The sequence below is a fragment of the Azospirillum sp. 11R-A genome (assembly GCF_049472615.1).
Classification (GTDB): domain Bacteria; phylum Pseudomonadota; class Alphaproteobacteria; order Azospirillales; family Azospirillaceae; genus Azospirillum; species Azospirillum palustre.
In genome coordinates this window covers 1-115,343 of record NZ_JBCEBL010000014.1, presented here as the reverse complement: position 1 = coordinate 115,343, position 115,343 = coordinate 1, and the positions used below count along the sequence as shown (strand labels likewise).

The 115,343-nt window shown below is 68.3% G+C and carries 94 protein-coding genes, 1 rRNA gene and 1 pseudogene (1 of these 96 running past the window's edge); 46 read left to right on the top strand and 50 right to left on the bottom strand.

Features of this window, described 5'->3' with window-relative positions; translation table 11 throughout:
• Positions 1-186, bottom strand: partial view of a tetratricopeptide repeat protein gene (locus VH569_RS19520; protein ID WP_423317146.1) — the 5' end (the start) only. It extends 717 nt beyond the left edge of the window; only the first 186 of its 903 coding nucleotides appear in the window; its start codon is at positions 184-186; its stop codon lies beyond the left edge, outside the window.
• Between the two features lie 211 nt (positions 187-397).
• Here VH569_RS19520 and VH569_RS19515 point away from each other — a divergent pair, with 211 nt between their 5' ends.
• Positions 398-973 carry a hypothetical protein gene (locus tag VH569_RS19515; RefSeq protein ID WP_423317144.1) on the top strand — a complete coding sequence of 192 codons (576 nt, stop codon included), beginning with the start codon at positions 398-400 and terminating at the stop codon, positions 971-973.
• Positions 974-1,018: 45 nt separating this feature from the next.
• Complete coding sequence (locus tag VH569_RS19510; protein ID WP_423317143.1) at positions 1,019-1,231, top strand: hypothetical protein; 213 nt, start codon at positions 1,019-1,021, stop codon at positions 1,229-1,231.
• Between the two features lie 51 nt (positions 1,232-1,282).
• Here VH569_RS19510 and VH569_RS19505 read toward each other — a convergent pair whose 3' ends face one another.
• Positions 1,283-1,687: a flagellar basal body rod protein FlgC gene (locus VH569_RS19505; RefSeq protein ID WP_423317141.1), complete on the bottom strand. Its 405-nt coding sequence runs from the start codon at positions 1,685-1,687 to the stop codon at positions 1,283-1,285.
• A gap of 252 nt (positions 1,688-1,939) precedes the next feature.
• Here VH569_RS19505 and VH569_RS19500 point away from each other — a divergent pair, with 252 nt between their 5' ends.
• Entirely contained in the window at positions 1,940-2,755 is an 816-nt protein-coding gene (locus tag VH569_RS19500; protein ID WP_423317139.1) for a PP2C family protein-serine/threonine phosphatase, read from the top strand.
• A gap of 48 nt (positions 2,756-2,803) precedes the next feature.
• On the opposite strand, the gene VH569_RS19495 is transcribed toward VH569_RS19500, so the two are convergent.
• On the bottom strand, positions 2,804-4,420 hold the full coding sequence (locus VH569_RS19495; RefSeq protein WP_423317137.1) for a serine/threonine protein kinase: 1,617 nt from the start codon (positions 4,418-4,420) through the stop codon (positions 2,804-2,806).
• A 242-nt stretch (positions 4,421-4,662) separates the two neighbouring features.
• Here VH569_RS19495 and VH569_RS19490 point away from each other — a divergent pair, with 242 nt between their 5' ends.
• Both VH569_RS19490 and VH569_RS19485 read left to right on the top strand, forming a co-directional pair.
• Positions 4,663-6,324 (top strand): alpha-amylase family glycosyl hydrolase, encoded by a 1,662-nt coding sequence (locus VH569_RS19490; RefSeq protein WP_423317136.1) that lies wholly within the window; start codon positions 4,663-4,665, stop codon positions 6,322-6,324.
• Between the two features lie 187 nt (positions 6,325-6,511).
• On the top strand, positions 6,512-7,612 hold the full coding sequence (locus VH569_RS19485) for a TRAP transporter substrate-binding protein (RefSeq protein WP_109050463.1): 1,101 nt from the start codon (positions 6,512-6,514) through the stop codon (positions 7,610-7,612).
• A 60-nt stretch (positions 7,613-7,672) separates the two neighbouring features.
• Here VH569_RS19485 and VH569_RS19480 read toward each other — a convergent pair whose 3' ends face one another.
• The 4 genes from VH569_RS19480 to VH569_RS19465 all read right to left on the bottom strand — a co-directional run bounded on the left by VH569_RS19480 (position 7,673) and on the right by VH569_RS19465 (position 15,576).
• Positions 7,673-9,721, bottom strand: coding sequence for a hypothetical protein (locus VH569_RS19480; protein ID WP_423317134.1), 2,049 nt, complete (start codon positions 9,719-9,721; stop codon positions 7,673-7,675).
• Positions 9,718-11,127 carry a flagellar hook-associated protein FlgK gene (gene flgK / locus VH569_RS19475; protein ID WP_423317132.1) on the bottom strand — a complete coding sequence of 470 codons (1,410 nt, stop codon included), beginning with the start codon at positions 11,125-11,127 and terminating at the stop codon, positions 9,718-9,720. Before flgK ends, VH569_RS19480 begins: the two co-directional genes overlap by 4 nt.
• Before the next feature lie 144 nt (positions 11,128-11,271).
• The gene (locus VH569_RS19470; RefSeq protein ID WP_423317130.1) at positions 11,272-13,884 is read right to left on the bottom strand and encodes a flagellar hook-basal body complex protein; all 2,613 of its coding nucleotides are present in this window, start codon (positions 13,882-13,884) and stop codon (positions 11,272-11,274) included.
• Between the two features lie 210 nt (positions 13,885-14,094).
• Positions 14,095-15,576, bottom strand: coding sequence for a tetratricopeptide repeat protein (locus VH569_RS19465; RefSeq protein ID WP_423317128.1), 1,482 nt, complete (start codon positions 15,574-15,576; stop codon positions 14,095-14,097).
• A 99-nt stretch (positions 15,577-15,675) separates the two neighbouring features.
• On the opposite strand from VH569_RS19465, the gene VH569_RS19460 reads away from it, so the two are divergent.
• On the top strand, positions 15,676-16,014 hold the full coding sequence (locus tag VH569_RS19460; protein WP_423317127.1) for a DUF1491 family protein: 339 nt from the start codon (positions 15,676-15,678) through the stop codon (positions 16,012-16,014).
• Between the two features lie 21 nt (positions 16,015-16,035).
• Here the strand turns inward: VH569_RS19460 and VH569_RS19455 are convergent, their stop codons facing one another.
• The 8 genes from VH569_RS19455 to VH569_RS19420 form a co-directional block, all read right to left on the bottom strand.
• On the bottom strand, positions 16,036-16,284 hold the full coding sequence (locus VH569_RS19455) for a hypothetical protein (RefSeq protein ID WP_423317125.1): 249 nt from the start codon (positions 16,282-16,284) through the stop codon (positions 16,036-16,038).
• Between the two features lie 187 nt (positions 16,285-16,471).
• Positions 16,472-18,064: a tyrosinase family protein gene (locus VH569_RS19450; protein WP_423317123.1), complete on the bottom strand. Its 1,593-nt coding sequence runs from the start codon at positions 18,062-18,064 to the stop codon at positions 16,472-16,474.
• Between the two features lie 190 nt (positions 18,065-18,254).
• Entirely contained in the window at positions 18,255-20,720 is a 2,466-nt protein-coding gene (locus VH569_RS19445; RefSeq protein ID WP_423317121.1) for an ATP-binding protein, read from the bottom strand.
• Positions 20,720-22,339, bottom strand: coding sequence for a bifunctional metallophosphatase/5'-nucleotidase (locus VH569_RS19440; protein ID WP_423317119.1), 1,620 nt, complete (start codon positions 22,337-22,339; stop codon positions 20,720-20,722). Before VH569_RS19440 ends, VH569_RS19445 begins: the two co-directional genes overlap by 1 nt.
• 81 nt (positions 22,340-22,420) lie before the next feature.
• Positions 22,421-23,278 carry a metallophosphoesterase family protein gene (locus VH569_RS19435; RefSeq protein WP_423317117.1) on the bottom strand — a complete coding sequence of 286 codons (858 nt, stop codon included), beginning with the start codon at positions 23,276-23,278 and terminating at the stop codon, positions 22,421-22,423.
• A gap of 13 nt (positions 23,279-23,291) precedes the next feature.
• Positions 23,292-24,494, bottom strand: a complete 1,203-nt coding sequence (locus VH569_RS19430) for an ATP-grasp domain-containing protein (protein ID WP_423317116.1) — start codon at positions 24,492-24,494, stop codon at positions 23,292-23,294.
• A gap of 28 nt (positions 24,495-24,522) precedes the next feature.
• Positions 24,523-25,749 (bottom strand): GNAT family N-acetyltransferase, encoded by a 1,227-nt coding sequence (locus VH569_RS19425; RefSeq protein ID WP_423317114.1) that lies wholly within the window; start codon positions 25,747-25,749, stop codon positions 24,523-24,525.
• Between the two features lie 187 nt (positions 25,750-25,936).
• Positions 25,937-26,644, bottom strand: a complete 708-nt coding sequence (locus VH569_RS19420) for a glutathione binding-like protein (protein WP_423317112.1) — start codon at positions 26,642-26,644, stop codon at positions 25,937-25,939.
• 271 nt (positions 26,645-26,915) lie between these two features.
• On the opposite strand from VH569_RS19420, the gene VH569_RS19415 reads away from it, so the two are divergent.
• From VH569_RS19415 to VH569_RS19375, 9 genes are all read left to right on the top strand, one after another.
• Positions 26,916-28,067: an acyl-CoA dehydrogenase family protein gene (locus VH569_RS19415; RefSeq protein WP_423317110.1), complete on the top strand. Its 1,152-nt coding sequence runs from the start codon at positions 26,916-26,918 to the stop codon at positions 28,065-28,067.
• Complete coding sequence (locus tag VH569_RS19410) at positions 28,064-29,632, top strand: class I adenylate-forming enzyme family protein (RefSeq protein WP_423317108.1); 1,569 nt, start codon at positions 28,064-28,066, stop codon at positions 29,630-29,632. The genes VH569_RS19415 and VH569_RS19410 overlap by 4 nt, the downstream gene beginning before the upstream one ends.
• A gap of 65 nt (positions 29,633-29,697) precedes the next feature.
• The gene (locus VH569_RS19405; protein ID WP_423317107.1) at positions 29,698-30,876 is read left to right on the top strand and encodes an ABC transporter substrate-binding protein; all 1,179 of its coding nucleotides are present in this window, start codon (positions 29,698-29,700) and stop codon (positions 30,874-30,876) included.
• Positions 30,877-30,937: 61 nt separating this feature from the next.
• Entirely contained in the window at positions 30,938-31,816 is an 879-nt protein-coding gene (locus tag VH569_RS19400; protein ID WP_423317105.1) for a branched-chain amino acid ABC transporter permease, read from the top strand.
• An 11-nt stretch (positions 31,817-31,827) separates the two neighbouring features.
• On the top strand, positions 31,828-32,784 hold the full coding sequence (locus VH569_RS19395) for a branched-chain amino acid ABC transporter permease (RefSeq protein ID WP_423317103.1): 957 nt from the start codon (positions 31,828-31,830) through the stop codon (positions 32,782-32,784).
• Positions 32,771-33,496, top strand: coding sequence for an ABC transporter ATP-binding protein (locus VH569_RS19390; protein WP_423317102.1), 726 nt, complete (start codon positions 32,771-32,773; stop codon positions 33,494-33,496). The genes VH569_RS19395 and VH569_RS19390 overlap by 14 nt, the downstream gene beginning before the upstream one ends.
• Positions 33,493-34,215: an ABC transporter ATP-binding protein gene (locus VH569_RS19385; RefSeq protein WP_109050446.1), complete on the top strand. Its 723-nt coding sequence runs from the start codon at positions 33,493-33,495 to the stop codon at positions 34,213-34,215. The genes VH569_RS19390 and VH569_RS19385 overlap by 4 nt, the downstream gene beginning before the upstream one ends.
• Positions 34,215-34,658: a PaaI family thioesterase gene (locus tag VH569_RS19380; RefSeq protein ID WP_423317210.1), complete on the top strand. Its 444-nt coding sequence runs from the start codon at positions 34,215-34,217 to the stop codon at positions 34,656-34,658. The genes VH569_RS19385 and VH569_RS19380 overlap by 1 nt, the downstream gene beginning before the upstream one ends.
• Entirely contained in the window at positions 34,655-35,434 is a 780-nt protein-coding gene (locus VH569_RS19375) for an oxepin-CoA hydrolase, alternative type (protein WP_423317099.1), read from the top strand. The genes VH569_RS19380 and VH569_RS19375 overlap by 4 nt, the downstream gene beginning before the upstream one ends.
• Positions 35,435-35,462: 28 nt before the next feature.
• Here VH569_RS19375 and VH569_RS19370 read toward each other — a convergent pair whose 3' ends face one another.
• A complete protein-coding gene (locus tag VH569_RS19370; RefSeq protein WP_423317097.1) occupies positions 35,463-35,681 on the bottom strand; it encodes a hypothetical protein in 219 nt (72 codons plus the stop codon).
• A 234-nt stretch (positions 35,682-35,915) separates the two neighbouring features.
• Here VH569_RS19370 and VH569_RS19365 point away from each other — a divergent pair, with 234 nt between their 5' ends.
• Complete coding sequence (locus VH569_RS19365) at positions 35,916-36,356, top strand: response regulator (protein ID WP_244592578.1); 441 nt, start codon at positions 35,916-35,918, stop codon at positions 36,354-36,356.
• A 422-nt stretch (positions 36,357-36,778) separates the two neighbouring features.
• Here the strand turns inward: VH569_RS19365 and treY are convergent.
• From treY to VH569_RS19335, 6 genes and pseudogenes are all read right to left on the bottom strand, one after another.
• A pseudogene (gene treY / locus VH569_RS19360) lies at positions 36,779-39,769 on the bottom strand (malto-oligosyltrehalose synthase).
• A gap of 51 nt (positions 39,770-39,820) precedes the next feature.
• Positions 39,821-45,427 (bottom strand): malto-oligosyltrehalose trehalohydrolase, encoded by a 5,607-nt coding sequence (gene treZ / locus VH569_RS19355; protein ID WP_423317096.1) that lies wholly within the window; start codon positions 45,425-45,427, stop codon positions 39,821-39,823.
• Positions 45,428-45,560: 133 nt separating this feature from the next.
• Positions 45,561-45,869 carry a hypothetical protein gene (locus VH569_RS19350; RefSeq protein ID WP_098737678.1) on the bottom strand — a complete coding sequence of 103 codons (309 nt, stop codon included), beginning with the start codon at positions 45,867-45,869 and terminating at the stop codon, positions 45,561-45,563.
• A gap of 241 nt (positions 45,870-46,110) precedes the next feature.
• Complete coding sequence (locus tag VH569_RS19345) at positions 46,111-47,796, bottom strand: hypothetical protein (RefSeq protein WP_423317095.1); 1,686 nt, start codon at positions 47,794-47,796, stop codon at positions 46,111-46,113.
• 109 nt (positions 47,797-47,905) lie between these two features.
• Entirely contained in the window at positions 47,906-49,276 is a 1,371-nt protein-coding gene (locus tag VH569_RS19340) for a sigma-54-dependent transcriptional regulator (RefSeq protein WP_423317093.1), read from the bottom strand.
• A complete protein-coding gene (locus VH569_RS19335; RefSeq protein WP_423317091.1) occupies positions 49,273-51,066 on the bottom strand; it encodes an ATP-binding protein in 1,794 nt (597 codons plus the stop codon). Before VH569_RS19335 ends, VH569_RS19340 begins: the two co-directional genes overlap by 4 nt.
• 331 nt (positions 51,067-51,397) lie before the next feature.
• On the opposite strand from VH569_RS19335, the gene VH569_RS19330 reads away from it, so the two are divergent.
• The 6 genes from VH569_RS19330 to pseG all read left to right on the top strand — a co-directional run bounded on the left by VH569_RS19330 (position 51,398) and on the right by pseG (position 63,596).
• Complete coding sequence (locus VH569_RS19330) at positions 51,398-52,729, top strand: dicarboxylate/amino acid:cation symporter (protein ID WP_423317089.1); 1,332 nt, start codon at positions 51,398-51,400, stop codon at positions 52,727-52,729.
• A 238-nt stretch (positions 52,730-52,967) separates the two neighbouring features.
• Positions 52,968-55,280, top strand: coding sequence for an NADP-dependent malic enzyme (locus VH569_RS19325; RefSeq protein ID WP_423317087.1), 2,313 nt, complete (start codon positions 52,968-52,970; stop codon positions 55,278-55,280).
• Positions 55,281-55,380: 100 nt separating this feature from the next.
• A complete protein-coding gene (locus VH569_RS19320; RefSeq protein ID WP_423317086.1) occupies positions 55,381-57,414 on the top strand; it encodes a tetratricopeptide repeat protein in 2,034 nt (677 codons plus the stop codon).
• A complete protein-coding gene (locus VH569_RS19315) occupies positions 57,411-61,430 on the top strand; it encodes a tetratricopeptide repeat protein (protein ID WP_423317084.1) in 4,020 nt (1,339 codons plus the stop codon). Before VH569_RS19320 ends, VH569_RS19315 begins: the two co-directional genes overlap by 4 nt.
• 172 nt (positions 61,431-61,602) lie before the next feature.
• Complete coding sequence (locus VH569_RS19310; RefSeq protein WP_174470791.1) at positions 61,603-62,328, top strand: sugar phosphate nucleotidyltransferase; 726 nt, start codon at positions 61,603-61,605, stop codon at positions 62,326-62,328.
• Between the two features lie 158 nt (positions 62,329-62,486).
• The gene (gene pseG, locus VH569_RS19305; RefSeq protein WP_423317082.1) at positions 62,487-63,596 is read left to right on the top strand and encodes a UDP-2,4-diacetamido-2,4,6-trideoxy-beta-L-altropyranose hydrolase; all 1,110 of its coding nucleotides are present in this window, start codon (positions 62,487-62,489) and stop codon (positions 63,594-63,596) included.
• On the opposite strand, the gene VH569_RS19300 is transcribed toward pseG, so the two are convergent.
• Complete coding sequence (locus tag VH569_RS19300) at positions 63,589-64,098, bottom strand: RT0821/Lpp0805 family surface protein (protein WP_109050431.1); 510 nt, start codon at positions 64,096-64,098, stop codon at positions 63,589-63,591. The two genes, pseG and VH569_RS19300, sit on opposite strands and share 8 nt — an antisense overlap.
• Positions 64,099-64,278: 180 nt before the next feature.
• Here VH569_RS19300 and VH569_RS19295 point away from each other — a divergent pair, with 180 nt between their 5' ends.
• From VH569_RS19295 to VH569_RS19260, 8 genes are all read left to right on the top strand, one after another.
• Positions 64,279-65,895, top strand: coding sequence for an acyl-CoA synthetase (locus VH569_RS19295; RefSeq protein ID WP_423317080.1), 1,617 nt, complete (start codon positions 64,279-64,281; stop codon positions 65,893-65,895).
• 4 nt (positions 65,896-65,899) lie between these two features.
• Positions 65,900-66,637 carry a sulfite exporter TauE/SafE family protein gene (locus VH569_RS19290; protein ID WP_423317079.1) on the top strand — a complete coding sequence of 246 codons (738 nt, stop codon included), beginning with the start codon at positions 65,900-65,902 and terminating at the stop codon, positions 66,635-66,637.
• Between the two features lie 48 nt (positions 66,638-66,685).
• A complete protein-coding gene (locus tag VH569_RS19285) occupies positions 66,686-67,390 on the top strand; it encodes an ABC transporter ATP-binding protein (protein WP_109050428.1) in 705 nt (234 codons plus the stop codon).
• Between the two features lie 111 nt (positions 67,391-67,501).
• On the top strand, positions 67,502-68,509 hold the full coding sequence (locus VH569_RS19280; protein WP_423317077.1) for an ABC transporter substrate-binding protein: 1,008 nt from the start codon (positions 67,502-67,504) through the stop codon (positions 68,507-68,509).
• An 18-nt stretch (positions 68,510-68,527) separates the two neighbouring features.
• On the top strand, positions 68,528-69,280 hold the full coding sequence (locus VH569_RS19275) for an ABC transporter permease (RefSeq protein ID WP_423317075.1): 753 nt from the start codon (positions 68,528-68,530) through the stop codon (positions 69,278-69,280).
• Between the two features lie 34 nt (positions 69,281-69,314).
• A complete protein-coding gene (locus VH569_RS19270; RefSeq protein ID WP_423317073.1) occupies positions 69,315-69,992 on the top strand; it encodes an ABC transporter ATP-binding protein in 678 nt (225 codons plus the stop codon).
• 181 nt (positions 69,993-70,173) lie between these two features.
• Complete coding sequence (locus tag VH569_RS19265; protein WP_423317072.1) at positions 70,174-70,548, top strand: DUF2946 family protein; 375 nt, start codon at positions 70,174-70,176, stop codon at positions 70,546-70,548.
• A gap of 195 nt (positions 70,549-70,743) precedes the next feature.
• Positions 70,744-71,274 carry a copper chaperone PCu(A)C gene (locus tag VH569_RS19260; protein ID WP_109050425.1) on the top strand — a complete coding sequence of 177 codons (531 nt, stop codon included), beginning with the start codon at positions 70,744-70,746 and terminating at the stop codon, positions 71,272-71,274.
• 28 nt (positions 71,275-71,302) lie between these two features.
• On the opposite strand, the gene kdgT is transcribed toward VH569_RS19260, so the two are convergent.
• The 5 genes from kdgT to VH569_RS19235 form a co-directional block, all read right to left on the bottom strand.
• A complete protein-coding gene (kdgT, locus tag VH569_RS19255) occupies positions 71,303-72,319 on the bottom strand; it encodes a 2-keto-3-deoxygluconate transporter (protein WP_423317071.1) in 1,017 nt (338 codons plus the stop codon).
• Positions 72,320-72,659: 340 nt separating this feature from the next.
• Positions 72,660-73,028, bottom strand: coding sequence for a response regulator (locus VH569_RS19250; RefSeq protein WP_109050424.1), 369 nt, complete (start codon positions 73,026-73,028; stop codon positions 72,660-72,662).
• Complete coding sequence (locus tag VH569_RS19245) at positions 73,025-74,548, bottom strand: sensor histidine kinase (protein ID WP_423317069.1); 1,524 nt, start codon at positions 74,546-74,548, stop codon at positions 73,025-73,027. Before VH569_RS19245 ends, VH569_RS19250 begins: the two co-directional genes overlap by 4 nt.
• On the bottom strand, positions 74,548-75,021 hold the full coding sequence (locus VH569_RS19240) for a response regulator (protein ID WP_423317067.1): 474 nt from the start codon (positions 75,019-75,021) through the stop codon (positions 74,548-74,550). Before VH569_RS19240 ends, VH569_RS19245 begins: the two co-directional genes overlap by 1 nt.
• Positions 75,022-75,025: 4 nt before the next feature.
• Positions 75,026-77,281, bottom strand: coding sequence for an ATP-binding protein (locus VH569_RS19235; protein ID WP_423317065.1), 2,256 nt, complete (start codon positions 77,279-77,281; stop codon positions 75,026-75,028).
• Positions 77,282-77,654: 373 nt separating this feature from the next.
• Between VH569_RS19235 and VH569_RS19230 the strand changes: the two genes are divergently transcribed.
• The 5 genes from VH569_RS19230 to VH569_RS19210 all read left to right on the top strand — a co-directional run bounded on the left by VH569_RS19230 (position 77,655) and on the right by VH569_RS19210 (position 83,249).
• Positions 77,655-78,629 carry an NAD(P)H-dependent flavin oxidoreductase gene (locus VH569_RS19230; protein ID WP_423317063.1) on the top strand — a complete coding sequence of 325 codons (975 nt, stop codon included), beginning with the start codon at positions 77,655-77,657 and terminating at the stop codon, positions 78,627-78,629.
• Positions 78,630-79,056: 427 nt separating this feature from the next.
• On the top strand, positions 79,057-79,632 hold the full coding sequence (locus VH569_RS19225; RefSeq protein ID WP_109048329.1) for a sigma-70 family RNA polymerase sigma factor: 576 nt from the start codon (positions 79,057-79,059) through the stop codon (positions 79,630-79,632).
• Positions 79,629-80,057 (top strand): hypothetical protein, encoded by a 429-nt coding sequence (locus VH569_RS19220; RefSeq protein ID WP_423317061.1) that lies wholly within the window; start codon positions 79,629-79,631, stop codon positions 80,055-80,057. Before VH569_RS19225 ends, VH569_RS19220 begins: the two co-directional genes overlap by 4 nt.
• Entirely contained in the window at positions 80,054-80,497 is a 444-nt protein-coding gene (locus tag VH569_RS19215; RefSeq protein ID WP_109048327.1) for a periplasmic heavy metal sensor, read from the top strand. The genes VH569_RS19220 and VH569_RS19215 overlap by 4 nt, the downstream gene beginning before the upstream one ends.
• A 397-nt stretch (positions 80,498-80,894) precedes the next feature.
• The gene (locus VH569_RS19210; protein ID WP_423317060.1) at positions 80,895-83,249 is read left to right on the top strand and encodes a Tex family protein; all 2,355 of its coding nucleotides are present in this window, start codon (positions 80,895-80,897) and stop codon (positions 83,247-83,249) included.
• A gap of 3 nt (positions 83,250-83,252) precedes the next feature.
• On the opposite strand, the gene VH569_RS19205 is transcribed toward VH569_RS19210, so the two are convergent.
• The 6 genes from VH569_RS19205 to VH569_RS19180 all read right to left on the bottom strand — a co-directional run bounded on the left by VH569_RS19205 (position 83,253) and on the right by VH569_RS19180 (position 87,483).
• Positions 83,253-83,888 (bottom strand): LysE family translocator, encoded by a 636-nt coding sequence (locus VH569_RS19205; protein WP_423317058.1) that lies wholly within the window; start codon positions 83,886-83,888, stop codon positions 83,253-83,255.
• A gap of 134 nt (positions 83,889-84,022) precedes the next feature.
• On the bottom strand, positions 84,023-84,283 hold the full coding sequence (locus VH569_RS19200; RefSeq protein ID WP_109048324.1) for a hypothetical protein: 261 nt from the start codon (positions 84,281-84,283) through the stop codon (positions 84,023-84,025).
• Between the two features lie 33 nt (positions 84,284-84,316).
• Positions 84,317-84,658 (bottom strand): hypothetical protein, encoded by a 342-nt coding sequence (locus tag VH569_RS19195; protein ID WP_423317057.1) that lies wholly within the window; start codon positions 84,656-84,658, stop codon positions 84,317-84,319.
• 9 nt (positions 84,659-84,667) lie between these two features.
• A complete protein-coding gene (locus VH569_RS19190) occupies positions 84,668-85,555 on the bottom strand; it encodes a hypothetical protein (RefSeq protein WP_423317056.1) in 888 nt (295 codons plus the stop codon).
• Positions 85,543-86,529: a YqaJ viral recombinase family protein gene (locus VH569_RS19185; RefSeq protein ID WP_423317054.1), complete on the bottom strand. Its 987-nt coding sequence runs from the start codon at positions 86,527-86,529 to the stop codon at positions 85,543-85,545. Before VH569_RS19185 ends, VH569_RS19190 begins: the two co-directional genes overlap by 13 nt.
• Before the next feature lie 318 nt (positions 86,530-86,847).
• Positions 86,848-87,483 (bottom strand): XRE family transcriptional regulator, encoded by a 636-nt coding sequence (locus VH569_RS19180; RefSeq protein WP_423317053.1) that lies wholly within the window; start codon positions 87,481-87,483, stop codon positions 86,848-86,850.
• A gap of 163 nt (positions 87,484-87,646) precedes the next feature.
• Here VH569_RS19180 and VH569_RS19175 point away from each other — a divergent pair, with 163 nt between their 5' ends.
• Positions 87,647-87,967: a heavy metal-binding domain-containing protein gene (locus VH569_RS19175; RefSeq protein WP_423317051.1), complete on the top strand. Its 321-nt coding sequence runs from the start codon at positions 87,647-87,649 to the stop codon at positions 87,965-87,967.
• 98 nt (positions 87,968-88,065) lie between these two features.
• Positions 88,066-89,280, top strand: a complete 1,215-nt coding sequence (locus VH569_RS19170) for an E22 family MetX-like putative esterase (protein ID WP_423317050.1) — start codon at positions 88,066-88,068, stop codon at positions 89,278-89,280.
• A gap of 32 nt (positions 89,281-89,312) precedes the next feature.
• Here VH569_RS19170 and VH569_RS19165 read toward each other — a convergent pair whose 3' ends face one another.
• The 3 genes from VH569_RS19165 to VH569_RS19155 all read right to left on the bottom strand — a co-directional run bounded on the left by VH569_RS19165 (position 89,313) and on the right by VH569_RS19155 (position 92,763).
• The gene (locus tag VH569_RS19165) at positions 89,313-89,840 is read right to left on the bottom strand and encodes a hypothetical protein (RefSeq protein ID WP_109048318.1); all 528 of its coding nucleotides are present in this window, start codon (positions 89,838-89,840) and stop codon (positions 89,313-89,315) included.
• Between the two features lie 93 nt (positions 89,841-89,933).
• Entirely contained in the window at positions 89,934-91,487 is a 1,554-nt protein-coding gene (locus tag VH569_RS19160) for a DHA2 family efflux MFS transporter permease subunit (RefSeq protein ID WP_423317048.1), read from the bottom strand.
• Between the two features lie 166 nt (positions 91,488-91,653).
• Positions 91,654-92,763, bottom strand: a complete 1,110-nt coding sequence (locus VH569_RS19155; RefSeq protein WP_423317046.1) for an HlyD family secretion protein — start codon at positions 92,761-92,763, stop codon at positions 91,654-91,656.
• A gap of 237 nt (positions 92,764-93,000) precedes the next feature.
• Here VH569_RS19155 and VH569_RS19150 point away from each other — a divergent pair, with 237 nt between their 5' ends.
• From VH569_RS19150 to VH569_RS19135, 4 genes are all read left to right on the top strand, one after another.
• Positions 93,001-93,630, top strand: a complete 630-nt coding sequence (locus tag VH569_RS19150) for a TetR/AcrR family transcriptional regulator (protein WP_423317045.1) — start codon at positions 93,001-93,003, stop codon at positions 93,628-93,630.
• 197 nt (positions 93,631-93,827) lie between these two features.
• Positions 93,828-95,021 (top strand): diguanylate cyclase, encoded by a 1,194-nt coding sequence (locus VH569_RS19145; protein ID WP_423317043.1) that lies wholly within the window; start codon positions 93,828-93,830, stop codon positions 95,019-95,021.
• 200 nt (positions 95,022-95,221) lie between these two features.
• Complete coding sequence (rodA, locus tag VH569_RS19140; RefSeq protein WP_109490756.1) at positions 95,222-96,388, top strand: rod shape-determining protein RodA; 1,167 nt, start codon at positions 95,222-95,224, stop codon at positions 96,386-96,388.
• 170 nt (positions 96,389-96,558) lie between these two features.
• Positions 96,559-97,362, top strand: a complete 804-nt coding sequence (locus VH569_RS19135) for a family 16 glycosylhydrolase (protein ID WP_423317041.1) — start codon at positions 96,559-96,561, stop codon at positions 97,360-97,362.
• Between the two features lie 11 nt (positions 97,363-97,373).
• Here VH569_RS19135 and VH569_RS19130 read toward each other — a convergent pair whose 3' ends face one another.
• The 4 genes from VH569_RS19130 to VH569_RS19115 all read right to left on the bottom strand — a co-directional run bounded on the left by VH569_RS19130 (position 97,374) and on the right by VH569_RS19115 (position 101,115).
• Complete coding sequence (locus VH569_RS19130; RefSeq protein WP_395454868.1) at positions 97,374-98,102, bottom strand: ABC transporter ATP-binding protein; 729 nt, start codon at positions 98,100-98,102, stop codon at positions 97,374-97,376.
• Position 98,103: 1 nt separating this feature from the next.
• The gene (locus VH569_RS19125; protein WP_423317040.1) at positions 98,104-99,123 is read right to left on the bottom strand and encodes a branched-chain amino acid ABC transporter permease; all 1,020 of its coding nucleotides are present in this window, start codon (positions 99,121-99,123) and stop codon (positions 98,104-98,106) included.
• Positions 99,120-99,989, bottom strand: coding sequence for a branched-chain amino acid ABC transporter permease (locus VH569_RS19120; RefSeq protein WP_098737640.1), 870 nt, complete (start codon positions 99,987-99,989; stop codon positions 99,120-99,122). Before VH569_RS19120 ends, VH569_RS19125 begins: the two co-directional genes overlap by 4 nt.
• Before the next feature lie 103 nt (positions 99,990-100,092).
• Entirely contained in the window at positions 100,093-101,115 is a 1,023-nt protein-coding gene (locus VH569_RS19115; protein ID WP_423317037.1) for a L,D-transpeptidase, read from the bottom strand.
• 190 nt (positions 101,116-101,305) lie between these two features.
• Between VH569_RS19115 and VH569_RS19110 the strand changes: the two genes are divergently transcribed.
• Complete coding sequence (locus VH569_RS19110) at positions 101,306-103,102, top strand: tetratricopeptide repeat protein (RefSeq protein ID WP_423317036.1); 1,797 nt, start codon at positions 101,306-101,308, stop codon at positions 103,100-103,102.
• Between the two features lie 120 nt (positions 103,103-103,222).
• On the opposite strand, the gene VH569_RS19105 is transcribed toward VH569_RS19110, so the two are convergent.
• The 6 genes from VH569_RS19105 to VH569_RS19080 form a co-directional block, all read right to left on the bottom strand.
• Entirely contained in the window at positions 103,223-103,681 is a 459-nt protein-coding gene (locus VH569_RS19105; protein ID WP_109048307.1) for a cache domain-containing protein, read from the bottom strand.
• 56 nt (positions 103,682-103,737) lie between these two features.
• Positions 103,738-104,166 (bottom strand): cytochrome c-550 PedF, encoded by a 429-nt coding sequence (pedF, locus tag VH569_RS19100; protein ID WP_376959847.1) that lies wholly within the window; start codon positions 104,164-104,166, stop codon positions 103,738-103,740.
• A gap of 206 nt (positions 104,167-104,372) precedes the next feature.
• Positions 104,373-106,136, bottom strand: coding sequence for a methanol/ethanol family PQQ-dependent dehydrogenase (locus VH569_RS19095; protein ID WP_377810830.1), 1,764 nt, complete (start codon positions 106,134-106,136; stop codon positions 104,373-104,375).
• Between the two features lie 238 nt (positions 106,137-106,374).
• Positions 106,375-107,328 (bottom strand): quinoprotein relay system zinc metallohydrolase 1, encoded by a 954-nt coding sequence (locus VH569_RS19090; protein WP_423317034.1) that lies wholly within the window; start codon positions 107,326-107,328, stop codon positions 106,375-106,377.
• Positions 107,325-108,179, bottom strand: a complete 855-nt coding sequence (locus VH569_RS19085) for a quinoprotein dehydrogenase-associated SoxYZ-like carrier (protein WP_423317032.1) — start codon at positions 108,177-108,179, stop codon at positions 107,325-107,327. The genes VH569_RS19090 and VH569_RS19085 overlap by 4 nt, the downstream gene beginning before the upstream one ends.
• A gap of 45 nt (positions 108,180-108,224) precedes the next feature.
• Positions 108,225-109,100 (bottom strand): transporter substrate-binding domain-containing protein, encoded by an 876-nt coding sequence (locus tag VH569_RS19080; RefSeq protein WP_423317031.1) that lies wholly within the window; start codon positions 109,098-109,100, stop codon positions 108,225-108,227.
• A gap of 245 nt (positions 109,101-109,345) precedes the next feature.
• On the opposite strand from VH569_RS19080, the gene VH569_RS19075 reads away from it, so the two are divergent.
• Genes VH569_RS19075 through VH569_RS19060 form a run of 4 tightly spaced genes read left to right on the top strand, consistent with a single transcriptional unit; the run spans position 109,346 to position 113,154 of the window.
• Complete coding sequence (locus tag VH569_RS19075; protein WP_423317029.1) at positions 109,346-110,566, top strand: ABC transporter substrate-binding protein; 1,221 nt, start codon at positions 109,346-109,348, stop codon at positions 110,564-110,566.
• Positions 110,563-111,540 (top strand): YVTN family beta-propeller repeat protein, encoded by a 978-nt coding sequence (locus tag VH569_RS19070; RefSeq protein WP_423317027.1) that lies wholly within the window; start codon positions 110,563-110,565, stop codon positions 111,538-111,540. The genes VH569_RS19075 and VH569_RS19070 overlap by 4 nt, the downstream gene beginning before the upstream one ends.
• A 34-nt stretch (positions 111,541-111,574) precedes the next feature.
• Entirely contained in the window at positions 111,575-112,339 is a 765-nt protein-coding gene (locus VH569_RS19065; RefSeq protein WP_423317026.1) for an ABC transporter ATP-binding protein, read from the top strand.
• The gene (locus VH569_RS19060; RefSeq protein ID WP_423317024.1) at positions 112,336-113,154 is read left to right on the top strand and encodes an ABC transporter permease; all 819 of its coding nucleotides are present in this window, start codon (positions 112,336-112,338) and stop codon (positions 113,152-113,154) included. Before VH569_RS19065 ends, VH569_RS19060 begins: the two co-directional genes overlap by 4 nt.
• A gap of 4 nt (positions 113,155-113,158) precedes the next feature.
• On the opposite strand, the gene VH569_RS19055 is transcribed toward VH569_RS19060, so the two are convergent.
• The 3 genes from VH569_RS19055 to rrf all read right to left on the bottom strand — a co-directional run bounded on the left by VH569_RS19055 (position 113,159) and on the right by rrf (position 115,293).
• Positions 113,159-113,854, bottom strand: a complete 696-nt coding sequence (locus tag VH569_RS19055) for a 2OG-Fe(II) oxygenase (RefSeq protein WP_423317208.1) — start codon at positions 113,852-113,854, stop codon at positions 113,159-113,161.
• Positions 113,854-114,957 (bottom strand): bifunctional DNA-binding transcriptional regulator/O6-methylguanine-DNA methyltransferase Ada, encoded by a 1,104-nt coding sequence (gene ada / locus VH569_RS19050; RefSeq protein ID WP_423317022.1) that lies wholly within the window; start codon positions 114,955-114,957, stop codon positions 113,854-113,856. Before ada ends, VH569_RS19055 begins: the two co-directional genes overlap by 1 nt.
• Positions 114,958-115,177: 220 nt before the next feature.
• Positions 115,178-115,293 (bottom strand): 5S ribosomal RNA (rrf, locus tag VH569_RS19045).
• Positions 115,294-115,343 lie beyond the last annotated feature (50 nt).

The window sequence follows — 115,343 nt, the reverse complement described above, 5'->3', positions numbered from 1 at the left end:
GCCGATCAGCGTCAGGCCGAACTCTCCACGGTCGATCTGTCCGGCGAGGACGCCCAGGTAATGCAGGGCGTCCGGCTGCTCAGGCTCGACATCGAGGATGCGGGTGTAGAGTTCCTGCGCCTCACCGAAACGGCCGGCAAGATGCAGGTCGAGCGCCAGCGTCAAGGCTTCGAGGATGGTGGCCATGGCTCAACGCTTTAGGACGACCGGGGCCGTCACCGCAAGCATGTGGACGGGAGTCTCTTAGTTTTCGACATAAATATTTTGCGCATCGGAAATCCCCTTTCTCCATATGGGTTAGAATCCCCATTCCAAATAAGTGTAAAGAAACCCTTTACGCGCGGCCAGGGTTAAGGTAATTTAATGTTCAACATTCACCTATCCGGACAATCTGGTCATGAACGTGGCCGTGGCCACATCGACGGTCTCGCGGCCGTTCGCCTTCATGACGCCCCGCGGCAGCGATGCCGTTGACCCAGGGGCCGGTACCCGGACTCCGACCTCCAGCACCGTCCCGCAGGCGGAAGCCGATACGGCCGGTACAACCGAGCCGCTGGTCAACCGCTTCCCGACCGTCGCCTTCAGCTATGACACCGACGCCTCGCGGCTGGTGATGCTGTACCGCGACCCGGCCAACGGGAAGACCGTCTCGCAGATTCCGACCGAAGCCGCCCTGAAGCAGTACAAGGAAGCCCAGCAGAAGGAAAAGGACGCGGAACGTGCTTCCCTGCTGAAGCTGACGGTCGGCGAAAGCGGCCAGGCGGGAGGGCAGGCGGGCGGCCGCTCTGCGGCCTATGTGCGCGGCGGGACCGATGGGACTGCAACGGCCGGCACCGCCACCGCTTCCACCCCCCGGACCGCGGCTCCGGTCACGTCGACCGCTTCCGCCGCCGCGGCATTTGTGGCACACTCCGCTTCGGTCGTGACCACGCCCACCGGCACATCTGCCGGTCGGGTCAATGTCGTGATCTGAGGACGCCCTGTTCCAAGGGCGCGGTTTGCAGGGGGCAGGATGGGCATGGATGTCACGTCATCGACCGCCGGTGCGGCGATGTCCCTGATGCAGGCTCAGGGGCAAATGGCTTTCGGCGTCAAGGCGTTGAACCAGAATGCCGAACAGCAGCAGGCGACGGTGGAAACCCTGATGCAGTCGGGCAGTGGCTCCAGTGGCGGCTCCGGCGGCGGCAACGTCACGCCGACGCGCGGACAGAATCTGAACATCACCGTCTGACCCGGTGCCGGGCAGGTCCCGGCACATCCCGACAGCCGAACTTCCCGTCGGTCAGACTTTGGAATCGAGCAGGGACGTCAACATCTCGTCCTGGGTCCGGACCACGGCGACATTGGCGCCATAGGCCCGGCTGGCCGCCATCTGGTTGATACGCTCGGTCGCCAGATCGACGTTCGGCGCTGCGACCATGCCGTCGCCGTTCGCCGCACTGTCATCGGGCGCATATTCCTGCAAATAGGCCGGCGTGATCGGCGTGAAGCTGGTGCGCGTGCCGGGATTGGCGTCGCTCTGCGCGACCGCGATGGGCTGGTAGGCCGCGCGCTTGCCGTCCGCGCCGCCGTCGGCGCTCGGAACGGCCCCGGTGGAGCGCACATTCGCGACGTTGGCGGCCGAGGCGTCGAGCCGCCGGGTCTGGGCGGTCAAACCGCTGAGCGCGATGCCGATACTGCCGACCATGGCGGTCCATCCCTTGTCCGACGGCATATCGGGGGACCTTAACACATCGGATGCCCGACACCAGCGGAGCATCGACGGCCTGTAACGCCCCCAATGCAATCGCCGCTGTATCTTTCGCGGGGCTTGCGCCATTATCGGGCAAACGGCCGCCGCTCCTTTCCCTTGCCGCCGGTATCCCGCCGGTGCTTTCGGCCCTGATGGGACCGGTTCCAATCGAGCCGGCCCAGATGCGAGACGGGAGCCGCCGCCTGAATGCCGAACGCTGCCTTTGCCCTGACCGTCGCTGGGCTGACCGACGTCGGCCGCGCCCGTTCCCGCAACGAGGACGATTTCCAGGTCAGCATTGCCGGGGAATTCGCGGTTGTCTGCGATGGCATGGGCGGCCATGCCGGCGGCGACATTGCCAGCCGCAAGGCGGTCGAGGTGATCTCCGGCATCCTGCTGGGCCATGCGCCGTCCAATCCGATCACTCTGGCGAAGCGTGACGACGCCGACCGCACCCAGACCGACCCGGCGGCGACGGAACCGGCGGTGCGCCATGCGCTGTCGGTTGCACGGTCTGCGGTGCAGCAGGCCAACCGGACGATCTACGAGCTGAATCTGGCCCGCGGATTCTCGTCGGGGCGCGGCATGGGCACCACCGTCGCCGGGCTGTGGCGGATTCCCGGAACCGCCTACATGGCGGTGTTCCATGCCGGCGACAGCCGGGTCTATCGCCTGCGCGACGGGGAGCTGCGCACCCTGACCCGCGATCACAGCCTCTATCAGATATGGCTGGACAATGGCGGGCGCGGAACCGCACCGCAACGGAACATCATCGTCCGCGCGCTCGGCACGGCGGAGGATGTGGAGCCGGACGTCAGCGTGCAGTCGCTGATGCCGGACGATGTCGTCATGCTCTGTTCCGACGGGCTGAACGGCATGCTGCCGGACGGCGTCATCGCCCGCATCCTGCGTCAGGAATCCGACCCCGCCCTTGCCGCCGCCGCGCTGGTGGATGCCGCCAATGCGGCCGGCGGAATGGACAACGTGACGGTGGTGGTCGGACGCTTCGCCGCGACCGCCTGACCGTCCCGGCAGGATCCATCCATCGAGCCTTGCCGGTCACCCTGCCGCTCACGGCCCGGTGGCGATGAAGCGTGCATCCGCCAGCGCCACTGGGGCATCGTCCGGCAGCGCGGCCAGCGCATCGGCCAATGCGGCCAGATAGTCGGCTGCCGGCTCCTGCTCCGGCCGCGGGGTGGCGAAGAGAGGCTCCGCCGTGGCGATGGTCAGCAGCATTTCGGTTCCATAGGGCGGGCCGATGGTCCAGGACCGCCCGGTCCCCGGCTTTCCGTCTTCCCCCCTCTCGCCCAGCCGGCGCGATGCGCCTGCGGCAAGCGCGATGGCGCTGTCCGACGGGTTGGGGAGCAGATGCACGACGCTGCCGTCGATGGTGAAATAATCGACCTGCAACCGGACCGGACGGGCCGGCGCCCGGATCTCCAGCATCAGCGGATCGCCGGCATTCAGCGCCGGCCCCTCCAGCATGCTCACCGCCAACGGCTCGGCCAGGCCGCGGTTGGCGTCCAGCGCCGTGGCGACACTGCCCAGGGGCGCACAGAACCGCGCATCCGCGGTCGCGAGGTCGAAGCCATGGTCCCAGCCGGCGGCGAGGGTCTCGACCGTTTCGCGCACCGCCGTCTCCGCCCGCTCCCCGGCGACCGTCCCCGAAACCAGCAGCCTCCCCCCGGTGGTTTCCACGCCGACCAGCGCGCAGGGAATGGCGCGTAGCGCCGCAGCCACTGCCGCAACCGGCGGCTGCCGGGGGACTGCCGGGGGAGGGGCCGGCGGCAGGGGCGGCGCCGGTGCAGGGGGCGATGCAGAGGAGGATGCAGGCGGCTCGGATGCCGGTTCGAAGTCGGGTAACGCGTCTTCGACCATCGCGGTGGGTGGCGGCAGAAGCGGGGCAGGCCGGTTCAGGACCGCTGTCGCAGACAGGCCGCCCAGCACGGCAACGCCGCCGAGCAGCAACGGCCAGCGTCCGGTACGCGCCGGTGCCAGGCCGGCCGATGCAACGGACGCCTCGTTCAACGCGCTGACGGCCCGAAGCAGTGCACCGGCGTCCGGAAACGCCGCAGCTCCATCGTCGCGCAATGTCGCCAGCAGGGCCGACACCCCCGGCCGCTGGCCATGCCCGGCCAGAAGCCGTTCGGTCAGTCCCACGGCGGCGGCCAGATCGTCACGCCGGTCCACCGCTGCCGCGGTCAAGGCCGTACGGCCGAACCCGGCGACCACCGCCGCCGCTCCGGCGCGCAGCACGGTGTCGGCACCGAGCGCGCCATGGATCACGCCGGCCCGATGGGCTGCGGCGAGCGCGTCCAGCACGCGGCCCAGCGTCGCGACGGTGTCCTCCCACTCCAGCGGTCCGTCGGCCAGCCGCGTGGCGAGCGTCGGCCCATCGGCCGGTGCGGTGGCGACGAAGGCGGTGCCGGCAAGCTCGCCGGAGGCCAGGATTGCCGGAATGGCCGGGTGGGACAGCCGGGCCGCTGCGCCCGCCATCCGCCGGAACCGCTCCAGCCCGGCGGCATCGGCGCACAGGCGGACCAGCGGCACGGTCCAGAGCGCCACCGTCTGTCCATTGGCATCCAGGGCGCGGTGCAGCCGGGCGTCGCCGTCCTGCCGGATCAGGTCGAGCAGCCGGTAACGGCCCAGCCGCTTCTCGCTCTCAACCACCGTCCCGTCCCGCCGCATTCCCGCTCCCTGGCCAGAGCCGCCATAACCGCGTCGCTGGTATAGCCGCAGGGCCTTGCAACGGCCAAGTCCCAGGGTACCCACCCGTAAGTTTCTGTCCCGATGGCCGGCCCCGTCGAACGTCCTGGTCGTGTGACGACGAACGGCCGGTAACCTTTCGTTAGCCATGAGGCAGGAAGCTGGTACCGCGAGCCGCAGCTCTGCGACCCGCATGTGCACCACCCGGCGCGGAGCCTGCTGCCTTGCCCCACACTCTCTCCCTTTCCCAATCGTCCGGCCCGAACCTGTCCTGGCTGAACGGGGCGGCGCTCTACCAGATCTATCCGCTCAGCTTCCGCGACCATGGCGGCGATGGCTGGGGCGACCTCGACGGCGTGATCGAGGGGCTGGACCATGTGGCCTCGCTGGGGGTCGACGGAGTGTGGATCAGTCCCTTCTACCCGTCGCCGCGCACCGACTTCGGCTATGACGTCGCCGACCACCGGGCGGTGGATCCGCGCATGGGCAATCTCGCCGTCTTCGACCGGCTGATCGAACGCGCCCATGGGCTGGGGCTGAAGGTGCTGGTCGATCTGGTCTGCGGCCACACCTCCAACGCCCATCCCTGGTTCGTCGAGAGCCGCCGGTCGCGCGACAACGACAAGTCGGACTGGTATGTCTGGGCCGACGCCAAGCCCGACGGCACCGCGCCGAACAACTGGCTGTCGGTGTTCGGCGGCGCCGCCTGGAGCTGGGAGCCGCGGCGGCGGCAATATTACCTGCATCATTTCCTGTCCAGCCAGCCGGCGCTGAACCTGCACCACCCCGCGGCGATGGATGCGCTGTGCGAGACGGCGGAATTCTGGATGGAGCGCGGGGTCGACGGCTTCCGCATCGACGCCGTCGACTTCTTCGCCCATGACCCGCAGCTGCGTTCCAACCCCGCCGCCGTCTGGCGCGGGTCCGAACCGCCGCTGAAGCCTTTCGCCTTGCAGCAGCACATCTACGACATGATGCACCCGGCCATCGGCAGCATCCTGTCCCGCCTGCGCGAGACGGTGGAGCGCTATCCCGGCCGCGTCCTTCTGGGCGAGCTGTCCAGCCAGCCCGGCGCCGGCCAGCGCATCGCCGCCTACTGCACACCGCAGGGACTGCACGCCGCCTACACCCTGTCGCTGGCCAAGCAGCCCTTCAGCGCCAAGGGGTTCGCCCAGGCCTTGAGCGCCGCCGGACGGCCGGAGTCGATCTGCTGGAGCCTGTCCAACCACGATGTGGAGCGGGCCGCCAGCCGCTGGCTGCCCGCCGGTGCCGATCCACAGGCCTTCAACGCCCTGCTGGCGATGCTGGCCGCGTCGCTGCCCGGCACCGTCTGCCTCTATCAGGGGGAGGAACTGGCCCTGCCCAACGCGGTTTTGGAGCAGCACCAGCTGCGCGACCCGTTCGGCATCACCTACTGGCCCGACTTCCAAGGCCGCGACGGTAGCCGCACGCCGATGCCCTGGCGGGCCGGCGAGCCCCATGCCGGCTTCACCGTCGCCGACCCCTGGCTGCCGGTGCCCGACGCCCATCGCGACTTCGCCGTCGACCGGCAGGAACGGACCGCGGGCAGCCCGCTGGCGGTGTGGCGTGCCGCCCTCTCGCTCCGTCGCGACCTGGAGGCGCTGCGCAGCGGCGGCGTCACCGTGGTGGAGGAACATGGCGACCTGTTGTCCTTCGAGCGCTGTACGGCAGACGACCGTCTGCTCGCCGTCTTCAACATGGCCGACCGGCCGGCGGAATTCGCTCTGCGTGGCCGTGGCGAACCGGAAGCCCTGCCCATTCCCCGCGCGCCGGGCGCCCTGCCGCCGGAGCTGACCGCCGACGGGCGGACGCTGGTGATGCCGCCGCTGTCGGTCTTCCTGGGACGCCTGCGCACCCCCGCCTGACCCGTCCCCGCATAAGCTCTTCGAGGGTGCCGGCCACACCCTCGAAAGGCAGGCATGCACATTTATGCGATGCAGGGCGCCGCATCGGATGCTTTGTTACACTCTCGCCTAAGTCGCTGAAATTCCCTGATTCATCGCGGGTCGTGGAAATTGTCGGCAATAGCAATAATCTTGCGGAGTAGCGGGAGTGGAAAGAAGAGCGTTTCTCACCAAGGCTGGCGTCGGTGCCGTTTCGACCGTTGCCGCCTCGACCCTCGCGGCCCCGGCCATCGCGCAGAGCCAGCCGGCCATCCAGTGGCGTCTGGCGTCGAGCTTCCCGAAGAGCACCGACATCCTCGTCGGCACGTCCGAACTGATCGCCAAGCGCGTGTCCGAGGCGACCGACGGCAAGTTCCAGATCCGCGTGCATGCCGCCGGTGAGATCGTCCCCGGCCTTCAGGTGCTGGACGCCGTGCAGAACGGCACCGTCCAGTGCGGCCACACCTGCGGCTACTATTATGTCGGCAAGGATCCGACCTTCGCCTTCGACACCGCGATCCCGTTCGGCCCGAACGCCCGCCAGCAGAACGCCTGGTTCCAGTATGGCGGCGGCCAGGAGGTGATGCGCACTTTCTTCGCCAAGCACGGCATCGTCCAGTTCCCGGCCGGCAACACCGGCGCCCAGATGGGCGGCTGGTACCGCAAGGAAATCAAGTCGCTGGCCGACTTCAACGGCCTGAAGATCCGCATCGCCGGCATCACCGGCCAGATCATGGCCAAGCTGGGTGCCGCCCCGACCCAGATCGCCGGCAGCGACATCTATCCAGCGCTGGAAAAGGGCACCATCGACGCGGTCGAGTTCGTCGGCCCCTATGACGACGAGAAGCTGGGCTTCGTCCAGGTCGCCAAATACTACTATTATCCGGGCTGGTGGGAAGGCGGGCCGCAGGTCTCGCTCTACATCAACCAGAAGGAATGGGAGGCGCTGCCCAAGTCCTATCAGGCGATCATGACCGCGGCCTGCGCCGAGGCGAACGGCGCGATGACCGCCCGCTACGACGCCGAGAACGCCAAGGCGCTGAAGCGTCTGGTCGCCAAGGGCGCTCTGCTGCGCCCCTATCCGCGCGACCTGATGGAAGCCGCCCACAAGATCGCCTTCGAGCTGTACGACGACATCGCGAAGACCAACCCGGACTTCAAGGCCGTCTACGACAGCTGGAAGCCCTTCCTGGAGGAGGTGCAGCTGTGGTTCCGCGTGGCCGAACTGCCCTACGACAACTTCACCCAGTCGGCCGGCCGTTCCAAGTGATCGGCTGCGGGTTCTGACGGAAGGCAGGGGGGTGGCCGGTCCGGCCGCCCCCTTTCTTTTTCAGGCCAGATAATTCAGCAGCGACAGCTTCTGCGTCTGGCCGGCGACGGTGTAGGTCGCCTGCTGGACATTCATCGCGCTGCTCAGCCGGGCCGCGACCTCGGTCTGGTCGATGCCCTCGATCTTGGCGAGGCGGTCGGTCAGGGTGGCGACCGAGTCCGTGTGGGCGTCCTTGTTGGTCTCCAGCGTGGCAGCGTCGGACGCGACCTTGGCATGGACCGAGCGGATCTGGTCCGATGCCTGGGTCAGCATCTCGCGCGCCTGGGCGCTGTATTCGGTCCATTTGCCGGGGTTGGCCGCCGCCGTCCGCACCAGCTGCATCGCCTTCACCAGCGTCTGGAATGCCTGATCGTCGGCGCTGACCCCATAGGTCAGGTTCAGATTGTCGTCGATCGTCACCTGCGACTTGCGGTACGCGTCGGGATTCTTGCCCTTGGTCAGATATTCGGAATCGTAGAAGGGCAGGTCCGGCGGCTCGGCATTGGGCACGGCGGTCTGGCTGTCCTGCTCCGGCGGCAGCGTGCCGACCGAGATGGTGTTCTGCAGCGACCCGTTCGTCACCTTGGCGCTGGTCGAGAACAGCGACGAGCGGCCGGGGTGGTTGGGATCGGCATTGGCCGTGCTGGTCAGCGCGATGCCCGGACCGTTGCCGAGCGCGTCGATGGTGACCGGCGGGGCAGGGTTCAGGTTGCCGAACTGCTGGCGCAGCTTGTCGGCCACCTGCCCGACATTGGTGACGCCGGCGGCATAGTCGGTGTCGCTGACCGTGTAGCTGACCTTGTAGGACTGATAGGGCGGCAGGTCGTGCGGCTCGGTCGGATTCTTCAGATAGTAGTTCTGGTTGTACGGATCGTCGGGATCGCCGACCGCGACCGTGAATTCGAAGGTGTCGCCGATGTCCACCGCCGCACCGTTCAGGGTGAAGCGGTCGATCTGTGGCAGGGTGGCCGTCGGCGCCTGGGTGGTCGACGGCGCGGTCGCGGTGTTCTCCACCGTGGCGGAGTTGACGACGCGGGCGGACAGGTCGAACTTCTGCCCCGGCTGCTGGCCGACCAGGGAGATGATGCCGTTGGAGGTCGACACCGTCATCGGCAGCGGCGGGGTGGTCGCGTTGATCTGGGTGGTCAGCGTCTGGGCGACGAAGGTCAGCGTCTTCGGGTCGGACGCCTGGATCTGATAGCCGAAGGTCTTGCCGGAGACGGTCACCTCGAAATAATCGTCGGTGTTCACCACCGCGCCGTTCAGCGTGATCTTGCTGGTCTGCGTCGTCGCCGTCAGGTCGGTGACCGGTTCCGTCCCGAAGCGCGAGCCGGCGAACAGGTAGCGGTCGCCGAAGCGCTGGTTCAGCAGCGCCTGGATGTCGCGCATCGCGCCCTCGGCACGGTCCTTGACCTGATCGGCCTGCGGGTAGCTGACGGAGAAGCTGCTGCTCGACGCCGCCTTCAGGCTGTCGAAGGTCAGGTTCAGGATCGCGCCCTCGCCGGGGCCGCCGGAGATGTTGAAGTTGTAGCCCTTGCCGTCGTTGGGTGGGGTGGTGCCCAGGTTGATGGCGCGGGTGGTCTTGCCGCCCAGACCGTCGGTCACCGTGACGTCGAAGGTGCCGTTGGTGCCCTGCTGCGACGGGACCGCGGTGACCGTGTATTTGGCGCCGACGGTCAGCGTCGACTTGGACGCGTCGATCGACAGCTTCATCCCGTCGGGGTTGGTGTTGGTCGGGGTGGTGACGCTGGCCGGACCGGGCTGGAAGGGGAAGGTCGTGCTGGAGGTCCAACTCGACACGATCGACTCCATCGAGGTCAGCACCTTGTCCGTCGCGGCGACGCGCGGTGCGGCGGTGTCGATGCTCTGGATGTAGTTGCTCTTCTTCGCCATCTCCGCCCGAAGGTCCAGAAGCTTCTGCACCTCCGGACCGTAGGCGTTCAGATCGACCGATTTCTTGCCCGTGGTCAGCTGTTCGGACAGTTTGTTGATGTCGTTCTGGCCTCCGGACAGGTTCCGGACAAGGCTCAGATATTTCGAGTAGCTGCTGACTCCCGTTATCGAGCTCATCGGACCACCGCCTCCAGCGCATCAAACATTGCATTGGCCACTTGCATGACCCGTGCCGAAGCCTGGTAGGAGGTCTGGAGCTGTTGGAGCTGGGCGATTTCCTCGTCGATGTTCACGCCGGTCTGCGACTGGTAGCGCTCGCTGAGGAGCTGCATGGACTCCTTGTTGGAGGTGGCGGCGGTGCTGGCGGTCTTGGCCGCGGCCATCCAGGTGCCGGTGATGGCACTGCCCATGGCGCTGTAGGTGGTGTCCTTCATCTGCAGGCCGTCGGCGCTGAAGCTGCGGCCGGCGGCATTGACCGCCTTGACGATGTCGTCGATGGCGGACTGCTTGATCTTGCTGGTGTTGTCCAGGAGCTTGGCGTTGATGTTGATGGTGAAACGGTCGGTTCCGGTGAAGAACTGGCTGGCCTGTTCGCCGGCGGCGGCCGTGCCGCCGTTGTCGTAGGCGTCGGCGAAGCTGGTGGGCTCGCCCGGCTTGGTCGGACCGGTGAAGGCCTTGGCGAACTCGTCCAGCTGCGAGCGCAGCTTGCGGATGATCTCCGTCGTCGGATCGCCGCTGGCCGGGGTCGGCGGCTCGGTGGTCGAGCCGTCCTTGCGCATCTGGATCAGCGAGCCCAGCTTGCCGGTGGTCAGGTGGTTGTTGATCGAGGTGACTTGATTGCCGACCTGTAGGTTGATGTTGCCGCCGTCATAGGAAAGATTTGCCGGCTGCGCATCGACCAGCGCCAGACCCGATGGGGTGAAGATCGCCAGCCGGCCGTCCGGCCGCTCCACCGTGCGGATTCCCATGTAGGTGCTCAGTTCGCGGACCAGCCCGTCGCGCTTGTCGGCGACGCTGTTGGCGGCGGCCCCCTGGCCCTGCAGCGACACCATGTCGTTGTTGATCGAGTTGATTTGCTTCAGCAGGTCGTTGACCGTGTCGACCGACTTGGTGATGTCGGTCTTCATGTCGCGGTCGATCTGCTCCACCCCCTCCGACACGCGGCGGATCTCGCGCGAGAAGCTTTCGGCCGCCTGGACCAGCTGGTACTGGGCGGTCTCGTCCTCCGGCGAGGTGGACAGCGTCTTGATCGCGGCCTGGAACTTGTCGGAATAGTCGTTCAGCAGCGGCGTCCCGTTGGTGGTCCGCATCAGGTCGCCCAACTGCTGCATGTAGGTGGTCGTCACCTGCGATCCGCCATCGCGCGAGGTCAGGTCCATGACCTGGGCCATCAGCGCCTTGTCGACCTCCCGCCGATAGGTCGTGCTGACCACCTGGCCGCTGGCGTCCACCGACTGCTGGGCGGTGTGACGCGTGCGGTTCGGGTCGTTGGCCTGCGCGATGTTGTCCGAAACCAGCTTGACGCTGGTCTGGACCGTGCGCAGCCCGGCCGTGGCACTGTTCAAGGCTGCGAAGAGGGACATGGCGGGAGACCTTTCACGGATCGGGATGGTCGGGGCGGTGCCGGGACGGCTGCCGCCCCCCATTCAAACGATCAGGGAACCGGCGATCGGGAAGCTGGCGATCGGTAAAGAAGCGATCAGGCAATCAGAAGGTCAGGGCCGCGCTTAGCGCTTCAGCCCCAGCACTTCCTGAAGCATTTCGTCCGAGGTGGTGACGATCTTCGCGTTGGCGGAATAGCTCCGCTGGGTGACGATCATCTTGGTGAATTCGTCGGCGATGTCGACGTTGGAGCTTTCGACGCTGTTCGCCACCACGGCACCGGCGCCGTTCGTCTCCGGATCGTTGAAGTTCGGCTTGCCGGCCTCTTCGCTCTCGATGAAGACGCCGCCGGATTCGCGCTGCAGGGCGTTGGGGTTGTTGAAGGTGATGATCGGCACCTTCGCCACCATCTTCGACCGTCCGTTGTCGTAATTGACCATGACGGTGCCGTTGTCGCCGAACACCACGTCCTTGAACTGCCCGCGTGGCGCGCCGTTCTGGACCAGCTGGGTGACGTTGATCTCCTCGCCGGCATATTGGGTCAGGCCGCCCGGCTTCTGGTACTTGCCGAGGTTCAGCGTGATCTGCTGCGGGCCGAAGCCGTAATCGACGGTGAAGGTGACGTTGGCGTCGGATCCGGCGGACTGGTTGGCGGCGCTGACCGCCGAGCCGGTGCCGACCAGGGCCGTGGAGATGTTGGTCAGCGTGCCGACCGTCTCCGGGGTCTTGCCGAAGGTCAGGCCGATATGGGCCGGCGTCTGGCCGGCGACCGCGCTCTGGTCCAGGGTGAACTGGGCGGCGGGGGCGTCGACGACCGTGCCACTCGCACCGGCCAGCGTCAGCGTATTGCCGCTGGCGGTCGCACCGGGGACGACCGACGCGAAATACTGCATGACCTTGGCCGGCGTGTCGTACAGGCCGTAATTGGCGTTGGTGATCGTCAGCGGATAGGTCGTGCCGCCGGAGTCCGTGATGTTGTAGGTGTCGCCGATGTCGATGGTGGATCCGTTCAGCGTCACCGTGCCGGTGCCGGTCATCGTGTTGGTGTTGGTCGGGCTGGCCGCGGTCTTGGAGGTGACGGTGATGACGCCGCCCTGCGCGGTTGCCGTCACCGGCAGCGAGGTGTTGGAGTTGATCTTGTTCGCCAGCGCCGCGGTGATGTCCTCCATCGTCATCTCTTCGCCGGTGGTGCTGTAGGTCACCGCCGTGCCGTTGATGCTGAGGGTGTACTGCGTGCCGATGTCGCCCGGCGTGCCGGTCAGGGTCACCGTGCGGCTCTGGCGAACGCCGGCCACGCTGGAGACCGACGGCAGCGAGCTCATCGTGTTCACCGCGGTGGAGGAGTTGGTCACCGTGGCGCTGGAGGTGACGTTGGTGTTCACCGCGTTGGCCTGGATCGACAGGATATTGCCGGCCGACGAGGCGGTGACGGACGAGCCCAGCGCTTGGTTGATCTTGCCGGCCAGCTGCGAGACGACGTCGCTCACCGACGAATAGCTCTGATAGGTCGCGGCGGTCACCGTGTAGCTGATCGGCGTTCCGTTCACGTTGATGGTGAAGGAGTCGCCGACCTCGACCTGGGTCTGCGGGAACTGGAACTTGTCGATTTCACCGGAACTGGCGGTCGCCGCCGTCGAGGTCTGGTTGACGATGGTGTTGGTCGTGTTGGTGCCGGACACCACGTCCGTGTTCAGCTTGAACGGCGTGCCGGGGTTGCGGGCGGTCACGCGGATCGTCTGGCCCGACGAGGTGGCGAGCACCGAGGCCGCCGGCGAGGCGGAGTTGATCTGGTTGGCCAGCGCGCCGGCCAGACCGGAATAGGTGCGGAGCGAGCCGATGTTGTCGGCGGTGACCTTCAGGCTGTAGTTGGTACCGTCGACCTTCACCGAGTAGGTGTCGCCGATGCGCAGGTTGTCCTGGCCGTTGGTATTGTTGCCGGCGATGGTGATGACGTTGACCTGTGCCACCGCCGTCTGGCCGGCGATGTTCTGGCCGAAGGTCACGGTGGCGGGGTTGCCGGTGAAGGTGCCGTCGACCGGCTTGGTGTTGGAGCCCGGCGCGTCCAGGACCATGCGCCAGCTGCTGTCCGCCTGCTGCCGCCACTTGAAGTTGACGGTGCGCGGGTTGCCCTGGCTGTCGAAGATCTGGATGCTGCTGTCGGGGACCTTTTCGCCTTCCTTGGGCGTCGCCGGCAGGTTGGCCGCCAGGTCGATGGTGTTGGTCGCCACCGGCTTGTCGATCAGGGAGTTGACCTGGATCGGCGCCACCTGGTCCTTGTGCAGGACACCCGTCACCGGATCGACCAGCCAGCCGTTCAGGGCATAGCCGGCGCTGTTGACGAGATAGCGGCTCTTGTCCAGTTCGAAGTCGCCGGCGCGGGTGTAGAAGGCGGCCGACGAATTGACCGTGCCCGTCTGCGTCTGCACCAGCGTGCTGGAACCCTGGGTCGCCACCTTGGTGACGCTGAAGAAGCCCTGGCCCTGGATGGCGATGTTGGTCGGGCTCTGCACCTGGGTCAGGCTGCCCTGGATGTTGTTCATGAAGACCGGTTGCGCCGTGACCCCACCCGGCTCGTGCAGACGCTGGCTGGACTGCAGGACCATCGTCTCGAAAGCCGAATCGACACGCTTGTAGCCGATGGTCGAGCTGTTCGCGATGTTGTCCGAGATGTGTCCGAGCGCCTTCGACTGGGCATTCAGGCCGAGAACGGCGGTTGTCATCGAACCGAAGATGCTCATGGCCGGGGGTCTCCGAAAGAAAGGGCAAAGGTCTTCTGCGCCCTATCTAGCAAGCGGAGTGCCAACTGCCGCTTCGGATTCAAGCCATTGAAAACACTATATTCTTTGAACAAGCTGTGCGGCGGGGCCGGAAATTGCCGCCCGGTAGGAAAGTTTCGCCTAGTGCCGCCGGGGCGGAGGGGCAGAAAGCTCCCGCCGAAGTTGCCGCTTCTACCGGGCGGTCCGGACGGCGCGGGCGGCCTGCGCCTTCAGCACGGCGGCGGCGGTGCCGAGCGTCGTGGCCCAGTCGCCGGGGCGCGGCTGGCGGAACAGGCGCAGCGACGGGTACCAGGGGCTGTCGGCCCGGTCGAGCAGCCAGCGCCAGTCCGGCACATGGGGAAGCATCAGCCAGCACGGCACGCCCATCGCCCCGGCAAGATGGGCGATGGCGGTGTCCACCGTCACCAGCAGGTCGAGGTTGGCGAGAATGGCGGCGGTGTCGGCGAAGTCGCGCACCCGCTCCATCGCGTTCGGCACCGTCACGCCGGGCAGGCGGTCCAGCCCGGCGGCGGCCTCGCCGGTTTGCAGGCTAACGAAGCGCACGTCCGGCACCATCAGCAGCGGCAGCAGGGCCGCCGCCGGGATCGAGCGGTTGCGGTCGTTGCGGTGCTGGGGGTTGCCGGCCCACACCAGCCCGACCCGGAGGGCAACATCCTCCTCCCCCGGTCCATCCAGCCCGTCCAGCCGGTCGCGCCAGCGGGCGGCGTCGCCGGGATCCGGGGCGAGATAGGGCACGGCAGCCGGAATGTCCGACAGGCCGGTGCCGAAGGCACGCGGCAGGCTCATCAGCGGGCAATGGATGTCGTGCGGCGGCGGGTCCTCACCGCGCGACAGCACCTGGATCGTCGATCCCAGGCAGCGGTTGAACAGCCGGTACAGCAGCATGTGGCTTTCCAAAATCACGCGCCCGCCGCCCGCCGCGGCGATCTGCGCCACCAGCGGGGCATAACGGACGAACTGGATGGCGTCGCCGAAGCCCTGATCCATGTGCAGCAGGATGGTGGCGCCGCCCGGCGGTTGTCCGGCCCAGGGCGGGGTGGCGAAGCGCTGCCAGCGGTGCTCGAACCCCTCCCATCCCGCGCGCAGGTCGCCGCGCACCAACCGCCCCACCGCGCGGGCGAGATGGGCATCGGCACGGGAGGGCTGGCGCGCCAGCACGGCATCGAAGCAGGCCTCCGCCTCGTCGAAACGGCGCTGGTCGCGCAGGACGGTGCCGAGATTGAGCAAGGTCGCCGCATGGCCGGGCCGAAGCCGGGCCGCGCGCTCCAGCCAGCGCCGCGCATCGGGGTAGCGCGCCAGCGCATGCAGGGAAGCGCCTTGCGCCTCAAGAGCGTCGCCGTCGGCCGGATCGAGCGCCAGGGCGCGCCGCAGCACCGGTTCCGCCCGCTCCGGCATCTCCGCCGCCCGCAGGGCCGCCCCCAGATGGCCCCAGGGCGCCGGAGCGGCCGGACGGACGCGCACCGCGCGGGCGATCCATCGCACTGCAGCCGCCGCGTCGCCGGTCTGCGCCCGCAGGACGCCGGACAGGTGCAGCGTGTCGGGTTGGGCCGGGTCCGCCGCCAGGATCCGCCGGTAGGCGTCGGCCGCCGCATCGGCATGGCCGGCCATGTGGTGGTTGACGGCGGCGTTGAGAGCGTCCAGGAGTGTAGCCATACCCTCTTCTCTACACCGGCCGGCCGGGCAGAGCGAGGATCGAAGAACAGCGAAAATCCCAGGTCGGCGAGAGCTGACGATCAGGAGCCCGTCACGGCAATGGACGACCGCCTTCCGACGCATCTCTGGGTCTCGGCCCATATCCGCACGGCCGATTCCCAGGGCGTGGCGATGACCGTGGTCCGCAAGGGCGACCCCAGCCGCGGCACCGTGATTCTGAAGATCAACCGGCTCGACCGGACCTTCTCCGTGCTGGTCCAGACACGCGAGGCCGATGGCGAGCGGCTGTTCTGGGCGCGCGGCACCGGCGCCGACCCGGTGCCGGAGACCGATGCCGACGCCTACATCGCCCGCCAGCTCCGCTACGACCCCGACGTCTGGGTGATCGAGGTGGAGGACCGCCAGGGCCGGCATTGGTTCGACGGGCCGGTGCGCTGACTGCCGCCCAGACCGCCGCCGTCAGGGCGGCGGGCCGATGACGGACAGCCGCAACTCTCCGACCTCCTCCGCCGTCGGCGGACGGGGAGGGGCGCCGGAGGCGGTGATGCGCAGGCGGAGCGTCAGGCGACCGTCCCGCAGGGCCCCGGCCGGCACCGGAATGGTGACCGTTCCGGCGCCCTGACCGCGCTGGGGACCGAAAGGGGCGGCGGTCCCGATGGGCTCGCCGTCCGCCGCCGTGACCTCCACCGTCTGCCCACGGGTGAGCACGCCCAGGGTGACCGCCAGGATGACGGCCTCGCCCTGCCGCGGCGGATGCGGCAGGGCGAGCGTCGTTTCCCCATTCCCGTCCGGTCTCCCGGACTGACCGGCCGATGCCGCGCCCGCGGGCTGGCCCGTCAGAAGGACCAGCAGCGCGAGCAGGGCGGCCGGCAGTCTGCCGGCCTGCCAAGCCGCCTTACAGGGTGTGGAGCGAGACCCCCTTGACTGCCGGTGCGGCGGTGGCGGAGCCGTTGGACGGGACAATGCGGACCTCCAGCGTTGCGGTTGCCGGCGCCGCCTGCGCGGCCGAGTTCCGGGCCAGTGCCGCGGTGCGCGCGGGCTCGGGCAGCGGCAGGGTGAAGGTGGCGTCGTCCGCCATGCCGTGCATGGCCGGGCCGAAGAAACCGATGGTGCCGCCATAATAGGGGCTGTCCGCCGCCACCTTCGTCACGCCGGCCGGCGCGTTGATCAGTAGGTCGAAGTTCCGCGGGGCGTTGCTGCCGGCCGGGCGGGTCACCTTGACCGCCATCACCACCGGGCTGGACGGCGCCGCCGACAGCTGGACCGACCCCACGCCCTTCGCCACCGTGCCCTTGACCGGAGCCGACGGCTTGGCCGCCGCCACCTGTGCCGATTCCGCATCGCCGAAGCCGTGCCGGTACTCGTACTGGAACCGTTCGGTGCTGAGATAGTCACCGGCGCGGCCGTCGAGGACATAGCTGCCGTCGGCGCGGACGAAGAACAGGAAGGGCTCGCGGGACAGCTGCGACAGCTCCTCCTTGTCGGTCGGCAGGATCGGCAGGCCCAGCCGCTGCTGCTTGCGCGTCCACACGTCCCACAGGCGGTCCATGTTCGAATGGTGCAGGAAGAAGACGGGATCCACCGGCGACAGGAAGTTGGTCATGTTGCCGTAGGGGCCCGGATCCCACGGGCCGACGCCGCCGATGTAGTTGTGGACGAGGTTGTGCGGCTGGCCTTCCAGCACCGAGAACTGGGTGTCCTTGCCCGGCATGACGTTGTGCGACGCCGTCTTGGAGCTGGTGAAGCTCTGCGTCACATCGGCGTTGTAGTAATCCACCGGCAGCAGGCCGGTCAGCACCGTGTGGGGCGAGCAGGCCTTCGCCGTCTTGTCGTCCAGCTTCGGGTTCTCGCGGGTCAGGTAGCGCGCACGGTCGGTCGCGGCGAAGGCCTGGTTGCCGGGATCGCACTTGCCGTGGCTGCACCCGGTGACGTCGTCCCACAGCTTGTCGAAGCTGCTGTAGCCGCGAAGGTCCAGCTGCTTGCGCTGGGCCTCGTTCAGCGTGTCCCAATAGGCCTTCATCGCCGGTTTGAAGGAGGCGGTGAAGGTCTTCAGATCCTTGGTGTAGGGCAGGAAGGCTTCGCTGACCGGGGTCAGGGCGCCGTCGAACATCTCGTTGGGGATCTGCGGCAGGAGCGTCCAGTCCCAATAGGGGAAGGCGAAATTCGGATTGTCGCTGTACTTGCGCACCGTCTCTTCGAAATAGCCGATATAGCCGCGGTGCCAGACATAGAACCACCAGTTGCCGTGCGGGCAGTCCATGAAATGGACGAAGGCGTTGCGGAACCAGTTGTGCGGATGATCGGGAGGCAGGGCCACCATCTTTTGCACAGCCGTGGCATAGCTGCGCAGCATCGCCTTGCCTTCGTCGCTGGTCGCGCTGTAGCGGATGTATTTCGCCGTCGCCGCCCGCGCCGGACCGAACGGCAGCAGAGAGGCACCCGCAGCAGCCGTGGCCGTCGCAAGAAAATCGCGCCGATTGAAATTCATTTTGATCAAGCTCCCGCATAACGACAAAAACATTGGAAGCCTGTATAGGAAACCGGCTGTTTGCACGTGAATTCAACCGGCACCGACGGGCGGGCCTGGATTGGGCGGATGGCGCCATACCTGCGGATGTCCGATCCTCCGCGGACAGGCGCAGGCCGGGATAGGACGGGTCGGAAAGCAGCCGGTGGCTCTAGGCCGTCGCGGTGACTCGGGGAAAGCGCAGGGTGAAACGGGTGCCTTCGCCGGGATGGCTTTCGACCCCGATGGTGCCGTGCAGGCGGCCGGTCACCAGATTGTAGACGATGTGCAGCCCCAGCCCGCTGCCGCCCGCCCCGCGCCGCGTGGTGAAGAAGGGGTCGAAGATCTTGGGCAGCACGTCCGGCGCGATGCCGTTGCCGTCGTCGCCGACCGACAGTTCCACCATGTCGGGACCGAGCGTCCGGGCGGCGATGGCGATCCGGCCGGGCTGCTCCGGATCCAGCGCATGGACCAGCGCATTCATGATCAGGTTGGTCAGGATCTGCGACAGCGCGCCGGGATAGCCGTCCAGCTCCAGGTCGGCCGGACAGGCGACGTCGATGGTCAGGGCCGTCCGCGCCTTGTAGGTCGGGTGCAGGCTGCGCAGCAGCTCGTCGATGTAATCCCGCAGCAGGAAAGGGCGGCGCTCGTCGCTGGACTGGTCGACGGCGACCAGCTTGAAGCTCTGCACCAGATTGGCGGCGCGGGTGCTGTTGGACAGGATCAGGCTGGCCATCTCCATCCCGTCGCTGAGAAAGCGCTGGAAGTCCGACTTCTTCAGCGCGTTCGCCGTGTGGCGGTCCGACAGCTCGCCGATCAGAGTCTGCAATTGCGAGGCGCCGGTGATGGTGATGCCGATGGGGGTGTTCACCTCATGCGCCACGCCGGCGACCAGCTGGCCGAGCGAGGCCATCTTCTCCGCCTGGATCAGGCTGGCCTGGGTGGCCTTCAGTTCGTCGAGCGCGCGTTCGGCGGCATCGCGCGACTGGCGCAGGGCATGCTCCGCCTCCACCTCGCGCGTCACGTCGACCACCACCGCCTGGATCGCCGGGCCGTCCATCCAGTCGATGCGCCGGCCGGTCAGCTCCACCCACAGCCCGGCACCGTCGGACCGGCAGGCACGGATGCGGCGGCGCGGCGTCGACTGCCCGTTCTCCAGCAGCCGGTCGTACCCCTCGATCAGCGCCTGGCGTTCGGTCGCCGCCACCACCGACAGCAGGGACGGCAGGGCGACCACCTCTGCCACCGTCATGCCGAGCATGGCGGCGAAGCTGTCGTTGGCATAGAGCACATGGAAGTCACGATGGATGACGATGCCCTGGATCGAGCCTTCGACAAGATCGCGGAAGCGCCGCTCGTTGTCGGCCAGGGCCTGCTGGCGCCGGTCGATCTCCTCGATGAAATAGCGGATCGAGGCGCCGATGTCGGTAATCTCGTCGTCGCCATCGACCGGGACCGGAACCGGCAGGCCGGCCGGCGCCGCCATGCCGCAATGGGGGGGCTGGCGGTTTCCCGACAGCCGGGCCAGCACCGCCCGGTTCATCGCCACCAGCCGCGTCGACAGGAAGCGGCGGAAGAAGAAATAGACGCACACCGCCAGCAGAAGCGACGTTGCGGCCAGCACCATCACCGTGCGGGTGCGTTCGGCGATCAGCGCCGCCAGCGCATCGGTGCGCTCGGCCGACTGGTCGCGGATGGAATCGTACAGCGCGCGGGTGGAGCGTTCGACAGTCTCGACCAGAACCTGGGCCTGTCCGGTCAGCGCCTGGGCGCGGTTGCGCGCCTGCAGCCTGTCGATGGCGCTCTCGAACAACCCGCCCGGCGCCACCAGCAGCGAGAACAGCTCCTCCTGCACGGTGGACATCATCTGCCCGGTGGGGTCGGGGGCGCCGCCCGACAGGCGGGCCAATTCGGCCAGCGTACGTTCGGCGGACCGCGCCTCGCCCTTCAGGCGGCTGAGGTGATCGAGCTGCGTCGCTCCTGCCGCCCGCGCCATCAGCGCCCCGATGCGGGCCGCCCAGGCCCCGGTGTCCGGCATGCTCTCGATCGCCGCCGCCAGCCGGCTCAGCGCGCGGGCGGCTTCGGCCTGACGATCGCCATAGTCGATCTGGCGCGTGACCTCGGCGTTCAGGTCGGCGACCGTGGCGGCCAGGATCAGCAGGGTGGAGCGGGTCTGCTCCAGCAGGCGGACATTGCCGTCGCGCTCGCCCGCGCCGGGATCGCCCTCCTTCATCAGGCCGCGCATGCGGGCGACCAGAAGTTGCATCGAATCCAGTTCCGTCACCAGCCCGTCATAGATGGACCGGCGCTGCGGCGTCGAGGCGGCGGCGGCGAGCTGCGGCAGCTGCGCCACCAGCTTCTGCAACGACCCGTGCAGTTCGGCGCTGGTGATGACCTCCGGCAGGGTGTTGGTGGACAGCGCCGCCACCTCCGCCCGGAACAGGCGGAAGGAGGACATCGACACGCCGCCGATCAGCAGCACCAGCAGCGCCATCACCGACAGGCCCAGCGTGATGCGGAGGGCGATGCCGAACCGCCGCCTGCGTTTCGGCGGCGGCGTCTGCGGCATGCGCCGCGCGGTGTTGTCTATGACCACCGCATCGGATGCCGGCAGGGCGGTTGACGACAGCCCGTCCATCACCGCCTCACCGTCATGCGGCCGTCCAGCCGGGGAACGAACTCGCCGCTGCGGGCGATCTGGTCGATCATCTGGGTGGAGACGAACTCGGTGTTGCGATCCTCCACCAGCCGCGGCGCGCCGGCCAGGATGCCGTAGCCGTCGCCGCCCGCCGCCAGGAAGCTGCTGGTCGCCAGACGGTAGCGGCCGGACAGGGCGACCGGCTTGCCGCCGACCGACAGGCTGCGCAGCCGCTGGCCGGGAGGACGGCCGAGGTCGATCTCGGCCCGGGCATTGGACAAATGGGGAAAGCGGCCCTGCAACTGCTCCACCGCCGACACGCCGCTCTCCACCACATCCCAGAGTTGCTGTCCGGAGACGTCCAGCACCACCCCGACATCGTGGAAGGGCAGTTCGGTGTAGATGTCGCGCCGGGTCAGCAGGGTGCCGGCCGGATACTGGCGGTCGCCGCGGATGCCGCCGCCGTTGAACAGCGCCACGTCGCCGTCCAGCGCTTCGCGCAGCGTATCGACCACCGCATTGGCGAAGGCATTCTCGCCCGTCCGCAGCGACTCCTTGCGGGTGTCGAGGGGTGCGGTAAGACGTCCCACCTCCATCCGCAGCATGGTGTCGAGCCGCGCCGCATAGGCCCTGGCCTGGATCAGCACCGCCGGGTCGGGCGCCACCGTCGCCGTGTCGATCAGGCGCGGCGCCGGGGTCCAGGTCACCACCGGCTGGCCGTCCGGTCCGGCGGCCCGCTGCATCGTCAGGTCGAGCGCCAGCACCCAGGCGGCCTGCGGCCCGACGGTGGCGGACAGGAACCGGCCGTCGTACTCGACGGCGAAGGGGCGGCTGCGGTCCTGGTACAGCACGATGTCGGCCGGCCGGGCGGCCAGCACGCTGCGGTGGGTGTCGCCGGCATAGCCGGTCATCGCCACCACCAGATCGACGCCGTCGGCCCGCAGGGCCGCGGCCTTGGCGGCCAGCGCCCGCACCGGGTCGCGGAACTCGGTGCGCTGGGTGCGGGTGGTCTCCCGCGTCAGCACCGGCGTCGCCGCCATCACGCCGATGCGCAAGGGGCCGGCGGTCAGCACCACCGCCTCCTCCAGACCGTCCGGCGTGCGGCCGGTGGAGCGGTCGACCGCGTTGGTGGTGACGATGGGGAAGCCGGCCTCGAAGGCGCGGGCGCTCAGCCGGTCGTCGCCGTGATGGTATTCCCGGTTCAGCGCGGCCATCGCGTCGATGGTCATGCCGTTCAGCAGGTCGATGATGTGGGCGCCCTGGTCGTAGAAGGCGAGCACCGACGGCGCCAGCGTCTGTCCGCCATGCAGGACCAGCAGGTTGGGGTGGGCGGCCCGCTCCTGCCGGATCGTGCCGGCCAGCCGGGCCATGCCGCCGCGCCCGGCGGTCTCGTCCAGGTCGGTGGTGCCCTGGGTGTAGAGGATGGTCAGCCGCACCGGCCCGCTGTCCGCCACGCTCGCCTTGGGGGAGGCGTCAGTCTCCTGCGCATGGGCCGGCAGGATCGCGGCGAGGCCGATGGCAAGGCCCAGCGCCAGCGATGCGGTCAGGGGCGGCGATGTCCTGCCGGGCCGGGTCCGCACCCCGCCGGCAGCGCCGATTGAAATACCGATAATGTCCATAGCCCGGCGTCACCATTGCCCCCGCGCCGGATTATGCTCATTTTCCAGTCTTTGTTGAAGCAAAGCCGCGTTACGGGATTGTCATATTGATGACGCACGGCGGGGAAGAGCATGTTTTAACCACTCGTAGACACCAAGAAGTCTCAGTATTTCGATCAACTTCATCCGAACTGGTGCCGGAACTGCGGCAAAACGTGGCGCCAACCCCGCCCGACGGGTCTTCGCCAAGGCGGCGCGGCGGGCATAGGCGACGCGATGCAGGGTGACGCGGCGCGCGGCGGTGTCGTAACAGGCGAAGCAGGCGCGGGCGTCGGCCCCGCGCGGCTCCCCCACCGTGCCGGGGTTCAGCAGGTAGAGCCCGTCCGCCCGCAACTCCGCACCCAACACCGCCCGGTCGTTAAGCCCGCCGTCCAGCGCCACCGCATGCACCGCACCGTCGCGCCATTCCCAGAGCCCGGCCCGATGGGTGTGGCCGAAGGCGCAGATCCGCGCGACCGATGGATGCGCCGCGAGCGCCCGCAGGCTCAAGGCCCGCTTTCCGTCATCGTCCAGCCGGACCAGCTCCTTGCCCACTTCCGGATGCAGGGCACCATGGACGGCGACCAGCGTACCGTCCACATCGGCGGTCAGGGGCAGGCCGGTCAGGAAGGCACGGCTGTCCTCGTCCAGCCTTGCAACGGTCCAGGCAACGGCGCGCGCCGCCGGGCCACTGAACCCGTCGGTGCCGATCAGGCCCGCCACCGCCCGGTCATGGTTGCCGGCGATGCAGACGGCGCCGGACTGCCGCAGCAGGGCGATGCAGGCGGCGAAGTCGGTGTTGTAGCCGACGATGTCGCCGAGGCAGACGATGCGCTCCGCCCCCTCCGCCCGGATGGCGTCGAGCGTCGCCTGCAACGCCTCCAGATTGGCGTGGATGTCGGAGATCAGGGCGATCTTCATGGGTTATCGGGGGTCAGGGCTTCACGAGGCGGCCGGATCGGATGCCGCCGGGCATGCGCGCGAACAGCCGGTCCAGCTTCGGCCGCAGGAAGGGCATCGGGTCGTCCGGCGTGATCGCCTTCGCCTCGCAGCGCGCCACCCAGGCCAGCCAGCGCGCCGCCGGCACGCCGCTTTCCCGCGCCGCCAGCCGGTCCTTGCTGATGTGGCACCAGCAGGCGCCGGGGCGGGCCTTGGATTGGGCTTGGGCCGGGGCAGGGCGGGGCCGGCCGGTCAGGTCGGCCTGCACCATCGCCGGCAAATTCACCCCGGCGACCGCTCCCAGATGGTGCCACAGGTTGAAGCGCGGGTTGATCTCCAGCAGATGCAGCCGTCCGTCCGGGTCGCGCTTGAAGTCGAACTTGGCGACGCCGCGCAGGCCGATCTTCGCCGCGATCTCCCGCCCGAGCGCCGCCACATCGGCGCCCTCGCCGTCGATGTCGGTGATGGTCAGCGCCGTGCTGTGACCGTAATCGACAGGGTAGGTGCGGATCTTGCGCCCGGTGAATTCCCCGGCCACCGCACCGCCGGCGTCGATATAGACATGGTGGCTTTCGATCCGCGTTTCCGGCCCGGGGATGAGTTCCTGCGCCAGCAGCTCGATGCCGACCGGGATCAGGCGCGGCCACAGGGCGCGAAGCTCATCATGCCCGTCCAGCCGGATCGCCTTGCCCAGCCCCTCGATCTCGTCCCAGGGGGGACGGCGGGTCAGCGGCTTGACGATGAGGGGATAGCGCAGGTCCAGTTCCGGCGCCTCGCTGCCCGGCAGGGGACGCAGGCGGCGGGTGCGCGGCACCGGCAGACCCAGCCGTTCCGCCATCGCCTGGAAGCGGCCCTTGTCCACCAAAGTCTCAACCAGTTCGGCATTGGCCAGCGGAAGGCGGAAGACCGAGGCCAGCCGGTCGCGGTTGCGCGACACCATCAGCAGCTGGGCGTCCTCCTCCATATACAGCACCGGCTTTTGCGACTGGGCGGCGCCGAAGCGCAGCAGACGGTCGACCAGCGTGCCGTCATTGCCGCCTTGCCAGGGGATCAGCTGGGCGGTGAAGCGGGAATGCGCGGTGGCACCGCCCGGCGGCCCGACCACGGCACAGCGGATGCCGGCCAGCCCCAGCGGGCGCACCAGATCCATGTCGCCCAACACGCAGGCCAGCGGCCCGGCCGTCATCCCGGTCTTCATCGCCAATTCCCCCGTTCGGATCCCGCACTCAAATGCCTTTGGCCGGCGCGATCCATCCGCGCAGCGACCGCTTGACCGCATCGGCCATCACCCCGCGCGCCCGGCGGACATGCGCCTCCATCCGCCGGCTGAACCGGTCGGGGCCGAGCGTCAGCCAGTTCATCGGCTGTTCGGCGTTGGAGAGCAGCGGCTTGTGCCCGGCCGGCGTCGACATGAAGTCGTAGCAATCCTCGCCGCGGGCCAGCGCCTCCTCGATGGCCAGAACATGGCTCAGCAGCCCCGGCTTCAGCCGGTTGTCCGTCTCGAAGGCGAAGCCGCCCTGATAGTTCAGCACGCGGTTGCGGTGGACGAAGTTGTAGAGATAGCCGACCGCCTGCCCACCGGCGCTGACCCGGCTCAGCCGCACGGCGCCCTGCGGCATCCCCTCGGCGATCAGCCGTCGATGGAAGGGGCGGAAGGCGGCATTGGCGAAGGCTCCGGCCTGCCCGCGCGCCTGCCAGCCGGCCTGATGCAACACCTCCAGCCCGGCGAAATACTCCAGCGCCTCGTCCACCGTCGTGGCGACACGGTGTTCCAGCGCACCGCGAGCCCGGTAAAGCCGCTCGCTGCGGTTCACCGCCGCCCGCGTGTTGCGGCCGAGCCCGCCGCGGAAATCGCCTCCCGCCGCGCGCACCGTGGCGAAATCCACCCACTGTGCGGAGTCCGCGACGCGCAGTTGCAGCGTGTGGCCGGTGCGCGCCGCCACCCGCCGGGCCGCCCGCTCCGCCGCCAGGGTCAGGCCGCCCAGCACCAGCTCGTCATTGGCGCCCAGCCGCTCGCCCAGCCATTGCAGCATGGCGTCCGTCACCTCGTCGGCAAAACGGCGGTCGGCAAGGATGCCGTTATACTCCATGAACAGCCGGTCATAGCCGCGGTCGCCGGTCTCGTGCAGCATCCAGCAGTGGCTGGGCAGCAGCCCGAACCGGCGCCGCAGGCGCGGGCAGAGCAGGGCCAGACCAACCGTTCCGCCCCCCTGGCGGGCAACCAGCAGCTGCGGCTCGATCCCGTCCGGCATCTGCGCCAGCCAGGGCCCGATCCAGGTCCAGGAGAGAAAGAAAGAAGAGTCGGAGCGGCTTTCCAGCTCCGTCCATGCCCGCGCCAGCTCCGGCATGGAGGGCAGGGGATGCAGGGCGACCTGTATCTCGGTTGCGGTTGCGGAACCGGTCGCCCTCTGCGGAAGGGTGCCGTCGGAGTCGGTGCGTGGCCAGATGCTCATCGGCGCGGCATCTCCGGTAGATATTCTCTACCGAAAACAACACGCTGGTCAGACGAACGGTCCCGTCTACGCCGGGGACACCCGAAAGTCTGCGCGGCGCGAACGGGTGCCGCAAAGTGGTAGGATCCTATACGAAGTTGTCCGAATTCCCCTCTCCCTGGAGGAAGAGGGGAATTCGGACCCGATCTCAGCGCTTCACCGTGTCGGCGGACTGGCCGAACAGGATCTTCTTGCTGTCCTCATTCACCGTGGGCGTGCGGTTGGGGTTGATCTCCTGCCCCTTTTCATAGGCGCGCACCACCGCCGGCCGCTCCTTGATCGCGGTGAACCAGCGCTTCAGGTTGGGGAAGTTGTCCAGATCCTGCTGCTGGCGTTCGTACGGGACGATCCACGGGTAGCTCGCCATATCGGCGATGGACAGCTCCGCCCCGCCGAGGAACTCGTTGTCGGCAAGGCGCTTGTCCATCACGCCATAGAGACGGCTGGTCTCCTTGACGTAGCGCTCCATGGCGTAGGGGATGCGTTCCGGCGCGTATTGGACGAAATGGTGGTTCTGGCCGGCCATCGGGCCGAGGCCACCGACCTGCCAGAACAGCCATTCGAGAACCGTCTTGCGGCCGCGCACGTCGCCGGGCAGGAACTTGCCGGTCTTCTCGGCAAGGTAGACAAGGATGGCGCCGGATTCGAACACGCTGATCGGCTCGCCGCCGTCGGCCGGGGCGGTGTCGATGATCGCCGGCATGCGGTTGTTGGGCGAGAAGGCCAGGAAGTCCGGCTTGAACTGGTCGCCGGTGGAGATGTTCACCGGCTTGAAGCTGTAGTCCAGCCCGGCTTCCTCCAGAAAGATCGTGATCTTGTGGCCGTTCGGCGTCGGCCAGAAATAGAGGTCGATCATCCCAAACCCTCCTGCGATTTATCGGCCTGACGGTCCAGGCCGTGATTTCGGGAAAAAGGTTAACCGCTTCGGTTCGGCTGGCAAGCCCGCGCAGACGCGCGGCAGACCTCCGATCCGCCACTTATATTCCGTTCAACGAAATTCAATTTCATTTTGTTGACAGGCATTTTCGCATCTGTCAGCGTGGCCAACGAACAGACGAGGCGGCGCCCCTCGATCCCCCCGACGCTTGGTTTCCCCTGAAATCATTCTCCCCGGACGGAGAGCACGCATGGCCTTGGACACGGATGTTTTGGATCAACTGCTGGACACGCTGGGGCGCTTCGTCCGCGAGAAGCTGGTCCCGCTGGAGCACAAGGTGGCGGAGGACGACGCCATCCCGGCCGAGGTGATCGGCGCGATGCGCGAGATGGGCCTGTTCGGCCTGTCGATCCCGGAGGAGTATGGCGGGCTCGGCCTGTCGATGACGGACGAGGTGCAGGTCGCTTTCCAACTGGGCCAGACCTCCCCGGCCTTCCGCTCGCTGATCGGCACCAACAACGGCATCGGCTCCCAGGGCATCGTCATCGACGGCACGGCGGAGCAGAAGCAGCGCTATCTGCCGCGTCTGGCCGCCGGCGAGATCGTCGGCGCCTTCGCCCTGACCGAGCCGGAGTCCGGCTCCGACGCCGGCTCGCTCCGCACCACCGCCCGGCGCGACGGCGACCATTTCATCCTGAACGGCACCAAGCGCTACATCACCAATGCGCCGCAGGCCGGCCTCTTCACCGTCTTCGCCCGCACCGATCTGGACAGCCGCGACGCCCGCGGCGTGTCGGCCTTCCTGGTGGAAGCCGGGACGCCCGGCCTGTCGCTCGGCCCCATCGACAAAAAGATGGGCCAGAAGGGCGCCCACACCTGCGACGTGATCTTCGAGGACTGCCGCGTTCCGGCCAGCGCCATCCTGGGCGGCAAGGAGGGGCAGGGCTTCAAGACGGCGATGAAGGTGCTGGACCGCGGCCGCCTGCACATCGGCGCCGTCTGCGTCGGTCTGGCGGAGCGGCTGATCCGCGACAGCCTGTCCTACGCCATGGAGCGCAAGCAGTTCGGCCAGCCGCTCGCCGAGTTCCAACTGATCCAGGCGATGCTGGCCGATAGCCGGGCCGAGGCCTATGCCGCCCGCTGCATGGTGCTGGAGACCGCGCGCCGACGCGACGCCGGACAGAACGTCAACACCGACGCCGCCTGCTGCAAGATGTTCTCGACCGAGATGGTCGGCCGTGTCGCCGACCGCGCGGTGCAGATCCATGGTGGGGCCGGCTACATCGCCGATTACGGGATCGAGCGCTTCTACCGCGACGTCCGCCTGTTCCGCATCTATGAAGGCACCACCCAGATCCAGCAGCTCGTCATCGCCCGCAACATGATCCGGGAGGCGGCATGACCGCCGGGCGGCCGGTTCCCGATTTCGCTGAAATGGTGGCGGCGCTGCCGCCACGCCTCAGCAACGCCGCGCTCGCCTGGGCGGAACGGACTCCGGACGCCCCCGCCCTGTTCGATGGGGCGCAGCACTGGAGCTATCGCCGCTTAGCCCAGGCGGTCGGCAGCGCTGCCGCGCAGTTGAAGCGGCTGGGGGTGGTCGGCGGCGACCGGGTGATGATCGTCTGCGAGAACGGCCTCGCCGCCGTCACCCTGATCCTGGCCGCCAGCGAATGCGACGCCTGGCCGGTCATCGTCAACGCCCGCCTGTCGGAGCGCGAGATCGACGGCATCCGCGACCACTGCCGGCCGCGCCGGGTCTTCTATACCGATACGGTATCCCCTGAGGCCGCCGCCCACGCCGCCCGCCATGGCGCGGAGCCGCTCGGCGACCCGGATCTGCCGCCGATGGCGGTCGGGCCGCTGCTGGACGCCGATCCGGAGCCGGTCCATGCCGGCAACATGCGGCAGGTCGGCGCGCTGATCTACACCTCCGGCACCACCGGCAAGCCGAAGGGCGTGATGCTGTCGCACCGCGGCCTGCTGTTCGTCGCCTCGGTGTCGGGCTGGATGCGCGGGCTGGGCCCCGGCGACCGCACCTATGGCGTGCTGCCGGTCAGCCATGTCTTCGGGCTGGCCTCGACCTGCCTCGGCACCCTTTATGCCGGCGGCTGCCTGCACACCGTGCCCCGCTTCGCCCCCGCAGCGGTGTGGCAGGCCCTGGAACAGGATGGGGTGACCGTGTTCCAGGGTGTTCCAGCCATGTACGCCAAGCTGGTGGAGCACGCCACCGTCACCGGCCGCAACCCCGCCGCGCCGGCCCTGCGCTACCTGTCGTCGGGCGGCTCTGTGCTGGACCTCGACCTCAAGCTGGCGGTGGAGCGGGTCTTCGGCTTGGCCCTGCACAACGGCTACGGCCTGACCGAATGCTCGCCGACGGTGACGCAGACCCGGCTCGACGCGCCGCGCGGCGACACCTCCATCGGCCCGGCCCTGCCGCTGGTGGAGATGCGCTTCGTCGACCATGTCACCGGCCTGGATGTGGCCGATGGCGAGCCGGGGGAGCTGTGGGTCCGCGCCCCCAACGTCATGCTCGGCTATTACCGCGAACCGGCACTGACCGCCCAGGTCATCACCGACGACGGCTGGCTGAAGACCGGCGACGTCGCCCGGCTGGAACCGGACGGCTGCGTCGCCGTGGTCGGCCGCATCCGCGAGATCGTCATCCGCTCCGGCTTCAACGTCTATCCGGAGGAGGTGGAGGGCGTGCTGACCAGCCACCCGGCGGTGACGCTGGCCGCGGTGGTCGGCCATGCCGTCGCCGGCAACGAGGAGGTGGTGGCCTTCGTCCAGTTCGTCCCCGGCCGCGGCGCGACCGAGGAGGAGCTGAAAGCCTGGGCCGCCGAACGGCTCGCCCCCTACAAGCGCCCCTCGCGCATCGTCGCCCTGGAGTCCCTGCCGGCCAGCCCGACCGGCAAGCTGCTGAAAAGCGGCCTCCGCGCGCTCGCCGCCGAGGTGATGGCCGCCTGACGCCGAGACCGGAACACCGAAAAACAAAGCCTCAAAAAGCAATGCCCATGGGAGGGATCAAAAGCATGACCCGGACGCTCGCCAATCTCGTAACCGTCTCGGCCCTCGCTCTGTCGGCGGCGCTCGGCGCCGGGGCGGCGCAGGCCAAGGACTTCCTGCTGGGCTCCGAACTGCCGCTGACCGGCAGCCTCGCCCGCGTCGGCCAGGGCATGCACGAGGGCATCTCCGTCGCCGTCGAGATGGCAAACAGGAGCTATGCCGGCAAGCACAGCTTCAAGGTCCAGACCATCGACGACGAGACCTCGCCCGCCAAGGGCGTGGCGGCGGTGGAGAAGCTGGCCGGCGACGGGGTGGTGGCGATCACCGGCGGCTACGGGTCCAACATCATCGGCCCGGCGTCGGAGGCGGCGCAGAAGGCCGGGCTGGTCTACATCACCTCGGGCGGCGTCTCCCCCGAACTGACCCAGCGCGGCTATCCCACCTTCTTCCGCATCAACAACACCGACGGCTATGCGCTCGCCATGATCGGCATGTTGCAGGACATGGGCGCGAAGAAGGTCTCCATCGTCTATCTGAACAAGGACGCCACCAGCAGCCTCGCCAAACAGGTCAACAGCGCCCTGGCCGCCAAGGGCGTCACGGTGGGCATGCACGAGTTCGACGGCTCCACCAGCGACTTCAAGCCGCTGATGAACAAGGTCAAGCTGCAGGACCGTCCCGACGTCATCGCCATGGTCGGCTACGAGAACGACTATGTCGGTATCCTGCGGGCATCCAAGGTGCTGAAGCCGCAGGTCAAGGCAATGGTCGGCGTCTGGTCGCTCGCCACCGCGCAGATGGCCAAGGAATTTCCCGAACTGATGGAGAACGTCTACGGCACCTCCATGCTGCCCTACCCGGTGGAATTCACCCAGCCGGAAGCGGTCGAGTTCGCCGCCGCCTACAAAAAGCTGTTCAACAAGGATCCCGACTATCTGGGGCAGTTCGGCTATGTCCAGACCCGCCTGCTGATCGACGCCGTCGTCCGCGCCGACGAGGCCGGGACGCTCGCCAAGGGCGGCTTGGCCGACGAGCTGCGCAAGACCGACGCCAACACCCTGATCGGCCGCGTCACCTTCGACAGGAACGGCGACAACCTGAACTTCACCCACCGCATGGGCCAGCACCAGGGCGGCAAGGTGGTCCTGGTCTGGCCGAAGGACGCCGCCAACGGAACGATGAACTTCCCGGCAGTGCCCTGGTGAGCGAGACCGCCTTTCCCAACCGGGGAAAGGGGATGAGGCCACCTCCAACAGGGGGCAACCCATGTTCGAACTGACGCTCCAGGCACTATTCTCGGGCCTGCTTGCCGGCGGCTATTACGCGACCGTGGCGGTCGGGCTGGCGCTGGTGTTCGGGACCATGCGGGTCATCAACCTCGCTCATGGCGAGCTGGTGCTGCTGGCCGCCTATGTCGCCTATGCGGCGGAAACCAATTATGGCGTCAACCCAGTGATGGCGATCCCGGTGGCGCTGGTGATCGTCGGGTCGGCGTCGGCCATCGTCTATGCACTGCTCAGCCGCATCCGGCAGGACCGCGAGATCAACTCGCTGATCCTCACCTTCGGGCTGGGGATCATCCTGACGAATGCCATCCTGTCGATCTGGAAGGCCGACATCCATTCGACCTCCGATCCCTGGTTCCAGGATTCCCTGGTCGTCGCCGACACACTGTTCGCGATGAATGCGGAGGTCGCGTCCTTCGTCGGCGGGCTGGTGCTGATGGCCGGCGTCTGGTGGTGGCTGAACCATTCCTGGCAGGGACGAGCGGTGCGGGCGCTGTCGTCGGACCGGGCGGCGGCGACGCTGATGGGCGTCAACCCGCGCAAGATCGAAATCCTGTCCTTCCTGATCGCGGCCCTGCTCGCCACCTTCGCCGGCTTCGCCATCTACACCGGCAAAACCGTCTTCCCGGCGTTGGGCCATGTGCTGACGGTCAAGGCCTTCATCATCACCGTGCTGGCCGGCATGGGCTCGATCCCCGGCGTGCTGATCGGCGCCGTCATGATCGGCGTCATCGAATCGCTGACGGTCACCTACCTGTCGGCCTCGTTGCAGGAATTGGCGGGCATGATCCTGTTCCTGGTCGTGCTGTTCGTCTCGCCTTCGGGCCTGTTCGGCGGGGGGAGGGCACTGGCGCGATGAGGAATTCCCCGATGAACCGTCTTCTTCTGATCGCCGCACTCGCCGTCGCCTATGTCGGCGTGCCTTTGCTGTTCGGCGGCAACGCCTATGTGCTGGGTCTGATCGTCGCGGCGCTGACCATCGCCGGGGTGGCGGTGGCCTGGGCGCTGCTCGGCAATCTCGGCGGCATGGTCAGCTTCGGACACGCCGCCTTCTTCGGGGTGGGGTCCTACACCTCCGCCGTGTTGGCGATGAAGCTGGGGGTGCCGGTCTTCGCATCCATGCTGCTGGGCGGGGTGGGGGCGGCGCTGTCCTCCATCGCCATGCTGCCGGCGCTTCGGCTGCGCGGGCCCTATTTCGCCCTCGCCATCCTCGCCTACGCCCACATCTTCCAGATTCTAACGACCGAGATGACGCCGGTCACCGGCGGGGCCGGCGGGCTGCTGTCGATCCCGCGCTTTCCGAAGATCCTGGGCTTCGATTTCGGCGAGAAGCTGGGCGGCTACCTGATCGTCCTGACCATCGTCGTGCTGGCGGCCCTCGCCTATGACGCCATCCGGCGCAGCACCTGGGGCCTCGCCCTGAAGGCGATGCACGACACCGAGGTGGCGACCCGCGTCGTCGGTGTGCCCAGCACGCATCTGAAGGCGGCGATGCTGGTGCTGTCGGCCTTCATCACCGGGGTGGTCGGCGCCTTCAACGCGCATTTCATCAGCTTCCTCGACCCCGATTACGCCTTCTCCAGCGGCTGGACCGTGCTGCCCATCGCGGCAGCCATCTTCGGCGGCTACCGCACGGTGTGGGGGCCGGTGGTGGGGGCGTTGGCGATCTATCTGGTCGACCAGCTGCTGTTCAAGCCGATCCTGCCGCACGGCCACCAGATGATCCTGGGCGTGCTGCTCTGCGCCATGATCCTGTTCAGCCCCGGCGGCCTGATGCCGGCCTTGCGCCGCCGCCCGGTGAAGGAGAGCCGCCATGCTCACGCTTGAAGGCGTCCAGGTCAATTTCGGCGGCGTCCAGGCGTTGAAAAACGCCAGCTTCTCCGTCGCCGAAGGGGAGAGCATCGGTCTGGTCGGCCCCAACGGCGCCGGCAAGACCACGCTGTTCAACGTCATCTCCGGCGTAGTTCGCCCCACCGCCGGTCGTCTGGACTTCCGCGGCACCTCGCTGCTGAAGCTGCCGGAATGGAAACGGGCACGGCTCGGCATCGGCCGCAGCTTCCAGATCCCGCGACCCTTCGGCCACTGCACGGTGCGGGAAAACCTGCTGGTCGCCCAGCGCTTCGGCGCCGGGAAAAAGGACCCGAAGCGGATCGACGAGATCCTCGACATCCTGAACCTGCGCGACAAGGCCGACCGCGACGCCACCAGCGAACTGGCATTGACCGAGCACAAGGCGCTGGAGGTCGGCAAGGCATTGGCAACGGAGCCGAGCCTTCTCCTGCTGGACGAGGTGCTGGCCGGGCTGGAAACCAGCAGCAAGCGCGCCTTCATGGAACGGCTGGCGGCGGTGCGCGACCGCTACCGCCTCGCCATGGTCATCATCGAGCATGACATCGCCACCATCGCAGCGCTCTGCCCGCGGGTGCTGGTGCTGAATTTCGGCCAGATCATCGCCGACGGCTCCCCCGAGGCGGTGTTCCGCGACCCGGAGGTCATCCGCAGCTACACCGGCGAAACCACCCTTGCGGAGGCATCATGACCAACGCGCTCGACATCCTGACGCTGCGCGCCGGCTATGGCGCGATCAATGTGCTGTGGGACGTCTCGCTGTCGGTTGAGGCCGGCAAGACGACGGTGATCGTCGGCCCGAACGGTGCCGGCAAGACCACGCTGCTGCGCGCCATCATGGGGCTGGTGCCCGCCACCTCCGGCGACATCCGCGTCGACGGGCAGAGCCGCAAGGCGGCGAAGACCTGGGACAGGGTGGCCGACGGGCTGGTGATGATCCCCGAGGGCCGGATGATCTTCCCCGACATGACGGTGGAGGACAACCTGATGATGGGCGCCTTCCCGCGCGGCTGCCGCAAGGACTGGAAGCGCAACAGGGCGATGGTCATGGACATGTTCCCGCGGCTGGCGGAACGGCGTGGGCAGATCGCCGGCACCCTGTCGGGCGGCGAGGCGCAGATGCTCGCCATCGGCCGCGGCCTGATGGAGCAGCCGCGCGTCTGCCTGATCGACGAGCCGTCTCTCGGCCTCGCCCCCGTGGTGGTGGACGAGATCTTCCGCATCCTGGCGCGGCTGCGGGCGGAGGGGCTGACCATCCTGCTGGTCGAGCAGAACACCAGCCGCGCCCTGAAGATCGCCGACCATGTCTATCTGATGCAGTCGGGCAAGGTCGTGCTGTCCGAACGCGGCGACCGGGTGGACCTGGAGCGTCTTCACGCGCTTTACTTCGCGCACGAAACAGCCGCGTGATGGAACAGGGTATGGACGATCTGCTGAACGGGGAGCCGGAGTCGGGCTTCCAGCGCCTGCTGGGCTACGCCTTGAGTCGCTGGGAGGAGGGCGAGGCGGAGCTGACGATGGCCATCGACGACCGCCACCTGAACCGGGCCGGCGTGGTGCATGGCGGGGTTCTGGTGACGCTTTTGGACACGGTTTCCGGATTCTCGGCAACATACTGTCCCTTCCCCGGCCGGGTGCGGCGGGTGGTGACGCTGTCGCTGTCGACGAGCTTCCTGGGTCAGGCGCGCACCGGTACGCTGGTCGCCACCGGCCGGCTGCGCGGCGGCGGGCGCAAGATCATCGGCGTGGCGGCGGAGATCCGCCATGGCGATACCGGCGCCCTGATCGCCACGTCGGAAGGCATGTTCAAATACCGGCCGGGCAGCGAGAACCGGGAGGGAACCGAGCTATGAGCGGACAATTGACCGTCGCGCGCCAGGGCCGCGTGATGGTGCTGACGATGGACGACGCGGCCACCAAGAACGCGCTGGGGCCGGAGATGATGGCCGCCGCGCGCGACGCGCTGGTCCAGGCGGCGGAGGATCCGGGGGTGGGCGCCATCGTCCTGACCGGGGCGAACGGCACCTTCTGTTCCGGCGGCAATCTGGGCCGGCTGCTCGGCAACGCCAAGGCCGATCCGGAGGTGACGCGCGTCAGCCTGGAGCGCTTCCATGGCTGGACCCGCGCCATGCGCGCCTGCCCCAAGCCGGTGATCGCCGCCGTCGAGGGGGCCGCCGCCGGGGCCGGCTTCTCGGTGGCGCTCGGCTGCGACCTGATCGTCGCGGCGGAGGATGCCGTGTTCACGCTTGCCTACGTGAAGGTCGGCCTCAACCCCGACGGCGGGGCATCGGCCTTCCTCGCCCGTGCCGCGACGCCGCAGCTGGCGGCCGAGATCATGTTCGAAGGCGGCAGGATCGGTGCTGCGCGGCTGGCTCAGCTCGCCATCGTCAACCGGGTGGTGGCGCCCGGCGCCACCCTGGCCGAGGCACTCGCCTGGGCGGAGCGGCTGGCGGACGGGCCGACGCTCGCCATCGGCCGGGCTAAGCGGCTGATCGAGAGCGGCTTCGGCGCGCCCGACGACCAGCTCGACCGCGAGGCCGCCTTCTTCGTCGAAGCCCTGCACGGGGCGGAGGCGGCGGAGGGCATCACCGCCTTCTTCGAAAAACGCGCGCCGAACTACCCCCGTTGAAAACCTGCATTCGCGGGCAGGCTTATCGTCAGGCCAGCAGCGACAGGGTAGGATCGGGCGGGGTGGGTGCGGCGTTTTCCAGGGCGCGGACGATGTCCGACGGCGCTCCGGTCAGCCTCAGCGGCTCCGCCCGGCCGGCGAAATACAGATCGGTGCCGCCGTCGCCCCCGGTGCGCAGGTAGGCGACGGCGATGGGGTTCACCAAAACGGTTTCCCCGGACGTATCGGTCAGTTCGACGAATGCCATTGCGTGTATCCTCTCTCGCGTCCGGGTAAAACGCTCTGCGATGGTGTATGTTTCCAACCCGGACGTTCAGTAGGGCGCCATGACCGGAAGGGAGTACCCCTTCGACCTCTTGAACGGAGCGGAACCGCGACAAACATGGGCGGTTCAGTTGATCGAAGCCGAACAGGCTTCGGAAACCGGACGGAACGGGCTATAAGCCCGCACCGTCATTCAAGGGAGCATGCCGTCTTGAAGGTGCTTGTCGTCGAGGACGATCCGCTGATCGGTCCGGCCGTGAAGGCCGTTCTGGAGAATGCGGGCTATACCGTGGTTGGACCGCTGCGCGACGCCGCCAAGGCTACGCGGGTCGGTGCCCGCGAATGTCCCGAACTGGCGCTGGTCGACGTCAATCTCGCCGGTGGGGAGAATGGCTTGGTCCTGGCCCGTCGCCTGTGGGAGGAGAATGGTATCCCGTCGCTGCTGATGACCGGCTTCGATCACCATGCCGCCGAAGCCCGCGCCTTCGCCATGGGCCTGCTGCGCAAGCCGGTGATGCCGGACGCGCTGGTCCAGGCCGTCGGCGCTGCCGGGGAAATCCTGGGCGGCCTGCGCCCGTCCTCCACGCCGGCCGCGCTGGAGATTTTCCACGGCTCCGCCGCCATGGCCGCCGGCCTGCCGAAGGCGCGCACGGCCTGACCGTTCGCTGTCGCCGAGATACGTGGAAACGCCCGCCCTTCGGCGGGCGTTTTCGTTTCGGCCGGCCGCGCGATCATTCCTGGCCGGGCTTGTTGGTGTGATGGCAAGCGGGGACGAACCGGACCCCACTGACAAGTTTCCGGCCCACCGCCATCCGGCGTTGACGGGCCGCCCAGCGAAAGGAATTCTCATGAAGAGCCTGATGATCGGCGCCGCCACCGCCCTGGCCCTGATGGTCGCCCCAGCCTTCGCAGAGAGCAGCGGTTCAATCTCCGGTAGCCCCGCCGCGAACAGCGCCGGATCAAGCACCAATTCCAACCAGACCAACCCACCCTGCACGTCGAACAACCAGCTCGGCTGCGGCAGCATGGGCGGCGTGGACAGCAAGAGCGGTGCCACCAGCGGTTCTTCGTCCAGCGGCTCTAGGATGGGCAGCGGGTCAATGACCGGTTCCGGCTCTTCCAGCTCGACCAATGGCACCGGCGGCAACAGCCTGGGCAACAGCGGCTCGATGGGCACCGGTTCCGACGGCCCGGTCGGCACCCAGCAGCCGTCAGGTTCCACGGGCGGTTCGATGGGTGGCGGTTCGTCCACCGGCACGGGCAGCACCGTCCGCTGATCCAGGCNGGYCSKSASMYSWSGRMGGRCAGCAGGGCCACCGGCAGGTCGGCGAACAGCGTCGCCGCCATCACTGCGTCGCCGCCCTCGACCTCCGCCCCCGTCAGGCGATTGCGCCAGCCGGTGCCGCGCGGCAGCGGGATGGCGGTGTTGCCCCAATCGGGCTTTTCGCCCAGCTGACCGACCAGCCGCTGTACCGCCACCACCACGGTTGCGTCACCGGTGCGGCGGGCATAGGCCACCACATGGTCGGCACGCTCGCCAGTCGCCTCCAGCGGCAGATACTCGCCGGTGCTGAAGACCTCCGGCATCTCGCCACGGACCGCCAGGGCCTGACGGGTCACCGCCAGCTTCACGGCACCGTCGGTCCAGCGCTCCAGCAGGCCGGCGACTGCGCCATGCTCCACGAGGCCCTCGACCTCCTCCAGCAGCGTGCGGCAGGCGTCATAGTCCACCGGCAGCCGGTTGTCCGGATCGACGAGGCTGAGGTTCCACAGCTCGCAGCCCTGATAGATGTCGGGCACGCCGGGGCTGGTCAGCTTCAGCAGGGCCTGGGCGAGGCCGTTGACCATGCCGATGCGGGCCAGGGACGCCTGGAAGGGCAGGAAGGACTCCAGGAAGGCATTCCGGCGGGTCACGTCGAGGGCATCGTGGATGAAGCTGACGACCGCCCCCTCATAGGCCTCGTTTGGCGCCGCCCAGGTCGAATGCACCTTGGCCTCGCGCATCGACTTGGTCATGGCGCCGACGATGCGCTCGGCGAAGGCCGTCATCGCCGGCTGTTCGATCCGGTCGACCGACGCGCCGGTCAGCTCCGCCGGCCAGGCGCCGAGCAGCAGCTGATAGAACAGATACTCGTCGTTGCGGTCGGGCGGGGCGGTGCCTTCCACATCGCCGCGGCGGGCGCGCAGCAGCCGGCTCCAGGTCTGGACCTGCCGCTCCCACTCCTCCGGCATCTCCGACAGGGCGTAGAGCCGGGCGCGGGTGTCCTCGCCGCGCTTGGTGTCGTGGGTGGTGCTGGCCAGCATGTTGCCCGGCCAGTTGCGGGCCCGGTCCTGGTTGGCGCGGTGGAAGGCGGAGACGCTGACCCCGAAATGGTCGGGATGGCCGCCGACCTCGTTCAGCGCCACCAGCCGGTTGTAGCGGTAGAAGGCGGTGTCCTCCAGCCCCTTGGCCATCACCGGCCCGCTGTATTGCTGGAAGCGCATGGCGAAGCGGGTGACCTGCCGGTGGCTGTAGCCGCTCTTGGGAGCCGCCACCAGATCGGTGGTCAGCAGGCGTTGCAGGAAATCATAGACCGAGCCGTCCGGCCCCTGTTCGACCCGCCGCGCCTGCGAGATCGCCCAGTCGATGTCGCGACGGTCCAGATCGCTCGGCACGCCGCCGTCGACATAGGTGCGATAGACGGGGAAGCGGGCGATGGTCTCCTTCAGCGCCTGATGCAGGATGTTGGCGGTGAAGTCGGCGGTGGCCGGGTTGGAGCGGGCGATGCGCGCCGCCTTGCGCGACAGCACGTTCAGCTCGCTCGCCATTTCGCTTTCCATGATGCGGATCTTGCACTGCCGCACCACCTCTTCGAAATTGTCGCGCCGTCCGATGAAGTCGCCATAGAGACGGGTGAAAGCCTCCTCCGCCTTGGGATCGACGAACAGGCCGCCCATCAGGTTGGCGTATTCATAGCCGGTGGTGCCGTCGATGGGCCAATCCTCGCGCAGCCGCTCATGCCGGGCCAGGATCTTCTCCACCACCAGATAGAAGGGCTTGGACGACGCGGCGACCAGCCGCTCGCAATAGCCCTTGGGGTCGATCAGCCCGTCGATGTGGTCGATGCGGATACCGTCGAGCGTGCCGTCCGCCACCATCCCCAGCACCATGCGGTGGGCGACGTCGAACAGCTCCGGCTCGTCCATGCGCAGGCCGGCCAGCTCGTTGATGTTGAAGAAGCGCCGGTAATTGATGTCGTCGGCCGCGACCTTGAAATAGGCGACGCGCCAGTTCTGGCGACCGATCAGCTCGTGCAGGTGGCCCCAGCTGTCGATCTCCCCCTGATAGCCCCGGAAGACGGACAGCCGTTGGGCAATCGCATCGGCCACGTCCGGCCGTGTCGCCACCAGCGTCGCCAATTCCGCCTTCTGAACGCCGGCCCGCGCGATCTGATGGGGCCGGGCGTAGGCAAGATGGGCGAATGCATCGCCGATGCGCTCCAGATCCGGGTGATCGCTGCCCAGGATGGTGCCGTAATCCTGCGGCCGTACCGGCAGCTTGTGGCTGTCATAGGCCCAGACGGCGAAGCTGCCGGTCTCCGGATCGAAACGCAGATCCAGCCCGCCCGACACCAGCACCGCGCCATACTGGTCGCCCAGGAAAGGCACCAGAAGCTTGCCCTGGAGATAGCGGTAGTCAGATTCCCATTCGATGTCGAAATACCCGGCATACGGGCTTTCCGGCCCCCATTCCAGCACGTTCAACCACCATTCATTGTCGGAGCCGCCGACCCCCATGTGGTTGGGAACGAAGTCCAGGATCTGGCCCAGCCCGTTGCGCTTCAGCGCCTCCACCAGATCGCGGAAGTCGTTCTGGTCGCCGACCTCCGGGTTCAGCTCATTGTGGTTGACGATGTCGTAGCCGTGGGTGCTGCCCGGCCGCGCCTTCATGTAGGGGGAGGCGTAGAGATGGCTGACGCCCAGGCGGGCGATGTAATCGGCGATGGCGGCGGTGCGGTCGAAACCGAACTCGCCATTCAGTTGGACCCGGTACGTCGCACGAGGGATGGGCTTGCCGGCGGCGGGGGCCATGGGTGTTTACTCCTCGGAATGGGAAGGGCGGAGTGGGAACCGATCAGGGACTTAAGCGCGGACGGGGGCGGAGGACGGACGCGCCGCCGCCAGGATGTCGGCGACCGCCGCCGGTTCCGGCGCGTCGGCCAGTTCCTCCAGCGTCATCGACAGCTTGCGGCGCCAGTTGGGGTATTGGTCGGTGGTGCCGGGCAGGTTGACCTGATCGCGCTCGCGCGTCAGGTCGTCCAGCTGCGCCACCGCCAGGGCGGCGCTGGTGCGGGCGAGGAAGGCGTGCACCGCATGGTCCAGCGCCTCGTCATAGGGGCTGTCCGGCGTGAGGCCGGCGGGAAGGGCGATCCCGGCGGCGCGCAGGGCATCGACCAGGGCGCCGCGGTCGGCCGACCGGCGGGTCTGCTGCTTCTCCTCCTCGTCGTCGGCCGGATAAAGACCCGTCTCGGCCTTCAGCGTGATGTCGTCGCCTTCCCACCAGCCGCGCAGCGTGGCGAGGTCGTGGCTGCCGACGGTGGCGAGCGCCAGTTCCGGATACTCGTCCGGCCCCTTGAAAGCGCCGTCTTCGGTCCATTCGAAGAAGACGACGCGGTAGCTCAGGACGCCGGCCTCGGTCATCCGCTCGCGGAAGCCTTCCGGCACGGTGCCGAGATCCTCGCCGACGACGAGACAGCGGTGACGCTGGCTTTCCAGCGCCAGGATGCCCAGCAGGTCCTCCATCGGATAGGCGACATAGGCGCCTTCGCCCGGCGGATGGCCGTCCGGGATCCAATAGACATGCTGGAGCGCCATCGCATGGTCGATGCGCAGCGCGCCGGCATGGCGCATGTTGGCGCGGACCAGATCGATGAAGGGCTGATATCCAGCCGCCCGCAGCGCCTGGGGATGGAAGGGCGGCAGCCCCCAATCCTGGCCGGCCGGGTTGAACAGGTCGGGCGGAGCGCCGACATGGGCGGCGTCGACCACCGCCTGCGGCGTCATCCAGGTCTCCGCCCCGCTGGCATCGGCCCCGACCGCAAGATCTCGGTAGAAGCCGATGGCCATGCCAAGGTCTGCGGCCCGCTCCGCCGCCAGACGCAGCTGGTCGTCCGCCAGCCATTGCAGCCAGGCGAAATAAGCGACGCGGTCGGAATTATCCTTGGCGAAGCGCTCAACCGCCGGGCCCGTCGCATCATGGAATTCCGCCGGCCACCGGTGCCAGTCCGCCTTGCCATCGGCGGCGAAGCATTCGCGCAGCGCCTGGAAGGTGGCGAAGCGCTCCAACCCGATGCCGCCCTCGGTCCGGAAGGCATCGAAGGCGGCGCGGCGGTCCGGCTTGGCCGAGGTCTGGAAACCGGCGAAGAGCTTTTCCAGCATCGGCAGCTTCAGTCCGGACACCGCCGTGTAATCGACGTTGGCCGTGGCGCGAGCGGCCTCCAGCGCCTGCCGGAACTCCGGCGAGGCGACTTCCTTCCGCAACTCCGCATCGTCGAGGAATTCCGCGACCGCGGTGACGTCGATGTAGAGCGGGTTCAGGAACAGCCGGCTGGCCGGGGAATAGGGGCTGGCATGTTCGGGATTGTCGAGGAACATGGCGTGCAGCGGGTTCAGCCCGATCACCGCCGCCCCGCGCGCCGCCGCGATGTCGGCCAGCGTCCGCAGGTCGCCGAAATCGCCGATGCCCCAGTCATGATCGCTGCGCAGGGTGTAGAGCTGCGCCGACAGGCCCCACAGCTTTTCCCCCACCAGCATCGGCGTCGGCAGATGGCAGCGGGCGGGCGCCAGGATCAGGCGGGTTTCCGCCGTGCCATGCTCCGTCTCCACCCGCAGCGTGTGGTAGCCGGCCTGGGCCAGTCGCCCCAGCGGCAGGCGGCGTTCGGCATAGGTCACGTCGCCGGCGGTGATGCAGCGGCAGCGCGGCAGGCTGCCGAAGCCGACGACGCCGCTCTGCGTCTGCCCGCTTTCCAGCGTCAGGGTGTAGCGCAGGGTGCGGGTGCCGTGGGGCAGGGTGACCGGCACGGTGACCGCCTCGCCCGCCCGGCGGACCACCGCCGGGGGCAGGGCGCGGCCATACTCCTCCTCGTCAAGCCGGTCGAGATGGGCGAGCGCGGCGGCCTCGTCCCCCGCCTCCACCCCCATCGCCGACAACAGGGCGCGGACGGTGTCCTCGCTGGCCGTCACGGTTTCCCCGGCGGCATTGTCGAAGGACCGCTCCACCCCCATGCGGTCGGCCAGCCGGTCGAGTGCGGAGGCTTCCTCCAGCCACAGCACCACCGACCAGGGACCGAGCGTGTCGCCGGTCAGCCCAGCCCCCTCCGTCCACAGCACGCGGCCCGACGCCTCGGGGAAGCCGGCGGCCGGGCTGTCGGCCAGATTGGCGAAGGCGTGCAGGCGGCTGCCGTCGCCCAGTTTCCAGCAGACGGTCAGGCCGGTCTTGCCGGCGACGCCGTGGCTCGACGCACCGCCGGGAACGCCGTCCAGCCGCGGCACGATCTCCGCCCGCCGCAGGGTCAGCGCCCGGCGATACCAGTCGAGCCAGCCGGCATGCTCCGGTGTCCCGCGGGCCTCCCAGTCCAGCTTGGCCGACTCCGCGGTTTCCGGCTCGGTGGGGTCGGGGATGCGGGCGCGGGCCTCGGGGTCCTGGAATTCGGGGAACTTGGCGAACTCCTCTGCCCGGCCCTTGCGCACCGCCTCGGCCAACTCCTCACCGAAGTCGCAGAAGAAGGGGAAAGGCTTGGCCGATGCCCATTCCTCGCCCATGAACAGCATGGGGATGCCGGGCCCCAGCAGATAGAGGATGGTGGCGGCGCGAACGGCCTCAGGCTTGGCGATGTGGGAGATGCGCTCGCCGAAGGCGCGGTTGCCGATCTGGTCGTGGTTCTGGATGAAGGTGACGAAGGCGGTCGGCGGCAGATGGGCCGACGGCTCCCCGCGCAGCTCGCCGTCGCGGTAGGCTGACGGTTCGCCCTGGAAGGCGAAGCCCTCCGCCAGGGTGCGGCCCCATTTGGCCGGATCGTGGGCGTAGTCGGCGTAGTAGCCGCCATCCTCGCCGGTCGCGGCGCTGTGCAGGCAGTGGTGCAGGTCGTCGTTCCACTGAGCGGAGTGCCAGCGCGGATCGCCCTCGCGGTGGCGGGTCAGGAAGCGCGCCTGATTGGCGTCGTTCTCCAGCACCAAATGGACATGGCGCTGGTTCTGGAAATGGCTGTGAACCCGCTCCGCCAGCTCTTCCAGGACATGACGGTCGCTGTCGTCGATGATGGCATGGACGGCGTCCAGCCGCAGCCCGTCGAGGTGGAATTCCTCCAGCCAATAAAGCGCGTTGTGGACGAAGAAATCGCGCACCGGCCCGCTGCGCTCGCCATCGACGTTGATCGCAGCCCCCCAGGGGGTCTTGTGCCGCTCGGTGAAGAAGCTGTTGGCGAAGGCGTGGAGGTAATTCCCCTCCGGCCCGAAATGGTTGTAGACAACGTCGAGGAAGACCATCAGCCCGCGGGCATGGGCCTCCTGCACCAGAACCTTCAGATCCTCCGGCCGGCCATAGGCGCTGTCGGGGGCGAAGGGCAGCACGCCGTCATAGCCCCAGTTGCGGGAGCCGGGGAAGTCGGCGACCGGCATCAGTTCGATGGCGGTGACGCCCAGCTCGACCAGATCGTCCAGCCGCTCGATGGCCGACAGGAAGGTGCCGCCGGGCGTGAAGGTGCCGACATGCAGCTCGTACAGCACCGTCTCGGGCCAGGGCCGGCCGGTCCAGGCGGTATCGGTCCAGGCATGGACGCCGGGGTCGATCACCTCGGACGAGCCATGCACGTCGTCCGGCTGGAAGCGGGAGGCCGGATCCGGCACCGCCAGCCCGTCCGGCAGGACGAAGCGGTAGCGGCTGCCGGCCTGCGCCCGCGCGGTGGTCAGGCTGAACCAGCCGTCGCCCTGATTCTCCATCGCCACCGGCTGCCCGCCATCGTCGAGCGACAGCAGGACGGACGCCACCGACGGCGCCCAGAGGGAGAAGCGGACGGAGCCGTCGGCCTGCACCTCCGCCCCGAAGGGCATGGAGTGGCTGCGGCGGCGCTCGTCCACCGGGGCGATGCGGTCACGGTCGCGGCTGGCGATCTCCGGACCGGCATCGGCGCGGATGATGGCGGTGACGCCGGCCAGCGGGATCGCCACCCAGCCCGGCCGGTTGGCCAGTTCGTAGCCGACCTCGTACAGCGCCTTCTCCAGCAGGAACAGCTTCAGCAGCGCCGGGGCCGCCTGGGCATCGCGCGGGAAGCCGGGGCAATCGCCGATGGCGCTGCGGTAGCCGTCGAGGAAGGCGGCCGATGCCGCTCCCTCCCACCAGGAGAGCCACGCCGTGCGGGCGTCGCGCGACGGGCCGTCGAGACCGGCCGGCATCGCGTCGCGCGCCATGGCGGCGGCATAGGCGATGGACCGCAGCATGCCGGCGACGTCGCGCAGGATACAGTGCTTGGCCCGCCGTTCGGCCAGCGGGCGCATCGGCTCGCCTTCGAAATCGACGATCTGCACGTCGCCGCGCGACACCAGCACCTGACCCAGGTGATAGTCGCCGTGCAGCCGCATGGCGCTGAGATCGGCGGTCGCCGGGATCAGCGCGTCGATCTGCGCCATCACCGCCGCCTCGCTGGCGGCAAGCGCGTTGGCCTGTGCCGAAATCGCCGGGTCCAGCGTCGGGCCGGCGGCGCGCAGCCGTTCCAGCACGCGCTTGGCCAGCGCGCGCACGCCGCCCGCCCACTCCGTCAGCCGCTCCGCCGTCGCCGGCTCCGGCGTGAAGGCGTCGCCGCCGCCGGGGGTGGCGAGCGCCCGGTGCAGTTCCGCCGTCCGCTGCCCCAGCAGGCGCAGGAAGGCGACGCTGTCGGCATCGCCGGCCTTGGCCGCGTCGCTGTCCTCGAAGCGGGCGACGCGGTCGTTCAGGTGGCCGGTGACATGGCCCCAGGCGTCCTTGGCCTCCGGCACCAGCTCCTGCATGACGCACAGCGTGGTGGAGCCGGAGCTGTTGGCCCGCTCGACCCAGCCCAGCAGGGCCGGCGTGTTGGGAAACTGCGCCACTTCGGTCAGGAAGCGGCTGACCTCCAGTTCGGGATGGATGCCCGGTTCCAGCTTGCGCAGGCCCTTCAGGATGGCGGTGTCACCGATGCGGATGGAGGTGTTGGACTGCTCCGCCGTCATCCGGTGCAGCGGGGCGTCGGCGCGCAGCCGGTCGGACAGCGCCTCGCAGGCGCGGGTGTGGCCGGCGGTCAGGCCCGCGGACAGCGCCGTTTCCCCCGGCACCGTGTCGCGCTTCAGGATGGCGCCCAGCAGTGCGCGGACCACGCCGTCATCGGCGTAGCCGTCGCGCAGCCGGCCGGGGATCTGCAAATCCTTGGAACCGGCGATGGCCGATGCATCCTCGCCAGTGCCGCGGTCGAGGATCAGGGGAAGCTGGTAGAGCTGAGGGTCACGCCCCGGCGGTTCGACCCGCAGCAGGCAGAGCTGGGCCTGCGCCCCGCCGGCCAGCGGCAGCGGCAGGGCATCGACGATGCGCACGACCGGCCGTCCGGCGTCCTTCGCCGCATACCAGCGGCGGGTCAGCAGATGGTCCGGCAGCAGATCGTCCTGGAGGCGGGCCAGGATCTCGCTTTCCAGCGGGTTCGCCAGCACGGTCGGCTGGGCATGTGGCTGCGGCGCAGTGGGCACGAGGGCTCCTCCCCTGTTGAGCGCTGGGTGGCACGTCGCTCAAACAGCACGGAGGGGCAGCACGGAGGGAAGGAGTTCCCGCACCCGCGAAACCGCTTCGATGAACGACCGCGCCCTTCTCCCAAAAGAGTGGTCAGACGGTACGCGGGTGGTGCGGCAGATGGGCGATGCGGCCGATCCGCTCGGCCACTTGAAGGGCCTCGACCACGTCGTCCAGACGACCGTCGCGCATCAGGTTGTGCGCGTGGGTGTTCAGCGCGGCGACGACGGCCCGTTCATCGGACACCCCGCGGGCCGGCTGACCGTCCGGGTCCAGCACGGTGGCGCCCAGCGCCGCCATGGCCTCCGCGGTCAGGTTCACGGCCTCCGACAGGGCCTCTTCGTCGTCATCCGCGGCGGTCAGGATCGGTTCCAGAAGCTCCGCAAGGAGACGGGGGGTCATGGTGCTAATCCTCGGTGACATTCTCAGGCCGTCCCCTTCGACGTCGGTGCTGCACGGTCTATCGGTACAACAGCCGGAACGAAGGAAAGGTCCGTGCGGCCGCGCCACCCGCGGCGCCGGCCGGACGGGTAGAGACGGCACATGGGAACCGGCGGAACCACTGGCAAGCTTGGGCGTTCGTCAACTGCCCCGATGGGAGAGTTGCAGGACGGGACGGCCAGCCCCTCGGCCGGCCGTTCCGTCAGGTCGGGGAGACCGAGAACCAGTCGGCCGAGACCTGCCACTGCTTCACGGCATCGAGCGAGAGCGTGAAGCCGTTGCCGGTAACCCCCGGTGCCGAAAGCCCGAGTTCACCGTTGATGAAGCTGGCCACCACGCCCATTCCGTCCGCACGGTCAGTGAAGCGCGCCATGATGTCGGAAAGGCTGAGCGAGGTGTGGCGGAAGCTCAGCACATCGACGCCCGGCTGGAAGTCCGTGACCGTCGTCACCGACATGCCCGACCACAGGACATAGGAGCTGCCGCCGGGGCCCGGATAGGAGGTCCAGGCCCTCGGATCCTGCCAGAGACGGTTAGGCGGAGAGCCGAGATCGACGAGAAAGGTGTCGGAACCGCCGCCGCCGGTCAGGCGGTCGTTGCCGGTCCAGGCCACCAGCGTGTCGTCGCCGTCACCGCCGCTCAGCGTGTCGTTGGCCGACGCCACCCATGTGTAGAAGCGCGCGTCGTTGTATCCGACCGCCAGCAGATAATCGTCGCCGGCGCCACCCTCCACGACCGCACCGCCGCCACTGCCGAAACCGCCGTTCAGCGTGTCGTTGCCGGCGCCGCCCAGAAGTTGGATTGGGGTGTTGGTGCTGGCGGCGGAAATCCAGTCGTCAGCAGCGCTTCCCGCAATGGTTGGAACCGACGGATCGGCGATCGGATTGATGAACACCCGCATCCGTTCGACGTTGGCCGGCATGGAATAGGTGTAATAGCCGCTGATGCCGTCCTCGATCAGGACAAGCTCGTCGGTGCCCGCATCGGTCGCTTCGGTCACCAGCACGCCGGCGGAATGGACGTAGTAGGTGTCGTTGCCGCTTCCGCCATTCAGGGTGTCGTTCTGCGCACCGTACAGCGTGTCGTCGCCGGTTTCGCCGAACAGCCGGTCGCTGCAGTCGCTGTAGCCAGTGTGGCCGCCGACCATCGTGCTGGTGGAAATGGTGTATCCGTCGATCCCGTCGAGTATGTCATCGCCGGATCCGCCATTCAGAATCCGGACATGGCCGGGCGCTCCGTCGAAGGCGATCCAATGGTCGTCGCCATTCAGCGCAGCCATGTCGTTCGGCATGCGGCCTTCGCGCCTGCCGAAGGCGTCGTAATGGGTGCGGGCGGTCATCCAGCCGGCATTCACCGCATCGCGGACGTCCGGATAGGCCTGGAGATACCACGTCTCGTCGAAAGCGCCCGACGGGGCAGGGGGAAGCGGCGGAGTGGGCCTCGCATAGAAAGCCACCCCCTCGTAGCGATAGCTCGACAGGCTTGCCATCACCCCGTCCCGCTCGCTTTCGGAGGCGGTGAAGAAATGACTGCCGGTCGCCGTGTCGAGGAAGCGGTAGACGGGCTGAGAGAATTGATAGTCCGGGGTCGCGGAGACGAGGAAGGCCTGCGGGTCCTCCAGGCGGTAATGGTCCGCCATGTTCTGGAGGATGTAGTCCCGCTCGGTGACGCTGGCGGTGTAGAAATGCTCTCCGGTGTCCAGCCTGACGAAGCGGGCCACCGACACCGGGTTGCTGGCGCCGCCACCCTGCAGGAAGGCGACGCCTTCATAGCTCATGTCGGCCATTCCGGCGATGATGCCGTCCCGCTCGGCCGCGCTCGCCGTGTAGAAATGCTCTCCCGTCCTGCGATTGAAGAAACGGAAGGCTTTTGAAGTCACCCCGTCCATCGCCGCATCCGCGATTGCCGCCGATCAACCCCTGGTAGGGTGCCGCAATAACCCTTCGGGGACAATGACCATTCCGTTCGCCGAACGGGGTGTAAAATGTCGCATGCCCTCAGTCGAGGAAGTCGTCGCGACTCAGCCCATAGCGCTTGAGCTTGTCGTAGAAGGTCTTGCGCGGAATGTTCAGCGCCTCGATGGCGGCCTTCACGCTGCCGCGGTGGCGGGCAAGCTCGGCCTGGATCAACCCCTTCTCGTACAGATCGACCTGCTCGGCCAGCGACAGGGCGGAGGGTGCCGTGACCGGCGCCGGCACCACATCCTCCAGCCCCAGAACGAAGCGGTCGGCCGCGTTGCGCAGCTCGCGGACATTGCCCGGCCAGTCCTGCCCCATCAGGCGCTGCATCTGGTCACGGCTGGGCACCCGCGGCTCGCGGTTGTAGCGGGCCGCGGCCTGGGCGACAAAATGCTGGAACAGCAGCGGGATGTCGTCGCGCCGCTCGCGCAGCGGTGGAATGGTCAGCACCACCACATTCAGACGGTAATAGAGGTCGGCCCGGAACTTCCCGGCATCCGCCGCCTGCCGCAGGTCGGACTTGGTGGCGGCGACCACCCGCAGGTCGACGGGCACCTGCTCGTTCGATCCCAGCGGTTCGACCACCCGCTCCTGGATCACCCGCAGCAGCTTGACCTGCAAGGCCAGCGGCATGCTCTCGATCTCGTCCAGGAACAGGGTGCCGCCGCCGGCATGCTCGATCCGGCCGACCCGGCGCTTGGCGGCACCGGTGAAGGCGCCGGCCTCATGGCCGAACAGCTCGCTTTCGAAGATCGACTCCGGCATGGCGCCGCAGTTCAGCGCGACGAAGGGGTTCTTGCGGCGGCCGCTGGCGGCGTGCAGCGCGCGGGCGACCATTTCCTTGCCGGTGCCGGTCTCGCCGAACACCAGAACGTCGGCATCGGTGTCGGCGACCGCGGCGATGGTGGTGCGCAGCCGCTCGATACCCGGCGTGCGGCCGACGATGCTCTCCGCCGGATCGACACCCCCGGCGATCTGCGCCCGCAGCCGGCGGTTCTCCATCACCAGCCGGCGCTTCTCCACCGCGCGTCGCGCCACCTCGGTCAGCCGGTCGGACGGGAAGGGCTTCTCCAGGAAATCGTAGGCGCCGTTGCGCATCGCCTCCACCGCCATCGGCACGTCGCCATGGCCGGTGATCAGGATGACCGGCAGGTCGGGATCGATCTCCTGTACCCGCGCCAGCAGGGCCAGCCCATCCATCTGCGGCATGCGCACGTCGGTGACGAGGCAGCCCGGCCAGTTGCGGCCGATATGGCGCAAGGCCCGCTCCGCCCCGTCGCAGGCCGTCACCTCGAATCCCGCCAGTTCCAGCGCCTGCTGCCCGGCCAACCGCACCGCGCGCTCGTCATCGACGAAGATCACGCTGCCGGCGGCCTCTGGGCCGGCGACCTCGGGAATGGACCGGCTCATTGATTCTGCTCCTTGGCGGACGGCTCCGTGGTGGTGAGACGCAGGGTGAAGACGGCGCCATGGCCGGGCTTCCCGTTGCGGTTGGCGGCGGTCAGGCTGCCGCCGAAATCCTCGACGATGCCATGGCTGATCGACAGGCCGAGCCCCAGCCCCTCGCCGGCTTCCTTGGTGGTGAAGAAGGGGACGAACAGGCGGGGCAGGTCGGCCTCGGCGACGCCGCTGCCGGTGTCGGCGACGCTCAGCAGGGCTTCGCCCTCAGCCGCGACCAGCCCGATGCGCAGGCGGCGCACCGGACAGCCGCGCATGGCGTCGGCGGCGTTGCCGATCAGATTGACCAGCACCTGCTGGAGCCGCACATCCTCCGCCACCACCCGGACCGGCTGGTCGGGCAGATCGGCCTCGACGGTGATGTCCTCGCGCCGCAGCTTGGCCTCCAGCAGGGCCAGCGCCTGGGTCACCGCGCCCTGCACCGACACCGGCCCCAGCGTGCCGGAGGCGCGGCGGGCGAAGCCCTTCAGCTGGCGGGTGATGGCGGCCATGCGGTCGGTCAGCTCGGCGATCTCCGCCAGATTGTCGCGCACCGAGTCCAGCCGCCCGCGCTCCAGCAGCACCACCGCGTTGTCGGCGAAGCTGCGCATGGCCGCCAGTGGCTGGTTGATCTCATGGGCGATGCCGGCCGACATCTGGCCCAGCGCCGCCAGCTTGGCCGCCTGGGTCAGCTCGTTCTCCGCCGCGCGCAAGTCGGCGGTGGCGGCGGCGACCCGGCGCTCCAGCTCTGCCCGCGACTCCTCCTGCAGGGCGATCCGCTCCACCAGGGCCACCCGGCGCAGCGCCACGGCATAAGCGGCGAGCGCCGCCATCGCCACCGCCGCCGCGGCAAGAAGCCCGGCGACCCAGGCATGAGCGGTCACCGGATCCAGGCTGGTCAGGCTGTGCAGGGTCCAGTCGCCGCCGGGCATGGCGACGGAGGTCAGCAGATAGCGCTTCTGCCCGTCCTTCTCCTCCAGGGCGATGCGGTCGGACGCGCCGCCGAAGGCCCAGGGCAGCACGTCCAGCCCTTCGCTGGTGCCTTCGGGGATGATCGGCAGGCTGATCGGCAGGCGGCGGGGCAGGGCGTGATAGCGCCAGGACGGCACGTTGGTGATGAACACCACCCCGTCGCGGTCGGTCACCAGCAGCCTCTCCTGGCCCGGCGTCCAGGCCGCTTCCAGCCGGTCGAAGCCCAGCTTCAGCACCACCGCCCCCACTGTGCGGTTTTCCGCCACCACCCGGTTCGCGGTGTAGAAGCCCGGCACCAGGGAGGTTGTGCCCAGCGCGAAATGGTGCCCTTCGCCCTGGTCCATCGCCATGCGGAAATAGGGCCGGTAGGAGAAATTCTCGCCCACGAAGCTGGCCGGACTGTTCCAGTTGCTGGCCGCCACCGTCGTTCCCTTGGTGTCCATCACGTAAAGCGCCAGCGCATCCAGCGCGCGGGCGATGTCCTGCAGCTTGCGGTTCAGCCGGTCGACGGCATCCGGCGTCGGGTTGGCCAGCAGGGCGCGCACCTCCGCATCCTGCGCCAGGGCGAGCGGTACGGCGGCATGCCGTTCCAGCTCCGCCCGCAGGTTGGCGTTGTAGAGCGCCAGCTGCGCCCGGGCGCTCTCCCGCAGATCCTCCTGCGCCAGCGACGACGCCCAGCCCGCCGCAAGCCCGGCCGCCACCGGCACGCCCAGCAGCAGAGCGGCCAGCAGCAGCCGGCGCGGCCGTTCCAGCGCCCGTGCCACCAGCTGCGCCGCCGGCGAGAGCGTCACAGCCGGGGCGGGAGGGGTGGTTGAATCTGTCGCCTGTTCGCCCGGATGGATAAGCAACGCCGCCCCTGGTCATGCTGCGCCGCAACAATGATGCCGCAGCGCTGTGAAGTGTGTGGATTTTCGCACATCGCCGGACCCTGTGTCGTGCGGATTCTCGCCCTCGCCATTTCGCCAAATGCTTGATGTTGCTGGATTCAGCAATTGGCCCACCGCTTGCTTTCATAGGCAATCAGTTGGGGGCCGCCCGCCCAGCCGGCGCCGAATGCCGGACGAAAGAACGGGCACCCCGCCAGGAACGCCGTTCTGAGGAACGCCACGAGGAGAGAGCAGCATGAGCGCAGACGCGACCGCCAGCCACCGGGGTGCAATGAACCAGGGCACGGTGAAGAAGCCCTTCTACACCAACCTGACCTTCCAGGTTCTGACCGCCATCAGCATCGGCATCCTGCTGGGGCACTTCTACCCGTCCATCGCGGTGGAGATGAAGCCGCTGGGCGACCTGTTCATCAAGATGGTCAAGATGGTCATCGGCCCGATCGTCTTCCTGACGGTGGTGACCGGCATCTCCTCCATCGGCAACCTGAAGAAGGTCGGCAAGGTCGGCGGCAAGGCCCTGCTGTATTTCGAGGTGGTGACCACCTTCGCCCTCGGCATCGGCCTGATCGTCGTCAACCTCGTCCGCCCCGGCGCCGGCATGAACATCGTCCCCGGCCAGCTGAAGGCCGACGCGGTGCAGAAATACGCGACTTCCGCCAAGGAACACGGCTTCATGGACTTCGTCGTCGGCATCGTGCCGGACAACGTCGTCGGCGCCTTCGTCCAGGGCGACATGCTGCAGATCCTGTTCTTCGCGGTGGTGTTCGGTGTCGCGCTGTCCGCCATGGGCCAGAAGGGCAAGGTCGTCGAGGACATCTTCGACAAGATCAGCCATGCGCTGTTCGGCGTGATCGGCATCCTGATGCGCGTCGCCCCGGTCGGTGCCTTCGGCGCGATGTCCTTCACCATCGGCAAGTACGGCATCTCGTCGCTGACCGCTCTCGGCCAGCTGATGGCGTCGGTCTACCTCACCATGGCGATCTTCATCTTCGTCGTGCTGGGCAGCATCGCCAAGGCCTACGGCTTCAGCATCTGGAACTTCATCCGCTACATCCGCCAGGAACTGCTGATCGTTCTCGGCACCTCGTCCTCCGAATCCGTGCTGCCGCGGATGATGGAGAAGATGCAGAAGTTCGGCTGCTCCAAGCATGTCGTCGGCCTCGTCATCCCGACCGGCTACTCCTTCAACCTGGACGGCACCTCGATCTACCTGTCGATGGCCGCGATCTTCATCGCCCAGGCCTTCAACGTCGACCTGACGATCTGGCAGCAGCTCTACATCCTGGTCATCCTGATGCTGACCTCCAAGGGTGCGGCGGCGGTCACCGGCGGCGGCTTCGTGACCCTGGCCGCCACCCTGTCGGCCACCGGCGTCCTGCCGATCGAAGGTCTGGCGCTGCTGCTGGGCGTCGACCGCTTCATGTCGGAAGCCCGTGCGCTGACCAACCTGATCGGCAACGGTGTCGCCACCGTCGTCGTCGCCAAGATGGAAGGCGAGTTCGACGAGAGCAAGGCGGTCGCCGAATACCAGCAGCACTTCAAGGAGCCGGCTCTGGCCCGTCTGTGAGCACCTGCACAAGACGCGCGGTAAGCATGCGCGGGCCGGTTTTGGAAATTCCAAAGATGATCCATCCGGCCCGGCAAAGGTTCCTGTAAGATCAGGGGGACGCTTCGATTTGGTTCGAATCGTCCCCTTCTGTATTCCGGGTGGTTGGCGCATCAGTCCGAATGGGCTATAACCGCCATCCAGGTGAAGTGAACCCAAAGAATTAACTGAAATTTCGTTAACCGGAGGAAGAGACCCGATGTCCGGCGATTTTGAGGCGATGGCGCTCGAGTATCACCGCAACCCGCGGCCCGGTAAGCTGGCAGTCGTCGCGACCAAGCCCATGGCCAACCAGCGCGATCTTGCACTGGCCTATTCGCCGGGCGTGGCCTACGCCTGCACCGCCATTGCCGAGGATCCGTCGAAGGCGGCGGAGCTGACGGCGCGCGCCAATCTGGTCGCCGTCGTCACCAACGGCACCGCCGTGCTGGGGCTGGGCAACATCGGGCCGATGGCCGCCAAGCCGGTGATGGAAGGCAAGGCCGTCCTCTTCAAGAAGTTCGCCGGCATCGACTGCTTCGACATCGAGCTGAACGAGCTGGACGTCGATGGTCTGGTCGACACCATCGTCCGGCTGGAGCCGACCTTCGGCGCCATCAACCTGGAAGACATCGCCGCCCCGGCCTGCTTCGAGATCGAGCGCCGCTGCCGCGAGCGCATGAAGATCCCGGTGTTCCACGACGACCAGCACGGCACCGCCATCGTGGTGGGTGCGGCCGTGCTGAACGGGCTGGCGCTGGTCGGCAAGGACATCTCGAAGGTCAAGGTCGTCTCCACCGGCGGCGGGGCCGCCGGCATCGCCTGCCTGGACCTGATGCTGTCGCTGGGGGTCCGCCGCGAGAATGTCTGGCTGGTCGACCGCATCGGCGTGGTCCACAAGGGCCGCAACGAGGAGATGAACGAGTACAAGGACGCCTACGCGCACGACACCGAGGCGCGCACGCTGTCCGACGTCATCGACGGTGCCGACATCTTCCTCGGCCTGTCGGGCGCGAAGGTGCTGAAGCCGGATCTGCTGGCCCGCATGGCCGACAAGCCGCTGATCCTGGCGCTCGCCAACCCGGAGCCGGAGATCATGCCGGATCTGGCCCGCGAGGCCCGTCCGGACGCCATCATCGCCACCGGCCGCTCCGATTTCCCCAATCAGGTCAACAACGTCCTGTGCTTCCCCTTCATCTTCCGCGGTGCGCTGGACGTCGGCGCCACCACGGTGAACGAGGAGATGAAGATCGCGGCGACCCACGCCATGGCCAACCTCGCCCGCGCCGAGCCGTCGGACGTGGTGGCCGCGGCCTATGTCGGTGAATCGCTGCGCTTCGGCCCGGATTACATCCTGCCCAAGCCCTTCGACCCGCGGCTGATCGTCGAGGTCTCCTCGGCCGTTGCCAAGGCGGCCATGGATTCGGGCGTCGCCACCCGGCCGATCGCCGATTTCCGCGCCTATCAGGACCAGCTGAACCAGTACGTCATCCGCTCCGGCCTGTTCATGAAGCCGGTCATCACCAAGGCCAAGACCGCTCCCAAGCGCGTCGTCTATGCCGAGGGCGAGGACCCGCGCGTGATCCGCTGCGCCCAGGTGGTGGTCGACGACGGTATCGCGCACCCGGTGCTGATCGGCCGCCGCGAGGTGATCGAGCGGGTGATCGGCGAGATGGGCCTGCGCCTGAAGATCGGCCAGGACGTGGAGGTCATCGAGATCATCCGCGACCCGCGCTATCACAACTTCACCGAACATTACCGCAAGCTGATGGGCCGCCGCGGCGTCTCGCCCAGCCATGCCGCCAACGTGGTCCGCACCCAGCCGACCGTCTTCGGCGCCCTGATGGTCCGCCGCGGCGAGGCCGACGCGCTGGTCTGCGGCACCACCGGCCGCTTCAACGAGCATTGGGCGCACATCTGCGGCCTGATCGGCCTGCGCGACGGCGTGAAGGTCGCCGCGACGATGAACGCGCTGATCTCGCAGAAGGGCGTCCATTTCATCACCGACACCTACGTCAACCCCGACCCGACCGCCGAGCAGGTGGCCGAGATCGCCCGGCTGGCGGCAGACGAGGTGAAGCGCTTCGGCATCGAGCCGAAGGTGGCCCTGCTGTCGCACTCCAACTTCGGCAGCGCCGACACCCCGTCCGCCCGCAAGATGCGCGCGGCGGTGGAACTGGCATCCGAGCAGATGCCGGATGTCGAGATCGACGGCGAGATGCATGCCGACGCCGCCCTGGCTCCGGCCATCCGCAAGGAAGTGCTGCCCGACAGCCGCCTGAAGGGAGAGGCGAACCTGCTGGTCATGCCGACCCTGGACGCCGCCAACATCGCCTTCAACATGATGAAGATCCTGGGTGAGGCGCAGAATGTCGGCCCGATCCTGCTGGGCGTCCAGCGGCCGGTCCACATCGTCACCCCGTCGGTCACCACCCGCGGTCTGGTCAACATGACCGCCGTCGCCGTGGTCGATGCCCAGCTCGCCGACCCGGTCAACGCCGCTCCGACCCCGCCGGTCGGAGCGGGCGCGTAAATCAAGGGAGGGCAGGGGGCGCGGTCGTTGCCGCGCCCCCATTCCACCGCAACGGAATCGTGCTATCCCTTACCCGTAGCCAACAGGAACGGCACGGGGCATGAACAACCAGCGCAATTCTGGGCAGCGCAATTCCGGGCAGCGCAATTCCGGCAACACCGCTGCGGCCAGCGCCGCGGCGCTGGTCGGACAGGCCGTGCCGCTGCACCAGTCCGGCCGGTTGGCCGAGGCAGATGCGCTCTACCGCCAAGCGCTCGCCGCCCAGCCGCGCCAGCCGGACGCCCTGCATCTGCTGGGCATGATCGCCTGCCAGACCGGCCGCTTCACCGATGCCGCCGACCTGATCGGGCAGGCGGTGGCGGCCAGACGCGACGTTCCCGATTACCACGCCAACCTCGCCTACGCCCTCCAGGCGCTCGGCCGCTCCGCCGAGGCGGAACGCGCCGCCCGCAACGCCCTGCGCCTGCGCCGCCCCTTCCCGGAAGCCGCCAACACGCTGGGCAACGCGCTGAACGCCCAGGGCAAGGCGGAGGAAGCCGCCGACGCCTACCGCGCCGCCCTGCGCGCCCGCCCCGATTATGCGGAGGCGGAGGGCAACCTCGGCACCGTGCTGCGCAGCCTCGGCCGCTCGGCGGAGGCTGAACCGCTGCTGCGCCATGCAGTGGCGGCCAACCCGTCCCTGCTGGAGGCGCACGCCGCCCTCGGCCTCGCCCTGCTCGACCTGGGGCGGAGCGAGGAAGGGGAAACGGCGTTGCGTGCCGTGCTGGCCCGCCGGCCGGATCACGCGCCGGCCGCACTCGCTCTGGCCGGATCGCTGCAACGCCGCGGTGCCGACGCGCTGCCGGCCCACCGCCGCCATCTGATGCTGGAACCGGCGGATGCCGAGGGTTGGAACGCCCATGGGCTTGCCCTTCAGGTTGCCGACCGGATCGCCCCGGCCGGCGATGCCTTCACCCGCGCCCTGCGGCTCGCCCCGACGATGGCGGAGGCGATGACCAATCTCGGCACCGTCCGTCGCCTGCAAGGACGGATCGTGGAGTCCGCCGACCTGCAACGCCGGGCGCTGGATCTGCGGCCGGGCTATGCCGCCGCCCACACCAATCTGGCGCTCGCCCTTCAGGATCTCGGCGACGAAGCCGCTGCCGAGCGGGAGTTCACCCTTGCCCTCGATGCCGATCCGGCGCAGGCGCTTGCCCGCTTCAACCGATCCCTCCTGCAGTTGCGGCAGGGCCGGCTGGCGGAAGGATGGGAAGACTACGCCGTCCGCTTCGAGTCCGGCCGCCTGAAACCGAAGCACCCTCTCAACATCCCGGAATGGGACGGTGGCGACCTCGCGGGACGCCGCCTGCTGCTGTGGGCTGAACAGGGGCTGGGCGACGAACTGATGTTCGGCGCGCTGCTGCCGGAGGCCCTGGCCCGCTTTCCCGGCACCATCGTCGAATGCGAGCCGCGGCTGGTCCCGCTGTTCCAGCGCTCCTTCCCCGGCACCACCGTGCGGGGGCCGACGCGAAGACCGGCCGATGCCGACTGCCATCTGGGCTTCGGCTCCTTGCCACGCCTGCTCTGGCCGACCGCTCCCCTGACTCCGCCGCCTGTCGGCTGGCTGAAGCCCGACCCGATGCGGGTCGCGGCGTGGCGGTCGCGTCTTGAGGCACTCGGGCCGGGCCTGAAAATCGGCATCGCCTGGACCAGCCAGCGCCTCACCACCGAACGTCGCCAGTCCTACACCGAGTTGGAAGATTGGGCGCCCCTGCTACGCCTGCCCGGCCTGCATGCCGTCAGCCTGCAATATGACGGGCGGGAAGCGGAGATCGCGGCCATCGAGCAGCGCCTGGGGGTGTGCGTCCACCGCTGGCCCGACCTCGACCAAATCGCCGATCTGGAGGGCACTGCTGCCTTGATGGCGAACCTCGACCTTGTGGTCACGGTGGCCTCGTCCGCCGGGGAGATGGCAGCGGCGCTCGGCACCCCGGTTTGGCGTCTGGGCCGCCGCGACTGGACCCAGCTCGGCACCGCGGTTCGCCCATGGTTTCCCTCAATGCGCTGCATCCAGCCCGATGCCGGTGATAACATCAAAGACGCTATACGAAAGGCAGTTCAGTTGCTTACCAGGCATTCCGCAGGTGATCTGTGAACACTGCCGACTGGTTTGCCGAGGCGTTGCGCCATCATCAGGATGGAGCACTGGACGCTGCGGAGCCTCTGTATCGACGGGTGCTGCAAGCCGAGCCGCTCCATGCCGACGCCCTGCATCTGCTCGGCGTTCTCAACCACCAACGGAACAATAACCTTCAAGCCGTTGAGTTGATTGCCAAAGCCGTCGATCTGGCTCCCGGAGTGGCGGACTATCACGCCAATCTCGGGATCGTTCTGCAACGTCTGGACAGGCTCGCAGAAGCCGAGGCGGCGCAGCGCCGGGCGCTGGAGCGCGATCCCGGCCATGTCGGCGCCCATTTCAATCTCGGCCTTGTGCTGGCTGCGCAAGGCCGCTTGGCCGAGGCGGCGGACCAGTATGCGGAGGCGGCCCGGCTGTCGCCCGATCTGGCCGACGCGCACCTCAATCTCGGCGCTGCCCTGCAAGGGCTCGGGAGAGCGGACGACGCGTTGGCGTCCCACACCCGTGCGGCGGATCTGCTGCCGGGCGATCCCCGTCCCTGGACCAACCGGGCCGTCAGCCTGCGCCAGCTCGGCCGGCTGGACGAGGCTGTCGAGGCCTTGCGGATGGCCTCGGCATTGGGCGGAGGGGCCGGCGACGCCTCGGCCCTGTCCGCTCTGGCGGCCGCCCTCCACGCCGCCGGGCGGATGGAGGACTCGGCGGAGCGCTACGCCGATGCCTTGCGGCTCGAGCCACGCGATCCATTCTGTCTCAATGGCTTGGGGCTTTGCCTTAAAGCTCTTGGTCAGCTGGACGATGCCGCGACCTGCTTCGACGCGGCCACCGCCATTCAGCCCGACCATGCCGACGCGCTGGACAATCTCGGCAGCGTCCGCATCGCCCAGGGCCGCCCAGCCGAGGCGGAGGCCCTGCACCGGCAGGCGGTCCACCATCGGCCCGATTTCGCCGGCGCCTGGAACAATCTGGGCAATGCCCGCCACGCCGCCGGCCGCACCGCCGACGCCTGGAGGGCGTGGCACGTGGCTGTGGCGCTCGCCCCTGCATTGGCGGAGACCCACACGAACCTTGGCAACGCCCTGCGCAGCGCCGAGCGTTTCACCGAAGCCGAACGGTCGCAGCGCCGCGCCATCCGTCTTGCCCCGCTGGAGTCGCCGTCCCGCAACAATCTGGGTCATCTGCGCCAGGGCCGGCACGACTATGCCGGCGCCGCCGACTGCTACCGCAGCGCCCTGGCGCTCGACCCTGCCTATGGCGAGGCCTGGAGCAATCTCGGGCTGGCCCGCCAGCGGCTGGGCGACAGCGGGGAAGCGGAGCGCTGCTACGACCGGGCGCTGACCCTCCGGCCGGACCTGTCGCTGTGCCACTTCAACAAGGGCCTGCTGCGGCTGGAGGCCGGCGATCTCGACCGCGGCTGGCCCGGCTATGCCTGGCGTTTCGGATCGGGTCAGGTCGGACAGGGGCGCCAGCCCCGTGCCCCGGCCTGGCGTGGCGAGGATCTGACCGGCCGACGCCTGATGATCTGGGGGGAGCAGGGGGTGGGAGACACCATCCTGTTCTCCGCCCTTTGCCCGGAACTGGCCGGACGGGCCGTCTCCACCATTCTGGAGATCGACCGCCGTCTGGTGCCGCTGTTCGCCCGGTCCTTCCCCACCCTGAGGGTGCGGGCGGAGGCGATGGACGGGCAGGGGCGGGAGGCGATGGCGATCCCGGACTATGACCGCCACGTGCCGATGGGGTCCTTGCCCCGCGTCCTCCGCCGCCGGCTGGCCGATTTTCCGGCGCGGCCATCCTGGCTGGTCCCCGATGCCGGGCTGGTGGAGCGGTGGCGCGAGCGGCTGGCGGTCCTCGGTCCGGGGCTGCGCATCGGCATCGGCTGGCGCAGCCAGATGATGACCTCCGAACGCAGCGCCGCCTATCTCCCGCTGGACGCTTGGGCGCCGCTGTTCGCACTGCCCGGCATCCACTGGGTAATGCTGCAATACGGCGAGGTGGAGGAGGAGGTCCGGCAGGCCGAGAAGCGCTTCGGCATCCGCCTGCACCGCTGGGACGATCTCGACCGCAAAGACGATTTCGACGGTGTCGCCGCCCTGATCGCCGGTCTGGACCTCGTCATCTCGCCCGCCATGTCGGTCGGCGAACTGGCCGGAGCGCTGGGCACCCCGGTCTGGCGCTTTGGCACCCGCGACTGGACGCAGCTGGGAGCCGGCGTGCGCCCCTGGTATCCGTCGATGCGGCTGTTCCAGCCCCGCCCCGGCGAGCCGCTATCGGCGACGATGGCCGACATGGCGCGTGCGCTGCGCTCCCTCTTCCCCCAACGGATGCCCTCTCCCCCCCAGGCAGAGGGCTTGGAGAGGGGGATTATCCCGGATGGCGAGAGGCTGGCGGCACAGGCGGTCGCTCTGCACCGGCAAGGCCGGTTTGCGAAGGCCGAAACGCTGCACCGGCAGGCCGTCGCCATGGCTCCGACCCAGCCGGCCGCCTGGACCAACGGCGGCCTGACCCTGCTTCGGCTCGGCCGGATCAAGGCCGCCATCCACTGGCACCGGCTTGCGGTGACTTTGAACCCGGCCTTTGCCGAAGCGCTGGGCAATCTCGGCGTGGCGCTCCAGGCCGATGCCGCCGCGCCCGAGGCCGCCACGCTGCACCGCCGCACCACCCGGCTGCGCCCGATGCAGGCGGAAGGCTGGGGCAACCTCGCCGCAGCGCTGCTCGCCGCCCGCCGCTTCGCCGAGGCGGCAAATGCCTGCACCCGTGCGGCGGCCCTGGCGCCGGCCCTTGCCGGGGTGCTGACCACGGCCGGCGCGGCTGCGAAAGGACTGGGGCGCTTCGCCGAGGCTGCCCGCCAGTCCCGCCGGTCGCTGCGCCTTGTCCCGGCGTCGCCCAAGGGCTGGTCGAACCTGGGCATGGCGTTGGCCGGTCTCGGGCGCTGGGACGACGCGCTGTACGCCCACCGCCACGCGATGGCGCTCGCTCCCGACCTGCCGGATGTGCTGGTCAACCACGGCCACACTCTGCTGATGCGGGGGGAACGCCGGCTCGCCGCCCTGTTGGCCGACCGCACGCTGAGGCTGGCCCCCGGCCGGGCCGAGGCGCGGATGAACCGGGCCCTGCTGCGGCTGGCCGACGGCGATCTCGACGGCGGCTGGGCCGACTACGCCCACCGCTTCGCCACCGGCGACGCCGTGTCCCGCCGCCTCGACATCCCCGAATGGCAGGGGGAGCCGCTGGCCGGCCGCCGCATCCTGGTGTGGGGAGAGCAGGGGCTGGGCGACGAGATCCTGTTCGGTACCGCGCTGCCCGATCTGCTCGGTCAGGCCGGGACGGTCATCGTCGAATGCGACCCGCGCCTCGCCAGGCTCTTCGCCCGCGCCCTGCCGGCGGCAGAGGTCAGGGCGCCCAGCGCGGATCCGCGGGGTGCCGATTGCCACGCGCCGCTGGGCAGCGTCGCGGCACGGCTGCGGCCGGATTTGCGGCGATTCCGCGCAACCAGCCCGCTGCTCGCCGCCGACCCCGGGCTGGCGGCAGGCTGGCGCGAGAGGCTGTCGACGCTCGGCCCTTGCCTGCGGGTCGGCATCTGCTGGCGCAGCAGCCGGATGACGGCGGACCGGGCCGGTGCCTACAGCCGGATCACACAATGGTCACCGGTCTTCGGCATCCCCGGCATCACCTTCGTCAGCCTGCAATATGACGGTCACGATGCCGAGCGGGAGGAGGCCCTGCACCGCTTCGGCACCGTCCTGCATCACTGGCCCGATCTGGACCAGCGCAACGATCTGGACGGGGTGGCAGCGCTCATGTCCGGCCTGGATCTGGTCATATCCGCGCCGACCGCGGTGGGGGAACTGGCCGCGGCGCTCGGCGTGCCGGTCTGGCGGATCGCCGGTGCCGGGGACTGGTCGGCCCTGGGAACGGCGGTGCGGCCCTGGTTCCCGACGATGTCGCTGATCGGCCGGTCCGGCGACCATGACGCCGCTCTTGCGGCAGTCGCGCAGCGCCTTCGCCGACTGGCTGACGACCGGTCCCGGTCGGGGTGACCATCGGAGAGTGGATGATTCGGCGCAATTCCGCATTGCGATTCCCGAGCGCGCCCATTATCGACTATGGCCGCCGGGTCCCGCGCAGGGTGGATGACCCGGCGCCCGCTCCGTCGTAAGCTGCTCCGGCAAGCCGAATGACGACAGCGGGACTTCAGCGAAAGGACGGTCGGTGCGGTCTGAGGACGCTCTTGCCAACATAGACGTCGCGGTGCTCGCCGGCGGGCTCGGCACGCGCATCCGAGGCGTTTTGGGTGACACGCCGAAGGTCCTGGCCCCGATTGCGGGCCGCGCCTTCCTCGGTCACCTGCTCGATTATCTGTCCACCTACGGGTCGCGCCGCGTGGTGCTGTGCCTGGGCCATCTGGCCGACCGGGTGACGGCGTGGCTCGCCCGCGGGGATTCGGCCGGCACCATCGACGTGGTCTGCCAGATCGAACCGCGCCCGCTCGGCACCGCAGGCGCGCTCGGCTATGTCCGCAAGGAGTTGCGCAGCAGCACCATCCTGGTGGTGAACGGCGACACCTTCCTCGACGCCGACCTGCGGGCCTTCATCGCCTCGCACCGGCTGTCGGGAGCGGAGGCGTCGGTGCTCTGCGTGACGGTGGAGGACGCGTCCCGCTTCGTGCGGGTGGAGATCGGTCCCGACAGCCGCGTCCGCCGCTTCCTGGACAAGGCGCCGGGGGCGGGCACCATCAATGCCGGGGTCTATCTGTTCTCCGCCGCCTTCCTCGACCGCTTCGTCGCGTCGGGTGCGGTGTCGCTGGAACGCGACGTGCTGGAAAAGCTGCCGGCCGGCACGCTGAACGCCCATGTCGCCAAGGCCCGCTTCCTCGACATCGGCACGCCGGAAAGCCTCGCCACCGCCGCCAGCGTCATTGCCGGCCGGGAGTCCTGAGCGGGGACTCCCGACGCGCCGTCCCGAGGGCCGCAATTTACCCCCGCACGCCCCCGGTCTGTCGCTGGACAGGCGCAAAGTGCCGCGCCAAGATGCTGGGCACCCCGATCCCGCGTGCCGTGGTAGGACAGCCACGCCGTCTCTTACGGACCCGCGCCATGGCCGTCATCCTCATCCGTGCCGACGCCTCGCCGATCATCGGCACCGGCCATGTCATGCGCTGTCTCGCCGTGGCGGAGGCGCTGCGCGACCAGGGGCACGAGGCGCTGTTCGCCGCCGTGGAATCCACGCCCGCCATCGACCGCCGCCTGTCTTCCGACGGATTCCGCCATGTCTCCATCGCCGGTCCGGTGGGGGAGGCAGCGGATCTGGCCGCCACCCGCTCGCTGCTGCGGCGGGAACATGGCAGCGCGGTGATGCTCGACGGCTACCGCTTCGGCGAGGCCTACCGCGCCGGGCTTCAGGCGGCGGGCGCACGGGTGCTGGCCTGGGACGATCTGGGCGACGGCACGCCGCTGCACGCCGATCTCGTCGTCAATGCGGCACCGCAGGCCGCCGGCCTCCCCTATGACGCGATGGCGCCCGGCGCCGTCCTGCTGCTCGGCCCCGGCTATGCCCCGCTGCGGCGGGAGGTGCGGCTGGCGGCGCAGGCGCAACGGCTCGGCATCGCCGACCGGCCGGTGCTGCTGGTGACCTTCGGCGGTTCCGACCCGCTGGGATTGACCGGCCCGGTCCTGGAGGCGTTGGCGAAGCGGCGGCCCGACGGCTGCCGGATCGTCGCCGTCGTCGGCGGCAGCAATCCCCGCGCCGCGGAGCTGGCAGGGCTTGCTGGCGATGGGCTTGCCGTGGAGATCGACTGCCCGCGCATGGGCGCGCTGATGGCGGAAAGCGGGCTGGCGGTGTCGGCCGGCGGCGGCACCATGGGCGAGTTGGCTGCCCTGGCGGTGCCGACCCTGCTGGTGGTCACCGCCGACAATCAGGCGATGGCGAGCAACGATGCCGCGGAGTTCGGCTGGAGCAGTGCCGTGGACGCCCGTGGACGCCCCCCGGCCGAGGCGGCTGGGATCATCGCCGAGCGAGCGCTCGCTCTCTGGACCGATGCGGGACAACGGCAGCGGATGCAGGATGCAGCTGCTTCACTGCCGCTGGATGGCGAGGGAGCGGTGCGCATCGCCTGCGCCCTCACCGGCCCGGCCCCGAAGTCAGGCGAGCGCCGCCCGGCGTCGGACGGCGCTCGCCTGAGGGTTTACCGCGGATACGTCAGCTGACCACCCGCCAGGTGCCATCCGCCTGCTGACAGGCGGTGCCGAAGCCCTGCTGGGTGCGGCCCTGGACGACGATGGTCGTCTGGTATTCACGGCAGAGCTGGCCCTGCGGCCCGGTCCCCTCACGCACCGGGGTATAGGTGCCGTAATTGCCGGTCTCCGGGTTGTTCCAGCGCACGGTGCTGCCGGTCGGCGCGCTGTAGGCGTTGACCGCGGCCTGCTGGGCATAATTCTGGTCGGCACGGTCGAGCGAGGCGCCGGCCGCATTGCCCAGCGCCGCACCCAGCAGCGTGCCGACGCCCACCGCCACCAGCTTGCCGCTGCCGCCGCCGAAGCGCGAGCCTGCCAGACCGCCGACCACGCCGCCCAGCACGGTGCCGGCCGTCTGCTTGTTGGCGCTGACGCCGCCATAGGAATCGCCGTAGCCGGGCTGGGCGCAGCCGGCAAGCGGGGCCGCGAGCAGGCTGGCGGACAGCGCGGCGGCGAGGAAGGGGCTGGCTTTCATGGTGGCTCTCGTCCTGTTGGGTCCTGTTGGGATCGGCACGAAACCGTCCGTTCCTGACGCCATCAACATGGCTGACCCGCATCTTATTCCCGATGCGTGACGCGGTGCCTCGGTTGCTCCTATGATCGACCCAACGGTTCCACAAAGGAATCGACGACAAGCCCTTGGGAGGGAACGAACATGCTGCCCAACGCGGACAGCTGGGACGGGGTATCCCGCGCCTTCGCCTGGCGCGTGCCCGACCGCTACAACATCGGCGTCGACGTCTGCGACCGCTGGGCGGAGGCCGAGCCGGACCGCATCGCCCTGATCAACAAGCGGCGCGACGGTGGGGTCGAGGAATACCGCTTCTCCGACATCCGCGCCCTGTCCAACCGCTTCGCCAACGCATTGGCGGCGCAGGGCGTGGCGCGCGGCGACCGGGTCGGCATCCTGCTGCCCCAGGCGCCGGAAACCGCCATCAGCCACGTCGCCGTCTACAAGCTGGGCGGCATCGCCGTTCCGCTGTTCTCGCTGTTCGGGGTGGAGGCTCTGGAGTACCGGCTGGCCAATTGCGGCGCCCGCGCCGTGGTCACCGATGCCGTGGGCGCCGCCAAGATCGCCCAGATCCGCGACCGCCTGCCGGACCTGCGCGCCGTCTTCCGCATCGACGGATCCGGGCCGGGCTGCCTCGACTGGCACGGGCTGTGCGATGCGGCCTCCGACAGCTTCACCCCGGCCGACACCGGCCCGGACGACCCGGCGCTGATCATCTACACCTCCGGCACCACCGGCCAGCCCAAGGGCGCGCTGCATGCGCACCGGGTGCTGCTGGGCCATCTGCCGGGCGTGGAGATGTCGCACGACCTGTTCCCGCAGCCGGACGACCGCATCTGGACGCCGGCCGACTGGGCGTGGATCGGCGGGCTGCTCGACGTGCTGCTGCCGGCCTGGCACCATGGCGTGACGGTGGTGTCCCACCGCTTCGAGAAGTTCGACGCCGAGGCCGCCTTCGCCCTGCTGGCCGAATTCAAGGTGCGCAACGCCTTCCTGCCGCCGACCGCGCTGAAGATGATGCGGGCGGTGAAGAACCCGCGGGCCCGCCACGCCATCGACATGAGATCGGTCGCCAGCGGCGGCGAGACCTTGGGCGCCGGGCTGCTCGACTGGGGGCGCGAGACCTTCGGCGTGACCATCAACGAGTTCTACGGCCAGACCGAGTGCAACATGATCGTCTCCTCGGCCGCCACGCTGATGGCGCCGAAGCCCGGCATCATGGGCCGCCCGGTCCCCGGCCATGACGTGGCGGTGATCGACGGCGAGGGCGACCGGCTGGCGCCGGGGCAGCTCGGCCTGATCGCGGTGCACCGGCCGGATCCGGTGATGTTCCTCGGCTATTGGAACAACCCCGACGCCACCGCGGCGAAATTCATCGGAGATTGGCTGGTCACCGGCGACCAGGGCGAGTTGGACGAGGACGGCTACATCCGCTTCGTCGGGCGCGACGACGACGTCATCACCTCGGCCGGCTACCGCATCGGCCCCGGCGAGATCGAGGATTGCCTGATCGGCCACCCTGCCGTCCGCATGGCGGCGGTGGTCGGCGTGCCCGATCCGCTGCGCACGGAGATCGTCAAGGCCTTCATCGTCCTGCAGGAGGGCGTGACGCCGGACGATGCGCTGGTCGCCTCCATCCAGGAGCATGTGAAGACCCGGCTGGCGGCCCACGAATATCCGCGCGCCATCGAATTCATGGACAGCCTTCCCATGACCACCACCGGCAAGATCATTCGCCGGGAGTTGAGGAACCGCTCGTAATATCATGATTGAATTGATTTTATTGGCTGCGGCATTTTTCGCCGGGGCGATGAATGCCGTTGCCGGCGGGGGCAGTTTCCTGACCCTGCCGGCCCTGATCTATGCCGGGGTGCCGCCGGTCGCCGCCAACGCCACCGGCACAGTCGCCCTGCTGCCCGGCTATGCCAGCGGGGTCTACGGCTATCGCCAGGACCTGACGCCGGTCGGCACGCTCAGCCTGCCGCTGCTGTCGGCGGTCAGTCTGGTCGGCGGTCTGGCCGGGGCCGGGCTGCTGCTGGTGACACCGGATTCGGTGTTCCGCGGCATCGTGCCGTGGCTGCTGCTGCTGGCAACCGGTCTGTTCGCCTTCGGCACCATGCTGGCGCAGCGCCTGCGCAGCCTGGGACTGCACGGCAACGGGGCGATGCTGGGCACGCTGTTCGTCGTCTCGGTCTATGGCGGCTATTTCAACGGCGGGCTCGGCATTCTCCTGCTGGCGCAGTTGAGCCTGTTCGGCATGACCGACCTGAACGCCATGAACGGGCTGAAGAACCTGTTCTCGGCGGTGCTGACCGCCATCGCCGTGGTGGCCTACGCCGCCGGCGGAGCGGTCGAATGGCCGAAGGCGCTGCTGATGACGGTCGCGGCGGTCGCCGGCGGCTATGTCGGCGCCCGTCTCGGCCGCCGGATTCCGAAACCCGTGCTGCGCGCCGGCATCATCGCCATCGGGCTGGTGATGAGCGCGGTATTCTTCCTGAAATGATCGCGCTATAGAGGGCGCAACTTCGCGCCTGTCCGGACCCCTGCCGCCATGCTGACCGTATCCGATCTCGACCTGTACTATGGTGACGCCCAGGCACTCGACGGCGTGACGCTGCAGGTGCCGGCAGGGCAGACCACCGCCATCGTCGGCGCCAACGGGGCGGGCAAGACCTCGCTGATCCGGGCCATCGCCGGAATCCTGAAGCCGGCACGCGGCAGCATCCGCTTCAAGGACCGCGAGATCGCCGGCCTGCCCAGCCATGTCGTCTGCGACCTCGGCGTCGGTCAGGTGGCGGAGGGGCGGCAGATCTTCCCGACGCTGAGCGTGCGCGAGAATCTGGAGATGGGCGCCGTCATCCCGCGCGCCCGGGCCGGCGCGCGCCAGACCTACGACCGCGTGCTGGACCTGTTCCCGCGCCTGCGCGAAAGGCTGGACCAGGCGGCCGGCACCCTGTCCGGCGGCGAACAGCAGATGCTGGCCATCGGCCGTTGCCTGATGGGCAAGCCGGAGCTGATCATGTTCGACGAGCCCTCGCTCGGCCTGTCGCCCGCCCTGGTGCAGGAACTGTTCCGCATCATCCGCTCGCTGGCCGCCGAGGGCATGACGATCATTCTGGTCGAACAGAATGTCGCGGCCTCCCTGCGCATCGCCCAGTCCGCTTACGTGCTGGAGAATGGCCGCGTCGTTCTGTCCGGAACGGGCGAGGCGCTGCTGGCCGACCCGGCGGTGAAGCAGGCCTATCTGGGGCTGTGACGCCACCCGCCCTCCAGCCGGCGATACCTCCCTTATCCTCCTATCGTTGAATATACGAACCATCTACAGTCCTCGTAAGCTGGCAGTCCAAAGAATGAGCGGACGGGGACCATGGCGGCAGGCTGTAGCAGACGGACGACCTTGCTGGCGGCCGGCGCGCTTCTGGCGTCGGCACTGGTCCGGAACGCCGCGGCCTCCGATTCCGCTGCCAGCCCTCCGGCCGTCCGCGCCGGGGTGCTGAAATTCGGCACGGTCAGCTGGGAACTCGACACCGTCCGCGCCAACGGCTTCGACAGGCAGGCCGGGATCGACCTGCAACTGGTCGAGCTGGCCGGCAACCCCGCCACCCAGGTGGCGCTCCAGGCCGGCGCGGTGGAGATCATCGTTTCCGACTGGCTGTGGGTGTCGCGGATGCGCAGCAAGGGGGAGGCGCTGTGCTTCATCCCCTATTCGACCGCCGTCGGCGCGCTGGTCGTTCCCGCCGGCTCCGCGATTGCCGGGGTCGGCGATCTGCGGGGCAAGCGCATCGGCGTCGCCGGCAGTCCGCTCGACAAGAGCTGGCTTCTGCTGAAGGCGGTGGCGGCCGACCGGCACGGGCTGTCGCTCGACCGCGATGCGCAGCCCTTCTTCGCCGCACCGCCCCTGCTGAACAGCAAGATCGCCGATGGCGACCTGGATGCGGTGCTGACCTATTGGCCCTTCGCCGCCCGGCTGGAGGCGAAGGGCATGCGGGTGTCGATCACCGTGGCCGACATGCTGGAGGCGTTGGGCCAGCCGGCGACGGTGCCGTCCATCGGCTATGTCTTCCGCGAGGAGTGGGCGCGCGCCAACCCGGCCGCCCTTGCCGGCTTCCAGGCCGCCACCGCTCAGGCGAAGAGCCTGCTGGTGCAGTCCGACGCCGCCTGGGAGCGGCTCGCCCCGCTGATGCAGGCGGAGGACGACGCCACCTTCCGCACGCTGCGCGACCGCTACCGCGACGGCATCCCGCGCCGCTGGACGGAGGAGGAGCGGGCAGGGGCCGCGAAACTCTACGCGCTGATGGCAAGGCTGGGCGGGCGGGAACTGGTCGGCGACGCACCCGTCATCGCGCCCGGCACCTTCTGGACCGGTGGGGCGTAGCCGGTGCGCCGCGCCCTGATGCCTGCCCTGATGCCAGTGGTGTCGATCCTGCTGCTGCTGGCGCTGTGGCAGGCCGCGGCCATGACCGTCGGCGGACGCCTGCTGCCGGGACCGCCGGTGGTGGCCGAAGCCCTGCTGCGCGAGGCTGAGAGCGGGGCGCTGTTCCATCACATGGGCGTCACCCTGTTGCGCGTGCTGGCGGCCTTCGCGCTCGCCATGTCCATCGGCGTCGGGATCGGCCTGCCGATGGGGCGCTCACCCGTCATCGACCGGCTGTTCGGCCCCTGGCTGGTCTTCTTCCTGAATCTGCCGGCGCTGGTGGTCATCGTGCTGGCTTATGTCTGGTTCGGCCTGACCGAGGCGGCGGCCATCGGCGCCGTCGCCATCAACAAGATTCCCAACACGGTGGTGCTGGTGCGGGCCGGCGCCCGCGCCATCGACGAGGGGCTGGTCGACATGGCCCGCGTCTACCGCCTGTCGCCCGCGGACCGGCTTCGCCATGTGCTGCTGCCGCAACTCACCCCCACCATCGCCGCGGCTGCGCGGTCCGGCCTCGCGCTGATCTGGAAGATCGTGCTGGTGGTCGAACTGCTGGGCCGCAGCGACGGTGTCGGATTCCAGATCAACCTCCTTTTCCAGACGTTCGATGTCGCAGGAATCCTGGCTTACACCATCGCGTTCGTGGCCGTGGTCCAGCTTCTGGAATACGGCGTCCTCCAGCCGGCCGAGCGGCATTGCCAGCGGTGGCGGCGGATGCCCGCTGACGCTTGAGATCCGCTCCAAGCGCTTCGGCGCGGTGGAGGCGGTGCGTGGCCTGACCCTGTCGGCCGCGGCGGGAGAGGTCGTGGCGCTGGTCGGTCCCAGCGGCTGCGGCAAGACGACGGCGCTCGGCATCGTCGCCGGGCTGGACCGCGCCTTCGACGGCAGGGTGGAGGTCGGGCCACGTCCGGACGGCGGGCCGGCCCGCATCGGCTATGTCTTCCAGGAGCCGCGCCTGCTGCCCTGGCGCACGGTGCGGCAGAATCTGGCGCTGGTTTTGCTGCGGGCGCAGCGGCGCGGACCGGCGGTCGATGCCATGCTGGAGGCGCTGGAGCTGTCGCCCTTCGCCGACCGCTTCCCGACCCAGCTCTCGCTGGGCATGGCGCGGCGGGTGGCGCTCGCCCGCGCCTTCGTGGTGGAGCCGGACCTGCTGCTGATGGACGAGCCGTTCGTCTCGCTGGACGAACCGACGGCGCTGCGGCTGCGCGGGCTGCTGTCGGACTTGCTGGACCGGCGGCCGACCACCGTCCTGCTGGTCACCCACAATCTGCGCGAGGCGTTGGCTCTCGCCGACCGGCTTCTCCTGCTGGCGCCTTCGCCCGGCCGGGTGGTGGCGGAGGTGCCGGTGGCCGTTCCCCGCGCCGCCCGCGACGACGCCACCATCGAGGTGCTGCGCCGCGACCTGCTGTCCCGGCCGGAACCGGCCTTCCGCCTGCTGGCCTGAGGCAATGGGCCGGCCCCGCGCGGCCTGTGGGTCCATTTGCCGCTCGTCCGTTCACGAACGCTGCGCTATCGTGGCCGCATCCTTGCCGGGAACGCCCGGCGTTTGCAGAGGGCGTCGAAGCCGGATGGCTTTCGGTCGGATGACAGTGCGGCGGGTGCGGCAGCTCGGCCTTGTGGCCGGGATGGCTGCCCTTTTGCTGCAAGTCATCGCCTGGGGCTGGATGCCCCTGATGAGCGGCGGGATCGCCCAGGCCGGGGAGACCGTGTCCCTGGCAATCTGCTCCTCCGGCGGCCTGACCACCATCCAGGCCGCTGCGGCCGATTTCGCGATCCCCCATGACGGCGATCATGGGAAGTCGCCGGACCCGGCATCGTCCGGAACCGGCCATTGCCCGCTCTGCCCGCTGGTGACCGGGCTGGCCTTGCCGCCGCCGCTGCTGGCGGTCGGCCCCGCCCTTGCCATGGACCGCGACACCGGCCTGCTGCCGGCCGAGCATGTCGCCGCCGGCTGGTTCCTGTCGACCCTTCAGGCGCGGGCTCCCCCACCGCCCGCCTGATTTTCCTCCCGCTTCGAATCATCGCCGCTGCCGGCCGCCACGCCCGGTCCCTGTGCAGATTCCGCGCCCCGGCCGCCGCAGCGATCCAAGACACAGCGTGCCCGGTGCACGCCCCATAGCCCACGAGCCCTGCGGCGTTATCCGCCGTGGCGGCCATCCCCTGTTCTTCACATCCGCATTCCAGGAGAAGAGTTCATGAAGCGCATTCTCGGCATCGCCGCAGCCATCGCCCTGTTCGGTGCCGGCACCGCCCTGGCCCACGGCTTCAAGGCCGGTGCAATCGAGATCGGCCATCCCTGGGCCCGCGCCACCGCGCCGTCCGCGCCGAATGGCGGCGCCTATCTGTCGCTGACCAACACCGGAACGACGGAAGACCGTCTGGTCGGCGCCTCCACCCCCGCGGCGGAGAAGGCCGAACTGCACACCCATCTGAACGAGAACGGCGTGATGAAGATGCGCGAAGTCGCCGGCGGCATCCCGGTCCCGGCGGGCGAGGCGGTGAAGCTGGCGCCGGGCGGGCTGCACATCATGCTGCTCGGCCTCAAGCAGCCGCTGGTGAAGGGCGCCCACATCCCGATGACCCTGCGCTTCGAGAAGGCCGGCACCGTCGAGGTCGAGATCGCGATCGAGGCGGCCGGGCAGGCCGCGGCGCCGGCCGAAGGCCACAGCATGGGGGCTGCCGGCGCCGGCCACACCCACAACGCCGCACCGGCCCAGAAGCAGTAATGGAAAMGGCCTTTTACAATCCACGCCCTTATTCGGCCGCAGCGATCCCCACCGGCTGGGCCAGCTTGGCCGCCTCGGCCGCCCGATAACGGGGCGACAGCACGCCGAACCGGCGCGCCCACCAGGCGGTCAGCGGCGGCGTCAGCAGGGCGGTGACGACCACGCTGGTGGCGATCAGCGCGGTGGCGGACGGAGCGACCGGCGCGAAGGTCGGCTCGATGGAAGCGATGATCGGCGGCACCGTCACCGCGGCCCCGGCGGTGGAGGCGGCACCGATGCCGGCCGTGCCGTTGCCCTTCGCCAGCAGGATGTCGGCCAGCACCAGCATGAAGCCGGTGACGGCGATCACGCCCAGACCCAGCACGATGCCCAGCAGGCCGGTGTTGAGGATGGTCGAGAAGTTCAGGTTGTTGCCCAGCGCGAAGGCGAAGAAGGGAACCATCACCGAGACGCCCTGGGTGAAGAAGGCCCGCAGGTCCTTGTCGAGGTTGCCCAGCGCGAAGCCGATCAGGAAGGGCAGCAGGGCGCCGACCATCGTCTGCCAGGGGAAGGCGGCCAGACCGGCGATGCCCAGCGTGACCATGGTCATGAAGGGGCCGGATTCCAGGCACATCAGGCAGAAGGCGCCGGCTTCCTCCTTGGTGCCGTATTGCTGCATCAGCGCCATGTACATGCCGCCGTTGGTGTCGTTCATCACCGCGATGATCGCCAGCACCGACAGGCCGGAGAAGAAGCCCGAGGTGATGCCCTCCGCCGGGATGAACCAGGAGGCGATGACGCCCGCCATCGCCGCGGTGAGGATCTTGACCGAAACCAGCACGCCGCTCTTGCGCAGGACCAGCGGGGTGGCCTTCAGGCTGATGCTGGCGCCGATGCAGAAGAACCACACCGACAGGATCGGCAGCGTGCCGGTGATCAGGCCGTTGGTGAAGGAGCCGAAGAACTTGCCCGTATTGGGAGCCAGCGTGTTCAGGCAGGCACCAAGGAACAGGGGGACGATCATCATCCCGCCGGGGATACGGTCGATCCGGGACTTGATGTTCATGGAAGACACTCCTGCGAATTTCATCCCGTCGCCGCCGCGCCCCTTCGCCATCGGGCATGTTTCAGCGGCCGTCAATCTCGTTGAAGCGGGAGCCGAAGCGCCGCTTTGTGCATACTAGTATATAAGTTAGCCGGTCATTGTCAAAGCGGCTGATTGTCAGCCGCGACAGGTTGTCGCGCCGGGCGGGAAGCGGAGGAGCGGGACGGGGAGGCCGGCGAGGCAGCAGGCAGCATGCCGGAAGCCGCACGCAGGGCGGCGGCTGGACCGGGGTCGGTCGAATGTCGATGCGGGTGCGGGCCGGTCCCGCCGGTGCCGGTGGCGGAACCGGCGGGACAGACGGTCAGCGCGGCCGGTGGCGGGCGAGGGCGTCGGTGATGTCGATGTCGCGGAACGGCTTGCCGATCACCGGCCGGGTGCGGTGGGCATCTGGCAGGCCCTCGGCCCCATGGCCGGTGGTGAAGATGAAGGGGATGCCGGCGCCGGCCAGCCGGTCGGCCACCGCGTCCACCCGTTCGCCACGCAGGTTGACGTCGAGCAGCGCGATGTCGAATCCGCCCGCTTCGATCATTTCCAACGCCGCGGACACCGAACCCGCCGGGCCGAGACAGGCGACTCCCTGGTCGATCAGGGCGTCCTCCAGGCTCATGGCGATCAGCGGTTCGTCTTCGACGATCAGGACGGTCAGGTTCGACAGATTGGCGTCGGTCACTGCGGGCTCACTCGCGAAGACAGAGGAATGACGAGCCGGCATCGCACGCCGGCGGTTTCGAAAGCAAGGGCGACATCGCCCTCCAACTCATGCGCCAGACCGCGCTCGATCAGGCGGGAACCGAAGCCGCGCCGGGTCGGCGGCGCCACCGGCGGCCCGCCGCTCTCGCGCCAGCGCAGTACCAGCGCGCCGGCACCGTCACGGACGGATCGGCCGCCGGTTTGGCCGGAACCGGCCTGACCGCAGGATTCGTTCACGCTGTTGCGCACCGGCGTCTGTCCCGGTTTGACGATTTCCCAATCCAGATCGACACGGCCGTTCTCCGCCGACAGCGCGCCGTATTTCGCGGCGTTGGTGGCAAGCTCGTGAAAGGCGAGGTGCAGCGACACCGCCACGCCGGTGGTCAGATTGACCGGCGGACCGGCAACCTTGACGCGGCCGGCATGGACATGGGGCTCCAGCGTCAGCGCGGCGATCTCGCTCAGCGAGGCACCCTGCCAATGGCGGCGGGTCAGCAGATCGTGGGCCTGGGCCAGAGCGCGCAGGCGGGACTGGAAGGCATCGGGGAAGGCCTCCACCGACGGGGCGGCGCGCAGGGTCTGCTTGGCGATGGACTGCACCATCGCCAGCGTGTTCTTGACCCGGTGGTTCAGTTCCTCCAGCAGCAACAGCTGCCGCTCCTCGGCCTTCTTGCGGTCGGTGATGTTCAGCGAAACGCCGGCCATCCCGGTCGGCGCACCGTCCTTGTCATAGATGGCGCGGCCACGAACCTGCACCCAATGGACGCTGCCGTCGGGCCAGATCGTGCGGTATTCCATGTCCAGCGGCGACCCGCTGCTCACCGCCTGCCGCACCATGGCCTGCTGATGCTCGCGGTCGTCGGGATGGACCCGCTCCAGCAGGCGGTCGTAGGTCGGGATTTCGGCCGGATCGGCCAAGCCGAGGTTGGCGGCGCAGATCGACGAGACGCGCAGCCGGTTGGTCGCCAGCGTCAGCTCCCAGGATCCCAGCCGCCCAGCCTCCAGCGCGAAGCGCAGCCGCGCCTCGCTTTCAGCCAGGGCGGCGCGCTTGTCGGCCAGCTCGTTGCGGTCGCGCGCCTCGATCAGGGCGCGGCGGACCACCACCTGCAACCGCTCCATCCGCAGCTTCACGACATAGTCGGTGGCACCCTTCTTCAGTGCCTCGATGGCGTTCTCCTCGCCCAGCATGCCTGACACGAAGATGAAGGGCACCCGCGGCAGGCGGTCGCGCGCGATGGCCAGCGCCGACATGCCGTCGAAATCGGGCAGGTCGAAGTCGGACAGGATCAGGTCGAAGGGGCCGCCGTCGGCAACCGCCTCGATGAAGGCCTGCCGCGTCTCGACGCGATGGACCTCGAACGCATGGTCGTCGATCATCAGAAGATGTTCGCGCACCAGATCGGCGTCGATGCCGCTGTCCTCCAGCAGGAGGACGCGACAGGGCGTCGGCGGGCCCAGACCCGCGGCATCGCCGGCGGCGGTGTCGATCACATCGGCCATCAGGTGCCGCGTGGCCGGCGGGAATGGCAGCCGGGCGGCGGCTCGTTCAGAATCGCCCAGAAGCTGCCGATGTCGCGGATCGCGTCGAAGAACTCCTTGAAACCGACCGGCTTGACCACGAAGGCATTCACCCCCAGGCGGTAGCTGCGGACGAGATCCTGCTCCTCCTTGGAGGAGGTCAGCATGACCACGGGGATGGCGCGGGTGTTCTCGTTCGCCTTGATCCGCTGCAACACCTCGATCCCGTCCACCTTCGGCAACTTGATGTCGAGGATGATGACGGCCGGATATTTCGGGTCGGTCGGCTTCGACACCGCCTGCCCGTCGTCATGGAAAAGATAGGACAGCGCCTCCGCCCCATCGCGGGCGACGACGATGTCGTTGGCGAGCTGCGCCTCGGCGAACGCCTCCAGCGTCAGCTCCAGATCCTTCGGGTTGTCCTCGACCAGCAGGATCGGTTTCAGCGTGGCCATGGGGCTACCTCGATTCGGCGGCGACGGACCGCGGCAGGGAGAAATGGAAGGTGGCGCCGTGATCCAGCCTGCCTTCCGCCCAGACCCGCCCGCCGTGGCGCTCCACGATGCGGCGGACATTGGCAAGCCCGATGCCGATGCCTTCGAACTCTTCCTCGCGGTGCAGGCGCTGGAATACGCCGAAGAGCTTACCGGCATAGGCCATGTCGAATCCACGGCCATTGTCGCGGACGAAGAACTCGTGCGCGTCGGCGTTGGACCGGCAGCCGACCTCGATCTCCGGATCGGTGCGGTCGCGGGTGTATTTGATGGCGTTGGCCAGCAGATTCTGCACCACCAGCCGCAGCATGGTCGGGTCGCCGGTCACGCCGGGCAGGGGATGCACGGTCCAACGAACGTTGCGGCCCTGCAGATCCGGCTCCAGCAGATGGCGCACCTCGTCCACCAGCTGGCCGACATCGACCTCCACCCGCGCCAGCGTGGTGCGGCCCAGCTGCGAGAAATGCAGCAGCCCGTCGACCAGTCGCCCGGCCGAACTCGCCGCCTCGATGATGCTGTCCAGGTAATGGCGCTCCCGCTCGCTCAGCTTATCTCCCGCGCGGGACCGCAACAGTTCGGCATAGCTGGTGACATGCCGGAACGGAGCCCGCAGGTCGTGCGAGACCGAATAGGAGAAGGCGGCAAGCTCGCCGTTGGTGCGGCGCAGTTCCTCGTTCAGCGCGGCCATCTCCTCGGCCTTGCGCAGAACGATGCTGACGATGGCGTTGCGGAAATCGCCGGCCGCCTCGATCTCGCCATGGCGCCAGGGCAGGGACAGGCCGCGCACCGTCTCCTTCCAGGCTTCGAAGGAACTGCGGGGCGACAGCCCGCCGCTGGAGTCCAGCGGCTTCCTGGGCTCGCCGGCCCAGTCGATCGACTGCACGATCTCCGGCCGGAACCACAGAAGATAGCTGGGGTGAAGCTGCGAGATGGAGATTGCCAGCAGGCCGCTGGCTGTCCGCTCCATCCCGGCGGCGGCCGGCATCTCGGCCGGAAGCTGGTGGCTGACGAACAGGTCCTTGATGCCCTGTCCGGCCAGCTCGGCGGCGATTGCCTCGACCACCTCCTGCGGCGGGGTGCGGCCGATCAGCCGGCAGTCGCCGTCGAACAGGATCGCGGCGCCATCGGCGTTGACCAGCCCCAGCAGATCCTCGCGGTCCTCGCTCAGCCCGTCGATGAAGCTCTCCGCCGCCGCCATATGGGCGAGCAGGCGGGCCTGCGTGCTTTTGGAACGGATGCGATGGTCGGCGTCCAGCGCCCGTTCCAGCGCGATCATCTGGCTGGACAGCACCTGCCCGAGCAGATCGCAGGCGGTGCGCACCGCGAAGGACACCTGCCGCGGCTCCGCATGGTGGCAGGAGATCAGGCCCCACAGCCTGTCGCCATCCATCACGGAGATCGACATGGAGGCCGGCGTGCCCATGTTGCGCATATATTCGAGATGCACCGGCGAGACGCTGCGCAGCACGGAAAAACTGAGGTCAAGCGGCGGCACATCCCGCTTGGCCGACAGAAGGGGAACCGGCTGGTAGCGGGTGTCGGCGATCAGCCGCAGGCGGTTCAGCGCATAGAGCCGCCGGGCCTGCTGCGGGATGTCGGAGGCCGGAAAGCGCAAGCCACGGTAGGAGGGCAGGCGGCTGTTGCCGTCCTCGGCGATGACGGTGCCGTTCCATTGCTCGTCGAAGCGGTAGACCAGCACGCGGTCGAACCCGGTCAGCGAGCGCACCTCCGCGGCCGTGCTGGACAGCAGGGCGTCGAAATCATGGGCGGCCTGCATGCGGCGGATGCCTTCGCGCATCTGCGGGTACAGCGCCTCCAGCGTGCCGGCACCGGTGGCGGGCAGTTCCTCCAGTTCCAGGATCACCAGCGCACCCGCGCGGTGGGCGATGGCCTGATGGTCGCCGCCGCGCAGGCTGAGGATTTCGAGCTGCACCGGCTCCGCCGGGGCGTTGCGCAGTCCACGGACCAGCGACGCCGTCGACGCGCAGTCGATCAGACGGTCGACCGGCAGGCCGAAGGATTCGGCGGGCGGACGGTTCAGCACCGCTCCGGCCTCGGCGCTCGCGCAGACCAGACGCAGGCTGTCCGCCTCCACCGCCAGCAGATGGCCGTGCGGCTGGATGCTGCCGGGAAGGTGAATCGGTTCGCGCGCGCAGGCGTCGAGGTCGAGCGTGCCCGCCATGGTCTGGGGCCACGGTTCCGGTCCGGTTGCAGGCGTCACAATCGTCCTTTGCTCGTCTCGGTCACAGTTCGACGGTCCGTTCTTGAGCCGGCCCCGTCTTCACATCGGGCCCCGCTGATGGTGCCAGCCGCCTTTCGCCGGTATTCAGCACAATCAGCGGCTTAAAAACCCTGTTTTCGCCGCGCACACCGCGTCGAGGTGAACGAAGCGACAGGATAACCTGTCAGACCCTATACTTCATTATCATAGGATACGTTGTATGATCGTTTCTGGATTTTTCAGAGTTCCGCTCTTTCATCATACGTCGAAGATCATATTCCGAATTGGCGTTTGGGATCGCTTATAAACAAGTATGCCGCAGCGGTTTCATGACTGTCTGCGACAAATGGTCGGATATGGGGAAGGGAACACCATGAAAACCGAGGTAACGCGCCTGCTCGGCATCGACTATCCGATTGTGCAGGGCGGGATGCAGTGGGTCGGGCTGGCGGAGCTGGCCGCCGCCGTATCGAATGCCGGCGGCCTGGGCATCCTGACCGCACTGACCCAGCCGACGCCGGAGGATCTGGCGCGTGAGATCGAGCGGTGCCGCGCGATGACGGACCGGCCATTCGGCGTGAACCTGACCATGCTGCCCGCGGTGAAGCCGCCGCCCTACGAACGCTATCTCGACGTCATCATCGACAGCGGCATCACCATCGTCGAGACGGCCGGCAACAGCCCGCGCGCCTTCGTGGAGCGGATGAAGGCCCATGGCATCCGCATCCTGCACAAATGCACCAGCGTCCGCCATGCGCTGAGCGCCGAACGGGCCGGGGTGGACATCATCAGCATCGACGGGTTCGAATGCGCCGGCCATCCGGGGGAGGACGACATCCCGGGCCTGATCCTGATCCCGGCGGCGGTGCGGGCCCTGCGGATTCCGGTGATCGCCTCGGGCGGGATCGCCGACGGGCGCGGCATGGCCGCCGCCCTGGCCCTGGGCGCCCAGGGCGTCAACATGGGCACCCGTTTCCTCTGCACGCGCGAGGCACCGGTGCATGACGGCATCAAGCAGGCTCTGGTCGCCGCCGGGGAACGCGACACCAACCTGATCCTGCGCAGCATGCGCAACACCGCCCGCGTCTTCAGGAATGCGGTATCCGACGAGGTCGTGGCGCTGGAGAAGCGCCCCGGCGGCGCCCAGTTCGAAGAGGTCCGGCCGCTGGTTGCCGGCCAGCGCGGCCGGGCGGCCATGCAGTCCGGCGATGTTCAGGACGGGATCGTGTCCGCCGGCATGGCGATCGGCCTGATCGACGACATCCCGAGCTGCGACGATCTGATCCGCCGGATGGTCGCCGACTGCCGCGCCCATCTGCGCCGCGCACTGGCTCTGGCGGAGGAATAGACGGGCGGGGCAGGGCGGGGACTCAGAAGATCAGCTTCAGGATGCCGGTGACGACCAGCAGGCCGATGATGAAGATGATCAGGATGGCCCAGCCGAGAATCTTGAGCATGGTGTGGTCCTTCAATCGCTTCGTTGGCAGCGCCGCCGGCCTCCGGTGACGCCACGGTCATGCTTGGAACAACCCGCAAGGCTGTACGGGGGTTCCCGCCGGACGGGCAAGGATGCCGGCCATGCACCGTGCCGGGAGAGCGCCCTCCAGTCAGCGCGCACAAAAGACGCATAAGGATTCTTATGGAAATTAACTGCTGGAGCAGGGCCGCTTCTCAGGGAAATCCCCTATGGGGAAAATTGCCTGCCGCCGCGCAGGACTTCCGGCCCCGGTCGCGTATAAAAGCCTGACAGCAACCGGGAGCGGGCGGACGACGGCGTGAAGCCTACCGAGGAGACGGTGACGGACGAGGCGTTGATGGCGGACGCCGCGGCCGGCGACCGGAAAGCGTTTGGAACGCTCACGCGCCGGCATCTGCGCCGCAGCATCGCCTTGGCCCAACGGGTTGTCGGGAACGCCGCCGACGCCGAAGAGGTCGCGCAGGACGCCTTCCTGCAGATCTGGGCCAACGCCGACCGCTGGCGCGGCGATGGAACCCGCTTCACGACCTGGCTGTACAGGATCGTGGTGAACCGTGCCATCGACTACAAGCGGCGCCGCAGCTTCGCCCCCCTGGATGCCGCCGACGAGATCGCCGATCCGGCCTGGAGCGCCGAGACGGTGATCGACGGCATCCGGATCGGCGCCGCCGTGGATGCCGCGATCGCCGCCCTTCCCGAGCGGCAGCGGGCGGCGCTCAGCCTTTGCTACCATGAGGAGATGACGTGCGCTGAAGCATCGGAAATACTGCAGGTGTCTGTTTCGGCTATGGAAAGTCTGCTGGTCCGGGCGCGCCGCGTCGTGCGGGCCCGGCTTCAACCCCTGATCCGTCAGAAGGACGGTGCACGGTCATGACGCTCAAAGAGTTCAAACGCTACGCCGAGGCCTATGGCGCCGATCTGGACCGCTGGCCGCGTTCGGCCCGGGTCGATGCGCTGGCCCTTCTGGACGACAGCGCCGAAGCCCGCAACCTGCTGGCCGATGCCGCCGTCACCGACGCGCTGCTCGATGCCGCCTCGACCCCGCTGGTCTCATCCCGGCGCGAGGCCGAGGTCTTCGACCGCATCGCCGACTGTCTGGCGCAGCGGATCGTGCCCGAATTCGTGCCGTGGTTCCTGTCGCGGCCGCCCTTCCGCCCTGCCCCGCTGGCCGGGTTCCTGGCCGGCATGGCGCTGGTCGGCTTCCTCAGCTACAGCCAGGGCCTGATTTCCTTCGAAAAGACGAGCACTCCCAGCCTGTCCGGCGTGATGATCGTCAGCTATCTGGGAGACACGCGATGACGCCGTCGATCCGGCGCCGCTGGCCCTGGTTCCTGCTGGTCGGGTCCCTTGCGCTCAATATGCTTGCCGGCGGCTTCGTCGTCGCCCACAGCTTCCGCCCACCCCCGCCGCCCGGCGGGCCGGACCAGCTGCTGGAACGCTTCGTCGACGATGTGTCGCGGCGCCTGTCGCCGGCCGATGCCACGGTCCTGCGCAAGGCGCTGGACGACGCCCGCCCGCTGTTCGTCCGCATGCATGTCAGCCGGGAGGAGTTCACTCCCCGTCTGCGCACCGCCCTGATGGCCCAGCCTTTCGATGCGGCCGTCGTCAAGGCCATGTTCGACAGCGTCCATGCCAATGACGCCGCCTTGCGGAGCGAGATCGAGGCGCGCGTCGTCGATACCCTTTCCCGTCTCTCCCCCGAAGGCCGCCTGCGTTTGGCTGAAAGCCGCCTTCCCTGATCCTTTCGGTTTCGACCGGCGGCAGACACATCCGGGGTCAGGCCGGGGCGGCATGTTCGTCCCGGCCCTTTTTCCTTTGTCCGAAAACGGACTTTGCGACCGAAAAAGAAAAGGCGGCCAGACGGTATCGCCGCCGGGCCGCCCTTAAGTTGGTTCGGGAGGAAACGCAACCAAGTTGCACGCAAAGATATAGGCCGATATGGTTAACGGCCGATGAATGGAGGGGAGAAATCGCCCCCTACCACTTATTTGCGAAGATCGTCGCCGCATGGTCCCGCTGACGGTTGACCTGCCCTGCCCTGTCTCTCTGACGAAAGGCCGGGGTGGCGTCACCCGCCCCCGACGCGCTATGACAGACGCCCGTTGTTTCGTCACCAGTCCGCAGGATCCCTGCCTCATGCTGTCCATCAGCCAGCGCATCGCCGACGAACTGTCGGTCCGCGAGTCCCAGGTCGCTTCCGCCATCGCCATGCTCGACGAGGGATCGACCGTTCCCTTCATCGCGCGCTACCGCAAGGAGGCGACCGGCGGTCTGGACGACACCCAGCTCCGCACCCTGGAGGAGCGCCTGGGCTACCTGCGCGAGCTGGAGGACCGCCGCGCCAGCATCCTGTCCACCATCCAGGACCAGGGCAAGCTGACGCCGGAGCTGGAGCGCCAGATCAAACAGGCCGACACCAAGACCCGGCTTGAGGATCTCTATCTCCCCTACAAGCAGAAGCGCCGCACCAAGGCCCAGATCGCCCGCGAGGCCGGGCTGGAGCCGCTGGCCGACGCACTGCTGGCCGATCCTAAGAAGCAGCCGGACATGGAGGCCGCCGCCTTCGTCAGCGCCGACAAGGGCGTCGCCGACGTCAAGGCGGCGCTGGACGGCGCACGTCACATCCTGGTCGAACGCTTCGGCGAGGATGCCGAACTGGTCGGCCGGCTGCGCACCGCCATGGCCGACAAGGGCGTCGTCACCTCCAAGGTGATCGAGGAGAAGAAGGCGGAGGGCGCCAAATTTTCCGACTATTTCGACTTCTCGGAGAACTGGTCGAAGCTGCCGTCGCACCGCGCGCTGGCGCTGTTCCGTGGCCGGGCGCAGGGCGTGCTCGACATCCGCCTGGACCTTCCGGTCGAGGAAGGGCAGCCCCACCCGGCGGAGGGCACCATCGCCGTCCACACCGGCATCCGCGACCAGGGCCGCCCGGCCGACAAATGGCTGTCCGACGTGGTGCGCTGGACCTGGAAGCTGAAGATCGGCCCGCACATCGAGACCGATCTGATGGGATCCTTGCGCGAGCGCGCCGAGGATGAGGCGATCCGCGTCTTCGCCCGCAACCTGCACGACCTGCTGCTGGCCGCCCCCGCCGGTCAGCGCGTCACCATCGGGCTCGACCCCGGCATCCGCACCGGCGTCAAGGTGGCGGTGGTCGATGCCACCGGCAAGCTGGTGGAAACGACCACCATCTATCCGCACCCGCCGCGCAACGACTGGGACGGCTCGCTGGCGGTGCTGGCGGCACTGGCGGCCCGGCACAAGGCGGAACTGATCTCCATCGGCAACGGCACCGCGTCGCGCGAGACCGACAAGCTGGCCGCCGACCTGATGAAGCGCCACCCCGAGCTGTCGCTGACCAAGCTGGTGGTCAGCGAGGCCGGCGCGTCGGTCTATTCCGCCTCCGAAACCGCGGCGCACGAGTTCCCCACCCTGGACGTCAGCCTGCGCGGCGCGGTGTCCATCGCCCGCCGCCTGCAGGATCCGCTGGCCGAGCTGGTGAAGATCGAGCCGAAATCCATCGGCGTCGGCCAGTACCAGCATGACGTGGCCGGCGGCAAGCTGGCCCGGTCGCTGGACGCGGTTGTCGAGGATTGCGTGAACGCCGTCGGCGTCGACCTCAACACCGCCTCGATTCCGCTGCTGACCCGCGTGTCGGGTCTGAACGAGACCATCGCCCGCAACATCGTCGAGCATCGCGACCGCAACGGCGCCTTCCGCTCGCGCAAGCAGCTGCTGGACGTGGCGCGGCTGGGGCCGAAGACCTTCGAGCAGGCCGCCGGCTTCCTGCGCATCCGCGACAGTGAGAATCCGCTCGACGGTTCCGCCGTCCATCCGGAAGCCTATCCGGTGGTCCAGCGCATCGTGAAGACGACCGGCCGCGACCTCGGCAGCGTCATCGGCGACGCCCGCTTCCTGCGCGGCCTGAATGCCGAGGAGTTCACCGACGAGCGCTTCGGCGTCCCCACCGTCGAGGACATCATCAAGGAGCTGGAGAAGCCCGGCCGCGACCCCCGTCCGGAGTTCAAGACCGCCACCTTCAAGGAAGGCGTCGAGGAGCTGAAGCATCTCCAGCCCGGCATGATGCTGGAGGGCGTCGTCACCAACGTCACCGCCTTCGGCGCCTTCGTCGACATCGGCGTCCACCAGGACGGGCTGGTGCATATCTCCCAGCTCGCCAACAGCTTCGTGAAGGACCCTCACACGGTGGTGAAGGCCGGCGACGTGGTGAAGGTGAAGGTTCTGGAGGTCGACATTCCCCGCAAGCGCATCGCCTTGACCATGCGCATGGGCGAGGAAGCGCCGCGTCCGGCCCGCCGCGAAGAGCAGCGCCGTGACGAACGGGGACCGGGCCGTCCGCCGCAGCAGCAGGATCGCCGCCCGGCGGCGCCTGCGGCCAAGGCTGCGCCGAAGCCGGCCAAGGCGCCGGAACCGGTCAACAGCGCCTTCGCCGAGGCGTTCGCCCGGGCGCAGTCGGGCAAGAAGAAGTAAGGGTCAGGGAGGGGGCAAAGCGTCCGCCATCAGGCGGACGCCGAGTCCGCCGATAGCGGCGGCGGCAACCCGGTCGACCCAACGCTTGGACCGCAGGTAGGCAGCACGCGGCCGGCCGGCGGAAAATGCCGCGGCGACGATGGCGTACCAGCCGGCTTCGATCAGGAAGATTGCCGGCGGCAGGAAGACGAACAGCCAGACCGGCGGTGAGGCCGGCATCAGCGCGGCGAAGATGCTGCCATAGACCAGCGCCGTCTTCGGGTTGCTCAGTTGCGTCAGCAGCCCGAACAGCAGCGGCCGCATCAGCCCGGCGGGTGCCGTCTGCCCCTCTTCCGCCATCACGAGAGGCTCCGCCGCCCCGCGCCAGATGCGGACGGCAAGGTAGAGCAGATAGGCACCGCCCGCCAGCTTCAGCACCGCATAGAGCCAGCCGACCTGCGACAGCAGGGCATGCAGACCCAGCAGCGCCAGGGACGCGAAGAACACGCCACCGATTCCCATGCCGAGGGCGGTGGCCAGACCGGCCCGGCGGGATACGGCGATGGAGGTGCGGGCGACCAGCACGAAGCTCGGCCCCGGACTGGCGGCGCCGACCGCAATGGCTCCGGCGATGCTGACGAAGGCAAGTGCGGGATCCATGTTCGCTCCCCTTCCGCTCGAAGGTGGCGACGATACCACAACCGCGACAGCCCGCGAATGGCGGACAAAAAAGTCCCCTCGTCCGCGGGGGGAACGAGGGGACGAAGGCCGATGGCTTGGCCGTTACGGGGATGTCATTCGGCCGCCATCAGCATCGGCGCCTCGTCGCGCACACGGTTCACCGCCACATAGCGGTCGAGCGCGTCCAGGCATTCGCTGAGGGTTCCGGAACCGACCGCACGGCAGTCCTCGAAGGCATGCGGTTCGGGGCGGAACCAATGGGTGATGTAGCATTCCTCGCGCCCGTCCAGGCTGAGGGTGAGGGCGAAGCGGCCCTCACGCCCAAGGTGGGCTTGAGCGGCGCGCAGACGCGCCTGGACCTCTTCTATCGTCATGGGATGATATCCTTCCCTTGATGCCGCCTGCGGTCAGGCGGCGTGAGCGAACTTGCCGTCTTCCGAATCAGAATCTTCCAACCGTCGGGCCCAGTCGATGTCACGCGACAGCGAGTCGACAAGGACGCGGGCCGCACCCGCGGTTTCCGCAGGCGTGTCGGACCGCAGCAGTCCCGACAGCCGCATCGCCAGCGTTTCGGCCTCCGCCTCCACCCAGCGGGCGTAGTGGCGGCGGCGCTGGTCACGATTCCAGTACCAGCGCGGCAGCTGCGCATTGGCACGTTCGAACTCGCCTTCCCAGGCGCTCATGCGGAAAAGACCGCTGGGCGACCGGTCGCCGGTGCTCTGAGTCGCCCTGGGAGTGGTCTGGGTCATGACGTTCCGTCAGGCGGCTTCCCGCCCGTCCTCTTCCTCGCGCTTCAGAATCTCGGCCTTCTTCTGGGCGAACAGGCCGGTGATGCGGTGCTGGGCGGCACGGTCCACGGCGCCGATCTCGCGCAGTCGGGTGCCGACGCCCGACCGCCAGACCTCTTCGAGGTCATCGAGGTCCAGGCAGGCCCCCAGCCGGCGCTTCACCTCCGCCTCGAAGACTTCGACGGCGGCGGGTTGCAGGTCCGGGTTGGACTTGGCGGCATAGAAGGCCTCCGATTCCTCCCGGTATTTGCTGTCATCGAACTGGCCCATATAGACGTCGGCGGCCAGACCGATTTGCAGCAGGCATTTGCCGACCGCGTCGGTCATCGACATCTTGAAGCACTCGTCGTCCGGCATCTCCATGCCGTTGCGGCGGCGGACCATCTCGGTCCCGCCCCACTGCGGGCCGGTGAAGCACTTCTCCTTGGTCTCCGGGTCGATGTACCAGACGCGGGCGCAGATGAAGATCATCCGTTCCGCGATGGTCCAGTCGACCTGCTCATAGCCCCAGCCCTTGCCGATCGGACCGAACACCTCCGTCATCATCTGGAAGCGCCAGGTCGGGTCGATCTGCGTGCCGCGGAAGCCGCCGGCACGGGTGAAGGGCTTGGTCGCCTTCGGGTCGGTGCGCTTCAGCCGGTTCCACAGGAACATGGTGTCGATGCGCTGCGGCTCTTCCGCCCGGCTGCTGGCGCCGGCGGATCCCTTGGACCCTTGCGAGCCGCGGCTGCCGCCGGATTTCGCGTCGACCGGAACGGTCTCCGTCACGCTGGACTCGGTCATGTTGGACTCGGTAACGCTCGACTCAGGCGTCTCGGTATCGGCAACGAGGTGATCGGTCTTGCTCATGCGTCCCATGATTTGGGTCCTTCTTGTCCAAACGTTTCGGCTCTCCCCTCACCCCAGCCGGCGGTCAGCGCTGCTTCCAGGCTGAATTCCACCCCGTTCGGGTCAGCGGAGGGCACCCAGGATTGCGCGTCCGCCAGGGCCCGGCGCGGCGGTGCGCCATAGCGCAGGCTGAGCCGGCCCTCGCGGTCGCGTGCGAGATAGAGGCCACCGGACCGGCCATCAGACTTGCCGTCAGCCTTATCGATGGAAACGAACGCGATGCGGGCATCGTCCGGCATCAGCGCCTTGAGCGCGGCCTCGGCCTCCTTCACCTCCAACGCCGCCGCCCGGTTGGCGACCAGCCGGTCGGCCAGCGCGCGGAAGCGGTTGTGCCGCCCCATGTCGAAGACGCGACCGTTCTCATAGGACGGGCCGTCCATCGGCAGCGGGTCCGACGGCTCGACGTCGTTGACGACGTGCCACCAGAAGGCTTCCAGTGTCTCGACCAGCCGCTCGACATCGTCCGGCCGCCGGTCCACCGTCACCAGGCTGTGGCCGGTGGGGCGCAGGATCGACAGCAGCGCACGGTCAAGACCGACCACCTCCAGCTGGTGCTGGACCTGCCAGTGATAGCGGCGGGCGAGATCGGCATCGCTCTGGAAGCCGCTGTTGAACTTCGCCTCCACGATGGTGTCGAGAGCGCCATCGGCCGCGCTTCTGGCCAGGAAGTCGGGGTGGGCGACCATCCAGTCATGCTCGGCGTGTCGGTAGGTGTCGGGTGCTGCAACGCAGACGAGCCCGGCGGCATGGGCGACGAAGCGCGGGTGCAGATGCTCGGTCGCGATTCCGATCTGCACGGCGGCGACGAGATCGAGATTTTCAGGCTCGACCCGTCCGGTCTTCTCGCGCCACAGCGACAGCCAGTCGCCGGCCATCACGCGCGTCGCATCCGACGACCCGATCCGCCCCGCCCGCAAATCCCGCTGTGCCTGAGTGATCGCCATGCTGTTCCGCTTTTCCCGGTTCCAGGCCCTTTCGGGCAATCTTCCCGGATTCGAAGCGTGACCTCTGCTGCGACTTCGCAGCATGTGTTTCGGACCGCCTCACCGGACCCTGAATATGGGATGCGAACATGCAGCTTTCAAGAACAAAACGTGAACCTATGGCTTGGCCATAGACCAGATCAAAGACCTGAAAACACGCTATATTTGGTGTGTTCTGACGAGAGTCATCACAAGTCAAAACGGACGGAGTAGTGGTGACCGTTTTTGCGAGTCGCGGCGGATGGGAACGCGCACCGCGACTCTGTCCCTCACGGGCTTTTACATGCGAAGCGCTCGCACCACGTGAACGGCGACTCCAGCCACATGGGCGCGGTCGAAGGCGGTGGGGTGGCAATCGGGATCGGTCGAAACCGGCATCAGATGGGGTGGAAAGAAGCGGTATCCGCAGACGGTGCCCTCGCTCACCGTCACCACCACGTCGCCGGCCTGCGGCGTCAGCACGTCCAGCGGTTCCAGCACCACGCAGTCGCGCGGCAGCACGCCGGCGGCGTCCAGGCTCTTCGACAGGATGCGCAGCGCGAAGGCCCGGCGGGAGGTGTGTCCGTCCATGGCGACCGACGCGGCTCCCTCCTTCAGCGCCCCGGCCAGGAACGCCTCCCCTGCCCGGCGGCCGAGGTCGAGGAAGATGTGCGCCTGTTCCAGCGTCAGCACCGGCACGCGCGTGACCGGGGCATAGGCATGCTCGTCGAGGAAGCGCGGTTCCGACCCGGCGACGCGGGCCAGACGGGCCAGCGTGTCGGCGCTGGGCACGCTGCCCATCGCCGGATCGCGCAGGAAGCGGGTCAGGTTGGTGGCGGTGACGCCGGCCAGCCGCGCCCAGCCTCCGGCGCTCCAGTCCTTCGCCTCCATGACGCCGGTCATCCAGCGCAGGATGGCTCGCCGCGTGTCGTCCATCGCTCTCCCCTCGGCAGTCCCCCACCCTGTCCTACACGGTCGCGACCGGATGGGGGAAGGCGCGATGGACTAGAAGCCGCTGCGATTTCGCAGTGCCGCCTTGGACTCCGCCGTAGCGGCCCCATCTGTGCGGCATCGAAGCCGACAGCAAGGAGTTGCGACCATGATCGTCACCAGCACCGATTCCATCGAAGGCCGCCAGATCGCCGAGTATCTCGGCATCGTCGCCGGCGAGGCAATCATGGGCGTCAACGTGTTCCGCGACCTGTTCTCCTCCGTGCGCGACATCGTCGGCGGCCGGGCCGGCGGCTATCAGGCGGCTCTGCGCGAGGCACGCGAGGCGGCCTTCGCCGACCTGCAGCACTCGGCCCGCACGCTGGGCGCCGATGCCGTGGTCGGGGTGGACGTCGATTACGAGGTGCTGGGCAAGGAGAACGGGATGCTGATGGTGTCGGTCAACGGTACCGCCGTCCGCCTGCGCTAAAGGCAACTCCTGACCGTAAGCGTCAGCGATGGCGTCTGGACAGGCCGGACCTTATGCGTAGACTCCCCCTCCAGCTAACAATCCGAGGGGGGATGCACATGCGTGGGGTTGTCCGCGGTTCCATCCGGTCAGGCTGCATCGGCGGCCTCGCCATGGCGGCGTGCCTGTTCGGCGCCCTGCCCGTTCTGGCGCTCGACGCCATCGTCGAGAAGAAGGTCTTCGAGATGCCGTCCTACACCACCACCGGTGGCGGGACGATCAAGAATGTCCGCATCGGCTGGGAAAGCTACGGCAAGCTGAACGACGCCAAGGACAACGTCATCCTCATCACCCATTTCTTCAGCGGCAATAGCCATGCCGCCGGGAAATACAAGGCCGATGATGCCGCTCCCGGCTATTGGGACAGCATCATCGGTCCCGGCAAGCCGCTGGACACCGACAAATACTTCATCATCGCCTCCGACACGCTGGTGAACCTGTCGCCCAAGGATCCCAACGTCGTCACCACCGGCCCGGCCAGCATCAATCCGGACACCGGCAAGCCCTATGGCATGAGCTTCCCCATCGTCACCATCCAGGACTTCGTCAATGTCCAGAAGGCGCTGGTCGACAGCCTGGGCATCAAGACCCTGCAAGCGGTGATGGGCGGCTCGATGGGGTCGCTCCAGGCCTTCGAATGGGGGGCCGACCATCCGGAGATGGTCAAGCGTGTCATCGCCGCCATCGGCGGGCCGGAGGCCGACCCCTTCCTGATCGGCTGGTTGAACCTGTGGGCGGCACCGATCAAACTCGACCCCAACTGGAACAACGGCGATTATTACGGCAAGGCGGAGCCGAAGGCCGGCCTGACCGAGGCGCTGAAGCTGGTCACCCTGCACGCCCGCCACTGGAAATGGGCCGACGCCGCCTTCGGCCGCAAATGGGCGGAGGACGGCAAGGACCCGAAGGCCGCGATGGGCAACCAGTACGCCATCGAAGCCTGGCTGGAAAAGGCGGCTTCCGGCCGCGCCGCCGTCAGCGACGCCAACCATTTCCTCTATCTGGTGAAGGCCAACCAGACCTTCGTCACCGGCAACGGCGCCTCGCTGGAGGACGGTCTGGCGAAGATCAAGGCTCCGGTCCTGCTGATCCCGTCGGCCGACGACCTCGTCTTCCCGCCCGACCGCAACATGCGTCCGCTGAAGGACCGGCTGGAGAAGCAGGGGAACGCGGTGGAGTACACCGAGTCGATCACCTCGACGCTCGGCCATCTCGACGGCGTGGTGAACATCGGCAAGGCGGGCGACACGATCGCGCAATTCCTGGCGAAGTAACACACCGGGGGGGCTTTGGACGCCAGAGCCCCCTACTCCCCGCTGACCGGCGCTCCGCGGAAGTTCAGCAGGCTCGGCGCCTTGTCGATGATCTCTTCCAGGATCAGCGACGCCGTCTCCAGGTCGCGGTCCAGTTCCGGGCCGAGCTTGCCGACATAATTGGGCCGCTTCAGCTTTTCCGCGGCATCGTGCAGGCTGCGCAGCTCGGCGACGAAGATCTCGCGGGCCCCCATCGGCAGGATCGGGTTGGCCGACAGCACGAAGAAGAAGCGCATGCTGGCCCGCACCAGAAGGGCCAGCATCACCATGTCCAGCTTCTCGAACTGGTCGCGCAGATCGTCGGAACGCGCATCGACCAGATTGCGCAGGCGCTGCTCGATCAGGATGACCAGCGCCTGGAACTCGCCCACCTTGTCGCGGAAATCGCGGTAGGCGCCGAAGCTGTGCTTGCTGGCCTCATGCTCGGCCAGCTGGGCCAGCTTCGATGCCTCACGGCACTGGCGCTCCAGCGCGCCCAGCAGTTCCTTGACCTCGGTTCGGGTGTATTGGCGCTTGCTCATGGGACTCGGCGGGGTTCGTGCAGGTGTTCGGACTGGCGGTCTGACGTTCCGTCAAGCTATAGCACAACCCATGGGCGGCAACCTATCCCATGCTCAGTGGTCCGCCTTCACCGGCGCCCCCGGACGGCGCACCAGCGGCATGAACAGCAGCGCGCCGAAGAACACCGCCGACATCAGCAGCATGGCGTCGTTGAAGGTCAGGATCAGCGCCTCGCGCTGGACCAGCCCGACCAGCCGGGACATCGCGGCGGCGGTCGGATCGGCCACCAGCCCGTCGAAGCGCTGGCTGAGGCTGTCGACCATCTGCTGCACCTCCGGACGGGCGAGGTTCACATTGTCGCCGAGCCGGTTCAGGTGCAGGGCGTTGCGGTCGGTCAGCACCGTGTTGATCGCGGCCAGCCCGATGGCGCCGCCCAGGTTGCGCATCAGGTTGTAGAGGCCAGACGCGTTCTTCAGCTTGTCCGGCGACAGGGTGCCCAGCGCCACGCTGTTGATCGGGATGAAGCACAGCATCAGCGACATGCCGCGCACCGCCTGCGGCAGGAACAGCTCCCAGAAGCCGGTGTCGGCGGTGAAGTGGCTGTTCAGCCAGACGCCGGTGCCGAACAGGATCAGCCCCAGCGCCAGCATGGCGCGCAGGTCCATCCGCTTCGACAGTGCGCCGGCGATGGGTGCCGACATGAACTGGAAGATGCCGGTCACGAACATGATCTCGCCGATCTGCAAACTGTTGAAGCCGCGCACGCGGGCCAGGAACAGCGGCTGCAGATAGACCGACCCGTAGAGACCGATGCCGAGGATGAAGCTGTAGAGCGAGCCGATGGCGAAGTTGCGGTCGGCGAAGGCGCGCAGCTCGACGATGGGATTGCGGTAGGACAGCACCCGCCAGAAGAAGCCGGCGGCGGAGACGGCGGCCACCACCGCCAGCGCGAAGATCGCCTCGTCGTCGAACCAGTCGTTGCGCGGCCCCTCCTCCACCACATACTCCAGGCTGCCCAGGAAAGCGGCCATCAAACCCAGCCCGAGGAAGTCGAAGCCCTTGCGCAGTTCCGGATTCGGCCGGTCGACGTCGACCAGGAACCAGACCAGCGAGGTCACCAGGATGCCGGGGATGACGTTGGCTAGGAACAGCCAGTGCCAGGACAGGTGCTGGGTCAGATAGCCGCCCAGCGTCGGGCCGATGGTCGGCGCCATGGTGGCGACCAGACCCATCATCACCGACACGCCCGCCCGCTTTTCCGGCGGGAAGATCATGAAGCTGGTGGCGAACACCGTCGGGATCATCGCGCCGCCGATGAAGCCCTGCAAAGCCCGCCAGACGATCATCGATTCGATGCCGCCGGCAAAGGCGCAGGCGACGCTGGTCAGGGTGAAGCCGGCCGCCGCCAGGGTGAACAGCACGCGGGTCGACATGATGCGCGACAGGATGCCCGACAGCGGGATCATCACGACCTCCGCGATCAGGTAGGAGGTCTGCACCCACGAAATCTCGTCGGCGCTGGCGGCGAGGCCGGCCTGGATTTCCGACAGCGAGCTGGAGACGATCTGGATGTCCAGGATCGCCATGAACATGCCGACGACCATCGCGAAGAAGCCGGCGATGTCGCGGGGGGTAAGGGGGCGCATGCCCTGGGCCGGTGTCGCCATGGAACCGCTGCCTTCCGTCGCGGCCGAACGACTGCCGCCCCGGGGGTGTGGCCCCAGGGATGGCTCCGGCCGATAAGCTGCCTGGATCTATTGAGGGGAATTTACGGACAGGGACGCCGCCCCGAAGGGGGAGGAGGAGCGGCGTCCCCGCCGGAGCCGTGGCCGCTTACCTGGCGGCCACCGCCTGCTTGTCGCTCAGCGCGCCGAAGACGCCGCCGCTGGCCAGATGCGGCTGGCTGTCGGCACCGCGGGTGTCGACCTCCGCCACCACGGACAGGCCGGGGCGCAGCAGGCCGGCCAGCGCGTTGTCGCGCGGCAGGGCGATGCGGACGGGAACGCGCTGGACGATCTTGGTAAAGTTGCCGGTCGCATTCTCCGGCGGCAGCAGCGAGAACTTGGACCCCGAGGCCGGGGCGAAGCTCTCCACCGTACCGATCAGATGGCGGTCCGGGAAGGCGTCGACGGAGATGCTGACATGCTGGCCGGGGCGCATGCGCGACAGCTGGGTCTCCTTGAAGTTGGCGACCACATAGACGTCGGGCAGCGGCACCAGCGACAGCATCTGCACGCCCGGGCGGGCATACTGACCGACCTGGACGCCTCGGTTGCCGATCACGCCGTCGACCGGCGCGCGGATCACGGTGTTGTCCAGATCGTTGCGCGCCGTCTGCAAGGTGGCCTGCGACTGGGCCAGATGGGCTTCCGTCTCGGTCCGGGTGGCGCGCAGGACGTTGACCTGCTCGTTCTCCGAGGCCAGCGCCGCCCGCGCCTTCGCCACCTGGGCCACCGCCTTGCGCAGGTCGGCGTCGGCGGTCTCCAGCTTCTGGCGGCTGGTCCAGCTGTCGCTGGCCAGCGAGCGGTTGCGCTCGAAATCCTGCTGGGCGCGGCGCTGCTCGGCCTCGGCACTCGCCAGCGTGGCGGCGGCCTGATCGATCACCGTGCGCTGAAGCTCCAGCTTGCTGTCCAGCGTGCCGAGCGCCGCCTTCTGCGCGGTCACCGCGGCTTCGGACTCCGCCACCTTGGCACGGAAATCCTGGTCGTCGAGGATCGCCAGCACGTCGCCCGTCCGCACCAGCTGGTTTTCGGCGACCTTCACATCGCGGACATAGGCGGAGATCTTCGGGCTGACGACGGTGATGTCGCTCTGCACATAGGCATTGTCGGTCGATTCCATGAACCGGCCTTCCGTCCACCAATGTTGGCCGGCGACGGCGCCACCTGCCAGCACGGCCAGCGCAACGCCCGACAGCACGATCTTCCGCACGCCATTCGCCATTGTCTCTATCCCCAATCCACCGCGGTCCGGTCAGGAGTCCGCCGATGCGCTCTTGCCGGCGCCGTCACGGAAAAGAAACTGAACCGTTCAGTTTAGTCTTGCCGGAAGATGGCGGACGGCCTATCTGTTGTCAAGACCGAACTGAACGGTTTAGTTTTTGTCAACGGGTGTCAGGGGGCTTGTCGGGCGATGCGGAACGCGGTAGGGGCCAGGAACATGGACTCAGGCGAGGCGCGCATGACCACATTGGTTGCCCCCACTCCCGAAGCAGGATCGAAGCCGGCCCAGATCATGGACGCGGCCGGCACCCTGTTCCTGGAACATGGCTACAGTGCCGTCAGCATGGACGCGGTCGCCAAGAAGGCGAACGTGTCCAAGGCGACGCTGTACGCCCATTTCGGCAGCAAGGAGGAACTGTTCCGGGCGATGGTCGCCTGCGAATGCGCGAACTCCGTCATGGCCGGCATCTGGGACGATGCGATGCGCCTGCCGGCGGCCGACGGGTTGCGCCTGATCGGCAAGACCTTCGTCCGCTTCATCGCGTCGCCCAAGGCGCTGGGCCTGTACCGGATGGTGCTCGGCGAGGTTCTGCGCCAGCCCCAGCTCGCCCAGGCCTTCTATGACAGCGGCCCTGCCGAAACCTTCCAGCGCGCGCACCAGTTCATGACCCATATGGTGGAGCGGGGAGAGCTGGCGATCGCCGATTGCGACCTCGCCACCCACCAGTTTTTCGGTCTGCTGAAGGCCAACATGCACATGAAGCTGCTGCTTTGCCTGAGCGAACGGCCGGGCGACGCGGATCTGGAGCGATTCGTCGATGCCGCCGTCGATCTGTTCGTCAAGGGCTATGCACCCGAGGCGCGCTGAGGGGCGGGGCGCCAGAAATACGCTCAATAAGGGTTGAGCCGCAGCGTCCACAAACCCTCAGTTGGTGCCAGCGACAATCCAGTTCCAATAGTCATAAATCCAGCGACAGGCTTCGCCCCCTTCGGCTTGTCACCGGCCAAGGCTTCGTATAGCGTGCCCATGACATACCGGCGTAACGGTGCGTGGCAGGTTTGCGGATGGATTTCGAGACGACCTTCATCGCGCAGGTCATCACCGTCATAGGCTTTGCCGTCGGCCTGTCCATTGCCGTCGCCTCCGGCCGCTACCCGCGTCACATCCGCAACTCGCTGCGCGCCTATGCCTATGGGAAATTGCTGCTCGGTTGCGCCTTCCTGATCGCGGGCTTGCGCGGCGGGGCGGCGCCGGACCTTCTGGTGCCGCTTGCCAACGGGTTGGGGATCGCCGGGTTGGCGATGAACTACACCAGCGTCCGCCATCTCCAGAACCGGCCGGTCAGGCTTCTGCTGCCGGCGGCAGTCGGTCTGGCAGTCGCCCTGGCCTGCTCTCTGCTGCTGCTCGCCGGTGGCGGCATCTCCTATGTCCGCATCCTGACCAGCTTCGCGACCTCTGCCGTATTGCTTGTCATCGCCTTCGAGGTTCTGGTGCGTTACGAGGATCGCGGCATTCCCCATTATGTAACCGGGCTGCTGTCGGCCACATTGGCCATGGTGTATCTGGTCCGCATGGGTGCGGGCATGATTCAGGGGGAAATGCCGGTCGATCAGATGGTGGACGACCGTGTGGAGCGGGTCACCTTCCAGTTGTCGATGCTGGGCACCGTCATGGGTGCCATCAATTACGTCCTGATGGCCAGCGACGAGTTCAACCGCGAACTGGCGAAGCTCGCCCACACCGACGGGCTGACCGGCAGCCTGAACCGCCGCCGCCTGTTCGAACTGGGCGAGGTCGAGTTCCGCCGCGCCCGCCGCCATTGCCGCGACCTGACGGTGCTGGTGCTCGACATCGACCGCTTCAAGGCGGTCAACGACCGGGCCGGCCATCCGTTCGGCGACCGGGTCATCCAGGCGGTGGCCGACTGCTGTGCCGCGCAGATCCGGCGCGAGGATTCGGTGGGCAGGATCGGCGGGGAGGAGTTCGCCATCCTGCTGCCGGAAACGGGTTTGGAGGCCGGCCGGCTGCTGGCCGAACGGCTGCGCAGCGCCATCGAGCGGCAGTTGGCCCAGCTTGGCGCCGAAGGCGGCGTGACGGTGACCTGCAGCATCGGCGGCGTCAGCCTGACGCGGGAACACAGCGAGTTTTCCGACCTGATGGCCCAATCGGACAGCGCGCTCTACGACGCGAAGCATGCCGGTCGCAATCAGGTGCGTTTCTACCCCGCGGTGGCGCTGACCCCTGCGTTGCACGCCTGACAGCCAGAAAATGGACGCGCGGGACCGGTTAGAAAAAGCGGCCCTGCGGGCAATGACGCACGGCCGCCTTTACCCGCGGGGCCGCTTGCCGCATTATCCGCGCCGGTCCCCGCCGGCCGGCTTACTCCGGTCGATAGTCCGGGGCCGGCTTTCCGGGTCAGACCCGGTTCCGTCCCTTCCGGCAACATCGGCGCAAGGTCGTGGTTCTTTCCCATCTCGGCTCCGGCGGCCTGGAGCCGCAGCGGTCGCAGCTGACGCTCGGCACAAAATTCAGGCTCATCAACTGGGGGCTGGTCCTGCTGATCTGCACGATCACCGGGGTCGGCGTCGGGCTGCTCTATTCCGCCGCCGGCGGCCATTGGAAGCCGTGGGCGCAGCCGCAGCTGGTCCGCGCCATTCCCGGCCTCGTCCTGATGCTGGGCATCGCACTGGTCGACATCCGCCACCTGATGAAGTCGGCCTACGTCATCTTCTTCATGGTGCTCTGCCTGCTGATCGCGGTGGAGCTGATGGGCCGCATCGGCATGGGCGCCCAGCGCTGGATCGACCTCGGCTTCTTCCAGCTCCAGCCGTCGGAGCTGATGAAACCGGCGCTGACGCTGGCGCTTGCCCGCTATTTCCACGGAGTGACGCTGGACCAGATCGGCCGGCCGCTGTTGCTGATCCCGCCGCTGCTGCTGGTCTTCACGCCCGTCGCCTTCGTCCTGATGCAGCCCAACCTCGGCACCTCGCTGCTGCTGATCATGGGCAGCGGCGCCATCTTCTTCGCCGCCGGGGTCCGGGTGTGGAAGTTCCTGCTGGTGATCGGCGGCGGCCTCAGCGCCATCCCCATCGCCTGGGAGTTCCTGCACGACTACCAGAAGCAGCGCGTCTACACCTTCCTCGATCCGGAGACCGATCCGCTCGGCGCCGGCTACAACATCCTGCAGTCGAAGATCGCGCTCGGCTCCGGCGGCCTGTTCGGCAAGGGCTTCATGTCCGGCTCGCAGAGCCAGCTGATGTTCCTGCCGGAAAAGCACACCGACTTCATCTTCGTCGTCCTGGCGGAGGAATTCGGCATGGTCGGCGCCGCCACGCTGCTGGCGCTCTACATCCTGCTGTTCATCTATGGCTGGGTGATCGCGCTGAACAGCCGCAGCCAGTTCGGCCGGCTGGTCGCGGTCGGCATGACGGCGCAGTTCTTCCTCTACGTCTTCGTCAATGTGGCGATGGTGATGGGGCTGATCCCCGTCGTCGGCATCCCGCTGCCGCTGGTGTCCTATGGCGGATCGGCGATGATGACGCTGATGATCGGCGTCGGCCTGTTGCTGAGCATGTCGGTCCACCGCGACGTGCGCATCCCCAAAAGCGGCGTCACCGACGTCTGACTTCCGACGTCCGACATCCCCCATTCGGTTCGGTTATCGGCTGAGGTACGCCGGGCAAGTGCCTGTCGCACCCCGGCCGCGCCGTTGCCGCTTCGCCCCACCCTCGCGATATCGGGGTGCAGGCCGACCGATCTTGCGGATAGGCCCGGTATCAGCGGGAGGAAATAGCCATGCGGAGTGATGCCTTAGGACAGAGCGGACGGACGACGGCGATCGGGGCGGGCCTTGCCGCCCTTCTGCTCGGCAGCGCACCGGCGCTGGCGGAGTCGCCGTTCAGCCATATCGGCGGCAGCTTCAGCGAGAATGCCGGGTCCTTCGAGACCTCGCGCTGGCAGCGGTCGGACGGCTGGAAGGCCGGCGGGCACATGAACTGCACCTGGAGCCGCGCCAACGTCACCGCCGGAAAAGGCCACCTCGCCCTGTCGGTCAGCGACCGGATTTCCGGCAGCGAGCGCATGTCCGGCAGCGACCGCTATTCCTGCGGCGAATATTCGACGCACCGCTTTTACGGCTACGGCGCCTACACGGTGTCGCTGAAGGCGGTGAAGGCCGATGGGGTGATGACCTCGGTCTCCCACTACACCGGCCCGCCCTTCGGCGATCCGTGGGACGAGATCACCATGGGGATCGCCGGCAAGGACACCACCAAGCTGGAGATCAGCTATGTGGTCAACGGCGCCGGGCACCGCAACACGGTGATCGATCTCGGCTTCGACGCCGCCAAGGGAGTCCACAGCTACGGCTTCGACTGGAAGCCCACCGGCATCGTCTGGACCGTCGACGGCAAGCCGGTCCATCAGGTGTCGGGCAAGCCGGAGGAGCTGCCGCGCATGCCCGGCCGGCTGATGCTGCGCTTCTGGAGCGCGTCCGGCGACACCGAATGGCTGCGCCGCTTCACCTATCCCGGCCATCCCCTGGCCGCCGAGGTCGCCTCCGTCACCTACCGAGAGGATCCGGCGAACCTCAGCAACTGAGGACCGCCCGGTCAGTCCAGCGCTTCGGCGCCCAGGTAGGATTCGACGACACGGGGGTCGGCGACGACCTCCGCCGGGGCGCCGTCGGCGATCTTCTCGCCATGGTCCAGCACCACCACGCGGTCGGACAGCGCCATCACCGCGCGCATGACATGCTCGATCATCAGGATGGTCAGGCCTTCGCGCCGGTTCAGGTCGCGCAGGACCTCGACCATCCGGTCGACCTCGGTCGGGCGAAGCCCTGCCAGCACCTCGTCCAGCAGCAGCAGGGTCGGACGGGTGGCCAGCGCGCGGGCGACCTCCAGCCGTTTGCGGTCGGGCAGGGTCAGGCTGCGCGCCGGGCGGTTGGCCTGATCGGCCAGTTCCAGACGCTCGAGCACGGCGCGGGCCTGCCGCCTCGCGGTCTCCACCGACCGTTCGCGGGCCAGCGCGCCGACCACGACATTCTCCTCGACCGTCAGCTGGCCGAAGGGCTTGACGATCTGGAAGGTGCGGCCGATGCCGGCGGCGCAGACCTGGTTGGGCTTCAGGCCGGTCAGGTTGCGGCCCTTCAGCGTCACCCGCCCCTCGTCCGGCGGAAAGACGCCGGCGATCAGGTTGAAGGTGGTGGTCTTGCCGGCGCCGTTCGGGCCGATCAGCGCCAGGATGCGCCCCTCCGGCACGGTGAAGCTGACCTCCGACACCGCCTTCAGCCCGCGGAACCGCTTGGACAGGCGCTCGACCTCAAGCAAGGCGGTCATCTCAGGCGCCCTCCCCCGGTTGGCGGACGAGACGCAGGCGGCGGGCCAGCCAGGGCCAGACGCCCTCCGGCCGGAACACCACGATCACCACCAGCGCCGCGCCATAGAACAGTTGCTTCAGGCCGGGCAGGTCCAGCCCGCCGGCCTCGATCAGGAAGGTCAGCGCCTCGCCCAGCGGCGTCAGGATGAAGGCGCCCAGGATCGGGCCGACCAGCGTGCCGATGCCGCCGACGATGGCCGGCAGGATGATCTCGATGGACCGGCCCATCGAGAAGACCTGCTCCGGGAACAGGTTGTTGAAATAGAAGGCCTGGAACACGCCGCCCAGCGCGGTCAGGGCGGACGACACCGCCACCGCCGTCATGCGGGCGCGGAACAGGTCGACGCCCGACGCCTCCGCCGCGTCCGGTTCCTCGCGCACCGCCAGCCATTGATAGCCGAGCCGGCTGTGCAGCAGGGCGCGCGACAGGAACAGCGCGGCGACGACCAGCGCCAGCGCCACGTAATAGAACAGCACCGGCGAGCCGCGCAGGTTGAGCGGATCGCTCGCCCCCGCCTCCACCGGCAGGAAGAAGCCGCCGGAGCCGCCGACCCAGGTGATGTGGTCGAAGCCGATGCGCGCCACCTCGGCGAAGGCGATGGTCAGCAGGGCGAAATGCACGCCCTTCACCCCGAAGCGGAAGCCCAGGAAGCCGATGACGCAGCCGGCCACCACCGCGACCAGCATCGCCAGGACCATGCCGGCCCAGGGGCCGATGCCGAAATGGACGAACAGCGCCGCGCTGACATAGGCGCCGAGGCCGACATACAGCGCATGGCCCAGCGACAGCAGGCCGGAAAAGCCCATCATCACGTTCCAGGCCTGCCCGACATAGGCGAACCACAGCACGGTGGTCAGCACCGACACCAGATAACGGTCGGCGACGAAGGGCGCCACCGCCAACCCCAGCGCCGCCAGGACCAGCAGCGCCATCCCGCGCCCGGTAATCCCGGAAAACATCACGCCCGAAAGCCCGCTCATGACCGTTTCCCCAACAGCCCTTGCGGGCGCAGCAGCAGCACCACGATCAGCACCCCGTAGCTGAACAGGGATTTCATGGACGGCGTCAGCAGGAAACCGGCCAGCGCCTCCGACATGCCGATCAGCACGCCGCCCAGCAACGCGCCGGGCAGGCTGCCCAGCCCGCCGACGATGACGATGATGAAGCTGAGCAGCGTATATTCCGGCGCCAGCTGCGGCCGGGCATCGACCAGCAGCGTCATCAGCGCACCCGCGACCCCGACCACCGCGGCACCGATGCCGAAGGTCAGGGCATAGAGCCCGTCGATGTTCAGCCCGACCACGCGGGCGCCCAGCGGGTTGTCGGCGCAGGCGCGGATCGCCTTGCCGGTGCGGCTGAAGCGGAAAAAGGCGAACAGCGCCGCCGCCACCACGATGGCCGCCGCCCCGGCACGCAGCCGCACGGCATCCAGCAGCATCGACCCGATCTCCACCGTGTCGAAGCTGTAGGGCACCTGGACGTTGCGGGCGTCCGGGCCGAACAGCATCAGCATGGCGTTGACCAGGATGGTGGCGATGCCCAGCAGCAGGATGAACTGCATGTGCTCCGGCCGCTCGACGAACTTGTTCACCAGCCCGCGCTGCAACAGCCAGCCGCAGGCGAACAGCAGTGCCGCCATGAGCGGGGCCGACAGCAGCGGGTCGAGACCCAGCCAGCCGCCCAGCAGCACCGCGCCGTACATGCCCGCCACCATCATCTCGCCATGGGCGAAGTTGACGACGCGCACCACGCCGAAGATGACCGAAAGCCCCAGCGCCGCCAGCCCGTAGACCAGGCCGGTCAGCAGGCCAGAGGCCGCGATGTTCAAATAATAGTCGATCGGCATGGGCGGCGGATTGTCCGAACGGTTGGGTTCTGCGGGTTAGCAGCCCAAGGGGGATGCAGGCAAGCCAGAACGACCGCCGGCAACGCGATTCGTCCCGATCCCGCTATGGCCGGCCGGCGATCCGGGTGCCGCCGCGCAGGCTCGCGATACGCTCCGTCACGTCGTTCAACCGGCGGTCGAGTGCCGTCGCCAGACAGGACTGCGCCGCCGCGGCCACCGCCGGGTCTCCCTCGGTCCCGCTGCGAATCCAGCACAGTGCCGCGATCCGCTCGTGGAAGCGGCGCTCGTCCTGGATCAGCTCATAGGCCGCGCCGGCGCGGGCCGCCGGATCGGCGATGCCGGCCAGGAAGCGGTCCTGCGTTCCGCGGGCACGGCCGTCGAGAAATGCGAGCGCCGGGACGTCGCAGATCATCCGCCGCAGCGGCGCCGTCACGGTGGCGCAGCGCGGATCGGCGACCGGCGCTGACGGCGGCTCCGGGGGCGGCTCCGGTGGCTTGACGATGGCGGCGGCGGGCACCGGGGCGGCCAAGGACGGCGGTGGAGGCGGCGGCAGGGGCGGCGGCGCTGCCTTGACCGCGACCGCAACCGTCCCGGCCGGCCGGGAAACCGGCAGCTCCGGCGTGGCTCCGCCCAGCGACGCCCGCACCACCCGCACCGGCATGCCGACCTCCGCCGCCGCGAAGACGGTCTCGATGTCCGCGGGCAGCATGCGGAAGCAGCCGCCGCTGGCCCGTGTGCCGATCGAGTCCGGGTCGTTGGTGCCGTGGATGGCGATGGCCGGCCAGCCGAGATCGAGCGCGAACCGGCCCAGCGGGTTGTTCGGTCCGGGCGGAACCGCCCGTGGCAGGGCGGGGTTGTCGCGCCGCTGGTTGGCAGTCGGCCGCCATGTCGGGTCGCGGCGCTTGCGCTGGATGCTGCTGTCGCCGACGGGAATCGGCACGCCGGGACGGCCGATGGCGACCGGAAAGCTGCGGGTTCCGCCGTCGGGATCCGTCAGGTAGAGGCGGCGGTCGGCAAGGCTGATGGCAATCGACCGGCCGCCCAGCTTCGGATCGGCCGGCCCCGGATCGGCCGCCTGGGCCGACCCCGCGCCGGCGATCCCGGCAAGGGCGAGGAGGGCCCACAAAAGACACCGTGCCAGGATGGCGGTGGCGGCTGTTGTCGGTCGGAGGAGGGCGCCGCGGCCGCGGTCTCCCCGAAAGGTCGTAAATCCATGCATGCGGAAAGTTGATCGCGTGTCCCCTAAAACAGGGTAAACAGCATGGGACGACGGTCGCCGGGGAACGGGGCCGCCCCGGACAGCAAGGACGTGCATCATGGACCAGATCGAGCAGACGTTGGCCGTCGCAACGGAACACCACCGCGCCGGCCGCACCGCGGAGGCCGAACGGCTGTATCGCGACGTGCTGGACGCGTCGCCCGGCCATCCGGACGCCCTGCATCTGCTGGGCGTGATCGCGCTGCAATCCGGCCGGGCGGACGAGGCGGTGGACCGCATCGCCCAGGCCGTGGCCGGCGATGACGGTTCCCCGCTGTTCCATGCCAATCTGGGTCACGCCCTGCACGCGTCCGGCCGCCACCGCGAGGCGGCGATGAGCTTCGCCCGCGCCCTGACCCTGCTGACCAACGAGGGAGAGGGCTGGGGCAATGTCGGGGCGCTCGCCAACCTGATCCGCCGCTATGACGACGACATCCGCGCCGTCGCCGCCGCCGAGGTCGATGCCCGTTACACCATGGGCGACGTGATGCGGCGCCAGTCGCTGCTTTTCCTGCTGACCGGCGACGTGGCCTATTACCGCGCCCTGGTGAACACGGCGCTGGACGACCCGCTGCGCTTTTCCATCCCGTCGATGCATTACGCCTACTGGGGCATCGCCATGCGGTTGTTCCAGGGCGACACGCGCAAGGGCGATGTCAGCGCCTTCACCACCGGCGAATTCCGCCGGTTCTACCGCCTGCTGGTGGAGGAGACGGCGCGCCGCTACGGCCTCGACACCCGCCTGCGCCGGGTGGCGCCGCGCACTGCGGTGAAGCGGGTGGCGCTGATCACCAACCAGATGCTGGGCGAGGGGCACCAGCCGACCGCCGACGCCTTCGATTATGCCCACCGGCTCCAGGACGACCATGGCTGCCAGGTGCTGATCGTCAACCCCAACGCCATGGCGGTGGAAGGCGAGAACGGCTTCGTTCCCGAATACAGCTACAACGTCACCGCGGAGTATGACGGCGAACAGACCCTGACCGCCTTCGGCGCCGAGGTCCGCATGCTGTCCTTCCCGCAGCCGCGTTTCGACGAGGAGAAGCTGACCGCCATCGTCGATGCGGTGCAGCGCTTCGATCCCGATGTGATCGTTGCCTTCGGCGGCTCCAACACGGTGGCCGATCTGTTCGCCCGCAGCCGGCCGGTGGTGTTCCTGCCGACCTCCAGCGGCCTGCCGCCCTCGCTCGCCACGCTTCTGCTGGGCTACGCCCCGGAGGATAGCGCCGCCGGCTGGCCGGAGGAGGCGCGGGCACGCTTCCGTCCCTTCTCCTTCGGCTGGACCCTGCCGGATGCCGGTCCGGCCCGCAGCCGCGCCGATTTCGGCCTGCCGGCCGACGGGCCGCTCTATGTCGTCGTCGGCAACCGCCTGGATCAGGAGGTCGGGCCGGAGTTCCTCGAAACGCTCGACCGCCTGCTTGACCGCGTGCCCGACGCGCATGTCGCCTTCGCCGGCGCGGTGACCGACCTGCCGGGCCGGATCGCCACCGCCCGCAACGCCGCGCGGATGCAAGCGCTGGGAGATGTCGACGCCATTCGCGGGCTGTATGGCGTGGCGACCGCCTATCTGAACCCGCCGCGCCAGGGCGGCGGCGGCAGCGCGGCCTTCGCGCTGGCGGACGGGTTGCCGGTGGTGAGCTATGCCCAGGGCGATGTCGCCGGCATCGTCGGCACCGCCTCGACCGTCGCCGACGAGGCCGCCTTCCTGGACCGCGCCGCGACGCTTGGACAGGATGCCGCCGCACGGGCGCAGGCTGCCGAAGTGGCACGCACCCGCTTCGCCGAGACGGCGGACCGCGCGCGGTCGGTGGAAAAGCTGCTGGACTATGCGCGCGAGGCGCAGGAGCTGTACTGAACCCCGGCCCCGCCCCTGCCCCAGACAGACGTCCGCCCGGCCCCTGTACGAAGCAGACCTTCGTACAGGGGCCGGGCGGAATTGTTTCAGACGCTATCCGACGGCGGCAGTCTCAGGCCGTCACTGATCGTACGTCCCGGCGCCGACGATGTACCGGCCATCGCGGGTGACGTAGGAATGCTTGTGCTCGACCTTGTTGGTCTGACGGTTCAGCCAGACATAGTCGATGACGGCGTTCGGCTTGTCCTTGGTCTCCCCGATCATCGCCTGGACGATGGGCTTGCCTTCCGCGTCCTTCAGATCGGCGGCGTTGGAGCCGGCCAGCTTCGGGTTGGCGCCGGAGGCGACATAGCGGCCGTCGGTGTCGAAGACGAACACATACAGCTCACCGCGCCGGAAGCTGCCCTTGGGGTCCTGGAAGGCCTTGGTCGCCTCGTCCGGCCCCTTGGCCTTCAGATAGGCGACGGCCTCGGCGACCAGCGACTTGGCCTGCTCCGGCGTGGCGTGATCGGCGGCGAAGGCCGGTGCGGTCAGCAGGGCCGCCGCGACGGCGACCAGGGATGCGGTTCTGCGAATCATGGATGACCACCTTGGAAGAGAGGAGAGGAAGGAAGGAGCCAACGATCCGGCAGGGGTCACTCCTCGTGCACGGTTTCCAGCCAGGAGCGGATCGACCACAGCGCCTCCTGCCCCAGCGCTTCACCGAACTGCGGCATGTAGGTCACGCCGTTGCGGATCGAACCGTTGGTGACGCGCTCCTTGAACCACTCGTCGCCGGCATCGCCCTTTTCCAGATAGCGCAGGTCGGGGGCGATGCCGCCGGACACCGCACCCAGCCCATGGCAGCGCGCGCAGTTCTGGTTGAAGGCGGACGAACCGATCTCGATGGCGCGCGGGTTGCCACGGTAGGGATTGCTGTCCCGCCACTTTTCACCCAGTTTGTCCAGTCCGGTGGTGTCCACCGGCTGCGGGACGACGTCGCCGTGGGCGTAAACCAGACCGGGAAGAGCGACGGCGCCGATCAGACCAATCGCGGCTGCAAGCCGAACAATCCGTGCATTCATGAGAAAGACGTTCCCTCTGTTTCTGGCCGCCCTGCGGCCTTTGCTTCGCATGAGCGGACGTTATCAGCAGTGGAACCCACGAATAATTGGACTATGGTAGGACACAGTCAAATCTATGCGAAGAATGACTTTCCAGGCTGTAGACACGGGAATGGGCGGACCGGATCGCTCCGGCCCGCCTTCCTCCCGCCTGTCCGCGCTGGCGGTCAGGCCTTCGGCAGCTTGAAGACCCAGAGCGAGCCGCCCTGGTTGATGTCCTTCACCAGCTTGGCGACGTCGCCGCCCCACAGCGGCACCGCACCGCCCCAGCCGGAGACGACGGCGACATACTGCTCGCCATCCATCTTCCAGGTGACCGGGCTGCCGACCACGCCGGAGCCGGTCTGGAACTTCCAGACCTCCTGGCCGGACTTGGCGTCGAAGGCCTTCAGATAGCCTTCCGGCGTGCCGGTGAAGACGAGATTGCCGGCGGTGGTCAGGACGCCGCCCCACAGCGGGGCCGGGTTCTTGTACTCCCAGACGATCTTGCCGGTCTTCGGATCGACGGCGCGCAGCGCACCGATGTAATCGTCGTACAGCGGCTTGATGGTGAAGCCGGCGCCGAGATAGGCCGCACCCTTCTTATAGGTGATCGGCTCGTTCCAGATGTCCATGCCCCACTCGTTGGCCGGGACATAGAACAGCTCGGTCTGCGGGTTGTAGGCCATCGGCATCCAGTTCTTGGCGCCCAGGAAGGCCGGGGCCGCGAACACCGACTTGCCCTTTGCGTCATGCGCATCGGCGGTCGCCGGGGCGCCCGGACGGTTGTCGTCGTTGTACATCGGACGGCCGGTCTCGATGTCGATGCCCTTGGCCCAGGTGATCTTGGTGACGAAGGGCGAGGCGTTGATCAGCTTACCGTTGGTGCGGTCGATGACGTAGAAGAAGCCGTTGCGGTCGGCCTTGCCGCCGGCCTTGATGACCTTGCCGTCCTTCTTCAGGTCGAAGGACACGAACTCGTTCACGCCGTCGAAGTCCCAGCCGTCATGCGGCGTGGTCTGGTAGTGCCACTTGATCTCGCCGTTGTCCGGATTGATGGCCAGCGTGGAGGAGGTGTAGAGGTTGTCGCCCGGACGCAGGTGCGAGTTCCAGGGCGCCGGGTTGCCGGTGCCGAAGAACAGCGTCTTGGTTTCAGGGTCGTAGGTGCCGCCCAGCCAGGTGGCGCCGCCGCCGGTCTTGTACATGTCGCCGGGCCAGCTGGCGTTGGTCTTGCCGGTGACGGTCGAGTCCTTGCCGTTCAGCGTGCCCATGTTGCCTTCGATGGTCGGGCGCTGCCAGACCAGCTCGCCGGTTTCGGCATCGCGGGCTTCGACCATGCCGATGACGCCGAACTCGCCGCCGGAATTGCCGGTGATGATCTTGCCGTCGATGATCAGCGGGGCGGCGGTGTTGGAATAGCCTTCCTTGTATTCCTGCAGCTTCTTGTTCCACACCACCTTGCCGGTCTCGCGGTTCAGCGCGACGAGGCGGGCGTCCAGCGTGGCGAAGTAGATCTTGTCCTTGTAGATCGCGGCGCCGCGGTTGACCACGTCGCAGCAGGGCATGATGCCGTCGGGCAGGCGGTGGTTGTATTCCCACTTCTTATGGCCGGTGCGGGCATCGACCGCATAGAGGCGGGAATAGGACCCGGTGACATAGATGGTGCCGTCATAAATGATGGGCTGGGCTTCCTGCCCGCGCTGCTTCTCGCCGCCGAAGGAGAAGGACCAGACCGGGACCAGCTTTTTGACGGTGTCGGCAGTCAGGTCGGTCAGCGGGCTGAAGCGCTGGGCCTGCGGCCCCATGCCATAGGTCAGGACCGCTTCGGTGTTGGTGGCGCTCTTCAGCAGATCGTCGCTGGACGGACCGCCGGCGTCGGCGGCGAGGACGCCGGTGGCGCTGAACGCGGTCAGCGAGGCTGCCAGGGCGAGACTTGTAACCAGGCGCTTCATGTGCGGTTGCCTCCCAAAACTGATGATGACGGCACCGCCCGGGCAAGACCCGCCCGTTGCCGCCGGACGGGCGGGTCCGGCGGTGGCGAACGGAATCGGGGCGGCTTTTTCAAGCTTTTGGCGGCCGGAGGGGCCGCGTCGCTCTACGATATTCGGCAGTGTAGACGGATGATCGGTCGGGTAAATTGTCGGATAGTAGCAGGCGTAAGCGTCCATTCTCCTCCGGGTCGCCAGCCCGTCAATTGACCTGCGGCAGACTTGCCTGCTCGATCTTCGGCCAGAGATGGGCAACGGAGCGGCGATACTCTTCCCGCAGCACGTCAAGCACTTGGAAGCGCTCCGGAATCGGCAGCTCCAACGCTTCGGCCATATCCAGGCCGGACTCCACGGCATGGCGCAGCGTGCCGTCCAGCCAAGTCAGCCAGTCGCGGGTCTGGGCGACGCAGGCCTTGTCGGGACGGATGTGCCCGTGGTTGGGCACCAGCAGCCGGATGTCCAGCGCATCGACCGCATCCAGCTCCCTCAGCCAGTCGGCGACGGTGGCGTGCGGCGTGGTCGGGGTGCGGTCGCAGAACACCACGCCGCCGGAGAACAGCACGCCCGTCGATTCGTCCAGGATCATCAGGTCGGCGGCGGTGTGGCCGCTCAGCGGGATCAGCCGCAGGCGGTGGTCGCCGAACTTCACGGTCGAGCCATAGACCGGCTCGGTCGGCAGCGTCACCTCGGTCCCGCGCATCCAGTCGCCGACCAGCCGGTACATGTTCTCGGCGATGCCGTTGCCCTCCTCCTGGATGCCGGCGATGGTGCCGGGCAGCGCCGCGACGGGCACATCGGCGAAGGCCTGGTTTCCCAGCCAGTAATCCGGATGCAGGTTGCTGACGAAGACCTTGCGGATCGGCTTCTCGGTGACCTTGCGGATGGCCGCGCGCATCTCCTCGCCATAGCGGCGGGACGGGCCGGTCTGGATGACGATCACCCCGTCCGCCGTGACGATGAATCCCGAATTCAGGATGTTCCCGCCGTTGGCGCGGGTGAAATGCTTGGTGGAGCCTTCGAAGACGTAAGTGTCGGGGGCGATCCTCGTCGGCTTCAGATCATAGGTCGGCGTCCCGGCAGCCTGTGCCGCACCCGACATCAGTCCGGCCGTCAGAGCGGCGGTCAACATCAGCCGGCGCAACAGCGGCATGCTCATTGCCCGACACTCCACGGCTGCCCGGCAGGCTTCAGGGACATCGCCGGCTTGGCGCCGGGCGGCGGCATCGGGATGGTCGCCCGGATCTCGCCGCCCTGGTTGTCCCGGCCGCGCAGGATCAGCGCCGTTGCGTCCGGCGGCGGGCGGAGATCCAGCGAAAAGACCGGATTCTCCGACACCGGCTCCAGGCTGTCGATGCGCGCCAGCGTCGGCGATCCGCCGGGAGTCTGCGCATCCACCTGCAGGGTTTCGACGAAATAGGCCGGGATGCCGTCGACCAGCCCGGTGTCGTTGGGATGACGGATGCGCAGCCGCAGCCGCGCCACCCCGTCCTCGTCCGCCGGCCACAGCCGAGCCTGCACCTCGCCGACATGATCGGCCCAGTCCTTCTGGGCATAGGACGTCGGCGGCGCGCTGCACCCGCCGCCCGCCGCGTCGACCAGCACGCCGGAGACATGCCAGACCCCGTCGGCGGTCCGCGCCGCGCCGCGCACGGCGGTGGCCTGCTGGATCTTGATGCGGGTGGCGATGTAGGGCGCCGCAGTGCCGGGATGGTAGCGCAACACCAGCGGGAAGGGGTTCAGGTCGGCAATCGCCACCATCTCCACCACCTGTCCCAGCGCCGTGGCATCGACGGAAAGCGGCACCGCGCGCGTGTCTTCCGCCGCCGCCGGAGCGGTCACCTTGACCGCAGCGTCGAACACGACCGGAGCGCCGGCGAAATACTGGTCGCGCAGGATGTCCCACATCACGGACTTCAGCGGATCGGACGGGGAGCTTGCGGCGAAGACCGGAGCCGCGGCGACGAGAATCGCACTGGCAAGTCCCATATGGCGCAGCGCGTGTCTCATCCACCCCTCCCGACCCATATGGCAAACCATCCGCTTGTCCCCGGTTCACTCCACCAGCGGCGGCGGCGTGTGGGTGACGCCGTAGGCGGCGAAAATCTTCGCCATCGTTCCGTCCTCGGTCAGCGCCGTCACCGCGTCGCCGATGCTGTAGGCGAGGTCGCGGGAGTTCTCCTTGGTCGCCATGCCGATGTTCCAGCTGGAGGTCATCATGCCCGGCAGGGTCACGGTGGTGACTGGGAACTGCTCCATCCTGGTCCCGAGCGCCGCCTGCACCTGGCTCAGCGGCGCCAGCACCGCCGCCGCCTCGCCGGCGGTCAGCTTTTCGATGGCGGCCTCCGGCGTCGGGCAATGGATGATGCGGCTGCGCAGCCGGCCACCCTGCAAACCCAGCAGGAAGAAGTCGGGAACGCTGTCGATCTCCACCGCGATCGGCTCGTCCGGCAGGGTCGCCAGCACGGCGGAGCGCACCCGTTGCGGATCGCGGGCGAGCGCGAAGACCTCCTGATGATAGGGGCCGAACAGCACGGCCTCCGGATTCATCAGGCCGAAGCGCTTGTCATAGGGGATGTGCATCATGATGTCGGCCAGCTCGCCGCCGAACAGGCTGCCGCGCCACACCGCCACGCGCAGATCGTCCGATACCGTCTCTCCCGGTATCTGCTCGTAGATGTCGGCCTTGACGCCCAGCTTCCCTGCAATCGCTCGCGCCAGATCGACGTCGATGCCGACCAGGGTGCCGTCGCGCTGGAAGGAAAATGGCGGAAACTCGCGATAGACCGCCACGCGCAGCCGCCCGCGCTCCATCACCTCGTCCAGCGGCCGGGCGGCAGCAGGCCGGGCGCCAAGCATGGACGCAGCCCCGGCGGACGCACAGCTCGCGGCCAGTCCGGACAGGAATCGGCGGCGGGTCACAATCGCCATGGCAGGTCCCGGCAGTGGTGGGTTCATCGGGGAACGGGCTGGCAGGATAGCCATTGCTCCGCAACGCCAATAATTGGACTTTGGTACAAGATGCCCTCCGTCCTGCCCGGCAGTCCCCGGTCGGCGGGCCTCGGCCGGTCGGCCCTGCCCACCCCGTCCCCTGTCCATGCTTCCATAGTCGCATTCCGGAGTTGTGCGTCGCCCGATAGGCTGCACGCCAAACTGTTGGCATTCCGACGGATACGATGACCAAGCTCCGCCTGCCCCGCCTTCTCAACAGCGTGTCGCTGGCGGCACTCGGCGCCCTGCTCCTGGCCGGGGCGCCCGGTGTCGGCACAGCAGCCGACGCCGTGGGCGAGATCCGCATCGGCTTCCTGTCGCAGACGCCTGAGCCGCCTCCCTCCGTCGCCAACCCGGACGAGCCGGCTGCCGACGACGGTCTGGCCGGGGCATCGCTCGCCATCGCCGACAACAACACGACCGGCAAGTTCCTGAAGCAGTCCTTCGTGCTCGACAGCGTGGAGGTTGCGCCGGACGGCGATGCCGCCGCGGCCCTGCGCGAACTGGCTGGCCGCGGCGACCGCTTCGTCGTCGTCGATGCGCCGGGCGCCACGGTGGAGGCGCTGTCGAAGCTGCCGGAGGCGCGCACACTGCTGCTGCTGAACGCCACAGCGCCCGACGACGCCCTGCGCGGCAGCGCCTGCGCCGCCAACCTTGTCCATGTGGCGCCCAGCCGGGCGATGCTGGCCGACGCGCTCGGGCAATATCTGGTGAAGAAGCGCTGGCCGCGCTGGTTCCTGGTCACCGGCCGCCGGCCGGAGGACAAGCTGTACGCCGATGCCGTCCGCCGCGCCGCCAAGCGCTTCGGCGCCCAGATCGTCGCAGAGAAGGAGTGGACGGCCGAAAGCGACGTCAACCGCACCGCCGAATCCGAGATCCCGGTCTTCACCCAGGCCAAGGCCTATGACGTGCTGGTCGTCGCCGACGAGGTCGGGGAGTTCGGCGACTATCTGTCCTACCGCACCGCCGATCCGCGCCCGGTCGCCGGCACCCAGGGGCTGGTCCCCACCGTCTGGCACCGCACGCACGAGCAATGGGGGGCGGCACAGCTGCAATCCCGCTTCAAGGCGGCGGCGAAGCGCCCGATGACGGCGCGCGACCACAATGACTGGACCGCAGTCCGCGTCGTCGGCGAAGCCGCCGCCCGTGCCCGCACCGCCGATCCCGACCGCCTGATCGCCTTCATCCAGTCGCCCGACTTCACCATGTCCGCCTTCCGCGGCGCACCGCTCAGCCTGCGGCCCTGGGACGGCCAGCTGCGCCAGCCGGTCCTGCTGGCCGCCGACCGCTCGCTGGTGTCGGTGTCGCCGCAGGAGGGCTTCCTGCACCCGCGGACCGAGCTGGACAGCCTGGGCTACGACCAACCGGAAACGCTCTGCAAGACGCGAGGAAAGACCACGCCATGACCGCCGCCCGCTTCACCGGCATTTCCTTGGCCGCATTGATCGCCGCCACCCTGGCGTCCGCCGCCTCGGCCCAGACCATCTATGTGTCGAACGAGAAGGACAACACGCTGTCGGTGATCGACGGCAAGACCATGGCGGTCACCGATACCATCAAGGTCGGCAAGCGCCCTCGCGGCATCACCCTGTCCAAGGACGGAACCCAGCTGTTCATCTGCGCCAGCGACGACCACACGGTGCAGGTCTTCGACCTTGCCAGCAAGACGGTGGTCCACAATTTGCCGTCGGGCGAGGATCCCGAACAGTTCGCCCTCAGCCCCGACGGCAAGAGCCTGATCATCGCCAACGAGGACAGCAACATCGTCACCGTGGTCGACGTGCCGACCCGCAAGGTCGCCTTCCAGGTCGATGTCGGGGTGGAGCCGGAGGGAATGGACGTCAGTCCCGACGGCCGCTGGGGCGTCAACACCTCCGAGACGACCAGCATGGTCCATTGGATCGACATGGAAAAGCGCACGGTGGTCGACAACACGCTGGTCGGCCCCCGCCCGCGCTACGCCCAGTTCACCAAGGACGGCTCGCAGCTGTGGGTGTCATCGGAGATCGGCGGCACGGTCAGCGTCATCGACACCGCCACCCGCCAGGTGAAGAAGGTCGTCGATTTCCACATCAAGGGCGTCGCCAAGGACCGCATCCAGCCGGTGGGCGTCAAGCTGACCGACGACGGCCGCTATGCCTTCGTGGCGCTCGGCCCGGCCAACCATGTCGCGGTGGTGGATGCCAGGACCTTCGAGGTGAAGGACTATCTGCTGGTCGGCCGCCGCGTCTGGCATCTGGCGCTGACGCCGGACCAGAAGATGCTCTACACCACCAACGGCGTCAGCGGCGACGTGTCGGTGATCGACGTCGACAGCCTGAAGGTGACCAAGACCGTCAAGGTCGGCCGTTACCCCTGGGGCGTGGCGGTCAAGGGCTGACAGAGGGAAAGGTCAGATAGAAGGGAATGGCGGAATGACGGTGCCGGCACTGGAGGTCGAGGGGCTGCGCCACGGCTATGGCGGAAACCGCCTTGCGCTGGAGGATGTCGGCTTTCGCGTGATGCCCGGCGCCTTCACCTGCCTGCTCGGGCCGAACGGGGCGGGGAAGAGCACGCTGTTTGCGCTCGCCACCGGGCTGCTGCGGCCGACCGACGGGCAGGTGCGCATCCACGGCCACGACATCGTGCAGGCGCCGGGCAAGGCGCTGGCGGAGCTGGGCGTGGTGTTCCAGCAGCCAACCCTCGACCTCGACCTGACGGTGCTGCAGAACCTGCGCTATTTCGCTTCGCTGCACGGCATCGGCCGCCGCGAGGCCGACCGGCGGATCGAGACGGAACTGACCCGCCTGTCGCTGTTCGAACGGCGGGGGGAAAAGGTGCGGGCGCTGAACGGCGGCCATCGCCGGCGGGTGGAGATCGCCCGCGCCCTGCTGCACCGCCCGACCCTGCTGCTGCTGGACGAACCCACGGTCGGGCTGGACATCCCCGCCCGCCGCACCCTGATCCGCCATGTCCACGCCCTGTGCGCGGAGGACGGCATCGCCGTGCTGTGGGCCACCCACCTGATCGACGAGATCGACCCTGCCACCGACCATGCGGTGGTCCTGCACCGCGGCCGGGTGCGCGCCTGCGGGCCGGTCGCCACGGTGAATGCCGAAACCGGCTGCGCCACCGTGGCGGAGAGTTTCGACCGGCTGACCGCCGCCCGACCCGCCGCCGACGTGGAGGCCGCGGCATGACCGGACGGCAGCTCAGAACCTGGGGAATCGCCTTCCAGGGAATCGTTGCGCGCGAGGTGCTGCGCTTCATCCACCAGCGCGAACGTTTCCTCGGCGCGCTGGTCCGCCCGCTGGTCTGGCTGTTCGTCTTCGCCGCTGGGTTCCGGGCGGCCCTCGGCATCGCCATCATCCCGCCCTACGAGACCTACATCCCCTACGAGGTCTACATCGTGCCCGGACTGATCGGCATGATCCAGCTGTTCAACGGCATGCAGGGGTCGCTGTCGATGGTCTACGACCGCGAGATGGGCAGCATGCGCATCCTGCTGACCAGCCCGCTGCCCCGCGCCTTCCTGCTGGTGGCGCGGCTGTTGGGCGGGGTGGTGGTGTCGATCCTCCAGGTGGCGGCCTTCCTGCTCATCGTCAGGCTCTACGGCATCGATCTTCCGGCCTGGGCGCCGCTGACCGTGCTGCCGGCCCTGCTGCTGAACGGGCTGATGCTGGGGGCGCTCGGCATGGTGCTGGCCTCCACCATCCGCCAGCTGGAGAATTTCGCCGGGGTGATGAACTTCGTCGTTTTCCCGCTCTTCTTCCTGTCCTCCGCGCTTTATCCGCTCTACCGCATGGAGGAGGCCGGCCCGCTGCTGTGGTGGCTGTGCAGCCTCAACCCGTTCACCCATGGGGTGGAGTTGATCCGCTTCGCCCTTTTTGGCCGGATCGACGGGATGGCGCTGGCGGTCGTCGCCGGATCCACCCTGCTGTTCGCTGCCCTGGCAGTGCGCGGCTACTCGCCCGCACGCGGCATGGGATCGCGGGCACCGTCGGCAGCAGGGTGACGTCTCAAGCCGCATCGTGGAAGATGATTCCGGTTGTATAGCGCGCTCCGGAGCGCACCGGGCTGACGCCGTGGCGATGACGGACGCGATAGGTCCCGCGGGTGCCCTGCACCGGGCGCTGGTCCACCGCGAAGATCACCGCCTCCCCCAGCCCCAGCGGCACAACGGTGGTGCGCGACTGCATGCGCGGCCGCTGCTCGGTCAGGACGAACTCGCCGCCGGTGAAGTCCGTTCCCGGTGCCGACAGCAGGATGGCGACCTGCAACGGGAACACCGTCTCGCCATACAGATCCTGATGCAGGCAGTTGTAGTCGCCGGGACCGTATTTCAGCAGCAGCGGCGTTGGACGGGTCTGTCCAGCCGCATGGCAGCGCTCCAGAAACCCGGCATGCTCGGCGGGATAGCGGGTGTCGAGCCCCATCGCAGCGGCCCAGCGGTTGGCGACCGGTGCCAGCCGGCGGTAAAGCGGCGCACGCAGCGCCACAATCGGCTCCGGCAGCGGGTGGCTGAAATATTTGTACTCGCCCTTGCCGAAGCCATGTCGCTCCATCACCACCCGGCTGCGGAAGGGAGCGTCCTGCCCATAGAGCCCCGCCAAGGCCTTGCAGCTTTCCCCATCCAGCAGAGGCCCCATGACGGCATGGCCCACCGACTCCAGTTCCGCGCCGATGCGCGTCCAGTCCAGATCCTCCAGCGCCATCACCGTGTCGCCTCCTTACGTTCGCGGTCCAGCAGGTCCCGCTTGCGCTCCACGCCCCAGCGATAGCCGGACAGGCCACCATCCGACCGCACCACCCGATGGCAGGGAATCGCCACCGCCAGTGGGTTGACCCCACAGGCGCGCGCCACCGCCCGCACCGCCGCCGGCTCGCCGATGGCAGTGGCGATCTCGGCATAGCTGGCGGTCCTGCCGGCCGGAATGGCACGCAGCGCCTGCCATACCCGTTGCTGAAAAGCGGTGCCGCCGATATCCAGCGGCAGGGCAAGGCCCGTCCCCGGCACCTCGATGAACCCCACCACCTGCGCCACCGTGGCCTCGAAAGCCGGATCGCCCCCGATCAGCTCCGCCCTGGGAAAGCGGTCCTGCAAATCGCGGAGCAGCAGGTCCGGGTCGTCGCCGAGCAGGATCGCACACACCCCGCGCTCCGTCGCCGCCACCAGGATCGAGCCCAGCGAGGAAATGCCGACCGCGAAGCGGATCGTTTCCCCCGCTCCACCCCTGCGATAGCTGGTGGGCGTCATTCCCAGCCGCGCGCCCGCGGTTTCGTAGAACCGTCCGGAAGACCCATAGCCGGCCTCATAGATCGCCTCGGTCACGCTGCCGGCCTGCTGCAAGGCGTCGGCGACGCGGGCGGCACGCTGGGCCTGGACATAGGCCCGCGGGGTGACCCCGGTCACCTGCTTGAAGATGCGGTGGAAATGGTGCGGACTCATCCCGGCCGCCGCCGCGAGTTCATCCAACTGGGGCGCCTCCTCCGCCTCCTCGATCAGGCGGCAGGCAACGGCAACGGCCTCGGCACGGCGGTCGCCCTGGCTCGGCCCATCCGGCCGGCAGCGTTTGCAGGGCCGGAAGCCCGCCTGTTCGGCCTCGGCATTGGTGGCATAGAAGGCGACATTCTCCGGCCGTGCCGGCCGTGCGGCACAGCTTGGCCGGCAATAGACGCCGGTGCTGCGGACCGCATAAACGAACCGCCCGTCAGCGGCAGGATCGCGGCGGCGCAACGCCTCCCAGCGCTCCGCCTCCACATCGGTGATGGCAGGATCGGCAATGGCAGGGGCGGCAGCATCGAGTGCGACGGTCATGTGTCCCTCTCTCTTCACGAACCTTACAGGTTCCGTGGTGTGATGAGAGAGCACTCTGAACCGCAGGACAAACCGGCACACTCCGCCGCTTGCTTTCGAATTGCGGCGATCCGGCCCGAACAGCGAAACGCCCCGTCTCATTCGAGGCGGGGCGTTTCCGATCAGTGTGAAGATGCAAGCATTTGCGTTTTGTGTAAGGAGCGTCTCTTGTGCCTGAGCGACCTGGCGGCGACCTACTCTCCCACGTCTTAAGACGCAGTACCATTGGCGCGGAGGCTTTTCACGGCCGAGTTCGGGATGGGATCGGGTGTTTGACACCTCGCCATGACCACCAGGTCACCGAGGCACAAGACCGACGCTGTTACCGAAAGCGCATATGCTTGTTC

Bases quoted from the DNA above. Each gene is read 5' to 3' on its own strand.
- VH569_RS19515 (WP_423317144.1), top strand. From the start codon at position 398: ATGAACGTGGCCGTGGCCACATCGACGGTCTCGCGGCCGTTCGCCTTC.
- VH569_RS19510 (WP_423317143.1), top strand. From the start codon at position 1,019: ATGGATGTCACGTCATCGACCGCCGGTGCGGCGATGTCCCTGATGCAG.
- VH569_RS19505 (WP_423317141.1), bottom strand. From the start codon at position 1,687: ATGGTCGGCAGTATCGGCATCGCGCTCAGCGGTTTGACCGCCCAGACC.
- VH569_RS19500 (WP_423317139.1), top strand. From the start codon at position 1,940: ATGCCGAACGCTGCCTTTGCCCTGACCGTCGCTGGGCTGACCGACGTC.
- VH569_RS19495 (WP_423317137.1), bottom strand. From the start codon at position 4,420: ATGCGGCGGGACGGGACGGTGGTTGAGAGCGAGAAGCGGCTGGGCCGT.
- VH569_RS19480 (WP_423317134.1), bottom strand. From the start codon at position 9,721: ATGAGCTCGATAACGGGAGTCAGCAGCTACTCGAAATATCTGAGCCTT.
- flgK (WP_423317132.1), bottom strand. From the start codon at position 11,127: ATGTCCCTCTTCGCAGCCTTGAACAGTGCCACGGCCGGGCTGCGCACG.
- VH569_RS19470 (WP_423317130.1), bottom strand. From the start codon at position 13,884: ATGAGCATCTTCGGTTCGATGACAACCGCCGTTCTCGGCCTGAATGCC.
- VH569_RS19465 (WP_423317128.1), bottom strand. From the start codon at position 15,576: ATGGCTACACTCCTGGACGCTCTCAACGCCGCCGTCAACCACCACATG.
- VH569_RS19460 (WP_423317127.1), top strand. From the start codon at position 15,676: ATGGACGACCGCCTTCCGACGCATCTCTGGGTCTCGGCCCATATCCGC.
- VH569_RS19450 (WP_423317123.1), bottom strand. From the start codon at position 18,064: ATGAATTTCAATCGGCGCGATTTTCTTGCGACGGCCACGGCTGCTGCG.
- VH569_RS19445 (WP_423317121.1), bottom strand. From the start codon at position 20,720: ATGGACGGGCTGTCGTCAACCGCCCTGCCGGCATCCGATGCGGTGGTC.
- VH569_RS19440 (WP_423317119.1), bottom strand. From the start codon at position 22,339: ATGGACATTATCGGTATTTCAATCGGCGCTGCCGGCGGGGTGCGGACC.
- VH569_RS19435 (WP_423317117.1), bottom strand. From the start codon at position 23,278: ATGAAGATCGCCCTGATCTCCGACATCCACGCCAATCTGGAGGCGTTG.
- VH569_RS19430 (WP_423317116.1), bottom strand. From the start codon at position 24,494: ATGAAGACCGGGATGACGGCCGGGCCGCTGGCCTGCGTGTTGGGCGAC.
- VH569_RS19425 (WP_423317114.1), bottom strand. From the start codon at position 25,749: ATGAGCATCTGGCCACGCACCGACTCCGACGGCACCCTTCCGCAGAGG.
- VH569_RS19420 (WP_423317112.1), bottom strand. From the start codon at position 26,644: ATGATCGACCTCTATTTCTGGCCGACGCCGAACGGCCACAAGATCACG.
- VH569_RS19415 (WP_423317110.1), top strand. From the start codon at position 26,916: ATGGCCTTGGACACGGATGTTTTGGATCAACTGCTGGACACGCTGGGG.
- VH569_RS19410 (WP_423317108.1), top strand. From the start codon at position 28,064: ATGACCGCCGGGCGGCCGGTTCCCGATTTCGCTGAAATGGTGGCGGCG.
- VH569_RS19405 (WP_423317107.1), top strand. From the start codon at position 29,698: ATGACCCGGACGCTCGCCAATCTCGTAACCGTCTCGGCCCTCGCTCTG.
- VH569_RS19400 (WP_423317105.1), top strand. From the start codon at position 30,938: ATGTTCGAACTGACGCTCCAGGCACTATTCTCGGGCCTGCTTGCCGGC.
- VH569_RS19395 (WP_423317103.1), top strand. From the start codon at position 31,828: ATGAACCGTCTTCTTCTGATCGCCGCACTCGCCGTCGCCTATGTCGGC.
- VH569_RS19390 (WP_423317102.1), top strand. From the start codon at position 32,771: ATGCTCACGCTTGAAGGCGTCCAGGTCAATTTCGGCGGCGTCCAGGCG.
- VH569_RS19385 (WP_109050446.1), top strand. From the start codon at position 33,493: ATGACCAACGCGCTCGACATCCTGACGCTGCGCGCCGGCTATGGCGCG.
- VH569_RS19380 (WP_423317210.1), top strand. From the start codon at position 34,215: ATGGAACAGGGTATGGACGATCTGCTGAACGGGGAGCCGGAGTCGGGC.
- VH569_RS19375 (WP_423317099.1), top strand. From the start codon at position 34,655: ATGAGCGGACAATTGACCGTCGCGCGCCAGGGCCGCGTGATGGTGCTG.
- VH569_RS19370 (WP_423317097.1), bottom strand. From the start codon at position 35,681: ATGGCATTCGTCGAACTGACCGATACGTCCGGGGAAACCGTTTTGGTG.
- VH569_RS19350 (WP_098737678.1), bottom strand. From the start codon at position 45,869: ATGACCCCCCGTCTCCTTGCGGAGCTTCTGGAACCGATCCTGACCGCC.
- VH569_RS19345 (WP_423317095.1), bottom strand. From the start codon at position 47,796: ATGGACGGGGTGACTTCAAAAGCCTTCCGTTTCTTCAATCGCAGGACG.
- VH569_RS19340 (WP_423317093.1), bottom strand. From the start codon at position 49,276: ATGAGCCGGTCCATTCCCGAGGTCGCCGGCCCAGAGGCCGCCGGCAGC.
- VH569_RS19330 (WP_423317089.1), top strand. From the start codon at position 51,398: ATGAGCGCAGACGCGACCGCCAGCCACCGGGGTGCAATGAACCAGGGC.
- VH569_RS19325 (WP_423317087.1), top strand. From the start codon at position 52,968: ATGTCCGGCGATTTTGAGGCGATGGCGCTCGAGTATCACCGCAACCCG.
- VH569_RS19320 (WP_423317086.1), top strand. From the start codon at position 55,381: ATGAACAACCAGCGCAATTCTGGGCAGCGCAATTCCGGGCAGCGCAAT.
- pseG (WP_423317082.1), top strand. From the start codon at position 62,487: ATGGCCGTCATCCTCATCCGTGCCGACGCCTCGCCGATCATCGGCACC.
- VH569_RS19300 (WP_109050431.1), bottom strand. From the start codon at position 64,098: ATGAAAGCCAGCCCCTTCCTCGCCGCCGCGCTGTCCGCCAGCCTGCTC.
- VH569_RS19295 (WP_423317080.1), top strand. From the start codon at position 64,279: ATGCTGCCCAACGCGGACAGCTGGGACGGGGTATCCCGCGCCTTCGCC.
- VH569_RS19290 (WP_423317079.1), top strand. From the start codon at position 65,900: ATGATTGAATTGATTTTATTGGCTGCGGCATTTTTCGCCGGGGCGATG.
- VH569_RS19285 (WP_109050428.1), top strand. From the start codon at position 66,686: ATGCTGACCGTATCCGATCTCGACCTGTACTATGGTGACGCCCAGGCA.
- VH569_RS19280 (WP_423317077.1), top strand. From the start codon at position 67,502: ATGGCGGCAGGCTGTAGCAGACGGACGACCTTGCTGGCGGCCGGCGCG.
- VH569_RS19275 (WP_423317075.1), top strand. From the start codon at position 68,528: ATGCCTGCCCTGATGCCAGTGGTGTCGATCCTGCTGCTGCTGGCGCTG.
- VH569_RS19265 (WP_423317072.1), top strand. From the start codon at position 70,174: ATGGCTGCCCTTTTGCTGCAAGTCATCGCCTGGGGCTGGATGCCCCTG.
- VH569_RS19260 (WP_109050425.1), top strand. From the start codon at position 70,744: ATGAAGCGCATTCTCGGCATCGCCGCAGCCATCGCCCTGTTCGGTGCC.
- kdgT (WP_423317071.1), bottom strand. From the start codon at position 72,319: ATGAACATCAAGTCCCGGATCGACCGTATCCCCGGCGGGATGATGATC.
- VH569_RS19245 (WP_423317069.1), bottom strand. From the start codon at position 74,548: ATGGCCGATGTGATCGACACCGCCGCCGGCGATGCCGCGGGTCTGGGC.
- VH569_RS19240 (WP_423317067.1), bottom strand. From the start codon at position 75,021: ATGGCCACGCTGAAACCGATCCTGCTGGTCGAGGACAACCCGAAGGAT.
- VH569_RS19230 (WP_423317063.1), top strand. From the start codon at position 77,655: ATGAAAACCGAGGTAACGCGCCTGCTCGGCATCGACTATCCGATTGTG.
- VH569_RS19220 (WP_423317061.1), top strand. From the start codon at position 79,629: ATGACGCTCAAAGAGTTCAAACGCTACGCCGAGGCCTATGGCGCCGAT.
- VH569_RS19215 (WP_109048327.1), top strand. From the start codon at position 80,054: ATGACGCCGTCGATCCGGCGCCGCTGGCCCTGGTTCCTGCTGGTCGGG.
- VH569_RS19210 (WP_423317060.1), top strand. From the start codon at position 80,895: ATGCTGTCCATCAGCCAGCGCATCGCCGACGAACTGTCGGTCCGCGAG.
- VH569_RS19205 (WP_423317058.1), bottom strand. From the start codon at position 83,888: ATGGATCCCGCACTTGCCTTCGTCAGCATCGCCGGAGCCATTGCGGTC.
- VH569_RS19200 (WP_109048324.1), bottom strand. From the start codon at position 84,283: ATGACGATAGAAGAGGTCCAGGCGCGTCTGCGCGCCGCTCAAGCCCAC.
- VH569_RS19195 (WP_423317057.1), bottom strand. From the start codon at position 84,658: ATGACCCAGACCACTCCCAGGGCGACTCAGAGCACCGGCGACCGGTCG.
- VH569_RS19190 (WP_423317056.1), bottom strand. From the start codon at position 85,555: ATGGGACGCATGAGCAAGACCGATCACCTCGTTGCCGATACCGAGACG.
- VH569_RS19185 (WP_423317054.1), bottom strand. From the start codon at position 86,529: ATGGCGATCACTCAGGCACAGCGGGATTTGCGGGCGGGGCGGATCGGG.
- VH569_RS19180 (WP_423317053.1), bottom strand. From the start codon at position 87,483: ATGGACGACACGCGGCGAGCCATCCTGCGCTGGATGACCGGCGTCATG.
- VH569_RS19175 (WP_423317051.1), top strand. From the start codon at position 87,647: ATGATCGTCACCAGCACCGATTCCATCGAAGGCCGCCAGATCGCCGAG.
- VH569_RS19170 (WP_423317050.1), top strand. From the start codon at position 88,066: ATGCGTGGGGTTGTCCGCGGTTCCATCCGGTCAGGCTGCATCGGCGGC.
- VH569_RS19165 (WP_109048318.1), bottom strand. From the start codon at position 89,840: ATGAGCAAGCGCCAATACACCCGAACCGAGGTCAAGGAACTGCTGGGC.
- VH569_RS19160 (WP_423317048.1), bottom strand. From the start codon at position 91,487: ATGGCGACACCGGCCCAGGGCATGCGCCCCCTTACCCCCCGCGACATC.
- VH569_RS19155 (WP_423317046.1), bottom strand. From the start codon at position 92,763: ATGGCGAATGGCGTGCGGAAGATCGTGCTGTCGGGCGTTGCGCTGGCC.
- VH569_RS19150 (WP_423317045.1), top strand. From the start codon at position 93,001: ATGACCACATTGGTTGCCCCCACTCCCGAAGCAGGATCGAAGCCGGCC.
- VH569_RS19145 (WP_423317043.1), top strand. From the start codon at position 93,828: ATGGATTTCGAGACGACCTTCATCGCGCAGGTCATCACCGTCATAGGC.
- VH569_RS19135 (WP_423317041.1), top strand. From the start codon at position 96,559: ATGCGGAGTGATGCCTTAGGACAGAGCGGACGGACGACGGCGATCGGG.
- VH569_RS19130 (WP_395454868.1), bottom strand. From the start codon at position 98,102: ATGACCGCCTTGCTTGAGGTCGAGCGCCTGTCCAAGCGGTTCCGCGGG.
- VH569_RS19125 (WP_423317040.1), bottom strand. From the start codon at position 99,123: ATGAGCGGGCTTTCGGGCGTGATGTTTTCCGGGATTACCGGGCGCGGG.
- VH569_RS19120 (WP_098737640.1), bottom strand. From the start codon at position 99,989: ATGCCGATCGACTATTATTTGAACATCGCGGCCTCTGGCCTGCTGACC.
- VH569_RS19110 (WP_423317036.1), top strand. From the start codon at position 101,306: ATGGACCAGATCGAGCAGACGTTGGCCGTCGCAACGGAACACCACCGC.
- VH569_RS19105 (WP_109048307.1), bottom strand. From the start codon at position 103,681: ATGATTCGCAGAACCGCATCCCTGGTCGCCGTCGCGGCGGCCCTGCTG.
- pedF (WP_376959847.1), bottom strand. From the start codon at position 104,166: ATGAATGCACGGATTGTTCGGCTTGCAGCCGCGATTGGTCTGATCGGC.
- VH569_RS19095 (WP_377810830.1), bottom strand. From the start codon at position 106,136: ATGAAGCGCCTGGTTACAAGTCTCGCCCTGGCAGCCTCGCTGACCGCG.
- VH569_RS19090 (WP_423317034.1), bottom strand. From the start codon at position 107,328: ATGAGCATGCCGCTGTTGCGCCGGCTGATGTTGACCGCCGCTCTGACG.
- VH569_RS19085 (WP_423317032.1), bottom strand. From the start codon at position 108,179: ATGAGACACGCGCTGCGCCATATGGGACTTGCCAGTGCGATTCTCGTC.
- VH569_RS19080 (WP_423317031.1), bottom strand. From the start codon at position 109,100: ATGGCGATTGTGACCCGCCGCCGATTCCTGTCCGGACTGGCCGCGAGC.
- VH569_RS19075 (WP_423317029.1), top strand. From the start codon at position 109,346: ATGACCAAGCTCCGCCTGCCCCGCCTTCTCAACAGCGTGTCGCTGGCG.
- VH569_RS19070 (WP_423317027.1), top strand. From the start codon at position 110,563: ATGACCGCCGCCCGCTTCACCGGCATTTCCTTGGCCGCATTGATCGCC.
- VH569_RS19065 (WP_423317026.1), top strand. From the start codon at position 111,575: ATGACGGTGCCGGCACTGGAGGTCGAGGGGCTGCGCCACGGCTATGGC.
- VH569_RS19060 (WP_423317024.1), top strand. From the start codon at position 112,336: ATGACCGGACGGCAGCTCAGAACCTGGGGAATCGCCTTCCAGGGAATC.
- VH569_RS19055 (WP_423317208.1), bottom strand. From the start codon at position 113,854: ATGGCGCTGGAGGATCTGGACTGGACGCGCATCGGCGCGGAACTGGAG.
- ada (WP_423317022.1), bottom strand. From the start codon at position 114,957: ATGACCGTCGCACTCGATGCTGCCGCCCCTGCCATTGCCGATCCTGCC.